Source organism: Pseudomonas sp. VEM90, from assembly GCF_054611535.1.
In genome coordinates this window covers 110,352-213,913 of sequence record NZ_JBTRAR010000005.1, presented here as the reverse complement: position 1 = coordinate 213,913, position 103,562 = coordinate 110,352, and the positions used below count along the sequence as shown (strand labels likewise).

The 103,562-nt window shown below is 61.5% G+C and carries 93 protein-coding genes, 5 tRNA genes and 3 pseudogenes (1 of these 101 only partly in view); 57 read left to right on the top strand and 44 right to left on the bottom strand.

From position 1 onward, the window contains the following. The 9 genes and pseudogenes from ACYCCG_RS07830 to ACYCCG_RS07790 all read left to right on the top strand — a co-directional run. Positions 1–143: hypothetical protein (locus tag ACYCCG_RS07830; protein WP_177325377.1), on the top strand; the 143-nt coding region annotated here is incomplete at its 5' end. Between the two features lie 143 nt (positions 144–286). Then, positions 287–2,222: pseudogene (locus ACYCCG_RS07825) on the top strand (flavin monoamine oxidase family protein). Between the two features lie 145 nt (positions 2,223–2,367). After that, positions 2,368–3,264, top strand: a complete 897-nt coding sequence (locus ACYCCG_RS07820) for a nitrilase family protein (RefSeq protein WP_176685130.1) — start codon at positions 2,368–2,370, stop codon at positions 3,262–3,264. Positions 3,265–3,274: 10 nt separating this feature from the next. Then, positions 3,275–4,429 carry a hypothetical protein gene (locus tag ACYCCG_RS07815; RefSeq protein ID WP_209967647.1) on the top strand — a complete coding sequence of 385 codons (1,155 nt, stop codon included), beginning with the start codon at positions 3,275–3,277 and terminating at the stop codon, positions 4,427–4,429. Then, positions 4,426–5,415, top strand: coding sequence for an asparaginase (locus ACYCCG_RS07810; RefSeq protein ID WP_209967645.1), 990 nt, complete (start codon positions 4,426–4,428; stop codon positions 5,413–5,415). Before ACYCCG_RS07815 ends, ACYCCG_RS07810 begins: the two co-directional genes overlap by 4 nt. 91 nt (positions 5,416–5,506) lie before the next feature. After that, positions 5,507–6,058 (top strand): UPF0149 family protein, encoded by a 552-nt coding sequence (locus ACYCCG_RS07805; RefSeq protein WP_459669972.1) that lies wholly within the window; start codon positions 5,507–5,509, stop codon positions 6,056–6,058. 169 nt (positions 6,059–6,227) lie between these two features. Next, the gene (locus ACYCCG_RS07800) at positions 6,228–6,857 is read left to right on the top strand and encodes a glutathione S-transferase family protein (protein ID WP_103462089.1); all 630 of its coding nucleotides are present in this window, start codon (positions 6,228–6,230) and stop codon (positions 6,855–6,857) included. Positions 6,858–6,884: 27 nt separating this feature from the next. Further along, entirely contained in the window at positions 6,885–8,921 is a 2,037-nt protein-coding gene (locus tag ACYCCG_RS07795; protein WP_459669969.1) for a pyridoxamine 5'-phosphate oxidase family protein, read from the top strand. 108 nt (positions 8,922–9,029) lie between these two features. Further along, positions 9,030–9,926, top strand: a complete 897-nt coding sequence (locus tag ACYCCG_RS07790; protein WP_021784473.1) for a LysR family transcriptional regulator — start codon at positions 9,030–9,032, stop codon at positions 9,924–9,926. 73 nt (positions 9,927–9,999) lie between these two features. Here the strand turns inward: ACYCCG_RS07790 and ACYCCG_RS07785 are convergent, their stop codons facing one another. The 8 genes from ACYCCG_RS07785 to ACYCCG_RS07750 form a co-directional block, all read right to left on the bottom strand. After that, entirely contained in the window at positions 10,000–10,869 is an 870-nt protein-coding gene (locus ACYCCG_RS07785) for an aldose 1-epimerase (protein ID WP_176685126.1), read from the bottom strand. A 25-nt stretch (positions 10,870–10,894) separates the two neighbouring features. Continuing rightward, positions 10,895–11,818 (bottom strand): EamA family transporter, encoded by a 924-nt coding sequence (locus ACYCCG_RS07780; RefSeq protein WP_209967639.1) that lies wholly within the window; start codon positions 11,816–11,818, stop codon positions 10,895–10,897. 66 nt (positions 11,819–11,884) lie between these two features. After that, complete coding sequence (locus ACYCCG_RS07775; protein ID WP_176685124.1) at positions 11,885–13,165, bottom strand: TRAP transporter large permease; 1,281 nt, start codon at positions 13,163–13,165, stop codon at positions 11,885–11,887. Further along, entirely contained in the window at positions 13,166–13,693 is a 528-nt protein-coding gene (locus tag ACYCCG_RS07770) for a TRAP transporter small permease (protein ID WP_209967636.1), read from the bottom strand. It abuts the gene before it with no gap. Positions 13,694–13,758: 65 nt separating this feature from the next. Next, on the bottom strand, positions 13,759–14,730 hold the full coding sequence (locus ACYCCG_RS07765) for a TRAP transporter substrate-binding protein (protein ID WP_209967634.1): 972 nt from the start codon (positions 14,728–14,730) through the stop codon (positions 13,759–13,761). Positions 14,731–14,795: 65 nt separating this feature from the next. Then, positions 14,796–15,677, bottom strand: coding sequence for a glucurono-1,5-lactonase (locus ACYCCG_RS07760; RefSeq protein WP_459669963.1), 882 nt, complete (start codon positions 15,675–15,677; stop codon positions 14,796–14,798). A 22-nt stretch (positions 15,678–15,699) separates the two neighbouring features. Next, positions 15,700–16,506: an NAD-dependent epimerase/dehydratase family protein gene (locus tag ACYCCG_RS07755; RefSeq protein WP_176685120.1), complete on the bottom strand. Its 807-nt coding sequence runs from the start codon at positions 16,504–16,506 to the stop codon at positions 15,700–15,702. A gap of 703 nt (positions 16,507–17,209) precedes the next feature. Further along, positions 17,210–18,448 carry an OprD family porin gene (locus ACYCCG_RS07750; protein ID WP_209967629.1) on the bottom strand — a complete coding sequence of 413 codons (1,239 nt, stop codon included), beginning with the start codon at positions 18,446–18,448 and terminating at the stop codon, positions 17,210–17,212. Positions 18,449–19,206: 758 nt separating this feature from the next. Here ACYCCG_RS07750 and ACYCCG_RS07745 point away from each other — a divergent pair. Together ACYCCG_RS07745 and ACYCCG_RS07740 are read left to right on the top strand one after the other, a co-directional pair. Then, positions 19,207–19,446: a type II toxin-antitoxin system RelB/DinJ family antitoxin gene (locus tag ACYCCG_RS07745; RefSeq protein WP_020191860.1), complete on the top strand. Its 240-nt coding sequence runs from the start codon at positions 19,207–19,209 to the stop codon at positions 19,444–19,446. 20 nt (positions 19,447–19,466) lie between these two features. After that, positions 19,467–19,622 (top strand): annotated as a pseudogene (locus tag ACYCCG_RS07740) (type II toxin-antitoxin system RelE family toxin); the annotation flags it as partial. 437 nt (positions 19,623–20,059) lie between these two features. On the opposite strand, the gene ACYCCG_RS07735 reads toward ACYCCG_RS07740, so the two are convergent. The 3 genes from ACYCCG_RS07735 to ACYCCG_RS07725 all read right to left on the bottom strand — a co-directional run bounded on the left by ACYCCG_RS07735 (position 20,060) and on the right by ACYCCG_RS07725 (position 24,903). Further along, entirely contained in the window at positions 20,060–21,310 is a 1,251-nt protein-coding gene (locus tag ACYCCG_RS07735; protein WP_060498595.1) for a ribonucleotide-diphosphate reductase subunit beta, read from the bottom strand. Between the two features lie 442 nt (positions 21,311–21,752). Continuing rightward, the gene (locus ACYCCG_RS07730) at positions 21,753–21,884 is read right to left on the bottom strand and encodes a hypothetical protein (protein WP_276208953.1); all 132 of its coding nucleotides are present in this window, start codon (positions 21,882–21,884) and stop codon (positions 21,753–21,755) included. Positions 21,885–22,023: 139 nt separating this feature from the next. Then, positions 22,024–24,903 (bottom strand): ribonucleoside-diphosphate reductase subunit alpha, encoded by a 2,880-nt coding sequence (locus ACYCCG_RS07725; protein ID WP_176685118.1) that lies wholly within the window; start codon positions 24,901–24,903, stop codon positions 22,024–22,026. A 928-nt stretch (positions 24,904–25,831) separates the two neighbouring features. Here ACYCCG_RS07725 and ACYCCG_RS07720 point away from each other — a divergent pair. Continuing rightward, complete coding sequence (locus ACYCCG_RS07720; RefSeq protein WP_176685117.1) at positions 25,832–26,530, top strand: response regulator; 699 nt, start codon at positions 25,832–25,834, stop codon at positions 26,528–26,530. Beyond that, positions 26,527–28,134 (top strand): ATP-binding protein, encoded by a 1,608-nt coding sequence (locus tag ACYCCG_RS07715; protein WP_209967606.1) that lies wholly within the window; start codon positions 26,527–26,529, stop codon positions 28,132–28,134. The genes ACYCCG_RS07720 and ACYCCG_RS07715 overlap by 4 nt, the downstream gene beginning before the upstream one ends. Before the next feature lie 3 nt (positions 28,135–28,137). On the opposite strand, the gene ACYCCG_RS07710 is transcribed toward ACYCCG_RS07715, so the two are convergent. After that, positions 28,138–28,839 carry a 4'-phosphopantetheinyl transferase family protein gene (locus ACYCCG_RS07710; protein WP_459669958.1) on the bottom strand — a complete coding sequence of 234 codons (702 nt, stop codon included), beginning with the start codon at positions 28,837–28,839 and terminating at the stop codon, positions 28,138–28,140. A gap of 249 nt (positions 28,840–29,088) precedes the next feature. Then, entirely contained in the window at positions 29,089–29,880 is a 792-nt protein-coding gene (locus ACYCCG_RS07705; protein WP_339443514.1) for a dienelactone hydrolase family protein, read from the bottom strand. Positions 29,881–30,009: 129 nt separating this feature from the next. Between ACYCCG_RS07705 and ACYCCG_RS07700 the strand changes: the two genes are divergently transcribed. The 4 genes from ACYCCG_RS07700 (at position 30,010) to ACYCCG_RS07685 (ending at position 34,504) form a co-directional block, all read left to right on the top strand. Then, a complete protein-coding gene (locus ACYCCG_RS07700; protein WP_010952338.1) occupies positions 30,010–30,615 on the top strand; it encodes an outer membrane beta-barrel protein in 606 nt (201 codons plus the stop codon). Between the two features lie 195 nt (positions 30,616–30,810). Beyond that, positions 30,811–31,488, top strand: coding sequence for a response regulator (locus ACYCCG_RS07695; RefSeq protein ID WP_176685113.1), 678 nt, complete (start codon positions 30,811–30,813; stop codon positions 31,486–31,488). After that, entirely contained in the window at positions 31,485–32,831 is a 1,347-nt protein-coding gene (locus ACYCCG_RS07690) for an ATP-binding protein (protein WP_459669955.1), read from the top strand. The genes ACYCCG_RS07695 and ACYCCG_RS07690 overlap by 4 nt, the downstream gene beginning before the upstream one ends. Positions 32,832–33,181: 350 nt before the next feature. Further along, complete coding sequence (locus tag ACYCCG_RS07685) at positions 33,182–34,504, top strand: dicarboxylate/amino acid:cation symporter (RefSeq protein WP_021783312.1); 1,323 nt, start codon at positions 33,182–33,184, stop codon at positions 34,502–34,504. Between the two features lie 146 nt (positions 34,505–34,650). Here the strand turns inward: ACYCCG_RS07685 and tsaA are convergent, their stop codons facing one another. The 7 genes from tsaA to ACYCCG_RS07650 form a co-directional block, all read right to left on the bottom strand. Next, positions 34,651–35,343: a tRNA (N6-threonylcarbamoyladenosine(37)-N6)-methyltransferase TrmO gene (gene tsaA / locus ACYCCG_RS07680; protein ID WP_459669952.1), complete on the bottom strand. Its 693-nt coding sequence runs from the start codon at positions 35,341–35,343 to the stop codon at positions 34,651–34,653. Positions 35,344–35,349: 6 nt separating this feature from the next. Then, positions 35,350–35,811, bottom strand: coding sequence for a YehS family protein (locus tag ACYCCG_RS07675; protein WP_003254807.1), 462 nt, complete (start codon positions 35,809–35,811; stop codon positions 35,350–35,352). Between the two features lie 49 nt (positions 35,812–35,860). Then, on the bottom strand, positions 35,861–36,571 hold the full coding sequence (locus ACYCCG_RS07670; protein WP_339443516.1) for an rRNA pseudouridine synthase: 711 nt from the start codon (positions 36,569–36,571) through the stop codon (positions 35,861–35,863). Positions 36,572–36,690: 119 nt separating this feature from the next. Further along, a complete protein-coding gene (locus ACYCCG_RS07665) occupies positions 36,691–37,146 on the bottom strand; it encodes a GNAT family N-acetyltransferase (RefSeq protein ID WP_176685110.1) in 456 nt (151 codons plus the stop codon). Positions 37,147–37,418: 272 nt separating this feature from the next. After that, the gene (gene rimO / locus ACYCCG_RS07660; RefSeq protein WP_209967602.1) at positions 37,419–38,750 is read right to left on the bottom strand and encodes a 30S ribosomal protein S12 methylthiotransferase RimO; all 1,332 of its coding nucleotides are present in this window, start codon (positions 38,748–38,750) and stop codon (positions 37,419–37,421) included. 323 nt (positions 38,751–39,073) lie between these two features. After that, complete coding sequence (locus ACYCCG_RS07655; RefSeq protein WP_103462107.1) at positions 39,074–39,361, bottom strand: helix-turn-helix domain-containing protein; 288 nt, start codon at positions 39,359–39,361, stop codon at positions 39,074–39,076. Continuing rightward, a complete protein-coding gene (locus ACYCCG_RS07650) occupies positions 39,361–39,675 on the bottom strand; it encodes a hypothetical protein (RefSeq protein WP_209967600.1) in 315 nt (104 codons plus the stop codon). Before ACYCCG_RS07650 ends, ACYCCG_RS07655 begins: the two co-directional genes overlap by 1 nt. A gap of 437 nt (positions 39,676–40,112) precedes the next feature. Between ACYCCG_RS07650 and ACYCCG_RS07645 the strand changes: the two genes are divergently transcribed. Further along, the gene (locus tag ACYCCG_RS07645) at positions 40,113–42,023 is read left to right on the top strand and encodes a potassium transporter Kup (RefSeq protein ID WP_176685109.1); all 1,911 of its coding nucleotides are present in this window, start codon (positions 40,113–40,115) and stop codon (positions 42,021–42,023) included. A 47-nt stretch (positions 42,024–42,070) separates the two neighbouring features. Here ACYCCG_RS07645 and ACYCCG_RS07640 read toward each other — a convergent pair whose 3' ends face one another. The 5 genes from ACYCCG_RS07640 to ACYCCG_RS07620 all read right to left on the bottom strand — a co-directional run bounded on the left by ACYCCG_RS07640 (position 42,071) and on the right by ACYCCG_RS07620 (position 46,762). Next, the gene (locus tag ACYCCG_RS07640) at positions 42,071–43,363 is read right to left on the bottom strand and encodes a virulence factor family protein (protein WP_459669945.1); all 1,293 of its coding nucleotides are present in this window, start codon (positions 43,361–43,363) and stop codon (positions 42,071–42,073) included. After that, positions 43,363–46,005 carry a bifunctional lysylphosphatidylglycerol flippase/synthetase MprF gene (mprF, locus tag ACYCCG_RS07635; protein WP_209967597.1) on the bottom strand — a complete coding sequence of 881 codons (2,643 nt, stop codon included), beginning with the start codon at positions 46,003–46,005 and terminating at the stop codon, positions 43,363–43,365. The genes ACYCCG_RS07640 and mprF overlap by 1 nt, the downstream gene beginning before the upstream one ends. 259 nt (positions 46,006–46,264) lie before the next feature. Further along, a tRNA-Met gene (locus ACYCCG_RS07630) sits at positions 46,265–46,341 on the bottom strand. A gap of 134 nt (positions 46,342–46,475) precedes the next feature. Then, positions 46,476–46,552: transfer RNA gene (locus tag ACYCCG_RS07625), tRNA-Met, on the bottom strand. A gap of 133 nt (positions 46,553–46,685) precedes the next feature. Then, positions 46,686–46,762 (bottom strand) — tRNA-Met (locus tag ACYCCG_RS07620). 221 nt (positions 46,763–46,983) lie between these two features. Here ACYCCG_RS07620 and dinB point away from each other — a divergent pair. Further along, the gene (dinB, locus tag ACYCCG_RS07615) at positions 46,984–48,045 is read left to right on the top strand and encodes a DNA polymerase IV (RefSeq protein WP_209969904.1); all 1,062 of its coding nucleotides are present in this window, start codon (positions 46,984–46,986) and stop codon (positions 48,043–48,045) included. 26 nt (positions 48,046–48,071) lie between these two features. On the opposite strand, the gene ACYCCG_RS07610 is transcribed toward dinB, so the two are convergent. The 3 genes from ACYCCG_RS07610 to ACYCCG_RS07600 all read right to left on the bottom strand — a co-directional run bounded on the left by ACYCCG_RS07610 (position 48,072) and on the right by ACYCCG_RS07600 (position 52,205). Then, on the bottom strand, positions 48,072–49,025 hold the full coding sequence (locus ACYCCG_RS07610; RefSeq protein WP_176685106.1) for a hypothetical protein: 954 nt from the start codon (positions 49,023–49,025) through the stop codon (positions 48,072–48,074). A gap of 20 nt (positions 49,026–49,045) precedes the next feature. Continuing rightward, on the bottom strand, positions 49,046–50,761 hold the full coding sequence (locus ACYCCG_RS07605) for a proline--tRNA ligase (RefSeq protein ID WP_339443522.1): 1,716 nt from the start codon (positions 50,759–50,761) through the stop codon (positions 49,046–49,048). A gap of 160 nt (positions 50,762–50,921) precedes the next feature. Continuing rightward, on the bottom strand, positions 50,922–52,205 hold the full coding sequence (locus ACYCCG_RS07600) for an OprD family porin (protein WP_176685104.1): 1,284 nt from the start codon (positions 52,203–52,205) through the stop codon (positions 50,922–50,924). Between the two features lie 691 nt (positions 52,206–52,896). Here ACYCCG_RS07600 and ACYCCG_RS07595 point away from each other — a divergent pair. Then, positions 52,897–53,316 (top strand): HIT domain-containing protein, encoded by a 420-nt coding sequence (locus ACYCCG_RS07595; protein WP_176685103.1) that lies wholly within the window; start codon positions 52,897–52,899, stop codon positions 53,314–53,316. Position 53,317: 1 nt separating this feature from the next. After that, on the top strand, positions 53,318–53,524 hold the full coding sequence (locus tag ACYCCG_RS07590) for a SlyX family protein (protein ID WP_012051473.1): 207 nt from the start codon (positions 53,318–53,320) through the stop codon (positions 53,522–53,524). A gap of 121 nt (positions 53,525–53,645) precedes the next feature. On the opposite strand, the gene ACYCCG_RS07585 is transcribed toward ACYCCG_RS07590, so the two are convergent. Then, a complete protein-coding gene (locus tag ACYCCG_RS07585; RefSeq protein ID WP_281067763.1) occupies positions 53,646–54,239 on the bottom strand; it encodes a cold-shock protein in 594 nt (197 codons plus the stop codon). A gap of 281 nt (positions 54,240–54,520) precedes the next feature. Here ACYCCG_RS07585 and ACYCCG_RS07580 point away from each other — a divergent pair, with 281 nt between their 5' ends. The 18 genes from ACYCCG_RS07580 (at position 54,521) to ACYCCG_RS07495 (ending at position 68,120) form a co-directional block, all read left to right on the top strand. After that, positions 54,521–54,994 (top strand): Dps family protein, encoded by a 474-nt coding sequence (locus tag ACYCCG_RS07580; RefSeq protein WP_084854477.1) that lies wholly within the window; start codon positions 54,521–54,523, stop codon positions 54,992–54,994. Positions 54,995–55,132: 138 nt separating this feature from the next. Further along, a complete protein-coding gene (locus tag ACYCCG_RS07575) occupies positions 55,133–55,462 on the top strand; it encodes a ribbon-helix-helix domain-containing protein (protein WP_176685101.1) in 330 nt (109 codons plus the stop codon). Between the two features lie 92 nt (positions 55,463–55,554). Next, entirely contained in the window at positions 55,555–55,776 is a 222-nt protein-coding gene (locus ACYCCG_RS07570; protein WP_010952365.1) for an FmdB family zinc ribbon protein, read from the top strand. A gap of 93 nt (positions 55,777–55,869) precedes the next feature. After that, positions 55,870–57,645 (top strand): aspartate--tRNA ligase, encoded by a 1,776-nt coding sequence (gene aspS, locus ACYCCG_RS07565; protein WP_176685100.1) that lies wholly within the window; start codon positions 55,870–55,872, stop codon positions 57,643–57,645. A gap of 114 nt (positions 57,646–57,759) precedes the next feature. Continuing rightward, a complete protein-coding gene (locus tag ACYCCG_RS07560) occupies positions 57,760–58,506 on the top strand; it encodes a YebC/PmpR family DNA-binding transcriptional regulator (RefSeq protein ID WP_003254770.1) in 747 nt (248 codons plus the stop codon). Between the two features lie 185 nt (positions 58,507–58,691). Continuing rightward, positions 58,692–59,216 carry a crossover junction endodeoxyribonuclease RuvC gene (ruvC, locus tag ACYCCG_RS07555; protein ID WP_010952366.1) on the top strand — a complete coding sequence of 175 codons (525 nt, stop codon included), beginning with the start codon at positions 58,692–58,694 and terminating at the stop codon, positions 59,214–59,216. 109 nt (positions 59,217–59,325) lie between these two features. After that, positions 59,326–59,943 carry a Holliday junction branch migration protein RuvA gene (gene ruvA, locus ACYCCG_RS07550; RefSeq protein ID WP_051099711.1) on the top strand — a complete coding sequence of 206 codons (618 nt, stop codon included), beginning with the start codon at positions 59,326–59,328 and terminating at the stop codon, positions 59,941–59,943. After that, positions 59,940–60,986 (top strand): Holliday junction branch migration DNA helicase RuvB, encoded by a 1,047-nt coding sequence (ruvB, locus tag ACYCCG_RS07545; protein WP_003254766.1) that lies wholly within the window; start codon positions 59,940–59,942, stop codon positions 60,984–60,986. The genes ruvA and ruvB overlap by 4 nt, the downstream gene beginning before the upstream one ends. A 124-nt stretch (positions 60,987–61,110) precedes the next feature. After that, a complete protein-coding gene (gene ybgC / locus ACYCCG_RS07540; protein ID WP_016711994.1) occupies positions 61,111–61,563 on the top strand; it encodes a tol-pal system-associated acyl-CoA thioesterase in 453 nt (150 codons plus the stop codon). A gap of 2 nt (positions 61,564–61,565) precedes the next feature. Continuing rightward, the gene (tolQ, locus tag ACYCCG_RS07535) at positions 61,566–62,261 is read left to right on the top strand and encodes a protein TolQ (protein ID WP_010952367.1); all 696 of its coding nucleotides are present in this window, start codon (positions 61,566–61,568) and stop codon (positions 62,259–62,261) included. Positions 62,262–62,275: 14 nt separating this feature from the next. Further along, the gene (gene tolR / locus ACYCCG_RS07530; protein ID WP_003254760.1) at positions 62,276–62,728 is read left to right on the top strand and encodes a protein TolR; all 453 of its coding nucleotides are present in this window, start codon (positions 62,276–62,278) and stop codon (positions 62,726–62,728) included. Beyond that, a complete protein-coding gene (gene tolA / locus ACYCCG_RS07525; RefSeq protein ID WP_176685099.1) occupies positions 62,728–63,810 on the top strand; it encodes a cell envelope integrity protein TolA in 1,083 nt (360 codons plus the stop codon). The genes tolR and tolA overlap by 1 nt, the downstream gene beginning before the upstream one ends. A 26-nt stretch (positions 63,811–63,836) precedes the next feature. Further along, positions 63,837–65,108, top strand: a complete 1,272-nt coding sequence (tolB, locus tag ACYCCG_RS07520) for a Tol-Pal system beta propeller repeat protein TolB (protein ID WP_021783335.1) — start codon at positions 63,837–63,839, stop codon at positions 65,106–65,108. A gap of 54 nt (positions 65,109–65,162) precedes the next feature. Further along, positions 65,163–65,663, top strand: coding sequence for a peptidoglycan-associated lipoprotein Pal (gene pal / locus ACYCCG_RS07515; protein WP_003254755.1), 501 nt, complete (start codon positions 65,163–65,165; stop codon positions 65,661–65,663). Positions 65,664–65,669: 6 nt separating this feature from the next. Beyond that, positions 65,670–66,476: a tol-pal system protein YbgF gene (gene ybgF / locus ACYCCG_RS07510; protein WP_176685098.1), complete on the top strand. Its 807-nt coding sequence runs from the start codon at positions 65,670–65,672 to the stop codon at positions 66,474–66,476. A 168-nt stretch (positions 66,477–66,644) separates the two neighbouring features. Next, positions 66,645–67,292, top strand: a complete 648-nt coding sequence (gene queE, locus ACYCCG_RS07505) for a 7-carboxy-7-deazaguanine synthase QueE (RefSeq protein ID WP_003254753.1) — start codon at positions 66,645–66,647, stop codon at positions 67,290–67,292. Continuing rightward, the gene (gene queC / locus ACYCCG_RS07500) at positions 67,292–67,984 is read left to right on the top strand and encodes a 7-cyano-7-deazaguanine synthase QueC (RefSeq protein ID WP_076403786.1); all 693 of its coding nucleotides are present in this window, start codon (positions 67,292–67,294) and stop codon (positions 67,982–67,984) included. Before queE ends, queC begins: the two co-directional genes overlap by 1 nt. 60 nt (positions 67,985–68,044) lie before the next feature. Further along, positions 68,045–68,120: transfer RNA gene (locus ACYCCG_RS07495), tRNA-Lys, on the top strand. 83 nt (positions 68,121–68,203) lie between these two features. Here ACYCCG_RS07495 and ACYCCG_RS07490 read toward each other — a convergent pair. The 3 genes from ACYCCG_RS07490 to ACYCCG_RS07480 all read right to left on the bottom strand — a co-directional run bounded on the left by ACYCCG_RS07490 (position 68,204) and on the right by ACYCCG_RS07480 (position 72,797). Next, positions 68,204–69,163 carry a cation diffusion facilitator family transporter gene (locus tag ACYCCG_RS07490; RefSeq protein ID WP_459669933.1) on the bottom strand — a complete coding sequence of 320 codons (960 nt, stop codon included), beginning with the start codon at positions 69,161–69,163 and terminating at the stop codon, positions 68,204–68,206. Between the two features lie 148 nt (positions 69,164–69,311). After that, entirely contained in the window at positions 69,312–71,378 is a 2,067-nt protein-coding gene (mcpU, locus tag ACYCCG_RS07485) for a methyl-accepting chemotaxis protein McpU (RefSeq protein WP_209967586.1), read from the bottom strand. A gap of 66 nt (positions 71,379–71,444) precedes the next feature. Continuing rightward, positions 71,445–72,797: an APC family permease gene (locus tag ACYCCG_RS07480; RefSeq protein WP_459669932.1), complete on the bottom strand. Its 1,353-nt coding sequence runs from the start codon at positions 72,795–72,797 to the stop codon at positions 71,445–71,447. A gap of 445 nt (positions 72,798–73,242) precedes the next feature. Here ACYCCG_RS07480 and ACYCCG_RS07475 point away from each other — a divergent pair, with 445 nt between their 5' ends. Both ACYCCG_RS07475 and nadA read left to right on the top strand, forming a co-directional pair. After that, complete coding sequence (locus ACYCCG_RS07475; protein ID WP_459669931.1) at positions 73,243–74,751, top strand: YdgA family protein; 1,509 nt, start codon at positions 73,243–73,245, stop codon at positions 74,749–74,751. Between the two features lie 274 nt (positions 74,752–75,025). Next, positions 75,026–76,084: a quinolinate synthase NadA gene (nadA, locus tag ACYCCG_RS07470; protein WP_003254747.1), complete on the top strand. Its 1,059-nt coding sequence runs from the start codon at positions 75,026–75,028 to the stop codon at positions 76,082–76,084. A 108-nt stretch (positions 76,085–76,192) separates the two neighbouring features. Here the strand turns inward: nadA and ACYCCG_RS07465 are convergent, their stop codons facing one another. Continuing rightward, positions 76,193–77,629, bottom strand: a complete 1,437-nt coding sequence (locus ACYCCG_RS07465) for a M48 family metalloprotease (RefSeq protein ID WP_209967580.1) — start codon at positions 77,627–77,629, stop codon at positions 76,193–76,195. A 122-nt stretch (positions 77,630–77,751) separates the two neighbouring features. Here ACYCCG_RS07465 and ACYCCG_RS07460 point away from each other — a divergent pair, with 122 nt between their 5' ends. Then, positions 77,752–77,991, top strand: a complete 240-nt coding sequence (locus tag ACYCCG_RS07460; RefSeq protein WP_021783344.1) for a sulfurtransferase TusA family protein — start codon at positions 77,752–77,754, stop codon at positions 77,989–77,991. A gap of 20 nt (positions 77,992–78,011) precedes the next feature. Beyond that, a complete protein-coding gene (locus ACYCCG_RS07455) occupies positions 78,012–79,082 on the top strand; it encodes an AI-2E family transporter (RefSeq protein WP_021783345.1) in 1,071 nt (356 codons plus the stop codon). 117 nt (positions 79,083–79,199) lie between these two features. Here ACYCCG_RS07455 and ACYCCG_RS07450 read toward each other — a convergent pair whose 3' ends face one another. Both ACYCCG_RS07450 and ACYCCG_RS07445 read right to left on the bottom strand, forming a co-directional pair. Then, complete coding sequence (locus ACYCCG_RS07450) at positions 79,200–79,673, bottom strand: peroxiredoxin (protein ID WP_014755600.1); 474 nt, start codon at positions 79,671–79,673, stop codon at positions 79,200–79,202. A gap of 11 nt (positions 79,674–79,684) precedes the next feature. Beyond that, positions 79,685–80,245 carry a glycine cleavage system transcriptional repressor gene (locus ACYCCG_RS07445; RefSeq protein ID WP_003254741.1) on the bottom strand — a complete coding sequence of 187 codons (561 nt, stop codon included), beginning with the start codon at positions 80,243–80,245 and terminating at the stop codon, positions 79,685–79,687. Between the two features lie 259 nt (positions 80,246–80,504). Between ACYCCG_RS07445 and dapA the strand changes: the two genes are divergently transcribed. The 5 genes from dapA (at position 80,505) to ACYCCG_RS07420 (ending at position 84,210) form a co-directional block, all read left to right on the top strand. Then, entirely contained in the window at positions 80,505–81,392 is an 888-nt protein-coding gene (dapA, locus tag ACYCCG_RS07440) for a 4-hydroxy-tetrahydrodipicolinate synthase (RefSeq protein ID WP_003254739.1), read from the top strand. Positions 81,393–81,407: 15 nt separating this feature from the next. Further along, positions 81,408–82,529 (top strand): outer membrane protein assembly factor BamC, encoded by a 1,122-nt coding sequence (gene bamC, locus ACYCCG_RS07435; RefSeq protein WP_209967578.1) that lies wholly within the window; start codon positions 81,408–81,410, stop codon positions 82,527–82,529. Further along, the gene (locus ACYCCG_RS07430; RefSeq protein WP_209967576.1) at positions 82,530–83,288 is read left to right on the top strand and encodes an MBL fold metallo-hydrolase; all 759 of its coding nucleotides are present in this window, start codon (positions 82,530–82,532) and stop codon (positions 83,286–83,288) included. It begins immediately after the preceding gene. A 30-nt stretch (positions 83,289–83,318) separates the two neighbouring features. Continuing rightward, the gene (gene purC / locus ACYCCG_RS07425; protein ID WP_003254733.1) at positions 83,319–84,029 is read left to right on the top strand and encodes a phosphoribosylaminoimidazolesuccinocarboxamide synthase; all 711 of its coding nucleotides are present in this window, start codon (positions 83,319–83,321) and stop codon (positions 84,027–84,029) included. 91 nt (positions 84,030–84,120) lie between these two features. Continuing rightward, a tRNA-Ser gene (locus ACYCCG_RS07420) sits at positions 84,121–84,210 on the top strand. Between the two features lie 53 nt (positions 84,211–84,263). Here the strand turns inward: ACYCCG_RS07420 and ACYCCG_RS07415 are convergent. Beyond that, positions 84,264–84,536, bottom strand: a complete 273-nt coding sequence (locus ACYCCG_RS07415; RefSeq protein WP_012051485.1) for a DUF3077 domain-containing protein — start codon at positions 84,534–84,536, stop codon at positions 84,264–84,266. Between the two features lie 136 nt (positions 84,537–84,672). Next, positions 84,673–84,936, bottom strand: a complete 264-nt coding sequence (locus ACYCCG_RS07410) for a hypothetical protein (RefSeq protein WP_108190684.1) — start codon at positions 84,934–84,936, stop codon at positions 84,673–84,675. Positions 84,937–85,576: 640 nt separating this feature from the next. Here ACYCCG_RS07410 and ACYCCG_RS07405 point away from each other — a divergent pair. The 3 genes from ACYCCG_RS07405 to ACYCCG_RS07395 are packed head-to-tail and all read left to right on the top strand — an operon-like array spanning position 85,577 to position 89,515. Beyond that, positions 85,577–86,437, top strand: coding sequence for an SH3 domain-containing protein (locus tag ACYCCG_RS07405; RefSeq protein ID WP_459669926.1), 861 nt, complete (start codon positions 85,577–85,579; stop codon positions 86,435–86,437). 8 nt (positions 86,438–86,445) lie between these two features. Next, on the top strand, positions 86,446–88,296 hold the full coding sequence (locus ACYCCG_RS07400; RefSeq protein ID WP_339443537.1) for a hypothetical protein: 1,851 nt from the start codon (positions 86,446–86,448) through the stop codon (positions 88,294–88,296). 10 nt (positions 88,297–88,306) lie between these two features. After that, positions 88,307–89,515: a hypothetical protein gene (locus ACYCCG_RS07395; protein WP_459669924.1), complete on the top strand. Its 1,209-nt coding sequence runs from the start codon at positions 88,307–88,309 to the stop codon at positions 89,513–89,515. Between the two features lie 99 nt (positions 89,516–89,614). Here ACYCCG_RS07395 and tal read toward each other — a convergent pair whose 3' ends face one another. Then, positions 89,615–90,574, bottom strand: coding sequence for a transaldolase (tal, locus tag ACYCCG_RS07390; RefSeq protein ID WP_209967571.1), 960 nt, complete (start codon positions 90,572–90,574; stop codon positions 89,615–89,617). Between the two features lie 100 nt (positions 90,575–90,674). Next, positions 90,675–92,169: pseudogene (locus ACYCCG_RS07385) on the bottom strand (FGGY-family carbohydrate kinase); the annotation flags it as partial. Positions 92,170–92,412: 243 nt separating this feature from the next. On the opposite strand from ACYCCG_RS07385, the gene ACYCCG_RS07380 reads away from it, so the two are divergent. The 5 genes from ACYCCG_RS07380 (at position 92,413) to mqo (ending at position 97,156) form a co-directional block, all read left to right on the top strand. After that, the gene (locus tag ACYCCG_RS07380) at positions 92,413–93,411 is read left to right on the top strand and encodes a LacI family DNA-binding transcriptional regulator (RefSeq protein WP_209967569.1); all 999 of its coding nucleotides are present in this window, start codon (positions 92,413–92,415) and stop codon (positions 93,409–93,411) included. Between the two features lie 160 nt (positions 93,412–93,571). Next, positions 93,572–94,300 (top strand): SDR family oxidoreductase, encoded by a 729-nt coding sequence (locus ACYCCG_RS07375; protein ID WP_209967566.1) that lies wholly within the window; start codon positions 93,572–93,574, stop codon positions 94,298–94,300. A 332-nt stretch (positions 94,301–94,632) separates the two neighbouring features. Continuing rightward, positions 94,633–94,821, top strand: coding sequence for a hypothetical protein (locus ACYCCG_RS07370; protein ID WP_209967564.1), 189 nt, complete (start codon positions 94,633–94,635; stop codon positions 94,819–94,821). Between the two features lie 178 nt (positions 94,822–94,999). Continuing rightward, positions 95,000–95,191, top strand: coding sequence for a YhfL family protein (locus ACYCCG_RS07365; protein ID WP_003254720.1), 192 nt, complete (start codon positions 95,000–95,002; stop codon positions 95,189–95,191). A 327-nt stretch (positions 95,192–95,518) separates the two neighbouring features. After that, positions 95,519–97,156, top strand: coding sequence for a malate dehydrogenase (quinone) (gene mqo / locus ACYCCG_RS07360; RefSeq protein WP_459669919.1), 1,638 nt, complete (start codon positions 95,519–95,521; stop codon positions 97,154–97,156). 130 nt (positions 97,157–97,286) lie between these two features. Here the strand turns inward: mqo and ACYCCG_RS07355 are convergent, their stop codons facing one another. After that, positions 97,287–97,622: an ArsR/SmtB family transcription factor gene (locus tag ACYCCG_RS07355; RefSeq protein WP_021783354.1), complete on the bottom strand. Its 336-nt coding sequence runs from the start codon at positions 97,620–97,622 to the stop codon at positions 97,287–97,289. A 49-nt stretch (positions 97,623–97,671) separates the two neighbouring features. On the opposite strand from ACYCCG_RS07355, the gene xenA reads away from it, so the two are divergent. Continuing rightward, entirely contained in the window at positions 97,672–98,763 is a 1,092-nt protein-coding gene (gene xenA, locus ACYCCG_RS07350) for a xenobiotic reductase XenA (protein ID WP_392460370.1), read from the top strand. A 123-nt stretch (positions 98,764–98,886) separates the two neighbouring features. On the opposite strand, the gene ACYCCG_RS07345 is transcribed toward xenA, so the two are convergent. The 4 genes from ACYCCG_RS07345 to ACYCCG_RS07330 form a co-directional block, all read right to left on the bottom strand. Continuing rightward, complete coding sequence (locus tag ACYCCG_RS07345) at positions 98,887–100,134, bottom strand: NAD(P)/FAD-dependent oxidoreductase (protein WP_459669915.1); 1,248 nt, start codon at positions 100,132–100,134, stop codon at positions 98,887–98,889. Positions 100,135–100,136: 2 nt separating this feature from the next. Beyond that, a complete protein-coding gene (locus tag ACYCCG_RS07340; RefSeq protein WP_459669914.1) occupies positions 100,137–101,714 on the bottom strand; it encodes an aldehyde dehydrogenase (NADP(+)) in 1,578 nt (525 codons plus the stop codon). A gap of 152 nt (positions 101,715–101,866) precedes the next feature. After that, positions 101,867–102,814: a dihydrodipicolinate synthase family protein gene (locus tag ACYCCG_RS07335; protein ID WP_459669912.1), complete on the bottom strand. Its 948-nt coding sequence runs from the start codon at positions 102,812–102,814 to the stop codon at positions 101,867–101,869. Between the two features lie 42 nt (positions 102,815–102,856). Next, positions 102,857–103,562, bottom strand: the 3' portion of a protein-coding gene (locus tag ACYCCG_RS07330) for a 4-hydroxyproline epimerase (RefSeq protein WP_209967556.1). The gene runs 221 nt beyond the window's last position; the window shows 706 of its 927 coding nt (coding positions 222–927); its start codon lies beyond the right edge, outside the window; the stop codon is at positions 102,857–102,859.

Below are 103,562 nucleotides of genomic sequence, written 5' to 3'. Positions count from 1 at the left end.
TGGAAAGCGCCGAAGGCCTGCTGCCGCTGCTGGAGCACTGCATCAAGACCCCGGGTGTGCACGTGATCGACTGCCCGGTCGATTACAGCGAGAACGACCGCATCCTCAACAGCGAGCTGCGTGAGCGCGCCCTGGCGGTGTAAGCCCTGGCGCCCTGATCGCTGTAAGGCGGCACCCACAGGTGTTTCACGATCCTGTAGGTGCCGTCGGGTGGTGCATAGCAACCACTTTACGCCTCTTGCAATTGATCATTCTCAGGTTCTCTACTCATGGAGAACACGAGAACATGACTATTGGTTCAACACACAACCATCCTGCCGATCTGGCCATCGACCCATTACTGGCCACGCAGCCGTGGGCCGCGCGTTTCCCTAACCCCCCCGGATCTCTGCTTCGACTACCGCCGGCTTCTCGAACAAGAGGGCGGCGTCGCACGTGCCACACAACCCGATCACCGCATTTGCGTCGTCGGTGCCGGAGTTACCGGGTTGACTGCTGCCCGCGAGTTATTACGCTGTGGTTTCAACCGTATCACATTGATTGAGCAGTCCCGGCGTGTAGGCGGGCGACACCTGACGGTCGTGAACAGCTCAGCAAGCCACAAGCAACCTGCAACCCCTTTTGAAATGGGGGCGATGCGCATGCCGTTCTTCAATAGGACTGGAGAGTCGCCTAAAGAGGGGCGCTCGCTTATGGCCTATTACGCAAAACTGTTCGAGCTGCGGATTTCTGACTTCCCTAACCCAGGTACACCTTGGGTGAATGCCACGGGGATTTATCTTCGCGAAGGTCAATTAGAAGGGGAAGGTGACCCGGGTCTTTTGATCTGGCGTAATCCGTCAGGCGAAACCCCACCTCCTTCGGCAATCTTGCAACAGGTCTACGAGAAATGGCGCAATTTTGCTCAGCAATTTGCTGAACATGTTGCCGCGGTTTATGGAACGTCAAGCTGGGAGTCGCTATGGCGGGAAATCGTCGAACGCTATCATCGACTGTCGTTCAGGGATCTGGTGCATTTGCCCGCCCTTACTGCCTGGGACCCTGAAAACCCCGGTGACTTTGGCGGTTTGGGCATGAGCAGTGACGAGTCAGCCATTTTCTATGCAATCGGTATTGGCGATGGCAGCTGGGGAGCATTTTATGATGTTTGCTGCCTGTACCCGCTACGTACGGCAATCTTTGGCTTCAGCAGTCATTTGCAGTTGGTGCATGGCCGTGTGGATTCAAGAGGTGTGCCTTACACTGCGCCGCAACCTGAAGCAAACAATGTCCCTGATAGCAGGGGATTGCCGTTTCAAGGGCCTGCCTACCTCGGACTTGCGGCCCTCGACGAAAGCCTTTTGCACCTGGACGTCGGCATGGGTGGGATCTCGCTATATGAACATCTTCTGAAAACAAATGATGGGCTACTGACAGATACCTCCGTGTGTGCGGTGCAGAAGCTGAAAGATGGCCGTATTCGGGTCGGATACCGTTGGCGCTGCAGTGATCCGTTACACCAGAGCACCGAATATGAAGACTTCGACAGCGTGATCATGACCACTCCGTCATGGCTGATCGAAACCAACATCAGCCTCAACGGCTTCACTCGCCAGATGTTGCCGCAGCCGATTATCGACGCCTGGAAGCATGCCCATTGGGAGACCAGTTGCAAGGTCTATGCACCGTTGAAGAAAAGTTTCCTCGACCACAAGCCGATGCCGCAAATTCTGATCACCGATAGCTTTGTGCACGATGTCTATGCCTATCGGTACAACGATAGCTATCCAGATGACTGCATTCTCCTCAGTTATACCTGGGAGGATGACGCGACCAAACTGGCAGCCTTCTCTGATGCGGAGTTGGCGAGCAAATGCCTGAAGGAGCTCGATCGGATCCTTCTACGCTGCACCAATGTGGGGGAGGCTATTTCGCCTTACGTCGATACTCGAAATATTTGCATACAGCGTTGGATCACAGACCGAAATGCGCTCGGGTGCGCGAAGTTGTATAGGGCAGGTACCTACTTTGATGCTGTAAACCTGATGAAATACAACCGAGACCTGAGTGCGCGCTCAGGGCTGTATCTGGCTGGCGAGTCCTTTTCAGTTGACGCCGGATGGACCGAGCCGTGTTTGCGCACGGCAATCGATACGGTCATCAATCTCTGCCACAACACGTCAGCACAGTTCAATGGCGGCTTCACCCTTGAGTACTACCCACACTATCAGCTTGGGAAATAACGGCGTACGGGGCATTTTGTAGGGGGAGTCCTACTGCGATTATGTAGTTTTCCTTTGGCCCCATAGGACTCTCCTGACTGTCGCTCCCTGACCCAACATCGCTTTACTGGCGTCCTTCCAAAACAACCATAAAAAGGAAGCCGCCATGTCTGAATCCTGTTCCCCCGTCAGCCCCGTACGTATCGCTGTCATCCAGTACGACCCTCAGGTCGGTCTCGAGCACTGTGAGAACAACGTGAGCAGAGGCCTGGCATTGGCCCGGCGCGCAGCACGCGAAGGTGCCAACCTGATCGTGCTGCCTGAACTGGCCAACACGGGCTACACCTTCAACTCCCGTGCCGAAGCCTATTCCCATGCGCAGGTGCTGCGGGACGGCCCTTGCCTGAAAACCTGGGCAGACTTCGCCAAGCAATACCAGGTATACCTGGCTGCGGGGTTTGCCGAACGTGACGGGCTGAAGCTCTACGACAGTGCTGTACTGTTTGGCCCCGAAGGCCTGCTCGGGCACTACCGCAAGGCGCATCTGTGGAACCAGGAAAAGCTTTGGTTCACCCCTGGGGACCTGGGGTTCCCGGTGTTCGAGACGCCTATCGGCCGTATCGGCCTGCTGATCTGCTGGGACATCTGGTTCCCGGAAGTACCACGGGTGATGGCCGCGCAAGGCGCCGACATCATCTGCAGCCTCAACAACTGGGTATGGACCCCGCCGCCGTTGTTCGATGATGCAGGGCGTTGTATGGCCTCGTACCTGACCATGACGGCAGCCCATGTCAACAACGTTTATATCGCCGCCGCGAACCGTGTCGGCAGCGAGCGGGGCGGGCGCTTCCTGGGCTGCTCGCTGATCGCCGGTACCAATGGCTGGCCGATCGGCGAGGTGGGCAGTGCAGAAGCCGAGGAGATTATCTATGCCGATGTCGACTTGAGCAGTGCGCGCTCGGCACCGATCTGGAACAGCCTCAACGACCTGCCAAGAGACCGGCGCACCGACCTCTACGATGCCACCCTTGGCTATCGCTTGCATGCACCTATGCCACGTTGAGGAGTTGCGAATGAACACACTCCTCTTCTCACGACAGCAGTATTGGCTTGTGTTGATTTTCGGCTGCCTGCTGGTGTTTCTCGCTGCAAGCCTTGCCCATGGCCAATGGCTGGATTATGCGCATAGGGTGGCGACGCTCGATGAGCCGCTCAGCCGTTTGCGCTGGATTGTGGGTGATATCAGTGAAGTGGCTTTCTACAAGCACGAACTGCCCGCGCTGGGCTTGCTGCTGGGGGCGTGCCTGGCGCACTGGGCGCAGCTGCGAGGGTACCGGTGGCAGGGCTTTGCCATCTGCTATGGCAGCGGATTATGGCCATGGGTGTTTACCAGCTCGCTTTTGGGCTTGCTGCTCAGTCATGTGTTGTGGGGATGGACATTGGCCAGTGGCACCTGGCAACCCACCTTCGTTGCCTTCGTGTCATTGCCGGCAGCCATGGTATTGCTTTTTGGTGCGGGCTGGCGGGTGACGATCACGGGGGCACTACTGGGGGCGCTACTGGTAACACCGGCCAGCCTGCTGATGGTCAATTACCTGTGTTATCCCCTGCAGTTGCCAGTGGTAGTGGGCAATGTGAGTGGCATGGCAGTGGCAAGCGTGGTGGCCTTCATCCTGTGCAAGCGCTTTCCTTCATGGGTACGCCAATGTTGTGAACCCACCGTCGTGGAGCCGGTAGTCAAACAGCCTGATTACGGTGTGGTCTGGACTTTACGGCGGGTTCTGGCCGACTTCAGCGAAGCCCCATTCTTTGGTAATGAATTGGCCAGCCTAGGGCTATTGCTGGGTGTGTTGCTGGCTTACCTGTTGAGCCCGGCTGCCGTGTCATACGGTTCGATGCTGGTGATGCAGATGGTGGCCGGCCAGGCCCTGGCATCCCTGGTCGGGGTCGTATTCTGGCGTGGACAGTGGAAAGCCCGTGGGTGGTACCCTACCTACATTCCGATTGTGTCGATCGTCCCAGCCGCGGTGTTGACACATGGCGGCAGCTGGCAAGTGGTGGTGGCCAGTGCAGTGTTGGGGGCACTGGTGGCTCCGCCGCTGGCAGTGGCGATCACTCGGCGGTTGCCGGCCTATGTGCATGGCTACATCGGCAATGTGGTGTCGATGGCCGTCTGCACGCTGGGAATCGTGCCTGTAGTCGGATTACTTGTGGGGGGAGAAGCATGAGTGAACATTCGAGCCTGCCCAGGCTGTCGATCGCTACTCTGGGCGGCACGGTCAGTATGCAGGCCTGTGCTGTCGGGGATGGTGTAACGCCAAGCCTGGATTGTGAGCGGCAATTGCTTCAGGTTCCACAGTTGCGCGAGATGGCGCAGTTGAACGTTGCTTCATTGTGCCTGCTCCCCAGTGCATCGCTGGGTTTCGCGACGTTGCTGGAGGTGCTGGCATGGGCCCGTGGCGAGGTGGAGCGCGGAGCTCAGGCCTTGGTATTGAGCCAAGGGACCGACAGCCTTGAGGAAACGGCCTATTTCCTGGATCTGCTCTGGCCATTCGATGTGCCATTGGTGATGACCGGTGCCATGCGCTCGGCGAGTCAGCCGGGCAATGATGGGCCGGCCAACTTGTTGGCTGCGGCTCAGGTTGCATTGGCACAAGACAGCCGTGGGCGAGGTGTGCTTGTGGTCATGAATGATCAGGTCCACTGCGCGGCAAGGGTTCGCAAGACGGCCAGCCTGGCGATGGCGGCATTCGAGTCGCCCGGATGTGGCCCGTTGGGCGACGTTGTGGAGGGTGTTGTGTTGTATCGCCATCGGCCCGGGCGACGGAAAGTGTTGCCGTTACCCTATCGCACCGACCAGCGCGTTGCCCTGCTGGAAGCCTGCCTGGACGCAGACACGGCGCTGCTGCAGGCTGTGGCCACATTGGGTTATGAGGGGATGGTCATCGCCGGTTTCGGTGCTGGCCATGTTTCCGCCAGTTGGTCCGAAGTGTTGGAACACCTGGCGACCAGCTTGCCGGTCATGGTTGCTACGCGCACAGGTAGAGGGCCTACAGCCCGGGCAACCTACGGGTTTGTTGGTGCAGAGATCGACCTGCTGAAAAAAGGCGTGTACATGGCTGGGCAACTCTGCCCGCGCAAGTGCCGTATCTTGCTGTGGCTGCTGATTGGCACCGGCCGGCAACATGAGCTGCAGGACTGGTTGCACTCCTGAACGATCTGCCCGCGCGGTCGTTCGCGCGGGCAGCCCTTCCGGCGTTGCTGTGCTAGGGTGCACACACTTTTGCTTCCCAGGATTTTTACCCATGCTCCCCGTACTCAGCGAAAAAGAACTCGACCGCCTCGAAGACCTGCTGATCACCTATGGCAATGACTACTCGGTGCTGGACCTGGCCGAGCTCAATGGCTTTTTCGTCGCACTCGCCAGTTCGCCGATCACTGTCCTGCCGGAACAATGGCTGCCGGCGGTAGCGGGTGGCAAGGTACCGAAGTTCAAGAAACCCGCGCATGAGGAGGCCTACACGGCATTGATGCTGCGTTATGCCAGCCAGGTGGCAGAAGAACTGAGCAATGAGGTCGACCAGTTCGAACCGCTGCTCGAGGAACGCGAAGGCGAGCAGGGCACTGTGATCGTGATGGAGGAGTGGTGTTTCGGCTACATGCGCGGTACCCAGGTGGCCGGTTGGGGCGAGTTGCCACCGGAGCAGGCCCCGCTGCTCAAGGCCATTTCGCTACATGGGCTGGAAGATAACTTCGAGCTGCTGGACCAGATGAGCGATGAGGATATCCAGGCCTGTGTGCCGCAGGTAGTCGAGGCTGCGCGTGGGCTGTACCGACATTTCAAAAAGCTGCACTGATCGGATCGTTGGCTAGCGCTCACCTGTAGGCGCCAGCGCAAGTGTTTGGAAACCATTGTTCCGCCCCGCGAAATTATGGTTTCCCCTGCGCACTGATTCTGCTGCCAGCCGATCCAGTGCAGCATGTGCTCCATCAGCCCCATCCCGGCGCTGACCAGGAGCCAAGCCCATGTCGAACCCGATCAAGCTCTACAACTTCCCCAAGTCTGGCCATGCCCATCGCATCGAGTTGATGCTCTCGCTACTGAACCTGCCCACCGAGCTGGTGTTCGTCGACCTGGCCAAAGGCGCGCACAAGCAGCCGGACTTCCTCGCACTCAACCCGTTCGGCCAGGTTCCGGTCATCGATGACAACGGCACGGTGATTGCCGACTCCAACGCCATCCTCGTCTACTTGGCCAAAAAGTATGACAACGGTGCCTGGCTGCCCGAAGAACCTGCCGCCGCTGCCCGTGTGCAACGCTGGCTATCGGTCGCCGCGGGCCCGCTGGCATTTGGCCCGGCAGCCGCCCGCCTGGTCACGGTGTTCGGGGCTTCGTTCAATACCGACGAGGTGATTTCCCGTGCCCACACCTTGCTCAAGGTGATCGATGCCGAGTTGGCCAACACGCCATTCCTGGCGGGTAGCACACCCACGATCGCGGACATTGCCAACTACTCGTACATCGCTCACGCCCCCGAAGGCAATGTGTCGCTGGAGCCGTATGCCAATGTGCGCAACTGGCTGGCGCGGATCGAGGCGCTGCCGCGTTTCGTCCCCATGCCGCGCACCGTGATCGGGCTGCAAACCCACGCCTGAAACCCCGCCATCGCGAGGAACGCCGCCATGCAACAGTCTCCTGATCACCGCCCCTCACCCTGGCATGCGGGTGAAAAGACCCTGCAGGAAAAGGTCGGTGTAGCAGAACGCATGGAGGCGTTCGGGCAAAAGGTCATTCGTGACCACATGCCCGACCAGCACCGGACGTTCTATCACCAGTTACCGTTCATGGTCGCCGCCAGTGTGGATGCCCAGGGTCGGCCATGGGCCACGCTGCTGGAAGGGCCAGAAGGGTTCGTAAGCTCGCCCGACCCTTGTATGCTCAAGATCCACACCACGTTGCCAGTAGATGACCCCGCCACCCCCGGGTTGGCTGCCGGGCAGGCGGTGGGCTTGCTGGGGATCGAACTGCACACCCGTCGGCGCAATCGCATCAACGGGCAGATCCGCCACGCTGCCCAAGGGCAACTGCAAGTGGCCGTAGAGCAGGCGTTTGGCAACTGCCCGCAGTACATCCAGTTGCGTGACTACACCCGCGTCACCGAACCCGCCCTCGGGCGCATCGATGCGACAACACTGGATACCTCAACCGTCAGCATGATCCAGGCCGCCGATACCTTCTTCGTCGCCAGCTATGTCGAGCATGCTGACGGCCGGCGCTCGGTGGATGTTTCCCACCGTGGTGGCCGGCCAGGGTTCATCAAGGTCGAAGGCAATCGGCTTACCATTCCCGACTATGCTGGCAATCTGCATTTCAACACCTTGGGTAACCTGGTGGTCAACCCGCGGGCCGGCTTGCTGTTCATCGACTTCAATAATGGCAATGTGTTGCAACTGTATGGGCGTGCCGAGGTGCTGCTGGACAGCCCGGCCATCCAGGTCTTTGAAGGGGCTGAGCGGTTATGGACACTGCAGGTCGAGCAGGTGGTGAGGCGTCCGGCAGCCGTTGCCCTGCGCTGGGCTTTCAAGGAATACGCGCCGACCAGTCTGATGACCGGCACCTGGGCCGAGGCCGATGCGCGCCTGGAGCAGCGGCAACAACAGCGCCAATGGCTGGCCTGGCGGGTGCTGCGGGTGGAGCAGGAAAGTCGCGATATCCGCTCGTTCTATCTCGAATCACCGGCAGGCTGCCGTGTGGCCTTTGCCCCTGGCCAGCATCTGCCTGTGCAAGTGCCGCGTGATGGCGAAGCGGCGCTGATCCGTACCTACAGCCTTTCAAGTGCCCCGGCCGATGCATTCTTGCGCATCAGCGTCAAAGCCCAGGGCCCGGCTTCGCGGTATCTGCATGAGCACGTTGTGGCCGGCGATGTGTTGAATGTACGGCCGCCGATGGGCAGCTTCACGCTTGACCAGCAAAGCACGCGGCCGCTGGTGCTGATCGGCGCGGGCGTGGGCATCACACCGTTGCTGGCCATGCTGCGCCAACAGTTGAGCACGGGGCAGACTCGGCGCATTCATCTGTTCCATGGCGCACGCAGCCTGGCTGACTTGCCGTTCCAGCAGGAACTGGCGACCTTGCGGCAACAGGCTGGCGATCTACTGCATGTACACCGCGCTCTGAGCCAGCCTGAAGGGCACGCGCAGGTCGGCCGTGATTATGAGTTCGCTGGTCGGTTGGGTATCGATCAGGTCAAGGCAACGCTGGCGCTGGACGACTACGATTTCTACCTGTGCGGGCCGGGCAGCTTCACCCAGCAGCTTTACGAAGGGCTGCGTGGGGTGCATGTGCCGGATGCGCGGATCCACGCCGAAGCGTTTGGCCCGTCGACGCTGCGGCGGTACACCGACGCAGACCAGCCAACCTTGCAACAGCCACCTGCCGCTGACGAACCGGTGCCGGTGTATTTTGCCGCGTCGGCCAAGGAGGCACGCTGGGTTCCCGGTAGCGGCACCTTGCTGGAACTGGCCGAGGCGCGTGGGCTGGCCCCGGAGTTCAGTTGCCGGGGTGGTTCGTGTGCTACCTGCAAGACCCGGCTGGTGAGCGGCCAGGTGCATTATCCGAATCCGCCGGCAGAGTTGCCGGAGGCGGGTTCGGTGCTGATCTGTTGTGCTGTGCCGGCGAAGGTGGAGGAGGGGATGCAGGCGTTGGTGCTGGATGTCTGATTCAAGCCAGTCGCAGGTGCGGGCTTGCCCGCGAAGAGGCCGGCACAGCTAACACCAGGCATCCAGATGAAAGATAATCCCCACGCCTCTTAACCTTCAGGAGCCCGCATGGACCAGATCCACCTGATGAAGGTGTTCGTCGCCGTCGGCGAGCTGGAAAGCTTCGCCGCGGCTGCCCGCCGTCTGGACATTTCCCCGGCTGCTGTCACTCGCGCCGTCAGCGCCTTGGAAGAGCAGCTCGGGGTCAAGCTGTTGCTGCGCACAACTCGCAGCGTGCGCCTGACCGAGGCCGGCGGCCGTTATCTGGAAGACACCCGGCACATCCTCGCCAGCATCCACGAGGCCAATGAAGCCGCAGCCGGCATCAACGCGACCCCCAGGGGCGACCTGGCGGTGACCGCGCCGATCCTGTTCGGCAGGAAGTTCGTCATGCCGTGCATCGTCCGTTATCTGCAGCAGTACCCGGAAGTCGATGTTTCCGCGTACTTCCTCGACCGCGTGGTGAATATGGTCGAGGAGGGCATGGACGTGGCCGTGCGCATCGGGCCGTTGCCCGACTCCGGGTTGAAGGCGCTGCGGGTGGGCAGGGTGCGGCGCATGTTGTGTGCCTCACCCGACTACCTGGCGCGCCATGGTGTGCCGAAGCACCCGTCGGACCTGGCCGGGCATGCGGTAATCGGCACCACCAACCTGTCGCCGCGGGCCGGTTGGCGCTTCGGCGTGACCGACGAGCCGACCTTGGTGCGCATGAAGCCACGGCTGACGGTAACCAGCAATGACGGGGCAATCGCCGCTGCCAGCGGCGGGCTGGGGATTGCCCGGCTGCTGTCGTATCAGGTCGTAGACGAACTGGCCAGCGGGCAGCTGCAGGTGCTGCTGGCCGAGTACGAAGAGGCGCCCTGGCCCATTCATGTGCTGCACCGCGAAAGCAAGTACGGCTCGGCCAAGGTCAGGGCCTTTATCGACATGCTGGCGCAAGGATTGCGCGATCAGCAGCTGGATTGAGAACCTGCATCGTGTCGAGAAATGATGCTAAACAATGTTTGATACCGTGGCGGCCGTTTTTCAGGCAACCCGCTCACAACGCCTGATACTGCATCCTGAACGCCAGGTTCATTGCCTCCCCCCGGTGCAACAATCGCAACCCTGGCCGCCCTGGCAGGTGGTGCGCATTGATGGGGTGGCTAACCGGCTCAAAGCAGAAAAACCCTTGCCCTTGCGGGCAAAACAGCAAGAAGTGTCCAGCCTCGTTGGCACTGCACGCCAGTCGATAACCCGCGCTGGGCTGTTCGATCACGCACTCCCCTGGCCAGCCACTGAAGGCGTGATCAACCACTGTCTCGGGCAAACGCCCCATGGCATTGAAACGCCATTGTTCGGGCACCTCGGCCTGGTACGAGGGCAACCGCCCATCCCCGGCCAGCCACACGTTACGCGCAGTTGCGTACAACTTGGTATCGGGATACCGCGGAAAGTAGGGATGCAGCCCCAGGCCATACCAGGTAGCAGGCTCATCCTGGTGCATCACCTGCAGGTCCAGGTTCAGGCAACCCTCATGCAGGTGCACATCCAGCGTGGCCTGGTAGGCAAACGGCACGGCACTGTCCAGCGTCAACCGAGCCTGCTGTTCACTGTGGTGTTCTACCTGCCAGGCCTGCTGCCAGGCGCTGCCATGAATCGGGTAAGGGTCATGCCCGGTATTCGGTAACAGTGCCTGCCACCCCTCGGGCCGGGCAAAGCCACCCTCGGCAATGCGGTTGGACCACGGCGCCAGCGGGTAGCAGGCCAAGCGTCGCGGCGTACCACTGGCCAGCGCGGCCGCGTCGGTATGGCGCAGCAGTGCCTGCCCGGTCGCCTTTACCTGCCAGTTGACCAGGCTGGCGCCTATTTCCGGGGCCAGGCTCAGGTGTGTCAGGCGGTCTTGCAGGTGCAGTTCGGTCACAGCCATGCAAGGCTCCTTTATGGAAGATCAATCAATTGGCCCGGCGGTAGGTGAGCAGCACGATGCCACACACCACCACCGCAGCGCCGACCAGTTGCACAGGGCTCAGGTGCTGGTCGAGCAAGGCCCAGCCCAGCAACAACGTGGCGATGGGTTCAACGTTCATTACCGGTGCGTTCTGCGCCATGTTCAGGCGAGGGACACAGACGAACAGCAAGCTGAAGGCCAGGCCATACAGCACTACCAGGGTGGCCAGGGCTGCCCAGCCACTGCTGCTGCCTGGCAGTGACAAACCGGATGGGATCACGCCGCTTGCGCCTGCCACCAGCATGCTGGAGAACACGATCAGCAAGGTCAGCAGGCTGCGTACTGGGCCGCGCACGGCAGCCAGTTTGTGGTCGGTGACCCACAAGGCACAGGCAAAGGCACAGGCCGCGCCGAAAGCCAGGCTCACCCCTAATGCCCAGTGCGGGTTGGCCGCACCGCTGTCGGCCAGGTGTGCCGGTACATCCAGCGCCAGTACCAGGCCGCACAGAATCAGGCCCATGAACAACACCGTGCGGCCGGTGGGGCGTGCACCGCCCAGTGCCCAGGTGAGCAGCGCCAGCAGCATCGGGAACGTGTTGCCCACCAGCAGCGCCAAGGCTACCGGAATGCGTGCGACCGCCGAATAAAGGCACAGGCTTTGGGTGGCGATCAGCAGGCCGAGCAGTAGTTGCCAGTGCCGGGTACCGGCGGGCAGGCCCAGGGCCTGGCGTTGCCACAGCAGCAGGCAGGCAAGTACCAGCAAGGTAATACCTGAGCGGCAGAGAATGGCCAGCAGCACGCCGGTGCCGTCGTCGAATGCGATGCGAGCGGCAATGTGGTTGCCGGCGAATGAACAGGCCAGCAGGGCCAGTAAGGCGATTGCCAGTTTGCGTGGGAATAGAGGTACAGCCGAGGAGGGGGCAGCCATGTGCAGGATCCGTTGCAGGTAGGGCCAAGGGGGCTGCTTTGCAGCCCATCGCAGCCCCGATCTTATTTACAGCACCACACTGGGCAGCCACAGCGAGATGGCCGGAATGTAGGTCACCGCCATCAGCACCATGAACAGCGCCAGGTAGAACGGCAGCATTGCCTTGATCGTCGACTCGATGCTCACTTTGCCGATGGCTGAGCCGACGAACAGCACGGCGCCCACCGGTGGTGTGATCAGCCCGATCCCCAGGTTCACCAGCATGATCATGCCAAAGTGCACCGGGTCCACGCCGATACCGGTGATCACCGGCAACAGGATCGGCGTAAGGATCAGGATCAGTGGCGCCATGTCCATCACCGTGCCCAGCAGCAACAGCATGAAGTTGATGCACATCAGGATCACATAGCGGTTGTCCGAGAGGGTCAGGAATGCTGTGGTGATCTTTGACGGAATCTGCATCAGCGTCATCACATAACCAAAACTGGCAGCAAAGCCGATGAGGATCATCACGATCGAGATGGTCCGTACCGTGCGGTGCATCAGCTTGGGCAGGTCGCGCCACTTGTAGTCGCGGTAGATGAACATGGTCACGAAGAACGACCACACCACCGCCACTGCTGCCGATTCGGTCGCGGTGAACATACCCGACAGGATGCCGCCCAGGATGATCACCATGGCCATCAGGCCCCACAGCGCTTCGCCGGCTATCTTCAGCGCCTGGCGCATCGGGATCACTTCGCCCTTGGGGTAGTTGCGCTTCTTGGCAAAGATCAGGCACAGGCCCATCATCACGGCGCTCAACAGCAACCCGGGCATCACACCTGCCACGAACAGCGAGCCAATGGAAACCGTACCGCCCGCCGCCAGTGAGTACAGCACCGAGTTGTGGCTGGGCGGGGTCAGCAGCGCCTGTACCGAGCCGCTGACGGTCACGGCGGTGGAGAACTCGCGCGGGTAGCCCTTGCGCTCCATCTCCGGGATCAGCACCGAACCCACCGACGCGGTGTCCGCCACCGACGAGCCGGAGATTGCGCCGAAGAAGGTCGAGGCCATGATGTTGACCAGTGATAGTCCGCCACGTACGAAGCCCACCAGTACCCCGGCAAACGCCACCAATCGCCGTGACATACCGCCTTCGGCCATGATCGCGCCGGCCAGCACGAAGAACGGAATCGCCAGCAGCGAGAATTTGTTAACCCCACTGGCCACCTGGATCATCATCGCCTGCAGCGGGATGTCGATCCACCAGGCGCCAATCAACGCCGACAGGCCCAGGGCGTAGGCCACTGGCATGCCCAGCAGAATAAGCGCAATGAAGCTGCCCAACAGAATGAACGCATCCATTTATGCCGCTCCTTCGTTTTCTTCCAGGTGGTCGAGACGCACTACCTTGCGGTGGCTCTGATCGCCCAGCAGGAGCCTTTCCAGCACAAAGACCAGGGTCAGCACGCCACCGATCGGGATCGGCGCATAGGTCATGCCCACCCGCACACCCGGCAGTGACGCCAGAAACTGGTTCCAGGTGGTGATGCACAACTTGGTGCCGTAGTAGGTCATGAATACGCACACCAGAATCATCAGTACTTGCACCAGTAGCGCGGCCAGGCTGCGCTGCAGCGGTGGCAGGCGGTCGGTGATCATCGTCACCGCCATGTGTGCCCCGGCCCGGTAGCTTGCGGCGGCGCCGACGAAGGTGAACACCACCATCAGCAGGATGGCCACCGGCTCCGGCCAACTGGCGCCGGTGCCGAGCACGTAGCGGGCGAAGATGCCCCACGGAATGATCAGCGACATGGTCAGGATCGACAGGCCGGCAACCCAGGTGCAGGCGCAGTACAGCGTGTCATTCACACGCAGGAACAGGTTTTTCATGGGCATCACCAAAGCGGCAGTGCGACGGGGGCCGCGCTGCCGAGGTCATTCAGGAGGGGGCGCGGTTACTGGACAGCGTCGATACGTTTCATCAGGTCGGCGTACTGCGCGCCGTATTTTTCGCGTACCGCAGCGGTGGCGTCGTAGAACGGCTTCTTGTCGACGGTAATGAACTCGACACCGGCGGCCTTGAGCCTCTCTTCGCTGGCGGCGGTCTTGGCATCCCACAGCGCGCGCTCTTCCATCTGTGCTTCACGCGCCACCTTCTTCACCAGCGCCTGCTGCTCGGGGCTGAGCTTGTTCCAGGTGGTCTTGGACATCACTACCGGCTCCGGGAGGATCAGGTGGCCAGTGAGGGTGTAGTACTTGGCGCTCTGGAAGTGGTTGTGTTCGAGCAGCGTGGGCGGGTTGTTCTCGGCACCATCGATCACGCCAGTCTGCAGGGCACTGAAGATTTCCCCGGTGTCCATGGCGATGCCGTTGCCGCCCATGGCGTTCATCATGTCGATGAACAGCGGGTTGCCCTGTACGCGAATCTTCATGCCCTTGAGGTCTTCCAGGCTGCGCACCGGCTTTTTCGTGTAGATGCTGCGCGAGCCGCCATCCATCCAGGCCAGGGCTACCAGGTTGAAATCGGAATTGGTGATCTTGTCGAGAATTTCCTGGCCGATCTCGCCGTCGATGATCTTGCGCATGTGATCATGGTCGCGGAACACGAATGGCATGTTGAATACGTTCACATCCGGCACCACCGGGCCGACGATCCCTAAGCTGACGCGGGTCATCTGCACGGCGCCGATCTGAGCCTGTTCGATCACTTCCTTCTCCGATCCCAGCACGCCGCCGGCGAACATCTTGAAGGTGATTTCGCCATTGCTGGCGTCCTCCAGCTTTTTACCCATGTTCTGTTCCGCGACCACGGTCGGGTACCCGGCCGGGTGAATCTCGGCGAACTTGATGTCCAGCGCCGAAGCAGGCATGGCCACGCTGAAGGCGAACGGGAGTACGGCAAGGAGCAGCTTGCGTTTGAACGTCATGATGAAACTCCGTGGTTTTTATTATCTGGTTTCGTGGGTGCAAGTGTGGGTATGGCTAGGGGGCGTCAGCCCCGGAAGGCAGGTTCCTCCAGGCCCTTGGTGTCAGGGTCGAGGGCAAATACCCCGCCAGCCAGGGGCTGGTCGCGCAGGTCGATGCCAGTGGGGCGGATCGAGGTGACGTACAGAATGTCCAGGCTGGCGCCGCCAAAGGCGCACATTGCCGGCTTTTTCACCGGCACGCTGAGTGATCGGTCGAGGCGACCTTCGGGGGTAAAACGGTGGATCTGCCCGGCGTCGTTGCCGCAGATCCAGTAGCAGCCGTCCTGGTCGATGGCGGCACCATCCGGGCGGCCGGGGTAGTCGCGCATGTCGATGAACAGCCGTTTGTTGTGCGGTGTGCCGCTGTCGATGTCGTAGTCGAAAGCCCACACCTTCTGCACGTTCGGGTGCGAGTCGGACAGGTACATGCGCGTGCCGTCGGGGCTGAACGCCAGGCCGTTGGGCACGATCATGCCGTCCTGCTGCAGGTGCAGCTGGCCTTCGCCGTCATGCCGGTACAGCGCGCCCACGTGGGCACCTTGCTGCATGTCCAGCAGCATGGTCCCGGCCCAGAAGCGGCCCTGACGGTCGCAGCGGCCATCGTTGAAGCGCATGCCGGCCTGAGCGTGCTGCACGTTGCTGAGCAGCCGGCTGTCCAGGCTGCCGTCCGCCCTGGCCTGGAGCTGGAAGATGCCGCTTTCCATGCCCGCAACCCAACCCTGACCGCTGCGGGCGATGCAGGCCAGCATCTCGTCGCCCTGCCAACACTGGTGTTTGCCATCGGCCGCTTGCCAGCGATGCAACTGGCGAGCGGGAATGTCTACCCAGTACAAGGCCTGTTCACCGGGGTGCCACACAGGGCTTTCGCCGGTACCGTTGCGGGCGTCGACGATCAGTTCGCAGTTCATGGCCGTGCCTCCTGGCGTGGGGTCAGTTGAACGGGCCGGCCACGGCGAAAGCGCCGCCCTGGTAGACCATGCTCGGGTCATCGGCGGCGGGGGCCGGTTGGGCCTCCACGGCAGCGCGGAAGGTTTCGGAGCTGTCCTTGGGTACATAGCCCAGGTGCGCGGCATGGCGGTTGTCCCACCACACGGTGCGATTGTCGGAGGCGCCATAGACAATGGTGTGGCCAACCCCGGGGGTGGACAGCCCGCGTTCGATCAACTGCACCAGGTCGTCGTAACTCAGCCAGGTGCAGAGCATGCGCAGGTTCTGTGGCTGCGGGAACGACGAGCCGATGCGAATGCTGACGGTCTCGATGCCGTAGCGGTCAAAGTAGAAGCTGGCCACATCTTCGCCGTAGCACTTGGACAGCCCGTAATAGCTGTCGGGACGGCGCGGCGCGTGAGCGTCGATGCGCTCATCCTGGCGATAGAAACCGATGGTGTGGTTGGAGCTGGCGAAGATGATGCGCTTGACCCCGTGCTTGCGCGCCGCCTCGTACACGTGGAACACGCCGCAGATATTGGGGCCGAGAATCTCTTCGAAGGCGTGTTCGGTAGAAACCCCACCAAAGTGGAGGATGGCGTCCACGCCTTCGACCAGGGCATGCACCGCAGCCTTGTCGGCCAGGTCACAGGTAATGACTTCTTCATGCGGGCCCGCGGCCGGGGCCATGGGGCTGATGTCAGACAGGCGCAGGACCTCGGCGTAGCCTTGTAGGCGTTCGCGAAGGACCTTGCCCAGGCCGCCTGCGGCTCCGGTGAGCAGCAGGCGATTGAAGGGGGTAGTGGTCATGGCCGGCTCTTGTTGTTAGTTGTTGTAGGTTGTCGTATGACTTGGGTGATTATTGGCGGTGGTTCTGTGTGTTGTCAATGAGGCTTGGGCGGCTTTTGCCGGCCTTTTCGCGTGTAAAAAATGCGAAGGGCCTGCGCGGTCGCCCGTAGGAGCGGTTTTACCCGCGAAGAGGCCGGCCCTGCTGGCCAATCTCCACCCGCCGTTCACCGTCTCCGCCGCCACCGCATTCGCGGGTAAACCCGCTCCTACGCAGATTGGTGGTGGACACACAGCGGTGGTTGGACACAGACCGTTGTGTAGGAGCGGGTTCACCCGCGAAGAGGCCGGCCCTGCTGGCCAATCTCCACCCGTCGTTCACCGTTGTCGCCACCACCGTATTCGCGGGTAAACCCGCTCCTACACCTGATCAATGGTGGACACAGGTCGGTGGTTGGGCGCAGGCCGTTGTAGGAGCGGGTTTACCCGCGAAAGGGCCGGCCCTGCTGGCCAATCTCCACCCGCCGTTCACCGTCTCCGCCGCCACCGCGTTCGCGGGTAAACCCGCTCCTACACCTGATCAATGGTGGACACAGGTCGGTGGTTGGGCACAGGCCGTTGTAGGAGCGGGTTTACCCGCGAAAGGGCCGGCCCTGCTGGCCAATCTCCACCCGTCGTTCACCGTTTCCATCGCCACCGTATTCGCGGGTAAACCCGCAGGTCTTGATCAGAGCAACGACAATGGATAGTTGAAGATCAGCCGGTTCTCATCGAACTCGTTATTGCTGTAATCCCGGCGAATCGACGCGTTACGCCATTTCACGCTCAAATCCTTGAACGCCCCGCTCTGAACCACATACGCAAGCTCCGTTTCACGCACCCACTCCTTGCCATCGCTCACGCCCCCGCTGTGCACATCGCGCCCGCTGATGTAGCGGTTCATCAGGGTCAACCCCGGTACTCCGACGGTGACGAAGTTGAAGTCATGGCGCACCTGCCACGAACGCTCGTTGGCATTGTCGAAGCTGGAGTTGTAACTGTCGTTGGCCAAGGTCCCGCCACTGGTGCCGTTCACCCGCATCCAGGTATCACCATCGACTTTCTGCAGCCCCACCCAGAAGGTGCTGCCACCGTACTTGGCCGAGAACATCCCCGAGTAGGTCTTGTTGTCCAGCTGCCCGGCGCGTTCGGAGCCGTCCTCGTCGCCATGGAAGTAGCCCAGGTTCGCACCCAGTGTCCAGTCACCCACCGCCTGGCTGTGGCTCAGTTGCAGGTATTGCTGCTGGTACACGTCCTTCAGCACCGCATTCCACAGCCCCACCAACGTGCGGTCCTGGTTGAACTTGTACTCGCCGCCGACGAAGTTGAAACGGTCCGACACGCCGCCGCCGTAGCTCATGTCTTCCATGCTCGCGTCGTTACGCGGGCTGTTGCCGCGGAACTGGCCGCCGTACAGGGTCAGCCCGGCGATTTCGTTGGAGGTAACCTGCCCGCCACGAAATGTTTGCGGCAACGAACGCCCGTCGTCCGAACGCAGAATCGGCAGCACCGGCATCCATTCACCGATCTTCAGTTCGGTCTTGGAAATACGCGCCTTGCCCGCCACTGCCAGGCGCCCGTAATCGTCGGCTGGCCGGCCATCATCATGGCGAGGCAGCAACGCCGTGCCGTAGGTGCCGCCACCACCGTCGAGCTTGACCGACCACATGCCCAGCACATCCACGCCAAAGCCGATTGGCCCTTCGGTGAACCCAGAGCGGGTATCTAGGATGAAGCTTTGCGTCCACTCCTCGGCCTTGCTCTGCGGGTTACTGGGGTTGGTGAAGTTACGGTTGATGTAGAAGTTGCGCAGCCCGAGGGTGGCCTTGCTGTCTTCGACAAATCCCGCAGCCAGGCTGGTGCCTGGCAGGCCGGCGATAACCCCGGCGCCAAGCAGGGCGAAAGGCAGGGTGTGGAAGATTTTCATTATTGTTGTGCTCCCTAAGGGTGTGGCAGCCCGTCCACCGGGCACGCGCAAGCGGCCTGCGGCAGGGGCGGGTAGATAACGGGCCGGTAAGGGCCAGGGGTGAACGCGCGGTAACCGGGCGCTACGTACTGGCTGGTGTACGCGAGCTGGCCGGGGGAAGAGGGGTGTGCAACAGGCGTGGGTGCAGCGGGATGGGTGTCGACATGGGTTCGTCCACGGATTGTTGTTTTTGTTATGCGTTGTCGTACAACTGTGGGCGATTATTAGCAAGGGGGAGGAGGGCTGTCAACGGCTGATCGCAGAGCAAATAGGGTACTAGACGCGAAAAACTGAGCGGCAGAGGCTCTACCCTGAACGCGCTGCAGACATACTACAACTGCCTTGCACCATGCCACGCACGTACACGATCTACTGGTAGGAGCGGGCTTGCCCGCGAACACGGGTAAAGCCCGTGCCATCCACCCCATTGGCTGCCTCGCCTCGCAAACCGCGGACAGGGTTACAAATCAAATCGTAACAGCGGTGGCCCCATCCCCGAGCCTGCGCTATCTTTAGATCTGGCCTCGCCCTTGACCACTTAGACTGGCATGTCCAGTCCCGGCATCCTTGCTGGTGCCGTACCCCTCCTGTCGGCAGGGGCGAGGCCTCTTCATTTGAAGGGAATGGCGCTGTGGTCACTTCCGGCAGACAAACTGCCATTGCAGAGTCCCACGATCAGTGCAGTGTAATGACAATCGTCTTTACATGAGGGCTATGTAATGGCTTCTATCAATATCCGCGTCGACGATGATCTCAAAGCCCGCGCCTACAAAGAGCTCGATCGCCTCGGTGTCACCCCCTCCGAACTCATGCGTCAGGCTCTGCAATATGTAGCTGAGCGGGGCAAGCTACCCTTCCGGCCGGTCCTGATGACCGAGGAAGATGAAGATCTCATTGCTACCGTACAAGAGCGGCTTGCTTCTCCGCAGCGCGTGAGGGTACAGCTGGGTGACCTATAGTCTCGACTTCGATGCCCGCGCATTCGCTGCCAGATTGCTACAAGATAAAGCTACGCAGCGGCGGGTATAGGCTGGTCTATCAGGTCATCGACCAAGAGATCGTGGTTTTTGTCGTCGCTGTCGATCGCCGTGAGCGGGACCAAGCTTACAAAAAGGCTGCTGAGCGACTTGAGTAGGCCTATAGGGTTTGGCAGCCTCAGGCCGAAATCTCAAGGTAAAGCACCGCTTCAAAGCTAGAGCTGTGCTTCGGTGGGAGCGGGCTTGCCCGCGAAGAATCCGACTCGGTGTATGGCACCGGCTTCGCCGGTGTTCGCGGCGGTTCAACGCCTCGATGAACCCGCACAGGTCCCCCATCAGCCCAGAGGGCTCATTGCCAAGTCAGGCAGACCAGCTTGCCAGGTAACCCCGGCAAACTGCGATCTCTGTAGGAGCGGGTTCACCCGCGAAGAGGCCAGCACAGGCAATAAATGGCCCCCTGTTCACATGGGCCTTCGCAGGGGCGGTCTTTTATAGGATTAAGAAATCAATCTTCGTAACTGACGTCAGGACTCTTGGGGAAAATCATAAAAAAAGGCTGCCAATCGGCAGCCTTCTCGATGCTCAGCGCGGACGATCAGTCCCAGCTCAACGCCCCACCCGTCTGATACTCAATCACACGCGTCTCAAAGAAGTTCTTCTCCTTCTTCAAGTCCATGATCTCGCTCATCCATGGGAACGGGTTGGTAGTCCCTGGATACTCTTCCTTCAGGCCGATCTGTGTCAGGCGACGGTTGGCGATGAACTTGAGGTAGTCCTCCATCATCGCCGCGTTCATGCCCAGCACGCCGCGTGGCATGGTGTCGCGGGCGTATTCGATCTCCAGCTGGGTCCCTTGCAGGATCATCTGGGTCGCTTCTTCCTTCATCGCCGCATCCCACAGGTGCGGGTTCTCGATCTTGATCTGGTTGATCACGTCGATACCGAAGTTCAGGTGCATCGACTCGTCACGCAGGATGTACTGGAACTGCTCGGCAACGCCAGTCATCTTGTTGCGGCGGCCCATGGACAGGATCTGGGTGAAGCCGCAGTAGAAGAAGATGCCTTCCAGGACGCAGTAGTAGGCGATCAGGTTGCGCAGCAGCTCTTTGTCGGTTTCGACGGTGCCGGTGTTGAATTCCGGGTCGGAGATGGCGCGGGTGTACTTCAGGCCCCAGGCGGCTTTTTTAGCGACCGACGGGATCTCGTGGTACATGTTGAAGATCTCGCCTTCATCCATGCCCAGCGACTCGATGCAGTACTGGTAGGCGTGGGTGTGGATCGCCTCTTCGAAGGCCTGGCGCAGGATGTACTGGCGGCACTCCGGGTTGGTGATCAGGCGGTACACGGCCAGGGCCAGGTTGTTGGCAACCAGCGAGTCGGCGGTGGAGAAGAAACCGAGGTTGCGCATGACGATGCGGCGCTCGTCTTCGGTCAGGCCGTCCTGGCTTTTCCACAGGGCGATGTCGGCGGTCATGTTGACCTCTTGCGGCATCCAGTGGTTGGCGCAGCCGTCCAGGTACTTCTGCCAGGCCCAGTCGTACTTGAACGGTACCAGCTGGTTGAGGTCTGCGCGGCAGTTGATCATGCGCTTTTCATCCACTGCAACGCGGGCCGAGGAGCCTTCCAGCTCGGCCAGGCCTTCGGCAACGTCGAGGGCGTCGAGGGCAGCCTTGGCACGTTTGACGGCTTCGGAGTCAGAAGCGGTGGCCGCACGGGCCTCCAGGGCGGCGGCACCACCGGCGCTGTCGAGCTTGTCGAGGGTGGCGGTGGCAGCGGCCTGCGCAGGGGTGTTGCCTTTGGCGGCTACTTCGCCGTCTTCTTTGTCGAATTCGTCCCAGCTCAGCATGGTTTGGCTCCTGCTTGAGGGTCGCCCAGAGGCAACCGGTTGGATTTTAAGAATGTGATGCCTGACGCAAGGCCGTAATGGCGAATGGGCAGCTCGAGAGGCTGACTCTCGTTTACATCTGAATGTGTTCTGGCTTGTACCTGGCCAGGCCTCTGGGAGGGGCCAGGACAATTGAATAGGTGCTCTTTTCAGAGGGCGCAAAGTATACCGGAAATCACCTTCGATCGGGGGGCGCGTGTTGCCGGCGAGGGTAACTTTTTCGACCGGTTTGGCATGCGTCGGTTCACGAAATAGGTGGCTTCTTCTACCGGGGGAGAGTGTAGCGCCAACCTATATGTTGTGCCAGTTTAAATTTTAAGGCACATCATATGGTGTTTTGATGAGGGCTGCGTTGTCGGAACCGGCCTCACCGCGGGCTTGCCGGCGATGAGGCCAGCTACCACTAGCTGCGGTGGGTGTGCAGCGTTTCGACAATGTGTGTCTTGGGGTGCTTGCGTGCCTGTTCGACCGAGGTGAAACGGCCGGTTTCGGCGTTGCGACCAATCTTGCGAGATGCCAGTTTTTTCCGCGCCATGGGTTTACATCCTGTTTTGAGAGGTCCTGTTCTTTTACCGAGCTGCGTGAACAGTGGGCAAAGGGCAAGGTTTCTCTGAGGCGCGGATACAAAAATGCCGCGCGGGGCACCGTTGGGCACCCCGCGCGGCATTCAGGCCTTACTGGCAGGCTTCGCAGTCAGGCTCGTCGATCGCGCAGGCCTTTGGCACTGGCGCAGGGCCGGCTGCCTGGACCGGGGCGCTGTCGCCACCGCTGGAAACGGCGTTGAGCTTGCCGGTGTTGATGGTCGACTTCTCTGTGCTGGTCGCGGCCAGGGCACGGAGGTAGTAGGTGGTTTTCAGGCCACGGTACCAGGCCATGCGGTAGGTCACGTCCAGCTTCTTGCCCGATGCACCGGCGATGTACAGGTTCAGCGACTGCGCCTGGTCGATCCACTTCTGGCGACGGGAAGCCGCGTCGACAATCCACTTGGTCTCGACTTCGAACGCAGTGGCGTAAAGGTCTTTCAGCTCTTGCGGGATACGCTCGATCTGCTGTACCGAACCGTCGTAGTACTTCAGGTCGTTGATCATGACCGAGTCCCACAGGTCGCGAGCCTTGAGGTCGCGAACCAGGTACGGGTTGATCACGGTGAATTCGCCCGACAGGTTCGACTTCACGTACAGGTTCTGGTAGGTAGGCTCGATCGACTGCGATACGCCGGTGATGTTGGCGATGGTCGCGGTTGGTGCGATGGCCATGATGTTCGAGTTACGAATACCTTTCTGTACGCGGGCACGTACCGGCGCCCAGTCCAGGGTTTCTTCCAGGTTGACGTCGATGTACTTCTGGCCACGGGCCTCGATCAGGATCTGTTGCGAATCCAGCGGCAGAATGCCCTTGGACCACAGCGAACCCTGGAAGGTCTCGTAGGCGCCGCGTTCATCGGCCAGGTCGCAGGAAGCCTGGATGGCGTAGTAGCTGACCGCTTCCATCGACTTGTCGGCAAATTCGACGGCAGCATCGGAGCCGTAAGGAATGTGCTGCAGGTACAGCGCATCCTGGAAGCCCATGATGCCCAGGCCGACCGGACGGTGCTTGAAGTTCGAGTTACGCGCTTGCGGCACCGAGTAGTAGTTGATGTCGATCACGTTGTCGAGCATGCGCACGGCGGTGTTCACGGTGCGTTGCAGCTTGGCGGTGTCCAGCTTGCCGTCGACGATGTGGTTCGGCAGGTTGATCGAGCCCAGGTTGCAGACCGCGATCTCGTCCTTGTTGGTGTTCAGGGTGATCTCGGTGCACAGGTTCGAGCTGTGGACCACGCCCACGTGTTGCTGCGGCGAACGCAGGTTGCACGGGTCTTTGAAGGTCAGCCATGGGTGGCCGGTCTCGAACAGCATCGACAGCATCTTGCGCCACAGGTCTTTGGCCTGGACGGTCTTGAACACCTTGATCTTGTTGTACTCGGTCAGGGCTTCGTAGTACTCGTAGCGCTCTTCGAAGGCCTTGCCGGTCAGGTCGTGCAGGTCTGGCACTTCCGAAGGCGAGAACAGGGTCCACTTGCCGTCATCGAAGACACGCTTCATGAACAGGTCAGGAATCCAGTTGGCGGTGTTCATGTCGTGGGTACGACGGCGGTCATCACCGGTGTTCTTGCGCAGCTCGATGAACTCTTCGATGTCCAGGTGCCAGGTTTCCAGGTACGCACACACGGCGCCTTTGCGCTTGCCGCCCTGGTTGACCGCAACGGCGGTGTCGTTGACCACTTTCAGGAACGGTACGACGCCCTGCGACTTGCCGTTGGTGCCCTTGATGTACGAGCCCAGTGCGCGCACAGGGGTCCAGTCGTTGCCCAGGCCACCGGCGAATTTCGACAGCATGGCGTTGTCGTGGATCGCGTGGTAGATGCCCGACAGGTCGTCCGGCACGGTGGTCAGGTAGCAGCTGGACAGCTGCGGGCGCAGGGTACCGGCGTTGAACAGGGTCGGGGTCGAGGCCATGTAGTCGAACGACGACAACAGGTTGTAGAACTCGATCGCACGGGCTTCCTTGTCTTTTTCTTCCAGCGCCAGGCCCATGGCCACACGCATGAAGAACACCTGCGGCAGTTCGAAGCGCACGCCATCCTTGTGGATGAAGTAGCGGTCGTACAGGGTCTGCAGGCCCAGGTAGGTGAACTGCTGGTCGCGCTCGTGGTTGATCGCCTTGCCCAGTTTTTCCAGGTCGAAGTCGGCCATGGCCGGGTTCAGCAGCTCGAACTCGATACCTTTGGCGACATAGGCCGGCAGGGCCTTGGCGTACAGGTCAGCCATCTCGTGGTGGGTGGCGCTGTCGGCTACATTCAGGAAGCCCAGGCCTTCGGCGCGCAGGGTGTCCATCAGCAGGCGGGCGGTAACGAACGAGTAGTTCGGCTCGCGCTCCACCAAGGTACGGGCGGTCATCACCAGGGCGGTGTTGACGTCCTTGATGGCCACGCCGTCGTACAGGTTCTTCAGGGTTTCGCGCTGGATCAGGTCGCCATCGACTTCGGCCAGGCCTTCGCAGGCTTCGCTGATGATGGTGTTCAGGCGGGCCATGTCGAGCGGCGCCAGGCTGCCGTCAGCCAGGGTGATGCGGATGCTCGGGTGCGGTTCGACCACGGCGTCGGTGTTGGCGCGGGTGGCACGCTCCTTGGCGCGCTGGTCACGGTAGATCACGTAGTCGCGGGCGACTTTCTGCTCGCCGGCGCGCATCAGGGCCAGTTCGACCTGGTCCTGGATTTCTTCGATGTGGATGGTGCCACCCGATGGCATGCGACGCTTGAACGTGGCGGTAACCTGCTCGGTCAGGCGCGCGACGGTGTCGTGGATGCGCGACGAAGCGGCGGCGGTACCGCCTTCAACTGCGAGGAACGCCTTGGTGATGGCCACGGTGATCTTGTCGTCGGTGTAAGGGACGACAGTGCCGTTGCGCTTGATCACGCGCAGTTGGCCAGGGGCGGTGGCAGCCAGATCCTGGTTGGAATCGGCGGCCTGCGGCACCTTGGCCTGCGGGTTCTCGCGAGTTGTGTCGGTTTGCATGGGTGGGTGTCTCCACAATTTCTATTTTGTTCAGGCGCCCTAGGGGCGCCCACCGTTCCGTCCACTTGCTCGATGGCCCAGCGGGGATGCGCAAAGCATGCGCATCCGCCCGCACGGGCGTACCGACTTCGGGACAGACTCAGGAATAAGGGGCAATGGCTTGCCGCTCCCTGGCCGAAGTCAAAGGTTCTGGGCAGGGCCCAAAATCTGTTGCTGATGGATGCCAGGCCTGGCCTGCAACACCCATGCCCGAACAAGGCCCTGGAAGGGCTTGCCTCGGTCGCCTCCGCAGGAGCGGTTTGGCTGCTGAAATCACCTCAAGTTCCGCCCGGAAAATCGCTTGATCTTGCGGGTTGACTTTTGTGTGTGATTTTGCACGAAACCCTATATCTAGTGGTTCACTGCGATCGGGATACAAGATAATGCGGTATTGGGGGCTTTGCAAGGCGAGCGCCTGTGGATAACGTGTGCGTACTTTGTGAGTGAATGGTGGGTATTCGCTGTAGGCCTTGTGCCAAGTGGTTTGCAGTATTTTTCTGCAAGGTGACGCCCTTGGGCAGTTTTTTTCGGGCGCGAACCCTATCACAAAAAACGGTTCAGTCGAGGGGACGGTGGGGGCATGTCTGAAGATCCTGGTTCCCCCGCGCGCGGTCACCTGTAGGAGCGGGTTTACCCGCGAAAGGGCCGAGCCTGCTGGCCAATCTCCACCTGCCGTTCACCGTTGCCCCCGCCACCGTATTCGCGGGTAAACCCGCTCCTACACATTGATCGGTGGTGGGCACACATCGGGGGTTGGACACAGGCCGTAGTAGCGAGCTTCGCTCGCGATGCGCCGCGCAGGTGGCGCACGATCTCGCAGGCCCCACCCATCTACAGTCATACTCTCAGCTGCCCTGACACGATCCCAAGAACAAACAAGGCCAAAGTCATGGACCAAACCCTACCCCGCATCCTCATCGTCGAAGACGACCAGCGCCTGGCCGAGCTCACCGCCGAGTACCTGCAGGCCAACGGCTTCGAGGTCAGCGTGGAAGGCGATGGCGCCCGCGCCGCCCGGCGCATCATCGACAGCCAGCCCGACCTGGTGATCCTCGACCTGATGCTGCCCGGCGAGGACGGCCTGAGCATCTGCCGCCGGGTGCGCAGTCAGTACCAGGGGCCGATCCTCATGCTCACCGCGCGCAGTGATGAACTCGACCAGGTTCAGGGCCTGGACCTGGGCGCCGACGACTACGTCTGCAAACCCGTACGCCCACGCCTGCTGCTGGCACGTATCCAGGCCCTGTTGCGCCGCAGCGAAACCGTGGACAGCAAGCGCCAGGACCTGGCCTTCGGTGCGCTGCGTATCGACAACCGCCTGCGCGAGGCGCACCTGGGCGAGCAGTTGATCGAGCTGACCGGCGCCGAATTCGACCTGCTCTGGCTGTTGGCCAGCAACGCTGGGCGGGTGCTGTCCCGTGAACAGATCTTCACCGCACTGCGTGGCGTGGGCTACGACGGCCAGGACCGCTCCATCGACATCCGCATCTCGAAAATCCGCCCCAAGATCGGCGATGACCCGCTTCAGCCGCGGTTGATCAAGACCCTGCGCAGTAAAGGCTACCTGTTCGTCGGCGAGGCACCATGAACAATTCGATCTTTCTGCGCATCTACGGCGGCATGCTGGCCGTGCTGGTGCTGGTGGCCCTGCTTGGCGTGCTCAGCCTGCACCTGGTCAATGAAGTGCGCGCTGCTCAGCACCGCGAGGGTCTGGCCCAAGGCACCTTCAGCCTGATGGCCGACAACCTGGCAGTGCAGAATGAAACCCAACGCAAGCGTTCGCTGCTGATCTGGGAGCGCCTGCTTGGCGTGCCGTTGGCGCTGCAGCCGATGAGCGCACGCAGCCTTGACGGCGGCCAGCGGGCGCGCCTGTACCGTGGCCTGGTGGTGGTCGAGAGGATTGGCCCGCATGCGGCGCAAGTGCTGCGCAAGGTGGGCCAGGAAGACCTGATGCTGGTCGCGCAGATCAAACAGATCAGCGAGCAACTGGCGCGGGCCACCCTCTATTTACTGGCCGACGAGCTGGTGCGCTACCCGGTAACCGAACAGCAGCAACGCCTGGCACAGATCAAGCAGGAAAAAGGCTTCGGCTTTGGCGTCGCCTTGCAACGTATCGAGCGGGTCGGCCTGGACGATGACCAGCGGCGCCGGGTGGAGGAGGGGGACACGGTGATGGCGCTGGGCAAGGATGGTGACTCGATCCGTGTGTTCGCCGGGCTGACGGGCTCGCCATGGGTACTGGAAATCGGCCCGCTGTACCAGCTCAACCCTTATCCGCCGCAGTTGCTGATCCTGATTGCCTTCCTGGGGCTGTGCCTGATCGGCCTGGTGGTCTACCTGCTGGTGCGTCAGTTGGAGCGTCGTGTGTCAGGCCTGGAGATTGCTGCCACGCGCATCGCCCAGGGCAGCCTGGACACCCGCGTGCCGGCCGGCGACGCCGACTCGGTAGGGCGCCTGGCTGCTGCCTTCAATGGCATGGCCGAGCACCTGCAGCGTTCGCTGACCATGCAGCGCGAGCTGGTGCGAGCGGTGTCCCACGAGCTGCGCACGCCGGTGGCGCGCCTGCGCTTTGGCCTGGAGATGATCGAAAGCGCCACGAATGAACAGATGCGTGCAAAGCACCTGGCGGGCATGGACGGGGATATCCAGGACCTCGACAAGTTGGTCGACGAAATGCTGACCTACGCCCGCCTGGAGCAGGGCGCACCGGCCTTGAAGTTCCAGCGGGTCGATCTGGATGCCTTGCTCGATCGGGTGATCGAAGAGCTGGCACCTTTGCGTGCCGAGGTGCGGGTGGTGCGCGGCGACTGCCAGGGTGCGGATACCGAAGGCGCCTGGGTCGAGGCCGAGCCGCGCTACTTGCACCGGGCCCTGCAGAACCTTGTCGGCAATGCCATGCGCCATGCCGAGTCCGAGGTACGCCTTAGCTTTCAGTTGGGGCAGCAACGCTGCCGCATCGATGTGGAAGATGACGGCCCCGGGATACCCGAAGGGGTCTGGGATCGCATTTTCACACCGTTCACCCGCCTCGATGACAGCCGTACCCGTGCTTCGGGCGGGCATGGCCTGGGTTTGTCGATCGTACGGCGGATCATCTACTGGCACGCGGGTCGGGCTACGGTGGGGCGCAGTGCCGCGTTGGGTGGAGCCTGCTTCAGCCTGACCTGGCCGCGGCAGCAGGCACCGCTGTAAAGGTCAGACGCTGACCAGACTCAGCAGGTGGCCGTCCTGCAGGCAGAACTGGCCTTGCAGCTCTGCGCCGTGTCGCCACTGCGGCGACAGGTCGGCAAGCAGGCGCAGGCGCACCAGGCCTTCGCTGGACCAGTCCAGCACTTCGGCGTGCTCGAAGTAGAAGCGCTGACGGGTCAACGGGTAAAGGGTCTTGAACAGGCTTTCCTTCAGCGAAAAGGTCAAGGTAACGGTCAGGCCGAGATGACGGCGGTCCAGGCGTTCGAGCTCTGCCGGGATAAGGATTTCACCCATAAGCCGCTCGGCGCGCTCGTCATCCAGCAGGGTTTCCTGATCCAGCCCCAGGCCTTGGCAACTGCCCTCGGCGGCGACCACGGCGGCGGCCCAGCCCTTGCCGTGTGTGATCGAGCCATGAATACCGGCGGGCCAGATGGGCGAGCGGTCCTCATGGGTGCCGGGGACGTAGTCGCGACCGTCCAGGCGCTGCAGCGCGGCACGGGCACATACGCGACCGGCCAGGTACTCGGCCTGGCGCTTGGCCACCGAGCGCAGCAGGCTGGCACTGGGCAGTACGCCAGCGCGCTGGAAGTCGTCGGTTGCCAGGTGGGCAGGGTCGAAGGCGCAACTGACCAGCACCGCGCCGGGCAATGGGTGGGGCAGGGGCCAGTGGTGCTGGAGCGGGGCGCAGCAGGCGGGAAGTGTGTTCATGGCGGCTATTGTGCCAGCTGTGCAGGCGCTAAGGGAGGTGGCGTGGCAGGATGACTTACCGCAGCCATGAAAACATGGCGCAGATCACAGCGTGATCCGTGTGGGAGCGGGTTTACCCGCGAAGAATACACCGCGGTGGATGGCACGGGCACTTCGCCCGTGTTCGCGGGCAAGCCCGCTCTCACACAGATCGCGCCAGCTTTTAGAAATTGAGCAAGACAGTTGCTGCCACAACGATTGCACAATCTTTTATTTGAACACCTTCTTGAAGAACGCCTGCATATCCGCCCAGGAACGCTCGTCCGCTGCCTTGTTATAGCCAATGTCCGGCCCCCCATGCTCACCATGGCTCAGCCGATCGGCATCGGGGTTGGTGAAGCCGTGCTTGGCCCCATCAATGTTGACGAACTGGTAGTTGACCTTGGCCGCATCCATCTCGGCCTTGAACGCCTCTACCTGCTGTGGGGTGACCATGCTGTCCGCCGCACCATGCTCGACCAGGATATCGGCCCGCACCACGCCAGGTTTTGCCGGGGACTGGGTGGCCAGCGCGCCATGGAAGCTCACCACGCCATCGAGCTTTTCTCCCCGGCGTGCCGCATCGAGCACTACCTTGCCGCCAAAACAGTAGCCGATAGCGCCCAGTTGATGCTTGTTCACATTCGGCTGCTTTTTCAACAGGTCCAGGCCCGCGTTGAAGCGCGCTGCTGCCGCGGCCGGGTCCTTCATCGCTGCGGCCATGAATGCCTGGGCATCCTGCGGGTGCTCGGTGTGCTTGCCATCGCCGTACATGTCGATCGCCAGTGCCTTGTAGCCCAGGGCGGCAAGATCTCTCGCGCGGCGCTTGGCATAGTCGTTCAGGCCCCACCATTCATGCACCACAACGATGCCTGGGCGTTTGCCGTCCAGCGCATCATCGTAGGCGTAGTAGCCGACGAGGCGGTTGCCATCGTCGTCCTGATAAGGAATTTCACGGGTCACTACCGCCGCTTGGGCGAGGGCGGCGCTGCACATCAGGGTCAGGGCCAGCAGGGCTCGCATGTTCACTACTCCTTGTTTTGCTGTCGGTTCGTTCAGCCGGGGTTCAGCCAGGGTTCAGTCGCGGTTCAGGGTGCCCTGATTACTCTAGCTTCCAGACCGAAACAGCGCACCCAACTGGAGTATCCAGCCATGAAAACCTTCAATACCCTGCTTGCCGCCATGGCCGTCTGTGCCGCTGGCATTACCACCGCCCAGGCCGCGGACGACAACTTCGCCAGCCTCACCTACGGCCAGACCAGCGACAAAGTCCGCAAGTCCGGCCTGCTGCAACGCAACACCGACCACCTCAATGCCGACGGTATTATCGGCAAGGACGATACCTGGGGTGTGCGTCTGGGCAAGATCAACGACCAGGGCCGCTACTACATGACCTATGACAATGTCTCGGGCGACCACAGCGGCCTGAAGTTGCGCCAGGAAAACCTGCTGGGCAGCTACGATTTGTTCCTGCCGGTGGGCGATACCACCAAGCTTTTCGGTGGGGGCAGCCTGGGTGTGACCAAGCTTACCCAGGACTCGCCAGGCGCCAGCCGGGATACTGACTACGGTTATGCCTACGGCCTGCAGGCCGGTGTGATCCAGGACATCACCGACAAGGCCTCGGTCGAACTGGGCTACCGTTACCTGCGCACCAATGCCGCGACCGAGGTGGGCGCACATGGCGGGCCGAAGGACGGCACCCTGCGTCTGACCAGCAGCGCCCAGACCTACCTGGCTGCTTCATACAAGTTCTGACGGACGAGCCGCGTTATCCTGTACTGGCCTCTTCGCGGGCACGCCCGCTCCCACAGGTACTGCGCAAACCTCAGAAACCGTGCAGTGCCTTTGGCTTCACAGGTGCTGCACAAGTTTCAGAAGCTGTGCGATTGCTGTGGGAGCGGGCGTGCCCGCGAAAGGGCCGGTACAGGCAATACACATAAGGAGCTGCACATGAAACTGCTGGTGGTCGAGGACGAAGCCCTGCTTCGTCATCACCTCTACACCCGCCTGGGCGAAAGCGGCCATGTGGTCGAGGCGGTCGCTGACGCCGAAGAGGCGCTGTACCAGGCCGAGCAGTACCATTTCGACCTTGCCATCATCGACCTGGGCCTGCCCGGTATCAGCGGCCTGGAGCTGATCACACGCTTGCGCAGCCAGGACAAGACCTTCCCCATTCTCATCCTCACGGCCCGTGGCAACTGGCAAGACAAGGTCGAGGGCCTGGCCGCCGGTGCCGACGACTACCTGGTCAAGCCGTTTCAGTTCGAGGAGCTTGAAGCTCGGCTCAATGCCCTGTTGCGCCGCTCCAGTGGTTTCACCCAGTCGACCATCGCCGCTGGCCCCTTGGTGCTTGACCTCAACCGCAAGCAGGCCACCCTGGACGAACAAGCCCTTGCCCTCACTGCCTACGAATACCGCATCCTCGAATACCTCATGCGCCATCACCAGCAGGTGGTGGCCAAGGATCGCCTGATGGAGCAGTTGTATCCAGGTGACGAAGAGCGTGACCCCAATGTCATCGAAGTGCTGGTTGGCCGTCTGCGCCGCAAGCTTGAAGGCGAGCACGGTTTCAAGCCCATCGACACGGTGCGCGGCCTGGGCTACCTGTTCACTGAGCGCTGCCGATGATCCGTTCGCTGCGGGTGCGCCTGATGCTGGCCGCCGCAGTGCTGGCGCTGCTGTTCATGCTGGCGCTGCTGCCGGCTTTGCAGAAGGCCTTCAGCCTGGCTCTGCAGGAATCGATCGAGCAGCGTCTGGCCTCTGATGTGACCACGCTGATTTCCGCTGCGCGTATCGAGCATGGCCAGTTGCAGATGCCGACACTGCTGCCGGACGAGCGCTACAACCTGCCCTACACAGGCCTGCTCGGCTATATCTTTGACCGCGACGGCAAACTGGTCTGGCAGTCGCGTGCCACCGCAGAGCGGCACATCAACTACCGGCCGCGCTATGACGGGCGCGGCAACGAGTTTGCCCGCATTCACCAGTCCGATGGCGAAGAGTTCTTCGTGTACGACGTCGAGATTAAACTGCTGGGCGGGCAGAGCGCCGCCTACAGCATTGTCGCCCTGCAGCCCGTGAGCGAGTACAAGGCCACCCTCAATGGCCTGCGCGAAAAACTCTACCTGGGGTTCGGCGCTGCATTGCTGGCGCTCATGGTGTTGTTGTGGGCAGGCCTGACCTGGGGGCTGCGCTCGTTGCGACACCTCAGCCACGAACTGGATGAAGTGGAATCAGGTGCGCGTGACGGCCTGAGCGGCGAGCACCCACGCGAGTTGCTGCGCCTGACCCGCTCGCTCAACCGTCTGTTGCGCAGTGAGCGTGAGCAGCGCACGCGCTACCGTGATTCGCTGGACGACCTGGCACACAGCCTGAAGACGCCGCTGGCGGTGTTGCAGGGTGTGGGTGAAAGCTTGCAGCAACGCAGCGGCGAGCGCGAACAGGCGCGGGTGCTGCAAAGCCAGATCGAGCGCATGAGCCAGCAGATCGACTATCAACTGCAACGCGCCAGCCTGCGCAAGAGTGGCCTGGTACGCCACAGCGTACTGCTGCGGCCGTTGCTCGACAGCCTGTGCAGCACCTTGGCCAAGGTGTACCGGGACAAACGTGTGAACGTGGTGCTGGAGTTGCCGGATGCGGCGCAGGTACCGATGGAGCAGGGCGCGTTGCTGGAAATGCTCGGCAACCTGCTGGAGAACGCCTACCGGCTGAGCCTGGGCCAAGTGCGGGTGAGCCTGATGAAGGCGCCGGGGTATCTGACCTTGTGCATCGAGGACGATGGGCCGGGGGTGCCCGCCGACCAGCGCGAGCGCATTCTGGAGCGCGGGGAGCGGCTGGACAGCCAGCACCCGGGGCAGGGCATAGGCTTGGCGGTGGTCAAGGATATCGTTGACAGCTATGACGCCGAGCTGAGCCTTGGCGATTCTCCGCTGGGGGGCGCCGCGTTCAGAATCACCTTCAACCTGGATTGACTCGCAGCCTGTGCCGGCCCATCCGCAGGTAAATCCGCGAATGGGCCGGCACAGGCAATCCATAATGGGCGGATTTCCGCCATTCCTCCCTGTACAAATTCCGCCACCGGGCGGAAATCCGCCAATCCGTCCCGGGAATATCGCCCTGTCGTTGGGCATTTATCCCTAGCAAATACGGGCTTTGCACCCTTCATGGGCATTTTGGCACCACCCTTGCTATTGATCCTCGCAGAGGCCTGCCCAGGCAGCTCGAACACAACGACAAATCCCTCCAAGTGCAGGAGGGTTAGCGATTCAGGTGCCCCATTACCCTGGAAAGGGTGAACCGGCACACTTGAGGAAAATTAGCCATGACGACACGTCAGCCGCTGTACAAATCCCTGTATGTTCAGGTGTTGGTCGCCATCACCATCGGCATCCTGCTCGGCCACTACTACCCGGAAACGGGCGTTGCCCTCAAACCCTTGGGTGACGGCTTCGTCAAACTGATCAAGATGGTCATCGCCCCGATCATCTTCTGTACCGTGGTCAGCGGCATTGCCGGCATGCAGAGCATGAAGTCGGTCGGCAAAACCGGCGGCTACGCGTTGCTGTACTTTGAAATCGTCTCCACCATCGCGCTGATCATTGGCCTCGTCGTCGTCAACGTGGTCAAGCCAGGCGCTGGCATGCACATCGACGTCAGCACCCTGAACGCCAGTAGCGTGGCTGCCTACGCCGCCGCCGGCTCGCAGCAGACTACCGTCGGTTTCCTGCTTAACGTCATCCCCAATACGGTCGTCGGCGCCTTCGCCAACGGCGACATCCTGCAAGTGCTGATGTTCTCGGTGCTGTTCGGTTTCGCCCTGCACCGCCTGGGCAGCTACGGCAAGCCGGTGCTGGACCTGATCGACCGCTTCGCCCATGTCATGTTCAACATCATCAACATGATCATGAAGCTGGCCCCGGTCGGCGCGTTTGGCGCCATGGCCTTCACCATCGGCCAGTACGGTGTTGGCTCGCTGGTGCAACTGGGCTATCTGATGGCCTGCTTCTACATCACCTGCCTGCTGTTCGTACTGGTGGTGCTGGGCGGTATCTGCCGTGCCCACGGCTTCAGCGTGCTCAAGCTGATCCGCTACATCCGTGAAGAACTGCTGATCGTGCTGGGTACTTCGTCCTCGGAGTCGGCCCTGCCGCGCATGCTGGCCAAGATGGAGCGCCTGGGTGCCAAGAAATCGGTAGTCGGCCTGGTTATCCCTACCGGCTACTCGTTCAACCTGGACGGTACCTCGATCTACCTGACCATGGCTGCGGTGTTCATCGCTCAGGCCACTGACACCACCATGGACATCACTCACCAGATCACCCTGCTGCTGGTACTGCTGGTGGCTTCCAAGGGTGCTGCCGGCGTTACCGGTTCGGGCTTCATCGTGCTGGCCGCGACCCTGTCGGCTGTTGGCCACCTGCCGGTTGCCGGCCTGGCGCTGATCCTCGGCATCGACCGCTTCATGTCCGAAGCCCGCGCCCTGACCAACCTGGTGGGCAACGCCGTTGCCACCGTGGTGGTGGCCAAGTGGGTCAAGGAAATGGACGACGACAAGCTGGCTTCGGAATTGGCCTCCGGTGGTGCGCCGTTGATCGATACCCGCCCGACCGACGATCTGGGCGTGGCTGAAGGCCCGGCTCGTTGATAGCTAGTTGAAATGAGAAAGGCGACCCAAGGTCGCCTTTTTCGTGTCTGCGCGGTCCCTTGTGACTGTCTTGCTCAATTTCTAAAAGCTGGCGCGATCCCTGTGGGAGCGGGCTTGCCCGCGAACACGGGCGAAGCCCGTGGCCCTCAGCCCAGTACCACTTCCAACACCCGGATGACGTCCGGCTGCGGGTAATGCCACCTTACTTGCACGTCCCAGAACTTCACCCCGTACACCCGCTCGGCCGGTGGTATCTGGTAGGCCGGCCGTGGGTCCTGCGCCAGGCATTGCTCGATCAGTTCCACCAGCGGCTCGCTCAGGCGCAGCGCATGCTCGCGGGCCTGGAGCAGGGCGTTGTCGGCCCAGTGCACGGCAATTGCCACCGGCGCTGCGTTGGCCATCTGGTTGCTGGCGCCAGCGATGCTGTCGGCATAGGGCACATACGGCTTGATGTCCAGCACCGGCGTGCCGTCGAGCAGGTCGATCCCGGACAGCAGCAGGCGCCCGGGCTCCACGCCCTCCAGGCGTACCACCGACTGGCCGATACCGTTGGGCCGGTGGGTGGCGCGGGTGGCGAACACCCCCATGCTCCTGTTGCCGCCCAGACGCGGTGGTCGCACTTTCAGGCGCGGCTTTTCTTCCAGGGCCTGGTGGAACAGGAACAGCAGCCAGACATGGCTGACCTGCTCCAGGCCCTCGACCGCGTCACCTTGATCGAACGGCGGCAACAGTTCGAGTACGCCCCGGGCGGCAGGCGCCAGCTGCGGCTGGCGCGGAATGGCGAACTTTTCCTTGAAACAGGAGTGGACGATGCCGACCGGGACAACCGTATGCTGCATGGCCACTCAGCCGCGCACGCGCAGGGTCAGGCCCTTGAGGAAGTTACGCATCAACTGGTCGCCGCAGGGGCGGTAGTTGTCGTGGCCCGCCTTGCGGAACAGCGCGCTGAGCTCAGGTTTGCTGACCGGGAAGTTGACCGACTTGAGAATCGCGTGCAGGTCGTCTTCCTTGAGCTCAAAGGCCACACGCAGCTTCTTGAGGATAAGGTTGTTGGTTACCGGCAGCTCGATCGGCTGCTGCGGGCGGCTATCGTCTTTGCCTCGGCGGTAGATCACCAGGCCGTCAAGGAAGTGCGCCATTACCCGTTCCGGGCAGCGCACGAAGCCTTCCTCTTCTTCTTTTTTCAGGTAGGTGGCCAGCACCAGAGGATGCACTTCGAGGCCAGAGAGCCCGATGATCTCGGCCATCTTGGCGTCGTTCACCTTGAGCATGTAGCGCAGGCTGCGCAGGACGTCGTTGTGGTTCATTGCAGCAGAATCCTGTTCAGGTGCCGCGCGTTCCAGCGCGGCGTATTGCTTAGAAACGTTCGGAGGTAGCCAGGTAGCGCCATTGGGCCAAGGGCAGCTTGCCCATCGACACACCACCCAGGCGAATGCGTCGCATGCCTAAAAGCTCCAGGCGCAGGTAGGCGCATAGTTCGGAAATCTGCCCTGGTTGTGGGTTTTTCAATACCATGCGCAGGTGTGTCTCGTTCTGCCAGCTGGCCTTGGCCTTAGGCAATTCGCGGTCATTGCGCATGGCCCCACGCGCCAGGCGTTCCAGCGCCTGGGGGGTGGTTTCGCCGCGCACTTGAATGATGAACTCCTGTTCCAGGCGACGCAGGTCGGCCTCGATCTTGCGGGATACCCGCCAGTCCTGGGTAAACACCTGCAGGCCGCTGGCGCCACGCTCCAGCGGTGCCACGCAGGCCTGCCGGGCAAAATGCCCGTGCAGGGCGCGCACGCCTTCGCGGTGGGCTTCGCTGAGGCTGCCCATGTTCATGCTGGCGCGGGCGACTTCACTGTCCATGCCGGCTGGCTGGTTCAGCAGCAGGGTCACCGGTTCCAGGGTTTCGGCACGGGCGCCCGGCAGTAGCTCGACGCGCTGCTGCTCGACCTTGAACTGCGGTTGCTCGACCACCACGCCATCGACCGTTACCCAGCCTCCTTCAATGTACTGCTCGGCCTCGCGGCGGGAGCAGCCGAGCTGCTCGATGAGGCGTTTGGACAGGCGGACGGGTTCGGACATGGGGCAATTCGCAAGGCAGGGAAAGGCCTCCATTGTACCTGCCTGCAAGCGGTAGATGATGGGAATCTGTGTCAGATGCGCCATTTTGGACACATAGCGCGGCACATTCAGGCGCCGCCTCAAGTCACTGTACGCATTAGCCTCATGTGCAGCAGAGGATAGGGCTGGCCCAGGCCGTCGGTTTCCGAACGGCCGATGACCTCGAAACCTTCATGCAGGTAGAAGCCCAGCGCTTTCGGGTTCTGTTCGTTGACGTCAAGGTACTCGGCATTCAGTTCGCTGATGGCATAGCGCAGCAGGCGCTTGCCTACCCCTTGGCCACGGTAGCCAGGTGCGACGAACAGCATGTCCACCCGCCCGTTGGCGACACCGGCGAAACCACAGATGCGCTGGCGGTCCTTGCAGCAGACCAGCATCACTGCGTCGAGATAACGGCGCAGCACATGTTCGCGCAGCAGCAGGATATAGCCCTCTGGCAGGAAGTCGTGGGTGGCGCGTACCGAGTCCTCCCACACTTGTACCAGCTCGCTGTAGTCGCACAAGCGCGGGGTTTGCAGCGTCAGTAGCGCAGACATGCCGGTGTTCCTCTGGGGCGATAGGGAAAACATAGCAGGTCAACCACACGTCGAGCCCCGGGGGGTGGAGGTTTATTGAACAGGTCGAAAGGGGCCAAAAAGTAGGGTTGTCGAAAGGCCCGAACAAGTTGAGAAAGTCGAGAAGGTTGAGAAAGCCGAATGCAGTTGAGGGCCGCCTGATGCGGTTCCACACGGTTTGACGAAAAAAGCCCCTGCACCGGTCATTCCCTATGGAGAACGCCGGGGCAGGGGCTTTGCTGGCTTCAGCCGTTTTAGATGGGTTCAGCCCACATGTCGTACTCGTCGGCATCCACCACACGGCAACGCACTTTGTCGCCAGGCTTGAAACCATGGTCGCCATCGATGAACACGCTGCCGTCGATTTCCGGTGCATCGAAGAAGCTGCGGCCAACCGAGCCTTGCTCCTCGACTTCGTCGATCAGCACGTCGATTTCCTTGCCGATGCGCAATTGCAGGCGGGCAGCACTGATGGCCTGCTGGTGGGCCATGAAGCGGTCCCAGCGCGCCTGCTTGACGTCGTCCGGTACTTCTTCCAGGCCCAGGTCGTTGGCCGGGGCGCCTTCTACCGGCGAGTACTGGAAGCAGCCCACGCGGTCGAGCTGGGCTTCGGTCAGCCAGTCCAGCAGGTACTGGAAGTCTTCCTCGGTCTCGCCCGGGAAGCCGACGATGAAGGTGGAGCGGATCACCAGCTCAGGGCATTGCTCGCGCCAGTTCTTGATGCGTGCCAGGGTGCGGTCTTCGAAGGCAGGGCGCTTCATCGACTTGAGCACTTTCGGGCTGGCGTGCTGGAACGGGATGTCCAGGTACGGCAGGATCTTGCCGGCAGCCATCAGCGGGATCACGTCGTCAACGTTCGGGTAAGGGTACACATAGTGCAGACGTACCCAGGCGCCCAGGCTGCTCAGCGCTTCGCACAGCTCAAGCATACGGGTCTTGACCGGGCGGCCGTTCCAGAAGTCGGTCTTGTACTTGACGTCGACGCCGTAGGCGCTGGTGTCCTGGGAAATCACCAGGATCTCCTTGACCCCGGCCTTGACCAGGCGCTCGGCCTCACTCAGCACTTCACCCACCGGGCGGCTGACCAGCTTGCCGCGCATCGACGGGATGATGCAGAAGCTGCAGCTGTGGTTGCAGCCTTCGGAAATCTTCAGGTAGGCATAGTGGCGCGGGGTCAGCTTGACACCCTGTGGCGGCACCAGGTCGATCAGCGGGTTGTGGTCCTGACGCGGCGGCACCACTTCGTGCACCGCGTTGACTACCTGCTCGTACTGCTGTGGGCCGGTGACCGACAGCACGCTTGGATGCACGTCACGGATGTTGCCTTCCTCGACGCCCATGCAGCCGGTAACGATGACCTTGCCGTTTTCCTTGATCGCTTCGCCGATCACTTCCAGCGATTCGGCCTTGGCGCTGTCGATGAAGCCGCAGGTGTTGACCACCACCACGTCGGCGTCCTCGTAGGTGGGCACGACTTCATAGCCTTCCATGCGCAGCTGGGTCAGGATGCGTTCAGAGTCGACCAAGGCTTTTGGGCAACCCAGGCTTACGAAACCTACCTTGGGGGTGGCGGGCGTGGTGGACATGACTAACCTCGGTATTGAATGCAGGTCGCCCGGCCGGAATCGGGGGCGAACTTGACGGGCGCTTTTGGCGCCTCTGATCAAAAAGTGCGCAATTCTAGCGAGCGCAAGGGCGCTTGACCAGCAGAAATACGACGAACGCTGCGCTATGCTTCGCGCCGTTGCGCCGGGGGGCCTTCAAGGGCCTGGTGGCAAAGTGATTACCAAGGGCCGTGAGGGCCGTTTGCGGGAGGGGGCGATGGTTCAGGCAAGTGGTCACGCTGAGGTAAGGTGAGTTTCCTGTCGGGCTGTGTGCTTAAAAAGCGCTACTGTGGGCTTTTATGTACTTAGCTCAATGCCGCAAGTACATGCTCAGGATCGTTATGAATCGCTCGAAGCAAGGCACGAGCTGGTCCTTCAGGCTCGCGACGGCCCTGTTCCCAATTCCGTAAAGTCCCTACTGCGACATCGATACGTTTGGCAAACGCAGCCTGTGAGAGGCCGGTGGCTTGACGAATCTTTTTGACTTGAACTGCGTCTACGTGGAATTCACGCGAGGGCTGACGCTCACCGCGATCGATCTCATCCATCTGAGTCATGCTTTCCACAAGACGATCGAAGAGATTCTTATCCATTATTTCCACCCTTTGTTTAGTGCGCGAAGCTGCGCTTTCTGACTGCTCGCCAAGGTATCCACGATTCCCTTGCGATAGATCAGAATCATACGGATCTGGTGGGCTGCAGTGACGTGGTAGTAGATCACTCGTACACCCCCACTCTTGCCCTTGCCCTTGGCTGCCCAGCGGATTTTTCTGAGGCCGCCGGTTTCCTCTAGGAGAGAACCTGCTTCGGGATGCTCGGCCAGATAGGCCTGCAAAGCCCGGTATTCTTCATCATCCAGATGCTCCTTGAGATCGGAGGTGAATACTGGGGTCTCGATGAAGATCATGCAGTCCCTTGTGTGCGTCAATGGCGTAGCTGGATGATAGGGGGTTCATCTACGTTGTACAAGGTGACGCTTGTCTCAGCGTGTGATTTTTCTTGATCAGGGGATGAGCGGTATAGGAGAGGTAGGATCAACGTTCAAGTGTAGATTGAGAGTCATCAGGGCAACCCAAGCCCTCCAAACCGAAACCTGCCTTGGGGGCGGGCGTGGTGGACATGACTGACCTCGGTATTGAATGCAGGTCGCCCGGCCGGAATCGGGGCGAACTTGACGGGCGATTTTGGCGCCTTTGATCAAAAAGTGCGCAATCCTAGCGAGCGCAAGGGCGCTTGACCAGCAGAAATACGACGAACGCTGCGCTATGCTTCGCGCCGTTGCGCCGGGGGGCTGGTGGCAAAGTGATTACCAAGGGCCGTGAGGGCCGTTTGCAGGAGTGGTCGATGGTTCAGGCAAGCAGTCACGCTGAGGGCGAGCACGCAGGGAGGCAGGGGGCTTCGCGGTCGTTGGGCCTGCTCGTGGCGGCGGTCGGGGTAGTTTATGGCGATATCGGCACGAGCCCGTTGTATACCCTCAAGGAAGTCTTTACCGGCGGCTATGGGGTCTCGGTCAACCATGATGGCGTGCTGGGGATCCTGTCGCTGATCCTGTGGTCGCTGCTGTGGGTGGTGTCGTTCAAGTACGTGATGTTCATCTTGCGTGCTGATAACCAGGGTGAGGGCGGCACCATGGCGCTGACTGCACTGGCGCGGCGGGCCACGGCGGCCTACCCGCGGCTGCGCACGCTGATGGTGATCTGTGGCTTGATCGGCGCTTCGCTGTTCTATGGTGACAGTATGATCACTCCGGCGGTGTCGGTGCTGTCGGCGGTGGAGGGCGTAGGCCTGGCCTTCGACGGCATCGACCATTGGGTGGTGCCAATTTCGCTGGTGGTGCTGGTGGCACTGTTCCTGGTGCAGCGGCACGGCACCGAGAAGATCGGCAAGCTGTTTGGTCCGATCATGGTTACCTGGTTCGTGGCGCTGGGCGCGTTGGGTGTGCATGGCATCTCGCAGAGCCCGGAAGTGCTCAAGGCGTTCAACCCGGGCTGGGCAGTCAACTTCTTCGTGGTGCACCCAGGCATCGGCGTGGCCATTCTCGGCGCGGTCGTGCTGGCGCTGACCGGTGCCGAGGCGCTGTACGCCGACATGGGGCACTTTGGCCGCAAGCCGATTGCCCGGGCCTGGTTCCTCCTGGTGCTACCGGCGCTGCTGCTCAACTATTTTGGCCAGGGTGCACTGCTGCTGCAAAACCCGGAGGCCGCGCGCAACCCGTTCTACCTGCTGGCGCCGGACTGGGCGCTGCTGCCCTTGGTCGGGCTGGCAACCATGGCCACGGTTATCGCCTCGCAGGCGGTGATTTCCGGGGCCTTCTCCCTGACCCGTCAAGCCATCCAGCTGGGCTACATCCCACGTATGCACATTCAGCACACCTCAAGCGACGAGCAGGGGCAGATCTACATTGGTGCGGTGAACTGGACGCTGATGGTGGGCGTGGTGCTGTTGGTCATCGGCTTCGGCTCGTCGGGCGCTCTGGCGGCTGCCTATGGGGTTGCGGTCACCGGTACCATGCTGATGACCACCATTCTGGTATCCGCGGTGATGCTGCTGCTGTGGAAGTGGCCGCCGCTGCTCGCAGTGCCGATTCTGGTCGGCTTCCTGTTTGTCGACGGGCTGTTTTTCGCCGCCAACGTGCCGAAAATCGCCCAGGGTGGTGCCTTCCCGGTGTTGGCCGGCGGTGTGCTGTTCCTGCTGATGAGCACCTGGAAGCGCGGCAAGCAGATTCTGGTCGAGCGCATCGATGAAGGTGCGCTGCCATTGCCATTGTTCATCAGCAGCATCCGTATTCAGCCACCGCACCGGGTCGAGGGTACGGCAGTGTTTCTGACTGCACGCTCCGATGCCGTGCCGCATGCGCTGCTGCACAACATGTTGCACAACCAGGTGCTGCACAGCCAGGTGGTGCTGCTGACTGTGGTCAGCGAAGACCGGCCCCGGGTGCCGGAACATGAGCGTTTCGAGGTGGAAGCCTATGGCGACGGATTCTTCCGTGTGTTGCTGCACTTTGGGTTCATGGATGAGCCGGACGTGCCTGCCGCGTTGAAGCTGTGCCATCTGGAAGGCCTGGACTTCACGCCGATGCGCACCACCTACTTCCTTAGCCGCGAGACGGTGATCGCGTCACGGCTGGAGGGGATGTCGCGCTGGCGGGGCAACCTGTTCGCGTTCTTGCTGAAGAATGCCAACGGCAACCTGCGCTTCTTCAACCTGCCGTTGAACCGGGTGATCGAGCTGGGAACGCAGGTCGAGATCTGAGTGGTTCATACAGCACTGTCAGGGCCGCAGGGCGGCCCTGATGCTTGTCAATTCTGCTCAGTTACGCGGGACTTGCCCTGGCGCGTCTCGATCTCGCCAATCAACCGCTTGGCGAGTGCCGGGTAGTTCTCGTCGAAGTGATGCCCGCCAGGCAGTTTCAGGCGCTCACCGACTGCTGTGTTTTCCGTGCAACCGCTCTCGTCGGTTTCCTCTACGCCATACACGCAGACGACCTTGGACGTTGGCAGCTTGGCCATTTCCGGCCCGGTTGGGGCTTCCTGGCCTTCCTTGCCCAGCCAACCCTCGACCTCGATCTCGAAGCTGCCACTGCGCGCGAAGGCTAACAGCATCACCGCGTCGATACGCTGTTGGTCCTCGGCCGGCAGGCGGTTGTAGATCGCCGGCAGCACATCGGCGCCGAACGAATAGCCGGTCAATACGAAGCGCTTGGTACCCCACTTCTGCCGGTAGTGATGCATCAGCTCGGAAAGGTCGGCGGCGCTTTGTTCCGGGGTCTTGTGCTGCCAGTAGTAGCGTAGCGTGTCGATGCCTACCACCGGGTAACCCAGCTTGGCCATTTCCCCGGCCACGTCGCGGTCCAGGTCGCGCCAGCCGCCATCACCAGAAAGGAACAAGGTGACCGTGTCTGTCGTTTGCCCGGCCGGCACCTCGACCACCGGCATGGCCAGTGCGTTACCGTCATGGCCGACCAGGGCTTGGGTGAGTTGCGCCTTGAGCACTTGTGGCAAGTGGATGTCGTAGTCGCTGATGCTGGTTTCGGCGTTGGCCTGGTCGCGCACGAAGGCGGCGCTGGCGTCATCCGGGTTGTCGTTCCAGGCGACGTTCCAGTGGCCATGGGCCGCCGACTTGGGCAGCGGTGCCCGGCAGCCAGCCTGTTCGAGGGTGAAGCCCACGGAAATGGCCCGCGCCTGGTCATCGTTCTGGCTTGCCAGCCAACGCCAGGCCTGAGCGGCACCGGGGCCGATACCGGCGACCAAGGTTGGTTTTTCCTGCAGTTGGGCCAGCGCCTGGTCCATGGCCTGTTGCTGCTTGCTGCAATCATTAGGGGGCAGAGTCACCTGCACCAGCTGGGCTTCACCGGCCTGGCTCAGGTCGAGCAGTTGCTTGCCCGTCAGTGCCTGGTCCTGTGGCACACCGATGGCCACCCGGACCTTGGGGGGCACGCCAGGGGTAACAAGGGTGATGCTGGTGTCATTGATGCTCATTTGTTCCAGGCGTGCCTCGGGGGCCGGGCGCGTCCACAGCCAGAAGGCCAGCGCGCCACCCAAGGCAGCCAGCAACAGGGGAACCAGCAGGTACAGCCAAAAGCGTCGGGTCATCAGCGTTTCACCAATCCAGTCAGGCCGCCTGCAATCAGGGCGGCGGTGTCGGCCAGCGCCACCAGCGGGTCGAGCCCGGCTGGCACGGCCATGTAGCGGGGTTCCCAGTCCGGCTGGAACTTGTCCTTGAAGCGTCGAAGCCCCTGGAAGTTGTAAAGCTGTTCACCACGGCGGAACACCAGCGAACCCAAGCGCTGGGTCAAGGGGGCGCCACGCCTTGGTTGCAGGCCGGAAAGCGGCACCATGCCCAGGCTGAAACGCCCGTAGTCATGGCTTTTGTAGTGCAGGATCAAGCCGATCATCATGAACTCCATGGTCAGCTTTGGCGCTTCGGGGTGCGCACGCATCAGGTCGAGGCTGGCCAGCTCGTTTCCATGGGTCTCCAGCAAGTTGGCGAAAGCTACCGGGCGGCCCTGGAAGCGAATCAGGGCTATGCGGAAGTGCTGCAGGTAGTCCGGGCTGAAGCGTCCCAGCGAGAAGCCTTTCTCGCGCACGCTCTTGCCGCCGAGCCAGGCATCGGAAATTTCCTTCAGCTCAGCCAGCGGGGCGTGACCGGGCTCATGGATCTCCAGGCTCAGGCCATCGCGTCCGCCGCGGTTCCAGGTGTAGCGCAGGTCTTTCATCTCCTTGCCTTTGGCTTCAAGGTCGAAGCGGCGCAAGTCGACCCGGGCTTCTTCACCCAGCTTCAATGCGGTCAGGCCGATGTCCATGTAGAACGGCAGGTTCTCCGCGCGCACCTGGTAGAACACTGGCCGTGCGTGGTGCAGGTCGCACAGGTCGCGGAACTGCCAGATCATTTCGGCACGCTCCTGGGCTGGGCCTATCGGGTCGTACAGCGCCACCAGGCTGCGGCCGCGCCGGGCGTACATGAGGAACGCGTTATCACGCGGGTGGAACAGCAACGCCTTGTCGCCAGTCAGCGCCAAGCCACCGTCTGGCTGGTCGGAGGCCTGCAGGATACGGTTGGCGCGTTGCAGCTCTTCTTCATCGGGCAGGTGGATCACCGGCGGCGCTGTGCGCAGCAGCCACGTCAGAGCCACGGCAGCCAGCAGCAAGGCACTGCCCATGGCAGCGCGCAGGCCCCGTGGTGCGTCGGCATCCAGGGTGAACTGCCACCATAGCTGATGGCTGTAAGGGACATCCTGGTAAGCGAACAGCAGCAGCCACACCGATGCGCCTACTGCACAGGCGCTGGCCACCAGGAACACCGGCGAGAAGGGTAGCTCCAGCAGGCGGCTGGGGCGATAGAACGAGCGGCGGAACAGAGCGAGCAGGGCGGCGGTAAAGGTCAGCAGGCAAGCCTCTTCCCAGTCAAAACCCTTCAACAGCGACAGCAGGGCGCCGACCAGCAACAGCACGGTGGTCAGTAGCCAGGCGGCGGACAGGCGCCGACGCAGGCCTTGGGCCAGCAGCAGGCATAGCACACCGATCAGGCTGGCGCCGAAATGAGAGGCATCGATCAGCCGGTGTGGCACCAGGAAGCCCATGTGCTCCAGGCGCGTGTCTATCTCGGGCGTGGCACCGGAAAACAGCAGCACCATGCCGGACAGGAACACCAGAATAGACAGGACCGGTGCGGCCAGACCCGAAGCGGCCTTGATGGCCTGTTGTGCAAACAGCAGGCGCCGGGCTTCATTGGCCAGCAGCAACACGCAGGCCAGCAGCAGTGGCAATACCACATAGATCAGCCGGTACAGCAGCAAGGCAGCGGCCAGCGGTGCGGCACCGAGTTGGTCGGCAAAGGCCGCCAGCAGGATCGCTTCGAATACCCCGACGCCGCCCGGTACGTGGCTGAGCACGCCCGCAGCCAAGGCCAGCAGGTATACCAGTACGAATGCGCCGAAAGGAGGGGCTTCTGGCAGCAACAGGTAGAGCACGGTGGCAGCCGCCCCTACATCCAGCGCGGTAATGAGCAGTTGCAGGGCCGCCAGGCGCGCATTGGGCAGGCGAAGTGTGCGCCGGCCCAGTTGAACGAGCAGGTTATCGGACAACGGTTGCTCGGCCAGGCGTCGGTGGTACAAGCCAATGACCAGCAAGGCAGACAGCACCAGCACGGCGCTGGCGACAGCTGCCAGCAGGCCGGGCGCCAACCCGAGTGCTGTCGAGGCCGCCGGCAGGTTGCTCAATGTCGCCAGGGCGGCCAGGGGCGGCAGCGCGCAGCCCAGTGACAGGCTGGCAAACACAGTCATGCGTGCGACTTCGCCAGCACCCAGCCCCAGGCGTGCGTACAGGCGATAGCGAACCGAGCCGCCAGAGAGCATCGACAGGCCGATGGCGTTGCCGATGGCAAAGGCGCTGAAGCCGCCCAGTACCAAGCTGCGTGCTGGCAGCTTCACGCCGGCATAGCGGCTGGCCGACCACTCGTAGCCCAGCAGGATCACAAAGCCGACCCCCGTTGCCAGCAAGGCGCCCAGCAATGACTGGGTCGGCACGCTGAGCATGGCATCGTGCAAGGCATAGATGTCTAGCTCGTTCAGCAGGTGGCGGCAGGCAATCAAGGCCATCGTGAACAATAACAGGGTCACCATCAGGCCTATGGGCTGGCGGTAGCGACTCAGGCGTTCGAGTAAGGGCAGACGCTGCACAGCACCGGGTAGTGCCGTAGCGAGTGGCACCGCAGGTTCGGGATTGTGCGAAGTCATGAGTTGCCCCGGGCATGCAGCGCGAGGTGAGGGAAAGGTGCGGCCAAGTGAAAGTCCCTTAGGAAAACGTATCCAATGGTACTCCGGCCTCAGGCGTTTGCAGCGGCTTGGCAGGGTTAAAGATAGTTCATCCAGGGCGCGACATCTCAAGCCTGCGGAGTGGCATGAGGGAAGGGAAAATCGAGGTGGCAAAAGTCAGGAGGGTAAAAAGCAACAAACCCCGCGCTGCTTACACAGGCGGGGTTTGTTCTGACGAATATGGTTGCGGGAGCCGGATTTGAACCGACGACCTTCGGGTTATGAGCCCGACGAGCTACCAGGCTGCTCCATCCCGCGTCAGTGGGGCGGATTCTACAGTGTGTAGGTTGTATGTCAAGCGCTAGGCTTTGATTTGTCGATGTTTTTTCGAAAACGCTAACCAACAGGCAAAGAAAAAGGCCACTGTGTTAACAGTGGCCTTTTCTTGAATCTGGTTGCGGGAGCCGGATTTGAACCGACGACCTTCGGGTTATGAGCCCGACGAGCTACCAGGCTGCTCCATCCCGCGTCAGTGGGGCGAATTCTACAGCGTACGGTTTATATGTCAAGCGCTAGGCATTGATTTCTCGAGCTTTTTCGAAAAAGCTTTTCTGCGGGCAAAGAAAAAGGCCACTGCGTTAACAGTGGCCTTTTCTCGAATCTGGTTGCGGGAGCCGGATTTGAACCGACGACCTTCGGGTTATGAGCCCGACGAGCTACCAGGCTGCTCCATCCCGCGCCTGTGAGATCGAATTCTACGGATTTGCGCTCCGATGTCAAGCAATTGTTTTGGAAAAACCTTTTTTGTTCAAACCCTTAGCGCTTGATAACAGTATCCAGCTCAGGCACGGCGGGGCTTTCAGGCCGATTATCGTGTAGTCAGGCCGGTGAGCTGTTTCAGAGCAGGGCGCATGCGATACTATCTGTATGAATTTACAGTGCTGACGGTCGTCCATGTCCTTGCGCAAGATCATTCACGTCGACTGCGATTGTTTTTACGCTGCGATCGAGATGCGTGACGACCCGCGCCTGGCCGGCCGGCCCATGGCGGTGGGGGGCTCGCCCGACCACCGCGGGGTAATCGCCACCTGCAACTATGAAGCGCGTGCCTATGGAGTGCGCTCGGCCATGTCGTCACGGCATGCGCTGAAGCTCTGCCCCGATCTGTTGATCGTCAAGCCGCGCTTCGAGGCCTACCGTGAGGCCTCACGGGAAATCCACACGATCTTTCGCGACTACACGGAGCTCATCGAGCCTTTGTCGCTGGACGAAGCCTATCTGGATGTAAGCGAAAGCCAGTGGTACTCGGGCAGCGCCACGCGCATCGCCGAGGACATTCGCCGGCGGGTTGCCCGTACCCTGCATATCACCGTGTCGGCTGGTGTGGCGCCTAACAAGTTTCTGGCCAAGATCGCCAGTGACTGGCGCAAACCCAATGGACTGTTCGTGATTACCCCTAATGAAGTGGAAGCGTTCGTTGCCGCCTTGCCAGTGGCCAGGTTGCATGGGGTGGGCAAGGTGACGGCCGACAAACTGACGCGGCTGGGCATCGAAACCTGCCTGCATTTGCGTGAGTGGTCACGGCTGGCGTTGGTGCGCGAGTTCGGCAGTTTTGGCGAGCGGTTGTGGGGGCTGGCGCGGGGGATCGATGAGCGTGCGGTGCATAACGACAGCCGACGCCAGTCGGTGAGTGTGGAAAACACCTACGACGCCGACCTGCCAGACCTGGCCACTTGCCTGGCGCGGCTGCCAGAGCTGCTGGACAGTCTGAACGAACGCATCGCCCGCATGGACAGCAGCTACCGGCCAGACAAACCATTCGTCAAGGTCAAGTTCCATGACTTCAGCCAAACCACCATGGAGCAGGCGGGGGCGGGCCGGGACCTGGAGAGTTATCGGCAGTTGCTGGGGCAGGCGTTCGCCCGTGGTGGCAAGCCGGTACGCTTGCTAGGGGTAGGGGTGCGATTGCGTGACTTGCGGGGTGCGCATGAACAGCTGGAGCTGTTCCCGCCTAATAAATGAAAGGGGCTGCAATGCAGCCCCTTCTGTTAATGCACGCCCGGATCGGCCACCAACCGGCCAGTGGCCTTGGTCAGCGACTGCAAGAACTCCTGCTGCAGTTCCGGATCATTGCGGGTCAGCTCGATCAGGCTCTGTTCCATTTCACTGGCTTCCTCTTCAAGGCCCAGCTCGGACAAGCGCTTGACCCGGTGCACCCACTGGCCGACTTCATCATCTTCGAGGTCATCGAAGATCAGTTCATGGGCCTCAAGCAGCTTGTTGCGCAGGGTGGCGCTGACCAGCAGGCTGGCATCGCCTCGTACCGCATTGTCCTCGTCATGTACCTGCAGGTGCAAGGTACCGACGTGGTTGAGGTTCTGCTCGGAGAACGGGCTGTCGAGCAGGTTCAGGCGCAGCACGCCGTTACGGTCGGTGGTCAGCTCGTGGGTCATCTTGCCGGCCTTGACCTCCACCAGGCGCTCGCTCCAGGGCAGGCTGGTGAATTCCTCGCGCTTGCCTTTTTGCACTTCGCTGATCCCGGCCAGGTTCTGCTGGGCGCGACCGTTGGATGGCACGTTCATGAACGGGTTGAGCCCATCCACGCCATAACTGAGCCAGTCGTGCGTGATGCTTTGCGGCAGGTTGCCCAGGGCGAAGACGTTGACCACATTGGCGCCGACGCCCGCCACCACGGCCACTGCACCCAGCGGGATCTCGTAGATCTCCCGCCAGGGCTGGTAAGGCGTGTAGCGGTCATAGCGACGGGTCACTTCGAATTCGGTGACTTCGAAGCGCTTTTGCTCGTGCACGCGCACACGTCGCTGCGGAAGCTCCATCACCTTCGGCTCGCCGACATCGATCTGCAGGGTGTGCTCGAGCAGTTTGCGCTCGACGCGCTCCTCATGGTCGCTGCGCTGGGACATCTGGTTGGCGCAGCCGCTGACGAGCAGGGTGCCGCACAGTGCGGCACTCCCCAGGGTAAAGGTACTTCGCTTGAACATGATCACTCGTGCATTGGTTGTCAGCGGCGAACGCGGGCCTGCAGGAAGGTCAGCACTTCATTGAGCGGCAACGTCTGGGCGTCCTGCTCGGTGCGGTGCTTGTACTCCAGGTTGCCTTCGGCCAGGCCGCGATCGCTGACGACGATGCGGTGTGGGATGCCGATCAGCTCCATGTCGGCAAACTTGATGCCTGGGCTGGTCTTCTTGTCGCGGTCGTCCAGCAGCACTTCATAGCCGGCGGCAGTCAGTTCGGCATACAGCTTGTCGGTTGCGTCGCGGACCACGTCGGTTTCGTAGCGCAGCGGTACCAGGGCAATCTGGAACGGAGCCAGGGCGTCGTTCCAGATGATGCCTTTGTCGTCATAGCTCTGCTCGATGGCAGCAGCAACCACGCGGGACACGCCAATGCCATAGCAACCCATCGACAGTACGACCGGCTTGCCGTTCTCGCCCAGCACCTGGCACTTCAGTGCCTCGCTGTACTTGGTGCCCAGCTGGAAGATGTGGCCCACTTCGATGCCGCGTTTGATAACCAGAGTGCCTTGGCCGTCCGGGCTTGGGTCGCCCTCGACCACGTTACGCAGGTCGGCGACTTGTGGAACCGGCAGATCGCGCTCCCAGTTGACGCCGAAGTAGTGCTTGTCGTCGATGTTGGCGCCAATGCCGAAGTCGCTCATCAGGGCAACCGAGCGGTCGATGATGATTTCCAGTGGCAGGTTGAGCGGGCCGAGCGAGCCGGCACCGGCGCCAATGGCATTGCGCAGCTCGGCTTCGGTGGCCATGACCAGCGGGTCGGCAACCTGTTCCAGCTTGGTGGCCTTGATTTCGTTCAGTTCGTGGTCGCCACGGACGATCAGGGCAATCAGCTTGCCCTCTTCGGCGCCGCGCACGATCAGGGTCTTGACGGTCTTTTCGATCGGCAGGCCGTGGTTCTCCACCAGCTGGGCGATGGTCTTGGCGTTCGGGGTATCGACCAGGCGCAGCTCCTCGGTAGGTGCTGGACGCACGGTTTCACGCGGGATGGCCTCGGCTTTCTCGATGTTGGCGGCATAGTCGGAACTATCGCTGAAGATCACGTCATCTTCGCCGGACTCGGCCAGTACGTGAAACTCGTGCGAGTAGCTGCCACCGATCGAGCCGGTGTCGGCCTGCACAGGGCGGAAGTCCAGGCCCAGGCGGGTGAACACATTGCTGTACGCCTGGTGCATGCGATCGTAGGTTTCCTGCAGGGAAGCCTGGTCGGCATGGAACGAGTAGGCGTCCTTCATGATGAACTCGCGGCCACGCATCAGGCCGAAGCGCGGGCGGATCTCGTCACGGAACTTGGTCTGGATCTGGTACATGTTGAGCGGCAGCTGTTTATAGCTGGACAGCTCGTTACGGGCCAGGTCGGTGATCACTTCTTCGTGGGTTGGGCCGACGCAGAAATCGCGCTGGTGGCGGTCTTTCACGCGCAGCAGCTCAGGGCCGTATTGCTCCCAGCGACCGGATTCCTGCCACAGTTCGGCGGGCTGGATGCTCGGCATCAGCACTTCCAGGGCGCCGGCGGCGTTCATTTCCTCACGCACCACGGCTTCGACCTTGCGCATTACCCGCAAGCCCATCGGCAGCCAGGTGTACAGGCCGGAGGCCAGTTTGCGGATCATGCCGGCACGCAGCATGAGCTGATGGCTGATGACCACTGCGTCGGCAGGGGTTTCTTTCTGGGTGGCGAGCAAATATTGACTGGTGCGCATGGTTAGCCGTGTCGATTGCCTAAGACGTTGAAATAGCCCCGCATTGTACGGGGGGGAAACGAAGGCGTACAGGATGCCCCAGGGCGTGACACTTGTCAGCCAAGAAAAAGCCCGGCGTGATTGCCGGGCTTTTTCAGGTGCGGGGCAGTGCAAGCCAGGCTTACAGGATGCTCAGCGGGTACTCCACGATCAGGCGCAGTTCGTCGATCGACGAGGAGCCGTAGTACACACCGTCGCTGGAGCGGTAGGTGGCCTGACGCACGCGGAAGCTCAGGTCCTTGGCCGGGCCGCTCTGCATCACGTACTTGACGTCGATGTCGCGTTCCCATTCCTTGCCGCTGTCGGTGGTGCGGGTGGTGGCACCGGAACCGCGAACGTAACGGGTCATGAAGGTCAGGCCAGGTACACCGAACTCGGCGAAGTTCAGGTCGTAGCGCGCTTGCCAGGATTTTTCGTCTTCGGCGTTGAAGTCGGAACGGGCAACGGAGTTGGCCAGGAAGACGGTACCGCCACCGTCCACGCCGTACGCGTAATCACCGTCGCCGCTGACTTTCTGGTAGGCCAGGGTGAAGGTGTGGGCGCCAATGTTGTAGGCGCCCGACAGGCTGGCTGCGATGTTGTCCAGCTCATTGGTGCCGTCGGACTTGCTGACGTAGGCGCCGGTCAGGTTGTTGCCAATCGACTTGGTGTCATAGATGTTGAAGTCGAACACCAGGCCTTGCTTGTCGCTGATCGGCAGCGCCCAGTTGATGTTGCCGTACCACTTGCGGAAGTGATCTTCGACACGCGAGTAGTAGACGCTGGTGCTGAGGCTGTCGGTAATGGCGTAGGTGCCACCAAAGACGTTGGCTTCAGTCAGGTTCAGGCTGTCGTGATAGGTCTGAGCCTGGGCGTTGAGCGCGGTGAAGTGACCGGCATGCAGGGTCAGGCCATCGATTTCGTTGCTGGTGATCAGGCCGCCTTCAGCCACTTCCGGCAGCAGTCGGCTGTCGTCGGTAGCCAGTACTGGCAGGGCGGTGAACTGGTCGCCGAACTTGAGCACGGTGTTGGAAATGCGCATTTTCACTGCGCCGCCGCCTTCGGAGTAGTCGTCTTGCGAACGGCCGTCGGCACCTGTCGGGAACAGGCCGGTGCCGGCGCGGCCTTTACCGCTGTCCAGCTTGAGGCCCAGCATGCCGATGGCGTCGATACCGAAGCCTACGGTGCCTTGGGTGAAGCCCGATTCGAAGGTGCCGAGGAAGCCAAGGCCGGTTTCTTCAACGCGGCTCTGGGAGCCAGGCGCGTTGTTACGGAAGTCACGGCTGAAATACAGCATGCGGGTCTTGACGTTCAGCTTGCTGTCTTCGATGAAACCTTTGGACTCGTCCTGTGCCGAGGCCATTGCCAACTGCGAGGTCCCTGCCGCAACGGCCAGGGCGATCATGCTCCACTTCATCACGCGCATCGTGATTTGCTCCTTTGGTTTTTAGGAAGAGTACCGCTGCGTCCAAGTCTTTTAGTTATATGGGGCAGCTCTTTCTTGTTATGTCGGCGAAAATGTATAGCACGCAGACTGTTGTTGGCGATATGGCTATAAGCACTCTTTGCGGAACTTTTTCACCGTGTCGCTTTTAAGTATTTCCATGTCGCAAATCACGCCCCGGTTCAGGGGCCGTATAACCTCAGCGCTGTTCCTGTCACCGTAACGAATCTGTAACTGCCGATTCCGGTTGAGGAAACTCCCTGGTAACCCATGTCGCTGTTGTTATTTGTCGCGTACACCTGCTACTGCAGATGTCGTGCCGACTTGGCGTGAAGGGAATGCAACAAGCGTGCTCAAAATTCGCAACAGTTCATGAAATTTTCACAAAACCTGCTACCGAGGGTCGGAAAGTCCCGTAAATGCGGGACGAAGGCTGTTCGCGTGACTTTTGCGATCGAGAATCATTAGAATTTAAAAAGCTGCCTTTAGAGTCAGGGTGTTACCGTAACTTGTTCATCCGGCGTCGTTTGTGGGGTGGCGGGTGTGGGGAGGGCGGGCAGGCGGCCTCATTTTGGTGCGAAAAGTAGCGCTGTGTTACCGGGAGTGTGCAAGGTATCCTTGCTGGCCTGTTTTCCGCCTGACGCGGGATGGTATTACCTGAAGGAGATATGCCGTGTTCGTCCTCGATTCGCGTTTGCAGCAGGATTCGTTGGTGCTGGGGGAGTTTCCGCTTTGCCAGCTGCTGCTGAGCAAGGATGCCAATTACCCATGGTTCATTCTGGTGCCCAAGCGCGCTGGTATCAGTGAGCTTTTCGAGCTGGATGCGGCAGAGCAACAGCAGTTGTGGCAGGAAACCACCCTGTTGGCAGAAGCGCTGAAGGCCAGCTACGCAGCCGACAAGATGAACGTGGCTACCTTGGGCAACGTGGTCAGCCAGTTGCACATGCATGTGATCGTGCGCCAGCGCGACGACGCTGCGTGGCCGGCTCCGGTATGGGGCAAGTGTGCACCTGTAAGCTACACCGATGATCAACTGCAAGCTGTTCGCCAGCGCCTGCGCGGGCTGCAACTTGCTGGTTACCAAGAGGCCTGAGATGACACTGGAAATGCGTATGGTCGAACTGGAAACCCGTCAGGCGTTTCAGGATGACGCTATCCAGGCGCTGAATGACGTGGTGGTGGAGCAAGCGCGGGTGATCGAGCGTCTGCAATTGCAGATGGCCGAGCTGATCAAGCGTCATGAAGAGATGGTTGGTCAGTATGGCAGTGAAGGGGAAGAGGCGCCGCCTCCCCATTATTGAGTGCTTCCAGGCTGCTATCGCCGGCAAACCAGCCACCACAGGTATGATGCTGCCCTCAGGAGCAGCGCGGACCTTGTGGAGCCTGGCTTGCCGTTGATAACGTCAGCCGGTCAGCCGTTGGTCAGCGGCGGGTTACCGCAACCACGTCTTCGGCCTGCAGGCCCTTGTCGCGGTGCATCACCGAAAACTCCACGCGCTGGCCTTCGACCAGGATGCGGTGGCCCTCACCGCGGATGGCCCGAAAGTGCACGAAGATGTCATCACCCGAGTCGCGGGAAATGAAACCAAAGCCTTTCGATGTGTTGAACCATTTGACGGTGCCGGTATCACGGTTGCCGGCGTCCTGTGTCACGTGTTGACTGCTGCGCGCCTTGCGCGGGCTGCGAGCAAAGCCCACGGCCAGATGCATGGCCACGGCCAGCGCCGCACAGACCAGGGCTGCCAGGTTGCCCATTTCCGGGCGGGCCAGGAGTGTCAGGGTCTGTAGCACGACGGCAACCACCAGCAGGGCGCAGGCCAGGTGCTGCAGTTGTTGCCGCGCGCCGCGATGATACAGTGGCACCACCGGCGCCAGCACCAGGTTGAGCAGGCCGAGCAGGGCCAGGTAGACCGCTTCGGGTTGTTGCAGGAAGGGTGTCGCATCGGTTTTCAGGCTGGGTATGAGCGATAGCAGCAAAGCTGCCACGCCCGTCACCAGATGGACGATCTTGAACATGGGGTTGGCTCACTGTTGATAAGGCCGATCACAGGAAGAGCTGGCAGCACGGTGCGCATGAGGTATAGGGCGCGAACACGTTGCAGGCCAGCCTATGCACCCGGCAATGACAGTCCGCACGGGTGGCACAGTGCCTATTTAACAGTAAAGCCGCAGCCTACTCAAACCGCAGGCCGCCCAGCGGGCGATGTGTTGCGCCATGTCACATGCTGCATGCGCCAAGTGTTGCTACAGTGGTCGGAGTCCGCTTGAGTCTCAAGCCTTATGGAAAGGGGAGCTTCATGGCAATCGATATCGGTATCAGTGAAGAAGATCGCAAGTCCATCGTCGATGGGTTGTCCCGCCTGTTGTCGGATACCTACGTGCTGTATCTGAAAACCCATAACTTTCACTGGAACGTCACCGGCCCGTCGTTCCGCACCCTGCACCTGATGTTCGAAGAGCAGTACAACGAACTGGCGCTGGCAGTCGACTCGATCGCCGAGCGCATCCGTGCCCTGGGCTTCCCGGCACCGGGTTCGTATGCATTCTATGCACGGCACTCGTCGATCAAGGAGGAGGAAGGTGTCCCCCCGGCAGACGAGATGATCCGCCAGTTGGTTCAGGGGCAGGAGGCCGTGGTGCGCACTGCGCGCAGCATTTTCCCTGTGGTGGACAAGGTCAGTGACGAGCCGACCGCAGATCTGCTGACGCAGCGTATGCAGGTGCACGAGAAAACTGCCTGGATGCTGCGGGTACTGCTCGACGGCAACTGAGGCTTATCGAGCAAACAGCCCCGGTCGGTATGTCCGGCCGGGTTTCTCATGTTGTGCAGGAAGACTTTGCCGCTGCTTTAAGCTCGCCCGTCAGCGCTTCATAGGCCACCTGGTACCTGTGACGAGGAGGTGTGGCGCATGATGCAAGCGAGCAAGCGTATGGTTGGCCAGGGCAGTTGGCCAGGAAAACAGTGCATTGACCCGTTCAAGGCGGACTTCGACATGTTGCAGACGCAGCCGGTGTCACGTTCCGTGCGGCTCAACGGCTTTTCTACCTGTCTGCGCCTGGAGGCTGTCTACTGGGATATCCTGGAACGCATCGCCGCCGCCAACCGTTGTTCGGTCAGTGCCGTGTTGTCCTACGTGGACCGTGAAGTGCACCTGCGCCAGGGCGGTGTGCGCAACTTCAGCGGGCTGATCCGGGTAATCTGCGTGGCGTGGCTGCAGGACTCGCCAAGTGCGCGCTGATCGCCTGGCGGGCTGCGCAGTGCTTGCTAACCATATATAATCCCGCTTTTTGCTGCCCCGGCAGCCAGCGTTATGGTTGACGAGAGACACCCATGCCCCTTTATGACTATCAATGTGCGTCCTGCGAGCACCGCATGGAAGTGCTGCAGAAGATCAGCGCCGCGCCGCTGATCGATTGTCCGGCCTGTCAGGCACCGGCACTGAAAAAGCTGCTGTCGGTGCCAGGCTTTCGCCTGAGCGGTAACGGTTGGTACGAAACCGACTTCAAGACCGGGGCGAAAAAGAATCTGGCAGGCGGCGACAAGGCCGACTGAGTTGAATGCTGTGACCGGGTCTTGCAGTATTAGCCCTCCGGGCGGCCAAGGCCTCCACCGAATACACGAATCACGAGAAGCGAAACCACCATCATGATGCGCAGCCATTATTGCGGCCAACTGAACGAGAGCCTGGACGGCCAGGAAGTCACCCTTTGCGGCTGGGTCCATCGTCGCCGCGACCACGGCGGGGTGATCTTCCTCGACATCCGTGACCGCGAAGGCATGGCCCAGGTCGTGTTTGACCCGGATCGCGCCGAAACCTTCGCCGCCGCAGACCGCGTGCGCAGCGAATATGTCGTACAGATCACCGGCAAGGTCCGCAAGCGCCCTGAAGGTGCGGTGAATGCCAACATGGCCTCCGGTGCCATCGAGATCCTCGGCTACCAGCTGACTGTGCTCAACGAGGCGGAAACCCCGCCGTTCCCGCTGAACGAGTACTCCGACGTCGGCGAGGAAACCCGCCTGCGCTACCGCTTCATCGACCTGCGTCGCCCGGAAATGGCTGAAAAGCTGCGCCTGCGTTCGCGCATCACCAGCAGCATCCGTCGCTTCATGGACGACAACGGCTTCCTCGATGTCGAAACGCCGATCCTCACCCGTGCCACTCCGGAAGGCGCGCGCGACTACCTGGTGCCAAGCCGTACCCATGCCGGTAGCTTCTTCGCCCTGCCGCAGTCGCCCCAGCTGTTCAAGCAGTTGCTGATGGTCGCCGGCTTCGACCGCTACTACCAGATCGCCAAGTGCTTCCGTGACGAAGACCTGCGTGCCGATCGCCAGCCGGAATTCACCCAGATCGACATCGAGACCAGTTTCCTCGATGAAAGCGAGATCATGGGCCTGACCGAAAGCATGATCCGCAAGCTGTTCAAGGAAGTGCTCGACCTGGAATTCGGTGAGTTCCCGCACATGACCTTCGAAGAGGCCATGCGCCGCTACGGCTCCGACAAGCCAGACCTGCGTATTCCGCTGGAACTGGTCGACGTTGCCGACCAGTTGAAGGATGTCGACTTCAAAGTGTTCGCCGGCCCGGCCAACGATCCGAAGTGCCGCGTTACTGCCCTGCGTCTGCCAGGCGGCGCCAGCATGCCGCGCAGCAAAATCGACGAGTACACCAAGTTCGTCGGTATCTACGGTGCCAAGGGTCTGGCCTACATCAAGGTCAACGAGCGCGCCAAGGGCGTCGAAGGCCTGCAGTCGCCGATCGTCAAGAACATCCCTGAGGCCAACCTCAACAACATCCTCGATCGCGTTGGCGCCGTAGACGGTGACATCGTGTTCTTCGGTGCCGACAAGTTCAAGGTGGTCAGCGAAGCCCTGGGCGCGCTGCGTATTCGCCTGGGTCACGACTTCGAGCTGCTGACCTGCGAGTGGGCGCCGATGTGGGTCGTCGACTTCCCGATGTTCGAAGAGAACGAAGACGGCAGCTTCACTGCTCTGCACCACCCGTTCACCGCGCCGAAGTGCACCCCGGAAGAGCTCGAGGCCAGCCCGGCCACCGCCCTGTCCCGTGCCTACGACATGGTTCTGAATGGTACCGAGCTGGGTGGCGGTTCGATCCGTATCCACCGTAAAGAGATGCAACAGGCGGTATTCCGCCTGTTGGGTATCGGGGCAGAAGAGCAGGAAGAGAAGTTTGGCTTCCTGCTCGACGCTCTGAAGTTCGGGGCGCCGCCTCACGGTGGCCTGGCGTTCGGTCTGGACCGTCTGGTCATGCTGATGACCGGCGCCCAGTCGATCCGTGAAGTGATCGCGTTCCCGAAAACCCAGAGCGCCGCATGCGTCATGACCCAGGCCCCCGGCCTGGTCGACGCCAAGGCCCTGCGCGAACTGCACATCCGACTGCGCGAACAGACCAAGGTCGAGTAAGCAGTCCCCGGGCGCATCCACATGGATGCGCCTTTGCGTTTCGACGCAGGTATTTTCCCGTCCCGCCCCGTCATGGGGCGGGGCTGTTTGTGATTCAAAGGATTCGGAGTCGTTATGGCTGGTCATTCCAAGTGGGCGAACATCAAGCACCGCAAAGAGCGCCAGGATGCCAAAAGAGGCAAGGTCTTCACCAAGTGGATCCGTGAACTGACGGTCGCTGCCAAGCAGGGTGGCCCTGATCCGGCATCCAACCCGCGCCTGCGCCTGGCGTTGGACAAGGCCCTGGGCGCCAACATGAGCCGCGACATCATCGATCGCGCCGTGGCCCGTGGTGCCGGCACCAACGAAAGCGACAACGTCGAAGAGCTCAGCTACGAGGGTTACGGCCCGGGTGGCGTGGCGATCATGGTCGAAGCCATGACCGACAACCGCAACCGTACCGCTGCCGCCGTGCGTCATGCCTTCACCAAGTGTGGCGGCAACCTGGGTACTGACGGCTCGGTGGCTTACCTGTTCGAGCGCAAAGGCCAGATCAGCTTTGCCCCGGGCGTGGAAGAGGACGCGTTGATGGAAGCGGCTATGGAGGCCGATGCCGACGACGTGGTGGCCAACGACGATGGCTCGTTCGACGTATTCACTTCGTTCAACAGCTTCTATGCCGTGCGTAACGCCCTGGAAGAGGCTGGCTTCAAGGCCGCTGACGCGGAAATCGTCATGCAACCGACCACCAGCGCCGAGCTCGACCAGGACGGTGCCGAAAAGGTGCTCAAGTTGATCGACATGCTCGAAGACCTGGACGACGTGCAGAACGTCTATTCCAATGCCCAGATTTCCGACGAGATCATGGAAAACCTAGGCTAAGGTGATTTGGCATTTTGTGCCAACGCTGAGCGTTTGATAGCGCCTGTGCCGGCCCTTTCGCGGGTAAACCCGCTCCTACAGGTATTACGCCCATTTCAAATGTGGTGCAGTAACTGTAGGAGCGGGTTTACCCGCGAAAGGGCCGGCGCAGTTTGTAGAGATGCATCATTTTTTCGACGGGCTTTATGACTCTGATTCTAGGTATCGACCCTGGCTCGCGCATCACCGGCTATGGCGTGGTACGCCAGACTGCCCGTGGTTGCGAGTACGTGGCGTCGGGCTGCATCCGCACCGGCAGCGGTGAGCTGCACGAGCGGCTGCAGATTGTTTTTCGTGGTGTCAGTGAAATCATTGCCCAGCACGGCCCGGTGACCATGGGCATCGAACGGGTGTTCATGGCCCGCAACGCCGATTCGGCGCTCAAGCTTGGCCAGGCGCGGGGCGCGGCTATCGTCGCCGCCGCCGAGGCTGGCCTGGAGATCGCCGAGTACAGCGCCACCCAGGTCAAGCAGGCCGTGGCCGGCACAGGTGGTGCCAACAAGGAGCAGGTGATGATGATGGTCATGCACCTGCTGAAATTGACGCAAAAACCGCAGATTGACGCTTCCGATGCCCTGGCCATCGCGCTGTGCCATGCCCACACCCGCTCCAGCCTGGTGCCGCATGGCTTGACCACCGCGCGGCGACGCGGCGGGCGCTTGCGTCTGTGAGCGCTTCATGCGCTGATACACATTTTGTTCGGGTGATACGTTCACCTGCTGCATTTGCTGATAGGGTTGAGCGGTCTTTGACCGGCTCCCCGAGAGGAAGGATCGGAACGTGATTGGACGTTTGCGCGGCACCCTGGCGGAAAAACAACCGCCTCACCTGATTATCGACGTCAACGGCGTGGGTTACGAACTGGAAGTTCCCATGACCACGCTGTACCGTCTGCCCAAAGTGGGGGAACCCGTCACGGTGCATACCCATCTGGTCGTGCGCGAAGATGCCCACTTGCTCTACGGCTTTGCCGAAAAACGCGAGCGCGAGTTGTTCCGCGAGCTGATCCGCCTGAACGGCGTAGGGCCGAAGCTGGCCCTGGCGCTGATGTCCGGGCTGGAAGTGGATGAACTGGTGCGCTGCGTGCAGGCCCAGGACACCTCGGCCCTGGTGCGCGTGCCAGGCGTCGGCAAGAAAACCGCCGAGCGCTTGCTGGTCGAGCTCAAGGACCGTTTCAAAGCCTGGGAAACCTCGCCGGCCATGTTCACCCTGGTCTCCGATGGGCCTTTACCGGTCGCCAGCGAGTCCAGTGCCGAGGCCGATGCAGTCAGTGCCCTGGTTTCGCTGGGCTACAAGCCGCAGGAAGCCAGCAAGGCCATCGCCGCGATCAAGGACAAGGCCGGCCTGAGCAGTGAAGAGCTGATCCGCCGCAGCCTGAAAGGGATGATTACCAAGTGATCGAAGCCGACCGCCTGATTGCCGCCAGTGGCCGCGACCGCGAAGAAGTCCAGGACCGTGCGATTCGCCCCCTGAGCCTGGACGAGTACATCGGTCAGCCAGTGGTGCGAGAGCAGATGGCGCTGTTCATCCAGGCTGCCCGCGGCCGCGGCGAGTCGCTTGACCACACGCTGATCTTCGGCCCTCCCGGCCTGGGCAAGACCACCCTGGCCAACATCATCGCCCATGAAATGGGGGTGTCGGTGAAGAGCACTTCAGGGCCGATTCTCGAGCGCCCTGGGGACCTGGCAGCCATGCTGACCAACCTCGAGCCGCACGACGTGCTGTTCATCGATGAAATCCACCGGCTGTCGCCTGTTGTCGAAGAAGTGCTGTACCCGGCCATGGAGGACTTCCAGCTCGACATCATGATCGGCGAAGGCCCGGCCGCCCGTTCCATCAAGCTTGATCTGCCACCTTTCACCCTGGTGGGGGCTACTACCCGTGCCGGCATGCTGACCAACCCGCTGCGTGACCGCTTCGGTATCGTCCAGCGCCTGGAGTTCTACAACGACAAGGATCTGAGTACCATCGTCAGCCGCTCGGCCAACATCCTTGGCCTGGCCATCGAGGACCAGGGCGCCTACGAGATTGCCCGCCGTGCCCGTGGCACGCCGCGCATCGCCAACCGCCTGCTGCGCCGCGTGCGTGACTACGCCGAGGTGCGCGGCAAGGGCCAGATCACCAAGGCCGTGGCTGACATGGCGCTGAACCTGCTGGACGTCGACGAGCGTGGCTTCGACCATTCGGACCGTCGCCTGCTGCTGACCATGATCGAGAAGTTCGATGGCGGCCCGGTGGGTGTGGACAACCTGGCTGCGGCCATCAGTGAAGAGCGTCATACCATCGAGGATGTGCTTGAGCCGTACCTCATCCAGCAGGGCTACATCATGCGCACACCACGCGGCCGCGTGGTCACCCGGCATGCCTACCTGCACTTTGGGCTGAATATCCCCGGGCGCTTGGGGGAGGGGGGCGATTTTTCCGAGCCAGGCGATGAATGACAGATCAAAAGCGACTTTTTGTGGTCCTACCGCTGGCATGCCCTTGGTGCGCTGGCAATAAGACATTAATGAAGAAAAACAGTTGCCATAGCGGATTGGCAAGCTGAGGAGTAAGCACTAGAGTATGCGCGCGCAAAATCAGCTCGAACCGTTCGCACATCGGTGTCGCGTCTATTACGAAGATACCGATGCGGGCGGCGTGGTGTATTACGTCAACTACCTGAAATTCATGGAGCGCGCGCGCACCGAACGCCTGCGGCACCTGGGCTTTTCCCAGTCGCAGCTGGCTGAAGACAACCTGCTGTTCGTGGTCCACTCCAGCGAAGCGCGCTATCACGCGCCGGCGCGGCTTGATGACGAATTGCGGGTGACCGCGCAAGTACTTGAACTCAATCGCGCCAGCCTGCGTTTCGTACAGCAGGTGTGGCGGGAAAAGGATGAAACGCTGCTTTGCGAAGGGCAGTTCCTGGTGGCCGCCGTGCGCGCCGACACTTTCAAACCCCGAGCCATACCCCCCCAGCTGCGCGACGCCTTTGCGGCGGACGGCTCGGGTAATCAATCGAATGCAGGAGAATAAGCGTGGAAGCTAACGTCGTCGACCATACCTCCATGTGGAGTCTGGTCAGCAATGCCAGCGTGGTGGTACAGCTGGTAATGCTGACCCTGGTGGCCGCCTCGGTCACCTCATGGATCATGATCTTCCAGCGCAGCACCATGCTGCGCGCCGGTCGTCGTGCGCTGGATGCCTTCGAAGAGCGCTTCTGGTCGGGCATCGACCTGTCCAAGCTGTACCGCCAGGCAGGCAGCAACCCAGACCCGGACTCCGGCGTGGAGCAGGTGTTCCGTGCCGGTTTCAAAGAGTTCTCGCGCCTGCGCCAGCAGCCGGGTGTTGACCCGGATGCCGTCATGGAAGGTGTTGGCCGTGCCATGCGTGTGGCCATCTCGCGGGAGGAAGAAAAACTCGAGCAAAGCTTGCCGTTTCTGGCCACCGTTGGTTCGACCAGCCCGTACATCGGCCTGTTCGGCACTGTGTGGGGCATCATGAACTCCTTCCGTGGCCTGGCCAGCGCCCAGCAGGCCACCCTGGCCACCGTTGCTCCGGGCATCGCCGAAGCGCTGATCGCTACCGCCATCGGCCTGTTCGCGGCAATCCCGGCTGTCATTGCCTACAACCGTTTCGCCGCGCGCAGTGAAGTGCTGATCGGCCGTTACTACACCTTCGCCGACGAGTTCCAGGCGATCCTGCACCGCAAAGTGCACACCAGCGAAGAGTAATCAGGTAGAAGCCCATGGCCCGAGTTCGCCACAAACGCAAGCCCGTCGCCGAGATGAACGTGGTGCCCTACATCGACGTGATGCTGGTGCTGCTGGTCATCTTCATGGTGACGGCGCCCATGCTCAACCAGGGCGTGAAGGTCGACCTGCCCAAGGTTTCCAGCGAAGCCTTGCCGCAGGACAACAACGTCCAGATCCTCACCATCTCCATCAAGGCCGATAAAACCTATTACTGGAACCTCGGCAGTGAAGTCGATACCGACAAGCAGATGGACAAGGCCATGACCTTGCCGGCCATGACCGACGCCGTCACCAAGATCATTGCTGCCGGCCGTGACCAGGGCAAGCAGACCCAGGTGTTCATTCGTGGCGACAAGGCTGTCGACTATGGCGCGGTCATGGGTGCCATGGGCGGGTTGCAGAAGGCCGGTGTCGGTAACGTTGGCCTGATTACCGAGGCGCCCTGATGCAACAGCGAGAGCCATCCGCCTCGGAAAGCTACTTCTGGCCCAGTGTCTGGGCCATCGGCCTGCATGTGCTGGTGTTCGCCCTGCTGTTCGTCAGTTTTGCCATGACGCCTGAGCTGCCGCCATCCAAGCCGATTGTTCAGGCTACCCTGTATCAGCTCAAGTCCAAGAGCCAGGCGACCACCCAGACCAATCAGAAAATTGCCGGGGAGGCGAAGAAAACCGCTTCGCGCCAGACCGAAGTCGAGCAATTGGAACAGAAGAAGGTCGAGCAAGAGGCCGTGAAGGCCGCGGAACAAAAGAAGGCCGACGCTGCTCAAAAGGCCGAAGAGGCTCGCGAGGCGGCTGAAGCGAAAAAAGCCGAGGCCGCTGAAGCTGCCAAGGCTGCCGAGGCGAAGAAAGCCGCCGAAGCCAAGAAGGCCGATGAGGCGAAGAAAGCCGCCGAGAAGCAGCAGGCCGACATCGCCAAGAAAAAAGCCGAAGAAGAGGCCAAGAAAAAGGCCGCTGAAGAGGCGAAGAAACAAGCCGCCGAGGACGCCAGGAAGAAGGCAGCCGAAGAGGCCAAGAAGAAAGCAGCCGAGGACGCCAAGAAGAAAGCGGCGGCCGAGGATGCGAAGAAGAAGGCAGCTGAAGAGGCCAAGAAGAAGGCCGCTGCAGACGCCCAGAAGAAAAAGGCACAGGAAGCGGCCCGCAAGGCGGCAGAAGACAAGAAAGCCCAGGCCTTGGCCGAGCTGTTGTCTGACACCACCGAGCGGCAGCAGGCACTGGCCGACGAGCAGGGCGATCAGGTGGCTGGCGACTTCGACGACCTGATTCGTATGCGCGCGGCCGAGGGCTGGGCGCGTCCGCCTTCCGCGCGCAAGGGCATGACGGTGACCCTGCAGGTCAGCATGTTGCCGGACGGTACCATTACCAGTGTCAGCGTGGCCCGTTCCAGTGGTGACGGCCCGTACGACAGTTCGGCAGTGGCTGCGGTCAAGAACATTGGTCGTCTGACCGAGATGCAGGGTATGAAGCCGAGCGATTTCAACCGTTATCGTTCGTTCAAGATGACATTTACACCTGAGGATCTAGCGTTGTGATTAAACGTCTGAGAGGACTGCTGGTCATGCTGTGCTGCGTGGCAGGCATGGCGGTGGCAGAGGAAAAGAACATCCTGGTCACCAGCGGCAGCGACCGGGCTACGCCCATCGCGGTAGTGCCGTTCGGTCTGCAGGGCGGCAGCGTGCTGCCGGAAGACATCGCCGACATCATCGGCAACGACCTGCGCAACTCTGGCTACTACTCGCCAATTCCGCGGCAGAACATGATCAGCCAGCCGTCGCAGGCCAGCGAAGTGATCTTCCGTGACTGGAAAGCGCTGGGAGCCCAGTACGTAATGGTCGGCAGCATCGTGCCGTCGGGCGGTCGCCTGCAGGTGCAGTACGCGCTGTTCAACGTCGCTACCGAGCAGCAAGTGCTGACCGGCAGCGTAGCGGGCAGCACCGACCAGTTGCGCGACATGGCGCACTACATTGCGGACCAGTCGTTCGAGAAGCTCACCGGCATCAAGGGCGCGTTCTCTACGCGCATGCTGTACGTGACGGCCGAGCGTTTCTCCACCAACAACACCCGCTACACCCTCCAGCGTTCGGACTATGACGGAGCGCGTGCGGTGACCCTGCTGCAATCGCGTGAGCCGATCCTGTCGCCGCGCTTTGCGCCGGATGGAAAGCGTATCGCCTACGTTTCGTTCGAGCAGAAGCGCCCACGTATCTTCGTGCAGAACATCGATACTGGCCGTCGCGAGCAGGTCACCAACTTCGAGGGCCTGAACGGCGCGCCAGCCTGGTCGCCGGACGGTTCGCGCCTGGCGTTCGTGCTGTCCAAGGACGGCAACCCGGACATCTACGTGATGAATATGGCTTCGCGCCAGATCAGCCGTGTTACTGCAGGCCCGGGTATCAATACCGAGCCGTTCTGGGGCAAAGATGGCAACACCCTTTACTTCACTTCCGACCGTGGCGGCAAACCGCAGATTTATAAACAGTCGGTCAGTGGTGGCGGTGCCGAGCGCGTAACGTTCGTGGGTAACTACAACGCCAACCCGAAACTTTCGGCGGACGAAAAGACCCTGGTAATGATTCATCGCCAACAAGGTTTTACCAACTTCAAAGTGGCGGCACAGGACTTGCAGCGCGGAAGTGTAAAGATTCTGTCTGAAACAAGTCTTGATGAGTCTCCCACTGTTGCGCCAAACGGCACCATGCTAATCTACGCCACCCGCCAGCAGGGCCGGGGAGTCTTGATGCTCGTGTCGCTTAATGGCCGCGTGAGGCTCCCACTTCCTACCGCTCAAGGCGAAGTCAGAGAACCGTCCTGGTCCCCTTACCTGAACTGATTGCGGCGTAATACATTTTGCTTAACACACTGGGGTTTCATTAGGAGTTTCACGATGGAAATGCTGAAGTTTGGTAAATTTGCTGCGCTGGCCCTGGCCATGGCCGTAGCTGTAGGTTGCTCCTCGAAGGGCGGTGACAACGCAGGCGAAGGCGCTGCTGTAGATCCTAACGCTGGCTACGGTGCCAACACTGGCGCTGTTGACGGCTCCCTGAGCGAAGAAGCCGCCCTGCGCGCAATCACCACCTTCTACTTCGAATACGACAGCTCGGACCTGAAGCCAGAAGCCATGCGCGCTCTGGACGTTCACGCCAAGGACCTGAAAGCCAACGGCAACCGTGTTGTTCTGGAAGGTAACACCGACGAGCGCGGCACCCGCGAGTACAACATGGCTCTGGGTGAGCGTCGTGCGAAAGCCGTTCAGCGCTACCTGGTTCTGCAGGGCGTTTCCCCTGCTCAGCTGGAACTGGTTTCCTACGGCGAAGAGCGTCCAGTTGCTACCGGCAACGACGAGCAGTCCTGGGCTCAAAACCGTCGCGTAGAACTGCGTAAGTAAGTTCTTATGCGTATGTGCCGCCGTGTAGTAACCGTCCTCGCACTCAGCCTGCCGCTTGCGGCCTGGGCTGAGGTCCCTGTAGTAGATGACAACGCAGGCAGCTATCCGCCTGCGGGTTATGGCACGAGCGGCGCCTATGCCGGGTCAGGGGCTTCGGCCCCTGCCTCTGCACAGGGTCAGCTGTTCATGCAGCTGCAACAGATGCAGGATCAGATTTCCCGCCAGCAAGGCATCATCGAAGAGCTGCAAAACGATGTGTCGCGCATGAAGCAGGAAAGCCTGGAGCGTTACCAGGACCTGGACCGTCGCATCAACAGTGGCGCTGCGCCTGCCGCAACCCCTGACAATTCCTCCGGTGGTGGTGCGTCCAATGCCGCCCCCGATGCCGCAGCAGGTGCTGCTGCGCAACAACCGGCCGGCAGTAGCCAGCCCAGCGATCCGGCGAAAGAAAAGCTCTACTATGATGCTGCGTTCGACCTGATCAAACAGAAAGACTTCGACAAGGCCAGTCAGGCGTTCAATGCCTTCCTGCGCAAGTACCCCAACAGCCAGTATGCCGGTAATGCCCAATACTGGTTGGGTGAGGTGAACCTGGCCAAGGGCGACCTGCAAGGCGCCAGCCAGGCCTTTGCCCAGGTCAGCCAGAAGTACCCAAAGCACAGCAAGGTGCCAGATTCGCTGTACAAACTGGCTGATGTCGAGCGCCGTATGGGCCACACCGACAAGGTAAAGGGCATCCTGCAGCAGGTCATCACCCAGTACCCCGGCACCTCTGCCGCTCAACTGGCCCAGCGTGACCTGCAAAGGCTCTAGGCGTTGCCGCTGTACCGCTAGAAAGAAACCCGCGCCAGTCGCGGGTTTTTTCGTTAGAATCACTGCCCTTTTTTCGTAAACACGCTGCTGCGGATAACGCTATGTCGAGTCCGCGACAGTGCCTGACGGAGGCGGACAGCCTGTTTAGCTGTCACGCCCGTGGCGAGCATGCAAGACACATTACGCATCACCGAAGTCTTTTACTCTTTGCAGGGTGAGACGCGAACGGCCGGGCTACCCACGGTATTTGTGCGCCTCACCGGTTGCCCCCTGCGTTGCCAGTACTGCGACAGTGCCTATGCCTTCAGTGGTGGTACCGTACGCACCCTTGATTCGATCCTTGAGCAAGTGGCCGGCTTCAAGCCGCGCTACGTCTGTGTCACCGGTGGCGAACCACTGGCCCAGCCCAACGCCTTGCCGTTGCTGCAGCGGCTGTGTGACGCTGGTTACGAGGTGTCGCTGGAAACCAGCGGCGCGCTGGATATTGCCGGCACCGACACCCGCGTCAGCCGTGTGGTCGACCTGAAAACCCCAGGCTCCGAAGAGTCGCACCGTAACCGCTACGAGAACATCGAGCAGCTGACACGTAACGACCAGGTCAAGTTCGTCATCTGTTCCCGCGAGGATTATGACTGGGCGGTATCCAAGCTGATCCAGTACAACCTGGCTGAGCGTGCCGGTGAGGTGTTGTTCTCACCCAGCCATCATCAGGTGAACGCCAGTGACCTGGCAGACTGGATCGTTGCTGACAACTTGCCCGTACGCTTCCAGCTGCAGCTGCACAAGCTGCTGTGGAACGACGAGCCCGGACGTTGATTGAGGAGCACGTACACATGACTGAAAAACGCGCAGTAATCCTGTTGTCCGGCGGCCTGGACTCAGCCACCGTGGTTGCCATGGCCAAAGCTGAAGGCTACAGCTGCTACACCATGAGCTTTGACTACGGCCAGCGTCATCGTGCCGAGCTGAACGCCGCTGCCCGCGTGGCCCGTGACCTGGGCGTGGTCGAGCACAAGGTGATTGGGCTGAACCTCGACGGCATCGGCGGTTCGGCATTGACCGACAGCAGTATCGACGTGCCGGAAGCGCCGGGTGAAGGCATTCCGGTCACTTACGTGCCGGCGCGCAATACTGTGTTCCTTTCGCTGGCCCTGGGTTGGGCAGAAGTGCTGGAAGCGCGCGACATCTTCATTGGCGTCAATGCCGTGGATTACTCCGGCTACCCGGATTGCCGGCCCGAGTTCGTCGAGGCCTTCGAGCGCATGGCCAACCTGGCGACCAAGGCTGGCGTAGAAGGGCAGGGCTTCCGCATCCAGGCGCCGTTGCAGAACATGAGCAAGGCTCAGATCGTGCAGGCTGGTATGGCCCGTGGTGTGGACTACAGCCTGACCGTTTCCTGCTACCAGGCCGACGATGACGGCCGCGCCTGTGGCAAATGCGACAGCTGCCGCCTGCGCGCCGATGGCTTCAAGGCAGCCGGTATCGAAGACCCAACGCGGTATTTTTGAACAAAGTTTGATGGGGTATTGATTTCTCGTTAGAAATCAGTATTATACGCGCCATCCAACGGGTCGTTAGCTCAGTTGGTAGAGCAGTTGGCTTTTAACCAATTGGTCGTAGGTTCGAATCCTACACGACCCACCATACTCAGTACGTCAAAGCCCGCAATCAGAAATGGTCGCGGGCTTTTTCGTTTTTTGGAATGCTGGGGCGCAAAGCGCCTCGATTTACTCGGCCCACTCAGGATCCCCGGTAAATACCACCGTCAGCCAACGGTCCGGCCCTTCGCCGCCTACCGCGTCGCCAATCTCGTTGCGCCAGGCATCCCATTCATCGATGGTCTTCGCCGCCATGGTTTTGGGCACGATGAAATACAGCTCAATCTCCCTCGAGCGCCCGACCTTGGCGACATAGGCGCGGTAAGACTGCAGGCCGTGGCGGGCGACGAAGGCCTTGGCCACTTCATCCACGTGCAGTTTGAGGTCGCCGGGGGTGACCAGGAAGATTTCAGACAGCGCCTGACGCACCACCGACATCGGCAACGGCACGATCACCAGGCACACCAGCGCCAGCACCGCCGGGTCGATGTACGGTGATACCCATTCAAGCGAAGTGCCCTGCACGGCATAGCCAAAGCAGAAGGCGATCAGTAGTGCGGCAGTGATGCTGGCCGACATCACCCAGCCCTTGACGTCCATGCGTACGAAGTCTGACTTCAGTTTGCGGTTGGCGCGGGCCTCGACGACGGCGATGGTCACGCAGGTGATCACCGTCAGCATTGCGTAGACCATGGCAATGCCGAACTCCAGGTGGCGCCCGCCTTGCAGCAGGCTGCTGACGGCGTTGATCAGCGCGTAGATGGCCACGCCGCTGAGCAGGATGCCGTTGAGCGCCAGTACCATGGGCTCCAGGTGCCAGAAACCCATGGTGAAGCGTTCGCGCAGCTTGCGCGACATCTGCACGCTGGTGGTGTGCGAAGTGATCAGCTTGACCACCACCAGCGACAGCCCGCTCATGCTGGCGTCGACCAGCGAGTAGACGCCGTCGAAGATGATGGAAAACGAGCCGGAGGCCAGGCCGAAGGCGATGCCGATGGTGGCGATGAACAGGGTGGCAGCGATCGAGGTGCGTAAAAGCCCTTGTTCGCTGGTGATGTCGAAGAAAGTGGATCGGGTTGCGGTTTGCATGAATAGTGCTCAGTAAAAACGATGATGCTGTGGTGTCTGTACCGGCCTCTTCGCGGGCAAGCCCGCTCCTACAGGGGCTTGCGCCGCCTACAAGAGCAGTGCAAATCCCGTGTAGGAGCGGGTTTACCCGCGAAGAGGCCCTCACAGGCTAGACGCGAAACTGCTCCATTAGCGCTTGCTGCTGGTTGGCCAGCCGGTTCAGGGCTTGGCTGATGCGTGCTGATTCATCGGCCTGCCCGGCCAGTGATTCTGTCACGTCTCGAATGCCGGCCACGTTACGGTTCACTTCCTCGGCCACCGCGCTCTGCTCTTCCGCCGCCGAGGCAATCTGCAGGTTCATGTCGCTGATGACCGCCACCGCCTCGCCAATGCGCTGCAGTGCTGGCAATGCCTGCTCCATGCGTGCGGCGCTGTCCTGGGCCTGGCGTTGGCCTGCATGCATGGCCCCGACAACGTCCTGTGTACCTTGTTGAAGGCCTTCGATGACCTGGCGAATTTCCTCCACCGAGACCTGCGTGCGCTGGGCCAGGCCGCGGACCTCATCGGCAACCACGGCGAAGCCACGCCCGGCTTCGCCTGCGCGGGCCGCTTCGATGGCGGCATTCAGTGCCAGCAGGTTGGTTTGCTCGGCAATGGTGCGGATCACTTCAAGCACCGAGCCGATTTGCCCGCTGCGGTCTTCCAGTGCGCGCGCCTCGTCCATGGCAGTGTTCATGCCTGCGGCCAGGCGGTCGATGCCCTGGCGCGTGCTGTCCACCAGTTGCAAGCCTTCCTGGCTGGCCTGATCCGCAGCACGTGCGGCCTGGGCCGCCTGCGAGGCGTTGTGGGCGACATCCAGGGCTGTAGCGCTCATTTCGTTGGCCGCTGTGGCCACCTGTTCGATTTCGCGGTGCTGTTGCTGCATGCCGTTGCTGGTCTGGCTGGCAATGGCGGCCGATTGGTCGGCGGTGTCGCGTGCCTCCTGCAGCGACCCTTTGACCTGGGCAATAGTCGGTTGCAACTTGTCGAGGAAGCGGTTGAACCAGCTGGTGAGCTGGCCCAGTTCATCCTGGCGGGCGTAGTCCAGGCGGCAAGTAAGGTCGCCCTCGCCACTGGCAATGTCTTCCAGGCGTGCAGCCACGGCCAGGATTGGCCGGCTAACGCCGCGCGCGGTCAGCCATACCAGCAGCAAGCCGGCGATTGCCGTGCCAAGGCCTATCAGCAGGCTGATGCGGTTGGCGTTCTGGTTATGGGCATCAAGGCGCTGGTTGAGGGCTACGGCAGGGGCCTGCAGCACGCTTTCCGGCAACTCCAGCAATACCTGCCACTGGGCTGTGTCAGGGATGGGCATGAAGGGGTGGGCCACGCGCAGCAGCCCGTCGGCTACCGCCTTGTCCATGGGCTTGCCGAGTGCGCTGTCGTCGCGACTGTTGCCGGCCAGCAGGCCGGCGGCGGTGGCGATGCTCACCTGGCCCTGGCCGTCGAACAGATCGCGGCGGCCGTCCACACTCAGTTGCTGCAGGTTGGCCAGGCCGATGTCAATGCCGACCACGCCGATGACCTTGCCGTGTTCCAGCAATGGTAGGGCGATGCTGGTCATCAGCACCTGGCGTCCGTTGACCTCGTCGAGGTACGGCTCGAGCATGCAGGTTCTGGCGGTGTCCTGCGGGCAGGTCAGCCAGCGGTTCTTCGCCGCGCCGTTGCTGCCAATGCTGTTGTCACCGAGCATCGTTTCCGGCATGGCTTCAAGTTCCAGGGTGCCGGGGCTGGGTTGTGACCAGTACAGCGAGAAACGCCCGCTCTCATTGCTGCCCACGGCGTCCTGGCCGAGGTACTGGCTGTCCTGCTGGTCCAGGGCATTGGGCTGGAACACCAGGTACAGACCGATCACATCCGGATTGCCGGCCAGGCTGGCACGCGCCTGGCGGGTCAGTTCGGCGCGCAGGTCGCTACCACCACGGGCCTTCAGCACTTGCACCAGGCGGGCAAACCCATTGCCGTACTGGTAGGCGTCCATGAAGTAGCGCTGGATACGCAAGGCCTGGGTTTCGGCTTGGGCCTGCAGGCGCTGGCGGGCGCTGTTTTCAAGCATGGCAGTGTTGGCCTGGTTGACCAGGGCAGCGCTGCGATGCGCCTGGGTCAGCGAGGTGGCTACCAGCAAGGCGACAATGGCCAGCAGGCACAGCCCGGCGAGCAGGGTGATCTTCCATTGGATGGAGAGGCGACGCAGCGGCATGAGGGCTTTCCTTATCGGTCAAGTACAACGCCCGCGGTCAGGCGCGGGCGTTGTGGGCAGCAGGGTTCATTCGGCGACATAGTTGGGTGGTGCCGAGCGGAAGGCTTTGGTCAGCCAGCCCAGGTAGACCAGCCCGAGCGCAGCCCAGATGCCGCCAAACATCAGCGAATGTGCGTTCAGGTCCAGCCATAGCGAGACGATGATGCAGAAGCCGATGGTAGGCAGTACCAGATACTTCAACTGGTTGGACAGGCCTTTGCGATTGCCTTCACGCAGGTAGCAGTGGTTGATCACCGACAGGTTGACGAAGCTGAACGCGACCAGGGCGCCGAAGTTGATGATCGAGGTGGCAGTCACCAGGTCGAAGAAGATCGCCGACAGCGAAATGACGCCGACCACGGCAATGTTCAGCACGGGTGTCTTGTAGCGCGAATGCAGGCGGGCGAAGACCCTGGCCGGGATCACGTTGTCGCGGCCCATTACATACAGCAGGCGCGACACGCTGGTTTGCGAGGCCAGGCCCGAGGCGATGGTGTTGATTACGGTGCAGGCGATGAAGATTGACTGGAATAGCTTGCCGCCAACGTACAGGGCGATTTCCGGCAGGGCCGCTTCCTGGTCGTGGAAACGGGCCATGGTCGGGAAGTAGGCCTGGATGAAATACGACACAGTGATGAACACCACGCCGCCGATCAATGCGGTGAGGAAGATCGCCCGGGGGATGGTCTTGGCCGGGTCGCGGGTCTCCTCGGACAGGCAGGTGACAGCGTCAAAGCCCAGGAACGAGAAGCACAGGATGGTCGCACCGGCGGCCAGGGCGCTGAACTGGGTCTGGCTGTCGGCGAACGGTATCAGGCTCCAGGTGGTACCCAGCCCTTCACCATGGTCCAGGCCGCGCACGCACAGGTAGATGAACACGGCGATGATCGCCACCTGCACACCCACGAACAGCAGGTTGAAGTGCGCCACCAGGTTCACGCTGCGCATATTGATCAGGCTGATCAGGGTGACGAAGCCGGCCACCCACATCCACTCCGGCACTTCCGGGAACATGGCTGAAAGGTAAAGCTTGGCCAGCAGTGCGTTGACCATTGGCAGCAGCAGGTAGTCCAGTAGCGAAGACCAGCCGACCAGGAAGCCCACATGCGGGTTGATTGCGCGTTGGGTGTAGGTGTAAGCCGAACCCGACTGCGGAAAGCGCTTTACCAGGGTGCCATAGCTTACGGCGGTGAACAGGATGCCGGCCAGCGCCAGAATGTAGGCGCTGGGTACGTGGCCGGCGGTAACCCCGCTGACGATGCCGAAGGTGTCGAACACGGTCATCGGGGTCAGGTAGGCCAGGCCGATGATGATCACGTGCCAGAGGCGCAGGGTTTTGCGGAGTTGGCCGTTGCCGGAAGCGCTCTGGTCAGGCTGCATGCTGGCATGGCTCCTGCTGCTGGGCGTAAACGACGGGCACGGTGTATTGCGCATGCGGCAAGGGCGAGCGGATGGGCTCCATATTGTTCACCTTTTATGTTGGAGCGGCGGGAGGCGCGGGGGAGCGCGCAAAGTGGTGAAAATAAAAAACGATGGGTAGGTGGGTGTCAAGTTAAACATGACAAGATGTTGCTAAATTGAAATATTTATCGATTAAATACGGGTTTTGTTCGGTTTTTGCGCGTTTATTTGCGATTATGATCAACTGGCGTGTTCGTAAAAATTAACGAATCCTTTGCTTGCTTGCCTCGGTGTCAGACGTGTCCGAAAAATGGCATTTCTCGACCTGGGCCAGCGCTCGGTCCAATCGGGGGTGGTACTCTTCGTTTTCTGCGTGGCCTCTGGCCGCCTTCGAAGCCCTTACGGACAGCAATCGGTTCTATTCATGAAGAAATCAGTTGGCATCCTTTCCGGCCTGGCTATCGCCATTGCCGTCGCAACTACCGCAGGCGCCTGGTACACCGGCAAGCAGCTGCCTGCAGAGCTGGACAACGCCCTTGCACGCAGCAACGCCGAACTCGGAAAGGCCCTGGTCAGTACCGGTGGTAGCATGAGCATCGAGCGTGTGTCGCTGGAGCAGCATCTCTTCAGCAGTACTGCCCAGTACCGGCTCAAGGCTCGCGACATCAACGTGGGTGAGGGCGAAGTGATCAATTTTGACGTGGGCGTGACCGACCAGATCGAGCACGGCCCGTTTCCCTGGTCCAGGGTCAGGGCGCTGAAGCTGATGCCGGTAATGGCGGTCAGCAACAGCACGCTGCAGAAGGATGAGGCCGTCGCGCCATGGTTCGCCGCTGCGGGTGAAAAGGCCCCGATCAGTGCGCAGACCAGCCTGGGTTACAGCGGCAGTGTGGTCAGCCAGGTTCAGCTGGCGCCGCTCAAGTTGGATGAAGCGGATGGCAACAGCCTGGACTTCTCGGGCATGCAGTTCGAAGTCAGCGGGGACAAGGAGGGCAAGGCCTCGACGTTCCACGGCCAGGCCGACAGTCTCGTGATTAAAAGGGTGCAAGACGACCAGCCGCCGGCCACGTTCGAGCTCAAAGGGCTGACGTTTGGCGGTAACCTCGCAGCCACTGTGCACGACGCCATCTATGTGGGCAACGTCGATCTGGCGTTGGCTGAAACCAAGGTCACACTTGGGCCCAGACAGCAGGTGCTGTTGATCAAGGGGCTGGAGCAGAAGGCCTTGCAAACCCTCGAGGGCACGGACACCGTGGGTGGGCGCGCGGAGTACAAGGTCGGCGACATCAGCTGGGATGGCCGCGCGGTAGGCAAGGCACAGATGGCGGTGAGCGTGACTTCGGTTAACGCCCCGGCGTTGCAGGCATTGTCGAAGTGGTACCAGTCGCACTTGCCGGAGTTCGAGGCCGCCAGTGCGGCTGGCCAGCCGGTGCCGCAGATCCAGATGGACGATGCCGAAAAGGCCCGCTTCCAGGGTGACTTGCAGAAATTGCTGGCCGCCAAGCCCAAGCTGGCGGTGGAAAACCTGTCGTTCAAGACCGCCAATGGCGAGAGCCGCTTCAACCTGTCGATGGACCTTGCCGCGCCGACCAGCTTCGACCTGCCGCCGGACCAGCTGAGCAAGCAGATTATCACTGAGGTGAAAGGCAAGCTGTCGCTGTCCAAGCCGATGATTGGTGACCTGGCGACCTTGCAGGCATTGCTGGATGGCCAGACCGACACCCAAGCGATAGCCATGCAGTCGAGTCAGGCGGGGGAGATGGTCGGCATGATGGCGTTGCAGAGCGGCATGGCTATCGTGCAGGGCGATGATGTGGTCAGCAGCCTGCACTATGCCGATGGCATGGTCGAGTTCAATGGCAGAAAAATGACCGTGGAAGAATTTGCCATGTTCATGGCGGCGCATCTGGCGGCCCTGTCGCCGCAGGGGTGATGGTTTCTCCTGTTGCGGCCTCTTCGCGGGTGAACCCGCTCCTACAAGGATTTCACAGTGTAGGAGCGGGTTTACCCGCGAAGAGGCCAGTACAGGCAACACAAAAACCACTTTAGTAATCGCTGGATTGTCTGTAGCCTTCGGCCTCCGATAATAATCCGCGCCCGCAGAGGGCCGTGGCGGTCAGTGTGCCGTCCGGCACCCTTAGCCGATCTGCCAGGGCCGGGTGATACACTCGATTTGACGCGCAAGCGCGCCTGCAGGTCCAGCGATCATGACCCAGATTTCCGAACGCCTTTTGGTTCAGGCCCACCTCGACGCCAAGCAGCCCAACCCGCTGACAGCCGAGCAGGAGGCCGAATACCGTGCGGCCATCGCTGCCGAGCTCAAAGCCCAGAATGCGGTGCTGGTTGCCCACTATTACTGCGACCCGGTCATCCAGGCACTGGCTGAAGAAACCGGCGGCTGTGTATCCGACTCTTTGGAAATGGCCCGTTTCGGCAAGAACCACCCGGCCGAAACGGTCATCGTGGCCGGTGTGCGCTTCATGGGCGAGACGGCAAAAATCCTCACCCCGGAAAAGCGCGTGCTAATGCCGACCCTGGAGGCCACCTGCTCGCTCGACCTGGGCTGCCCGGTAGAAGAGTTCTCGGCCTTCTGCGACCAGCACCCTGAGCGCACCGTGGTGGTCTACGCCAACACGTCCGCAGCGGTGAAGGCACGCGCCGACTGGGTAGTGACGTCGAGCTGCGCGCTGGAAATTGTCGAAAGCCTGATGGACAACGGCGAAACCATCATCTGGGGCCCGGACCAGCACCTGGGCCGTTACATCCAGAAGCAAACCGGTGCCGACATGCTGCTGTGGGACGGTGCCTGCATCGTTCACGAGGAGTTCAAGTCGCGCCAGTTGGCCGACATGAAGGCGCTGTACCCGGATGCTGCGATCCTGGTGCACCCCGAGTCGCCGGAAGCGGTGATCGAGTTGGCCGACGCGGTGGGCTCCACCAGCCAGCTGATCAAGGCTGCCCAGACCCTGCCGAACAAAACCTTCATCGTCGCCACCGACCGCGGCATCTTCTACAAGATGCAGCAGCTGTGCCCGGACAAGGAATTCGTCGAAGCCCCCACCGCCGGCAACGGCGCGGCATGCCGCAGTTGCGCGCACTGCCCGTGGATGGCGATGAACACCCTGGAGCGGGTGCTGGATTGCCTGCGTAACGGCACCAACGAGATTTTCGTCGACCCGGCGCTGGTGCCCAAGGCGATCAAGCCGCTTAATCGCATGCTGGACTTTACCCAGGCGGCGCGGCTGAAGCTGTCTGGTAATGCCTGACGCCAGACCGCGTCATACTCTTCGCGGGCTCGCCCGCTCCCACAGATATTGCACCGTTTACCAAGGCGGTGGAGTACCTGTGGGAGCGGGCTTGCCCGCGAATCGCCTTCAGCGCCCCATCATTTCCTGAACCATGCGCCGCTGCTCCATGATCTCGCGCTGGCGCTGGTCAATCTGTGAGGCCAGCGGGAAGTTACCGCCTGCCCGACGCTTGGCGTAATCCAGCTGCTGGATTGCCTGGTCAAAGTCGCCGACCAGCGTGAAGTACTCGGCCCGCGCCCGGTGCAAGCCAATGGTATTGCCCGACAAGCCACGCACCTCGGCCATGTCGTACCACACATCCGGGTCATCCGGCCGACTCTTCACCAGCTCGTTCAACACCTTCTCGGCCTCAGCCGGCTTGTTCTGTTTCACCAGCAGGTCGGCACGCACCTGTTTCAACGGGTAGTTGCCCGGGTACAGCCCCTGCATCCGTTCGGCGCGCTGCTGGGCGTCGGCAAGACGGTTGTTGGTGATGTCCAGGTCGATCTGTGCCAGGTTGTAGGTGATGTCGTTGGGCGCCTTGGCCAGCAGCGGCTTGAGCATTTCACGCGCCTCGTTCAATCGCCCACCCTTGATCTGCGCCAAGGCCAGGCCATAACGTGCAGCGTCCAGCTTTGGGTCTTCGTCCAGTTGGGCACGGAAGCGTTTGGCGGCAAGCCCCGGTGTGCCCTCGTAGATCAGTGCCACCCGGGCGCGGATCAGTTGGTAGCGCATGCTGTCTTCAATGCCACCCTTGGGCGCCTGGTCGGCGCGGTTACGGGTGTCGGCAATACGTGATTCGGTCACCGGGTGGGTCAGCAGGAATTCCGGCGGTTTGGCGTCATACCGGTACTGGCGTGCCAGGCGCTCGAACATGGTCGGCATGTTGCGTGGATCGTAGCCGGCCTTTTCCAGGTTCTGGATACCGATGCGGTCGGCTTCCTGTTCATTCTGGCGCGAGAAGCGCCGTTGCTCCTGAATGGCCGCTGCCTGGGTGCCGGCAATCATGCCGATGCCCGCATCGCCGGCGCCACCTGCGGCCAGCACGATGCCGGCCAGCAGCGCCGCCATCATCGGCAGCTGCATGCGCTGCTGAGCCTCGACACCCCGCGCGAAGTGGCGTTGCGACAAGTGCGCCAGTTCGTGGGCCAGCACCGAGGCATATTCGCCCTCGGTCTGGGCGTTGAGGAACAGCCCACCGTTGACCCCTACAATGCCACCCGGGGCGGCGAAGGCGTTCAGCTCGCGGCTGTCGATCAGGATGAATTCCAGGCGCCGGTCCTGCAGCTGGCTGGTTTCGGCCAGCTTGTACACGCTGGTTTCGACATAGTCCTTGAGCTGTGGGTCATTGAGCTGATTGACCTGGCCGCGCAGCAGGCTGAGCCAGGCGCGGCCCAGTTGGTGCTCCTGTTGCGGCGAGACGATCGCAGAACTGGCATCACCCAGTGATGGCAGGTCGTCAGCATGGCCGGGAAGGGCCATCAGGCAGGCCAGCGTCAGCAGGGTAGGGCGCAGTAGATTCATGCATGAAGCTCGCGTCGGATCAAAGATACCTACTGTAGCGGGCTCACACGTTGACGACCAGTGGCGCTATCCTAGCCAGCCATGCCAGGAAGCAGCCTGGCGACGCCTTTGGAGACCCTGCGATGAGTAACACCCTGACCTGCGACGCCGAACTGGACGCCAGCGGGCTGAATTGCCCTTTGCCACTGCTCAAGGCCAAGATGGAGCTCAATCGCCTGGCCAGTGGTGCGGTGCTCAAGGTCATCGCCACTGACGCAGGCTCGCAGCGCGACTTCCGCACTTTCGCCCAGTTGGCCGGTCATACCCTGCTGCATGAAACGGCCGAGGCCGGTACCTACACTTACTGGCTGCGCAAGGCCTGAGTCTTTTCCAAGGATCGTCAATGTTCAAAGTCTTTCGCGACTGGGTGCAGCGCTACTTCTCCGATGAGGAAGCAGTGGTGCTGGCGGTCCTGTTGTTCCTGGCATTTACCGCAGTGCTCACCCTGGGCGGCATGCTCGCGCCGGTGCTGGCGGGCATGGTGCTGGCGTTTCTGATGCAGGGGCTGGTCAACGCCCTGGAGCGCGTGCGGGTACCGACACGGCTGGCAGTGATGCTGGTGTTCGCCCTGTTCATGGGCGCGCTGGCGGTGTTCATGCTGGTGCTGGTGCCGTTGCTGTGGCACCAGCTGATTACGCTGTTCAACGAGCTGCCGGGGATGCTTGGCAAGTGGCAGTCGTTGTTGCTGCTGCTGCCGGAGCGGTATCCGCACCTGGTGTCGGACGAGCAGGTGTTGCACGCCATCGAGTCGGTGCGCGGTGAAATTGGCAAGTTTGGTCAATGGGCGCTGACCTTCTCGCTGTCCAGCCTGCCACTGCTGGTCAATGCCATGATCTATCTGGTGCTGGTGCCGATTCTGGTGTTCTTCTTCCTGAAGGATCGCGAACTCATTGGCCGCTGGGTTAGCGGCTACCTGCCGCGCCAGCGCACCTTGCTGAGCCGGGTGGGCAGCGAGATGAACCGGCAGATCGCCAACTACATCCGCGGCAAGGGCATCGAGATCTTGATCTGCGGCATTGCCACTTACATTGCCTTCATCAGCCTGGGGCTCAACTACGCAGCGCTATTGGCGTTGCTGGTGGGGCTGTCGGTGGTGGTGCCTTACGTGGGCGCAGTGGTCGTGACTGTGCCGGTCACCTTGATTGCGCTGTTCCAGTGGGGCTGGGGCGACCAGTTCATCTACCTGATGACGGTGTACGCGATCATTCAGGCGCTGGATGGCAATGTGCTGGTGCCGCTGCTGTTCTCTGAAGCGGTGAGCCTGCACCCGGTGGCGATTATTTGTGCAGTGCTGCTGTTTGGCGGGCTATGGGGGTTCTGGGGGATATTTTTCGCCATCCCGCTGGCGACGCTGATCAAGGCCGTGCTGGATGCGTGGCCCAAGCAGGAGCCTAGCGTTTCACCGATGCTTTGAAGGTAATTGGGGCCGCTCTGCGGCCCTTCGCGGGCATGCCCGCTCCCACTGGGCCCTGCACAATTCCTGTGGGAGCGGGCGTGCCCGCGAAGGGCTGCAAGGCAGCCCCATTCAATTTCAAGCCTTGTTCAAGGTCTGAGCAGCAGCCAGAACTGCATCCACATGCCCGGGCACCTTCACCCCGCGCCATTCCTGGCGCAGCACACCGTCCTTGTCGATCAGGAAGGTGCTGCGGTCAACGCCCATGTACTCCTTGCCATACAGCTTCTTCAGCTTGATCACATCGAACAGCTGGCACAGGGCCTCGTCCTTGTCGCTGATCAGCTCGAACGGGAAGCCTTGCTTGGCCTTGAAGTTCTCGTGGGACTTGATGCCATCACGCGACACTCCGAATACCACGGTGTTGGCCGCGGCGAAGGCGTCATGCTGGTCGCGGAAGCCCTGGCCCTCGGTGGTGCAGCCTGGGGTGCTGTCCTTGGGGTAGAAGTACACCACCACCTGCTGGCCCTTGAGTTCGGCAAGGCTGACGGTTTGCCCGCTGGTGGCCTGGGCCTGGAAGTCGGCGACAGGTTGGTCGAGTGCTACAGCCATGATCGGTTTCCTTACATTGGGTTCTGTGGCCGCCATGGCTCGATCAGTGCGTCGAGGTTGAGGGCATCGGCAAAGTCCAGGAACTGGTCGCGTAGCCAACTGATCTGCGTGCCTGCTGGCAGAATCACGGTGAACTGGGCGTTGAGCATGCTGCTACCGGTTTGCGGTGCCAGGTAGGTGTCGCAGGTCATGGCTTCCAGCTCGACGCGGTGGTCGAGGAAGAACTGGCACAGCTCGTTGATGATGTCGGGGCGGTAGGCAGCGCTGACGTAGGCCACATACGGAAGGGCCTGCGGGCGCACTTCCTGGTCGGCGCTGCGGACCACGTCGAGGGTCAGGCCGTGCTTCTTGCCCAGGCCTGGCAGGGTGGATTCGAGGCGTGCCAGGGCGTCCCAGCTGCCGCCAACCTGCAGCACCAGAGCGCTGGTCTCGCCGTGGCGGCTCAGGCGCGAGGTGACCACCGCGCAGCGGTTTTCGAAGGCAGCGCGGCTGAGGACGTTGGCCAGCTCCATGGGGTTCGGGCCCAGGGCACTGATGACAAGGAATTGTTCGCGGACGGTGGGGGTGGACATGCAGCATTCCTAAAGCGATGAGCGGTCGGCACAGGACGGGCAAAAGCCTCCTGTCGGCAGGGCCCGGGGCTCGCATGCGAGGTCTTGGACGCTGGCGGGGAGCAAGGTCGACGGCCCGGCGGGCCGCGCTGCACCGATCAAAGGGCCAAGGGTAGCGAAATAAGCCGCCGAGGGGAATGCTCCACCCGCCTGCTTCGCTTGTGCAAGGTCGATGCCCCCAGTACCATTACCGCTCTCTTTTTCCGGCAGGAGCAGTTACATGATTGCGGGCAGTATGGTGGCATTGGTCACACCCATGGATGCACAAGGGCGTGTTGACTGGGGCAGCCTCGACAAACTTGTAGACTTCCACCTGGAAAACGGCACCCATGCGATCGTCGCTGTCGGCACCACCGGTGAGTCGGCCACGCTGGATGTCGAAGAACACATCCTGGTCATCAAGCACGTGGTCGAGCGCGTCAAACGCAGCGCCAAACCGATTCCGGTCATCGCCGGCACCGGTGCCAACTCCACCGCCGAAGCCGTGCACCTGACCCAGAACGCCAAGAACGCTGGCGCCGACGCCTGCCTGCTGGTAGTGCCGTACTACAACAAGCCGACGCAAGAAGGCCTGTACCAGCACTTCAAGCACATTGCCGAAGCCGTCGACATCCCGCAGATCCTCTACAACGTTCCCGGCCGCACGTCCTGCGACATGCAGGCCGAGACCGTGATCCGCCTGTCGACCGTGCCGAACATCATCGGCATCAAGGAAGCCACGGGCGACCTGGCCCGCGCCAAGGCCATCCTCGATGGCGTCAGCAAGGACTTCATCGTCATGTCCGGCGACGATCCGACTGCCGTCGAGCTGATCCTGATGGGGGGCAAGGGCAACATCTCCGTCACCGCCAACGTCGCTCCGCGCGAAATGGCCGACCTGTGCGAGGCCGCCCTTGAGGGCAATGCCGAGAAGGCCCGCGCAATCAACGAAAAACTCATGCCGCTGCACAAAGACCTGTTCTGCGAGTCCAACCCGATCCCGGTGAAATGGGCGCTCGTCGAAATGGGCCTGATGCAAAAAGGTATTCGCCTGCCCCTGACCTGGCTGAGCGAAGGCTGCCACGAAAAAGTCCGTACTGCCTTGCGCCAGTCCGGCGTACTGGTTTAAGAGGAAGTACACCGCATGAAGCGACTGGCTGGTCTTTCCGCCCTTGCCCTGATTATCTCCAGCACCAGCGGGTGTGGCTGGCTGTGGGGCGAGGATGGCTATTTCCGCGACCGCGGCAGTGACTACCTGCAGGCCCACCCGACCGCGCCGATGCAACTGCCGCCGGACGCCAGCAACGTCAAGCGCCTTGACCCGCTGCTGCCGATTCCGCGTAACGTCGCTGACGATAACGTCGCGGGTGAGTTCGAAGTGCCGCGCCCGCAACCGCTGACCGGCGGTGCCGCCCAGCTCACCGACTACAGCCTGCAGCGCAGTGGCAGCAGCCGTTGGGTACTGGCCCAGCATTCGCCAGCCGAAGTGTGGCCGGTAGCCCGGCAGTTCTTCGAGGACAACGGCTTCCGCATTGCTGAAGAGCGTCCGCAGACAGGTGAGTTCAATACCACCTGGCAGCGTTTCGATGAGCTGTCGGCATCGCTTGGCCAGCGTCTGGCCAGCACTGCCAGCAGCGGTGACAGCGAGGTGCGTGTGCGTGTGCGCATGGAGCCTGGCGTGCAGCGCAACACCTCCGAAGTGTATGTGGTCAGCGTCGAGCGCCCGGCGGGCAGCACTGCCGATCCTGCGTTCCCGTCCACCTCCAGCAATACCGGCACCGATGCCCTGCTGGTCGATGAAATGCTTGCCAGCATGAACCGCAGCGCCGAGAAGGGTGGTTCGGTGTCGCTGCTGGCCGCGCGCGATTTCGACGCACCCAGCCGCGTTAGCCTGAGCGAAGACGGCAGCGGCAACCCGGTACTGTATCTGGGCTCCGACCTGGACCGCGCCTGGTCTGGCGTGGGCCGTGCCCTGGAGCAGGGTGGCGAATGGCGTGTTGAAGACATCAACCGCAGCCTGGGCCTGTACTACATCAACCTGTCCGAGAAGCCTGACGACAAGCAGAACCAGCCTGGCTTCTTCAGCCGCCTGTTCGGCAGCGAGCCGACCAAGGAAGAGCGTGAAGCCCGTGCCGAGCGTTACCAGGTTCGCCTGAGCAAGGTGGGTGAGACCGTGCAGGTCACGGTCGAGAAGAACATCAACACCGTGGCTCCGGCCGATGTCGCCCGCCGCGTGCTGAGCGCCATTCAGGACCACCTGGGCTAAGTGCGCTTCGCGGTACTCGGAAGCGGCAGCCAAGGGAACGGCACGCTGATCGCCAGTGGTGACACGTTCATCCTGGTCGATTGCGGTTTTTCCCTGCGCGAAACCGAGCGGCGCCTGGCGCTGCTCGGTGTGTCGGCGGCCCAGCTCAGTGCGGTATTGGTCACCCACGAACATGCCGACCACGTGCATGGGGTCGGCTTGCTGTCACGGCGCTACAATGTACCGGTCTACCTCAGCCAAGGGACCTTGCGCGGCATGCGCAAGCCGGTCGAGGTGGCCGGTTTTCTCGCTTGTGGCCAAAGCCTGCGCATCGGGAGCCTGGAAGTGACCGCAGCGCGGGTCGAGCACGATGCTTACGAGCCATTGCAGTACGTGGTGAGCGATGGTCAGCGGCGTTTTGGCATGCTTACTGACCTGGGCTCGTACGACGCGCTGCTGTTGGAGCGTTACCAGGGCCTGGATGCACTGCTGATCGAGGCCAACCACTGCCGCGACCTGCTGGCGCGCGGCCACTATCCGGCCTTCTTGAAGCGGCGGGTGGGTGGCATGCAAGGGCATTTGAACAACCACCAGGCCGCGCGCCTGGTGCACGAGTTGGGTTGGAACAACCTGCAACACCTGGTGCTGGCCCACCTCAGCAGCAAGAACAACCTGCCACACTTGGCCCGCCAGTGCTTCGTCGACACCCTTGGGTGCGACCCGGACTGGCTCCAGGTGGCGAATCAGGAACACGGGCTCGACTGGCGCGAAATCGCCTAGCCCAACACCTCAAGCAAGCGGAGCCCAATCATGGAAAAACGCGAAGAACTTTACCGCGGCAAGGCCAAATCGGTTTACAAGACCGACGACGCCGACCGCTTGATCCTGCTGTTCCGTAACGACACGTCGGCGTTCGACGGCAAGCGTATCGAACAACTCGACCGCAAAGGCATGGTGAACAACAAGTTCAATGCCTTCATCATGCAGAAACTGGAAGAAGCCGGCGTGCCGACCCAGTTCGACAAGCTGCTGGGCGACAACGAGTGCCTGGTGAAGAAGCTGGACATGATCCCGGTCGAGTGCGTGGTGCGCAACTACGCTGCCGGCAGCCTGGTCAAGCGCCTGGGCGTGGAGGAGGGCATCAAGCTGGAGCCATCCACCTTCGAGCTGTTCCTGAAGAACGACGAAAAGGGCGACCCCTTCATCAACGAATCCCACGTTGTCGCGTTCGGCTGGGGCACCGCCGAGCAACTGGTGGAAATGAAGAAGCTGTCGTTGAAGGTCAACGAAGTGCTGAGCAAGCTCTTCGATGACGCCGGCCTGCTGCTGGTCGACTTCAAGCTGGAGTTCGGCGTATTCCACGGCCAGATCGTGCTGGGCGATGAGTTCAGCCCGGACGGCTGCCGCCTGTGGGACAAAGAAACCCGCAAGAAGATGGACAAGGACCGCTTCCGTCAGGGCCTGGGCGACGTGATCGAAGCCTACGAAGAAGTTGCCAAGCGCCTGGGCGTGCCGCTGTAAGCGACGCGTTCACGCAAGCGCCTGATACCACGCGGTTTTTTTGAAAAAAAGATTTGCGTTTTAAAAGAACGCTGGTATGATGCGCGGCATTGGAGAGATGCCGGAGTGGTCGAACGGGACGGATTCGAAATCCGTTGTACTGGCAACAGTACCTAGGGTTCAAATCCCTATCTCTCCGCCATACAAGATCAAGCCCCTGGAAGCGAAAGCTTTCGGGGGCTTTTTCGTTGCGGCTTACTTTTTCATCATCCCCAACTCAGCATCATCCAGCAGCGCCTTGGCCATCGCGCTCAGGTAATGCGAGGCCCAGATCAGTTTCTGGTCGCCGTCCATCAGGCCGGTGATGATCAGGTCGCGCACGTAACCCATCAGTTCGGAAGCCTGCTCGCGGGCGTCCTGGCAGGGGATGCCGGGTTCGATGCGGAACAGCGGGTGGGTGTTGTTTTCGCCTTGGTAGAAGCAGGTCTTGCCGACTGTGGTGGGTTCTGTTGTGTTGTCGGTGGGCATTGTTTTGTTTCCCTGGATTCTGGGTTGCCTGGGCTGGCCTCTTCGCGGGCACGCCCGCTCCCACAGGTACTGTGCAGTGCGTGACGGCTGTGATGACCCTGTGGGAGCGGGCGTGCCCGCGAAGAGGCCAGACCTGCTAATGCAAGGTGTAAGGCTCTGTGGGTAAATGCGGCCGCATCTGCAACTGCATCAACGCCGACTCGACCAGCCCCTGTACCGCTTCCATTTCATGGATCACGGCCTGCATCACGATCGAGCTGTGGGCGGTAGGTTTGAGTTGCACGGATTGGCGGGCCACGGACAGGGCGCAGAGCACGTACTCTGAGGACTGGACCAGGGTGTCTTGCAGGATCTGGGTGGAATGGGGGGAGTAGGGTGGATCGGGGACTGTCTTGCGCATGTAAGCTCCTTGGGTAGTGGAGCCGCCTGGCAACGCTGTCAAACGAATGGAGGCAGCTATACATGGGTTGACAGACCGGTACCCAAGGACCCGGCGCACACGAATGTGCCCCATGCACAGCTGCCATTAAGCGCTGCAACGGAGACTTGAGTAGTCGGCCTGTCAAAGCCGGTCGCTGATTTCACAACGACGAGCCGAGACTAGAGCGCGACCGAATCCGTCGCAACCGTTTGAGCGGGTTGGCAGTATGTTTGGGAAACGCCCTACAAGGAAGGGGATAATTCTGAGTACAAGTTGTAGGACGGATTTCTACTAATCAATCAGACAGGCTTCCTGCAACATTTTGTCTTGAACTGCCAATGGCACCTTGGGCTACAATGCGGCCCTCTGATACGCCACTCACGCCCAGGCCACACGCCGTAATGATTACGCGCGCTGGGCGATGAACTCTTCCTGACATGGATTCGTTGGATGCTTTGCGCCGTACTGGTCTCCCCCTGCGCCTCTCGCTGGATGGCTGAATTGTCGTCTGCGGCCAGTGCTGCACACTTTCTGAAAACCCCGCACAAACTCGAATGCTGCCGCCAACCATTGGCTGCGGTACGCGGCTGTGCGCCCCACCGAAAATGGAGTGCTCCACTTGCGTAAGAAATTCGTCGCGTCCCTTCTGGCGGTCGCCATCGCCTCTACCACGGCCTGTGCACAGCTCGGGATCAGCAAAGAGCAAGCGGGCACCGTGATCGGTGGCCTGGCCGGTGTGGCCATCGGCTCGACCATGGGCAGTGGTAACGGCAAGATCGCCGCAGCCCTGATCGCAGGTGGCATCGGTGCCTACATGGGCAACCGTATCGGCCACATGCTGGACGAGAAGGACCAGCAGGCCCTGGCGCTGCGCACCCAGGAGGTGCTGAGCCAGCAGCAGACCACCGCCAGCGCCCAACCGGTGACCTGGAAGTCCGACCATTCGGGCGCCACCGCGCAGATCGTGCCGGGCAAGGAATACACCAAGACCAAGCAGGTCGAGGTCAAGCGCGCGCCGAAGATCCAGGCGGTGCCGTCGATGAAGCTGATCAATGAGCCGTATGTGACCACCAGCGACAACCTCAATGTGCGCGCCGCGCCCAATCAGACTGGCGAGAAGGTCGGCAGCCTGAGGAACCACACCGAATTCACTGCCGTGGGCTCCACCGGTGACTGGATCCTGGTCGGGCGCAAGGGCGTGACTGTGGGCTACGTGCACAAGAACTACGTCGAGCCCAAGGCGCAAGCGGTCGCCAAGCGCGTAACGCCAGCCGTCAACCTGGACGAGCTGGACGTTGCTGCCAGCAAGGAAACCCAAGGCTTCGACCTGGACTCGGTGCAGTCGCTGCCGACCCAGACAGTTGCCGCCGAAGCGGCCTGCCGCCCGGTCACCGTCAGCCTGAAATCGCAAAGCGGCAAGACTGAGCAAGAGCAGAACACCTTCTGCAAACAAGCCAATGGCACCTGGGAACTGATCTGAGGAACTCCATGAAAAAGCACGCGCTCGCGCTGGCAGTGATCGGCGCTTGTGGTCTGGTACCGCAGGCGTTCGCCCACGAGCTGGCCTTTTCCAAGAAAGACAACATCAAGGTCGAAGTGCCTGGGGATGCCACCACCTGGTGCAAGCCCCAGGTCGACCTGACCATTACCCGCCCGGCCTGGGATAACCAGGAACTGCTGTCGGGCCTGCTGACCAAGCTGCCGTTCGTGTTCGCCAAGGACTGCTCGACCGCCAAGGTGAGCTGGAAGGCGGTCGATGCCAAGGGCAACCTGTACGCCAGCGGCTCGGGCAATGCCAGCAACCTGGGGCTGGTGACCCTGGCGGCCGCGCCTGCCGCAGCTGCCCCTGCGCCGGCTGCAGCACCTGCGCCAGTGCCGACACCTGTGCAGCCAGAGGCACCAGTTCCTGCTGCAGCGGCTTCAGCCCCTGCTGCTGAGCCAGCCCCGGCGGTAGTTGAAGCCGCACCCGCGAAAGCAGAAGCTGCCCCGGCTCCCGCGCCTGCCCCAGCCGTAGCTGCAGAACCGGCCCCTGCGCCGGCCACCAAAGCCCCGGCCCCTGCCACAGCAGTAGCAGCAGCCCCCACCTCGGACTTCGGCCGCTCGGTGGTCCTGGAAAACCGCAACCTGATGCAGGTAACAGACGGCGCCGGCTGCAAATGGGTGCTCAGCAAGTCGATCATCGGCGACGGCGACACCCTGTCGTTCGGCACCACCCCGGCCATGCCGTGCCCGGCCTCCGGCTTTGGCGAAGGCAGCTTCGAAAAAATCAGCTGGAAGGCCGTGGGCACCTACCGGGGTGATAACTGGAACCGCGTCTACGCGCACCCGAGCGGCCTGATCTTCATCAAGAACCTCGAGCCTGCGGTGAAGAACAAGGCTGTTTCCTACCTCACCGCGCAAGCTGACCAAGCCGCGTTCCTGGTGGGCGAAATCCCCGGCCGGCAGATGAAGGTGTACCTGACCTTCAGCCGTTCCAGCTACGGCGTACTGCGCCCATTCGGCAGCGACCCGTACTACGTGGTGGTCACCCCGGACGAGTCGTTTGCCCTGGACGCGGCCAAGTACAAGGAAGCTGCGCTGGAAATCTTCGACCTGATCAAGACCACCTCGCCGACCACCACGGATGTGGCCACCCTGTTCATCGTCAAGGACCTGTCGGCGATCTCGAACAACATCTGGGGCAATGACGCGCAGAAAATTACCCGCAACCGCATCGGCATCAACCGTCAGGGCCTGTTCTTCGATGTGCGCGAGGGTACGAACTGGGCGGTTCAGCGTGAGCAGCGGCGGGTGCGTGAAGAGCGTCAGCGCCAACAGGAACTGGCCCGTGTGCATACCCGTGTACTGGAGCGTTACCAGCAGCTGCAGGACGGCATGAGCGACTTCAAGGGGCGTGAAACCGAGGCCCTGGCACAAATGGCCGGCATCAAGGTGCGCTTCGCTTCGCCATTGGAGCAGCAAAACCCTGCGACCTCGGCCAGCGTGGCGCCGATGATGGTGCACGTTACCGGCACGCAGGGCGACTTCTACACCATCGACTTCCCGAGCAAGGGCCGTCTGGTCGCTGACGAGGAATACAGCGAAGGCTGGTACGTGACCCAGGTGGCCAACGCCACGCCGTACTACCCGCTGGACGATGGCCGTGCCGTGCCTACCTACCGGGCCTACAGCGTGGGTGAGCCCGAGGCTTGCAAGCAGGACCACTGTGCTGACCGCGTGTCGTTCGGTGCCGTACTGGCCAAGGAATTCCCCAATGCCGGTATCGATTTCAGCTGGACCCCCGAGGTCTCCCAAAAGTACGTGAACGACTGGAACAACGCTTCCGCGATGGTCCAGTGAGGCAAACACCATGATCAAACAGATGAACAAGAAGCAGCTGCTGATTGGCGGTGTGGCCGCGGCGGTGCTGGTGCTCGGCGGTGGTTATGCAATGGTCTCCAGCTCGGGCAAGAAGGCTGCGCTGGCCTACTACGACGACTTCAAGGAGCGTTACTTCCTTGAGGATGTACTCTCTGAGGGTGACATTTCCTACTCGGCGTTCTCGGGCAACCTGACCGTCGCCGAGCCTGAGATCCGTGTCACTGCGGCGCAGACCAACGGTGCCCAACAGTTCATGCGCGGCCTGTCAGGCTTGATGGAATCGGTCCGCGGCAGTTCGACGGAAGAAGGCCTGGCGGGTTGGGCCAAGTACCAGCTCAACGTCAGCCGTAATGTTGCCGGCATATACCTGAAAGCCGATGCGCTGAAGCTGTCTCACGACGGTGACAGCAAGGACGGTACCATTCACATCCAGTTGCTCGGCATGCAGATGGCAAACCCCTTCGTTGCCAGCAAGGGCGCCGAAGTGGTTCTGGTGGCTGATGTCAGCGACGAGATCCAGCCGCGTGCAGAGCTGACCGCCAATGGCCGGGCCACTGAGTCGGGGTTCGCCTGGGGGGGCAACATGGCGGTCCGCCAGCCGGTGACAGGCGCGTTTCTGGTCAGCAGTACGGGCGATTTTGGCACCACGGTTGACCTGGACTTCACCATCAAGCGCTCCAGTGACGGTGAAGGCTCGATGGCGTTTGTCGTGACCCACCGTAACGATGGCTCCAAGGTAGGTGAGATCGTGCGCAAGGCCGACTTCCAGTCGCTGCCGGAGCTGGACGATGTCGAAACCCTGCTCAAGAGTGCGCTCAGTGCCATGCTGATCGGGGCATACAGCCCTTACACCGGCCAGTCGGTATTGGCCGAAACAGTGAGTGGTTTTGCGCGCAAGGCAAAGGTCGAGAACTACTCGGTGAGCTACAGCGGCTTCAAACCGCTGAAAGAGGCTTTCAGCGATTACCAGCAGCAAGTCCCCAAGGCGAAGTTCGCAGCTTTTTGCCAGGAGGTTGGGCTGTCATCGTGGAGCAGTGATTTTGGCTCCAAGGGCAAGAACCACAGTGACTCGGAATGTGCCATCGGGCAGAAGTTGGTCGAGGAGGGCAAGTTCGAAGAGCAGTACATCTTCAAGGAAGGCAAGAGTCTGTTTGCGGCGTTGTTCGTGAGCAAGGCATATCAGCTGGAAACCAATTGACGGTTGATGGCTGATGAGAAAGGCCCTCGGCGACCATACATTGCCGAGGGCATAGCCCCGCTGTCAGTTTGGCTCGGGCAACTGGGTGAGCACCCGTCCTCATCCCCCGAAACGTTGCCCAACAAGTGCCTCCAGCGCCCGCTGATCGTGGGTGAAGCCGCGTATCCCTTCAGCCAGCTTTTCGGTCGCCATCGCGTCCTCATTCATTTGCCAGCGAAAATCAGCCTCGCTCAGTGGTGCTGGCGGCGTCTCGCATTCTGCGTTTTCGACGAGGGCAACCGGTAGACTACCCTCGGTGGCAGCCAGCTCCTCAAGCAGTGCCGGGCTGATCGTCAGCCGATCGCATCCTGCCAGCGCAACGATTTCACCCACGTTGCGAAAGCTCGCCGCCATCACCGATGTGGCGTAACCGTGGCGGCGCATGAAGTGCTGACAGGCCATGACCAACCCGACCCCCGGCTCCTGTGCTGGCATGAACGTTGTTTCAGGCAGGGCCTGGCGATGCCAATCCAGTACCCGGCCCACGAATGGCGAAATCAGGAACACCCCGGCTTCCGCACACGCGCGGGCCTGGGCCAGGCTGAAGATCAGCGTCAGATTGCACTGAATACCCTCGCGCTCCAGTTCAGCCGCCGCGCGGATACCTTCCCAGGTTGCCGCCAGCTTTATCAGGATGCGGTCGCGTGAGACGCCGGCGGCCTCATACAGTGCGGTCAACCGCCGGGCTTTCATCATGCTTGCCTGTGTGTCGAACGACAGCCTTGCGTCTACCTCACTCGATACCCGGCCTGGGACGTACTGCATCAAGCTGCAGCCCAAGGCTACCACCAGGCGGTCACAGACATATTCGATCGCCTCCGGTGTGGGCAAGCCGGAGGCGACGGCAGTGGTGCACAGGTCTTCGAGCAAGGTGTCGTACTGGCCCGACTTCATGGCCTTGAGCACCAATGAAGGGTTAGTGGTGGCATCCTGCGGCGCGAAACGGCGTACCGCCTGGACATCGCCGGTGTCGGCGACCACTGTGCTGTGTTGCTTCAGCTGGCTAAGCCATGTGGACATGTTGGCATCTCTCTTGTGATTGATCTCAGTCGGCAAGTGGCTGGGCGGTGCGTGACAGGGTGGCAGACGCAGGTGCTGGCTGCTGCCTTGCCAGGTCGGCCAGGCGATGCATGATCGGTTTCAATGCGTCATAGGAAGCGCAGTAATGGGCAAACATCTGGTCATACAAGGCTGTGTTCGCAGGGTCTGGTCGGGCCCGCAGGCGCAGGGTGCGCCACTGGCGGATGACCTCGACATTTTCGACCGCGCCTATTGCCATGGCCGCGAGGACGGCGCCGCCTAAAGGTGCTTCCACTTGCTCTTCGATGGTGAACACGTCATACCCGGTAACATCGGCGATGATTTGCATCCACAGGTCTGATGCCGTGCCACCGCCTACCACGATCAGTTGCGGGTCAAGGTTGCACCCCGCATCACCGCCTTGTTGCATGTTGTGGCGCAAGGCAAAGGCCAGGCCTTCGAGTACCGCGCGGTACAGATGGGCCTTGTGATGGAACAGCGACAGGCCTACATAGGCACCCGAAGCCCTGGCGTCCCAGATGGGGGTGCGCTCGCCCATGAGGTACGGCAAGAACAGCAGGCCTTCTGCACCTGCGGGAGTCTTGGCAGCCTCCCGTTCGATCAACTGGTGCACCTCGACGCCGGGTGCCAGGGCCGCCGCCTGCTTTTCCTCGGTACAGAACTGCTCACGGAACCAGCTGATTGCAGCGCCTGCAGTAATTGCGCCGCCAAAGCTGTAGGTGGTGGTGGCGGTTTCGTGCACATAAGGCATGTTGATCAGGCCCGGGCTTGCATCGCTGTGCTGTTTGATAAAGCCCCAGCACATGCTGGTGCCCAGCATCGCCACATGGTTGCCCGGGGCAACCACCCCGGCTGCCAGCGACCACCGCCGTGCCAGGCAGCAGCCCCAACCGCTGCGCTGCCGCCGGAAGCAGGTGGCCGATGATTTGCCCGGGCGCCACCAGGCGTTGTGGCATGAGCGCGGGGTCGATGCCCAGTGCTTCCATCATGTCGGGCGACCAGGCGCGTGCCGCCAGGTCATAGATGCCACCGATATTGCCTGCAGAACTGTGGTCCACCGCCAGTTCGCCGGTCAGATGGTATTGCACATAGCTGTTGGGAGGTAGCAAGTAGCGGGTCCTGCTCCAGACCTCTGGCAGGTTGCGCTTGATCCAGAGCATCTTCGTGTAGCCGTAATAGCTGTCAACGCCGTTGCCGGTGATGCGCGCCAGTTGTTCGACGTCCAGGTGGCTACGCACCCATTCGGCCTCGGCGATAGCCCGCCGGTCCATCCAGATCAGGCAGGGGTGCAGAGGCTCGATGCCGGCGTCTACCGGGATGCCCGAGCCACCGTAGAGGCTGCTGATGCAAATGGCCTTGACCCGGGCTGCTGGCACCTGGCTTCGGCGGACGCTGGCGGCCACCGTGTCGTACACCGCATCCAGCCATACTTGTGGCCATTGCTGTGCCCACAACGGGCGGGGCTGCTCCACCTGATAGCTGGCTGATGCCTGGGCCTGCACTTCCCCCTGCGTTGACATCAGCAGTGCCTTGGTACTCTGCGTGCCGATGTCGACACCGATCACGTAATCCATGCGTACACCCTTGTTGTTGGTCTGTTGGGTTTTGGTGATTGTCAGCATTGCAAAAGCAGATCAGCCGGATCTTGCGCAATGACAGGCTGATCAAGCGTTGGGCAGTGCAATGTTAACGTTTACATTGCGGAAGCTAACACAGCATCTTTTCTCCTACAATCTGCTGCGATTTGTCGGTTGGCCCTGAATCGGCGAAAATCCGGTCATCAACGTACCCGCGCCTTCGCCACCTTCCGAGCGTTCATGACCAGACCAGTCAAAGCCACCATCACCGACATCGCCAAGCGTGTGAACATGACCACCGTCACGGTCTCGCGTGCGCTCAACCAACCGGAGAAGGTCAAGAAGGAGACGTTAGAGCAGATACTGAAAGTGGCTCGCGAGCTCAACTACGTGCCCAATGCCTTTGCCCGCAACCTCAAGAACCGTGAAAGCCGGTTGGTCGGCCTGGTGACGGCAAGCCTGGAGAACCCGTTTTACGGTGAAATCATCAAGGCGATCACGCGCGAGGCGAAGAAGCGCGACTACACCTTGATGTTGTTCGATACCGATGGATCCGAAGAGCTGGAGGCGCGGGCGATCGATACGCTGCTCAGCTATCAGGTGGCGGGGCTGATCCTGTCGGCTATCAGCGATGATGATACCTACCAGCCAAGCTACCTGCCCAAGCTGGTGATGTCGTCGATTCCGGTGGTGCAGATCGACCGTCAGCTGACTGGCGCCCCATTCGCCGGCGTGTACCTGGACAACGAGCAAAGTGGTTACCAGGGCGCTCGGGCGCTGCTTGCACAGGGCTTGCGCCGGCTGCTGGTAGTGGCCGGGCCGCAACGCTCCAATATCTCCTTGTCGCGCCTTGCCGGGATCCGTCGGGCACTGGAACAGTGGCCAGAACCGACCGTTCTGGAGGTTGTGCACGGCGACTTCGTCCAGGCGCCGGCCCGGGACGCGGTGCGCAACTACCTGCAGAGCGGCAAGTGGCCCGATGTCATTTTCGGCCTGAACGCGCTGATGACCCTGGGCGCGCTGCAGGCAATGCGCGAATTGGGCTTGAGCCGCGACGACATTGCGCTGTTCAGCATTGACCAGGTGCGCTATGCCGAAATCTACGGCCAACCTATCCCTTGCATCAGCCATAGCAGCGCGAAACTGGGGATTGGAGCAATCAACATGTTGCTGGACCAGATAGATGACCCTTCGCTGTCACCACAGAGTCAGATAATCGAAGGCCAGTTGCTGCTCTGACCCCGCAGGCCAGGCATGCCTACATATTTCGATGCAAATGTAGACGTTGACATATCTATGTACCCTGGCATCAGATATGGCGGCACGCATGTGATGCTGCATGTAAACGTCTACATAATAATGACAACAGCGCCCTTGAGCGGGCGCGGGGAGATGCCTGATGGGAATGCACCTGCAGGGTAAAGTGGCGGCCGTGACCGGTGCTGCATCCGGAATAGGCCTGGCAACCGCCACTGCGATGGTGGCAGCAGGGGCCAGGGTGGTTATGGTTGACCGTGACGAGCAATTGCTTGCCAAGGCCTGTGAACAGTTGGGTGAGGCTGCCATCCCGTTGGTGATCGATCTGCTCGTCCCTGACAGCTGCGCGACCCTGATGCCGGGTATCCTGGCAGTTGCCGGCCAGCTCGATATCCTGCATGCCAATGCTGGCTGCTATGTGGGCGGGGAGTTCGTTGAAAACGACATGGCAGCCATCGACCGCATGCTGAATCTCAATATCAATGCCGTGGTCAGGAACGTGCATGATGTGCTGCCGCACATGATCGATCGCGGCCAGGGTGACATTGTGGTGACCGGTTCGGTGGCTGGCCATTTCCCGGTGCCCTGGGAACCGGTGTACTCGGCCTCCAAGTGGGCGGTCAACGGCTTTGTGCAGACTGTGCGGCGGCAGGTAAAGCACCATGGTATCCGCGTGGGGGCGGTTTCGCCTGGCCCGGTCAGCAGCGCCCTGCTGGCCGATTGGCCGGAAGAAAACCTGCGCAAGGCCAAGGAGAGCGGCAGCCTGATCGAGCCCGACGACATCGCGGATGCGGTGATGTATATGCTCACCCGCCCGCGCAACGTGACCATTCGGGACATGATCGTTCTACCGTCAGCATTTGATATGTAAGCAAGTTGAGCCTCATCGTGACGCAAGGTCGCTCATGCACGGGGCGCGCGCCCGCCTGGAAGTGTGCTGGGTGACCTTGAGTCGGCATGAAGGTGCGGAAGTAAAAGTGCGCAGATCCGCCGGTGAATGTGCCTACATCTGCAATTGCAAGAAGGCTGTCTCGACATGGTTCTGCGCCGCACGAGCAGGACGCCGAGCATTCGTTGATAGAACACTGCGAAGTTGCCACAGCGCTAAATCGTCGGCTGCCAAAATGGCCGCTAGAAAAGCGGGTTGGCATCCAAGCCCGGTGCGTGAAAAATTCTCGGTGTTGTCACGAAGGGATGCGTGAAATGAAGTTCGAACGAACTTTCCTGTACACCGGGAAAAAATGGCTAGCGCTGGTATCGGCGGGCGGGGCATTCGGCGTCTTTGCCAGCGAAGATGGAGGGTCAGGGTTGAAAACGGTAACTCTGTCAATTATTGCACTGGGTGTCGGGATTGGGCTGTTCATAGGGCGGCGCTTTGAAGGGGGCTGGTGATAGGCGCCATATTCATGGCCTTCGTTTCGCACTCTAAAGGGCCCTACGCAGCTGGGCTTTTTGTTGCTCGCCTGCAACGAGTCATTGCACTTTGTGACTTGGATCCATTGCCTGGGTTCTGTATCATTCTGCCGCCATCAGACGATGGTCGAAGATGATTCATTTAAAGGACTGAGTAATGAAAAAGCTGTTCAAGGCCACCGTAGCCGTTGCTGTCGTATCGGGTGTTGCCCTGCTGTCGGGTTGCACTGGCCAAGTTTACAACCAACCGAAAAACTGCACCTACGACTACCTGTTCCACCCTTCGGTTTCCATCTCCAAGATCATCGGTGGCTGCGGCCCGATCGATAAACTGCCTCAGCAGCAGTAATCTTGGCGGTACCCTGATCGCGACGCGTGCGGCGTGATCCAAGGCCCCCGGTCATGTACATGGTCGGGGTTTTTTGTTTTTAGCGTGACATTCTGCCGCTGGGGCAACCGGTCGCCTTGACGCCCCGGCCTGCAATTTGTTTGTGCTGGCATTTCAGATACAATCGGAAAAACGATTCAGCCTTGTCGGTCAATTCGACCAAAGGCCGAGTCGTTTTCTGGTTCTCTGGCTGCTGAACAATGATCAACAACAAGCCTGCGCTGAAGAACACGCTTTACCGGGGCCAGCCACAGGCCCTCACTCTGTTCTCCTGACTGGAAATGATCAATGTTCAAGAAAGCTGGCAAGACCTTGCTGGGTCTGGCGGTCGCTGCAAGCGTCATGCAAGCGCACGCTGCAGAAACCAAGAAAGTAGACGTGCTGCTGGTCGGCGGCGGCATCATGAGTTCGACCCTGGCCGTGTGGCTGCACGAGCTGGAGCCAAGCTGGTCGATGGAAATGGTCGAGCGCCTGGATGGCGTGGCCGAAGAAAGCTCCAACGGCTGGAACAACGCCGGTACCGGCCACTCCGCGTTGGCCGAGCTGAACTACACCCCGGAAGACAAAGACGGCAACGTCAACATCTCCAAGGCCATCGAAATCAACGAAGCCTTCCAGATTTCCCGCCAGTTCTGGTCGTGGCAGGTACGCCAGGGCGTACTGAAGAACCCGCACTCGTTCATCAACACCACCCCGCACATGAGCTTCGTGTGGGGCGATGACAACATCAAGTTCCTCAAGAAACGTTACGACGCACTGCAGACCAGCCCGCTGTTCCGCCCGATGCAGTACTCCGAGGACCACGCGCAGATCGCCAAGTGGGTCCCGCTGATGATGGAAGGCCGCGACCCGAAGCAGAAGCTGGCCGTGACCTGGACGCCAATCGGTACCGACGTCAACTTTGGTGAGATCACCCGCCAGTTCGTTGGCCACCTGCAGACCCAGAAAGGCTTCGACCTGAAGCTGTCCAGCGAAGTGCAGGACATCACCCGCAACAAGGACGGCTCCTGGCACGTCGAATACAAGAACCTGAAGGACGGCACCGAGTCGGCCACCGACGCCAAGTTCCTGTTCATCGGTGCCGGCGGCGGCGCATTGAAGCTGCTGCAGAAGTCGGGTATTCCGGAAGCCAAGGAATACGCAGGTTTCCCGGTGGGCGGTTCGTTCCTGGTGACCGAGAACCCGACCGTGGCCATGCAGCACATGGCCAAGGCCTATGGTATCGCCTCGACCGGTGCGCCACCCATGTCGGTCCCGCACCTGGACACCCGTGTGCTGGATGGCAAGCGCGTGATCCTGTTTGGCCCGTTCGCCACCTTCTCGACCAAGTTCCTGAAGAATGGCTCGTACCTGGACCTGCTGAGCAGCACCACCACCCACAACGTGTGGCCGATGACCAAAGTCGGTATCGACCAGTACCCACTGGTCGAGTACCTCGCTGGCCAGCTGATGCTGTCTGACGATGACCGCTTCGAAGCCCTGCGCACCTACTTCCCGAACGCCAAGAAAGAAGAATGGCGCCTGTGGCAGGCCGGCCAGCGCGTGCAGATCATCAAACGTGATGCCGAGAAGGGCGGCGTGCTGAAGCTGGGCACTGAAGTGGTGGCGTCCGAAGACCGCACCATCGCGGGCCTGCTGGGTGCCTCGCCGGGTGCTTCGACTGCTGCGCCGATCATGCTGCACGTGCTGGAAACGGTGTTCAAGGAGAAGGTCGCTACCCCAGAGTGGCAGGCCAAGATCAAGGAAATCGTGCCCAGCTACGGCACCAAGCTGAACGATTCGGCAGCGGCCACCCAGAAAGAGTGGAACTACACCGCTGAAGTGCTGCAGCTGGGGAAACCGCCGGTGATCGACGCCAGCGTTGAGTTCGGTGGCGCGGCGAGCGACCCGGTTGAGAGCAAGCCCGAGAACGACATGGCGCTGTAATCGGCCATTGTTGTGAAACTAGCCACGGGGGAGACCTCGTGGCTTTTTTTTGCCAAGCACAGCGCAACCCTCGGGCTTATCGCCATCCCTGGTAGGAGCGGGTTCACCCGCGAAGAGGCCTGCACAGGTATCACTGCTGGCGCAGTATGCACTCCAGCAACCCCGGGAACCGCTTATCCAGCATCTCGCTACGCAGCGAATTCATATGGGTAGTCCCGACATTGCGGGTTTGCACCAGCCCTGCATCACGCAACACACGGAAGTGGTGGGACATGCTCGACTTCGGCCGGCCTCCGTCCAGCTCGCCACAGCTGGCCTCGGCCACGCCGGCCAGGTGACGGACGATTTCCAGGCGCACGGGGTCGCTGAGCGCATAGAGCAGGCGTTCAAGGATAAGGTCTTCGGGGTTGGGATGTTTATAGGCTCGCATGGTTGACATGATAACGGGGGTTTCATTAATTGCCATAGTTCGATTATGATCGAACAACAGTAATCAAATGAGCCCGGAGTTTCCCATGTCCGCACTGTTCGAACCCTACACCCTCAAAGACGTCACCCTGCGTAACCGCATTGCCATTCCGCCGATGTGCCAGTACATGGCCGAAGACGGGATGATCAACGACTGGCACCACGTACACCTGGCCGGCCTGGCCCGTGGTGGTGCCGGCTTGCTGGTGGTCGAAGCCACTGCTGTGGCGCCGGAAGGGCGTATCACCCCCGGTTGCGCCGGGATCTGGAGCGATGCCCACGCTCAGGCGTTCGTACCGGTGGTGCAGGCCATCAAGGCTGCCGGTTCCGTGCCGGGCATCCAGATCGCCCACGCCGGGCGCAAGGCCAGCGCCAACCGCCCGTGGGAGGGTGACGACCACATTGTCGCCGACGATGCACGTGGCTGGGAGACCATTGCCCCGTCTGCCATTGCCTTTGGCGCGCACCTGCCGAAGGTGCCACGGGAAATGACGCTGGACGATATCGCCCGGGTCAAGCAGGACTTCGTCGATGCCGCCCGCCGTGCGCGTGATGCCGGCTTCGAGTGGATAGAACTGCATTTCGCCCATGGCTACCTGGGCCAGAGCTTCTTCTCCGAGCACTCCAACAAGCGCACCGATGCCTATGGCGGCAGCTTCGACAACCGCAGCCGCTTCCTGCTGGAAACACTGGCCGCCGTGCGCGAAGTGTGGCCGGAGAACCTGCCGCTGACCGCGCGCTTTGGTGTGTTGGAGTACGATGGCCGCGATGAGCAGACCCTGGAAGAGTCGATCGAACTGGCCCGCCGCTTCAAGGCCGGTGGGCTCGACCTGCTGAGCGTGAGTGTCGGCTTCACCATTCCCGACACCAACATCCCCTGGGGGCCAGCGTTCATGGGGCCGATTGCCGAGCGCGTGCGCCGCGAAGCGAAGCTGCCCGTGACGTCGGCGTGGGGCTTTGGTACGCCGCAGTTGGCGGAGGCCGCATTGCAGGCCAACCAGCTGGATCTGGTTTCGGTCGGGCGCGCGCATCTGGCCGACCCGCACTGGGCTTACTTTGCGGCCAAGGAACTGGGGGTGGAAAAAGCGTCCTGGACCTTGCCGGCACCGTATGCGCACTGGCTCGAGCGTTACCGCTGAGGCTTGGAGGGGCTGCTTTGCAGCCCATTCGCGGGCAAGCCCGTCCCCACAGAGACACCACAGGTGTCAGATGCTGCACCCTCTCTGTGGGAGCGGGCTTGCCCGCGAAGAGGCCGGTAAAGACTAAAACCGATCCAGTCGGTATGCACCCATCTCAGGCCCACCAGCCTGCTCAGCCAACCGCCCCACCCATTCCGCCGTCACCGCCGCCTGGGTCAACCCCAGGTGCTGATGCCCGAACGCCAACAGCACCCGCCCATCGCACACCCTGTCGATCACGGGCAATGAGTCCGGCAACGAAGGCCTGAACCCCATCCACGGTGTTGCCCCTTCGACGCTCAAGTCGTGACGGAACAACCCCTTGCTCAACCGGTGCAACTGCCAAGCCCGCTGCATGCTCGGCGGTGCCTGAAGCCCGGCAAACTCCACAGTGCCAGCCAGGCGCAAGCCTTCGGCCATGGGCGTCATGATGAACTTGCGCTCAAGCGAGGTGACGGCAAACGGCAGGCGTTGGTGCTCACCTGGCAACATCAGGTGGTAGCCGCGTTCTGTATCCAGCGGCAACCGCTTGCCTGTCAGCGCGGCGGTCAGTTTCGCAGAGTGCGCACCACAGCTGACAAGTACCTGGCGGGCATTGAGCATGCCTTGGTCGCTGGCAAGGCTCACGCCGGCACTGTGTAGCTGCCCGCCATCGACCTGCGCCTGGACAAAGCGTACCCCGCTGGCCTTGGCCGCTTCGAACAATTCGCACACCACCCGATAAGGGTCGATGAAGTGCCCGGTGCGTGGAAAGAACAGTCCGCCCAACAGTGACGGGCTGAGCTGCGGCGCCGCTTCGCGCACGGTTTTGGCGGACCAGAAGTCCACCGGCACCGCCTGCTGTTGCATGCGTGTGCGCAACGCCTCCAGCGCCTGGCGTGACTCAGGTTTCTCGAACACCAGCAACGAACCATCCTCTTGAAACAATTCGCTGCGTCCGATCGAGCTCAACAGCCGGTGCCAGGCGCCCAGGCTGCCTTCGTTCAATGTGCGGATGCCAGCCACGCTGCGCTGGAACGGCGCCGGGCGCAGGTTTAGCAGCAGCCGCGTGAACCACGGCATGGCCTTGGGCAGGTATTTCCAGTCCAGGCGCAGCGGGCCCATCGGGTCGAGCAGCATGCGCGGCAGGCGCTTGAGGATCGACAGGTCGGCAATCGGGAACACTTGCTCGGTTGCCAGGTGCCCGGCATTGCCGAAGGACGCGCCGAGGCCGGGCGCCTGGCGGTCGACCAGCGTTACCCGATGGCCCTGGCGGGCCAGTTGCAGGGCACAGGCGACGCCGACAATGCCGGCGCCCACCACGGCGATATCGGTTTCAGCGGTTTCGACCATGCTCAGTCTTCCCGTTTACCATCAAGCAGGCGCCGCAGCTGCAGCGGGTTGCCGTGTTTCAATGCCTGCGGCAGCAGCGCATCGGGGACGTCCTGATAGCAAACCGGGCGCAGGAATCGCAGGATCGCCGCCGTACCCACCGAGGTGGTGCGTGCATCGGAAGTGGCCGGGAACGGCCCGCCGTGGACCATGGCATCGCACACCTCGACGCCGGTCGGCCAGCCATTGACCAGAATACGCCCGGCCTTGCGCTCAAGGGTGGGGAGCAGGGCGCGAGCGCTGTCGATGTCGGCCTCGTCCAGTTGCAGGGTGGCGGTCAGCTGACCTTCCAGCTGTTCGGCTACCTGGCGGACCTGCTCATCGTCGGTGCAGGCAACGACCAGCGACGCTGCACCGAACACTTCAGCCTGCAACGCCGGGTCGGCGAGAAACGCTTCGGCCTGGGTTACGAACAACTGTGCCTGGCACTGGTTGGGGCCCTGACCGGTTTGGCCACTGGCGATGGCCTGGGCACAGGGGTTGTCTGCCAGGGCTGCGATACCGGCCTGGTAGGCACTGAAAATGCCGGGGGTGAGCATGGTTTGGGCGGAGGCCTGCTGCACGTACCCGGCGGCTGCAATGATGAACCGCTGCAATGCCGGCCCCTGCCGGGCGATTACCAGGCCAGGGTTGGTGCAGAACTGGCCGGCGCCCTGGGTCAGCGAGGCGACGAAACCTTGTGCCAGTGCTTCGGCACGGGCTTGCAGGGCGGCGTCGAACAGGAACACCGGGTTGATCGAACTCATCTCGGCATACACCGGGATGGGCTCCGGGCGCGCCTGGGCGGCTTGGCACAACGCCATGCCACCGCTGCGCGAGCCGGTGAAACCAACGGCCTTGATACGTGGGTCGCTGACCAGGGCAATGCCCACTTCGCGGCCGGAGCCATAAAGCAGCGAGAACACACCCTCCGGTAAGCCGCACTGCTTCACTGCTTGAGCCACTGCCTGGCCGACCAGCTCACTGGTGCCGGGGTGGGCACTGTGTGCCTTGACCACCACGGGGCAGCCAGCGGCCAGTGCCGACGCGGTGTCACCACCGGCCACCGAGAAGGCCAGCGGGAAATTGCTGGCGCCGAACACGGCGACTGGCCCCAGGGCCACCTGGCGCTGGCGCAAATCAGCGCGGGGGAGGGGCTGGCGCTCAGGCAGGGCGCTGTCGACCCGCACGTCCAGCCATTCGCCGGCCCGCACCACACGGGCAAAGGTGCGTAGCTGGGTGCAGGTACGACCACGCTCGCCCTGAATGCGCGCCATGGGCAGTCCGGTTTCGGCCACGGCGCGGTCGATCAGGGCATCGCCTAGGGCCTCGATCTGTATGGCGATGGCTTCAAGGAACTCTGCTCGTTGTTCGAGCGAAGTTTCGCGGTAGGTATCGAATGCCGCCCAGGCCAGCGCGCAGGCCTGGGCCACCTGTTCGCCGGTGCCGCCGAGGTAGGCCGGCCCCAACGTCTGGCCGGTGCTTGGGTCGATGGCACGGATGGCTTCGCGGCTGCCGGTTACGGGCCTCTGGCCGATCAGCAGGTTGCCTGTGAGGGTCATGGAGCCTCCTTGGAAATCTAATGCAGATGCATGGGGGGGATTACGACCCCTGTAGGAGCGGGTTCACCCGCGAACACCGGCGAAGCCGGTGCCATGCACCGGGTCGCCTGATTCGCGGGCACGCCCGCTCCCACAGGTAGAGCAGTGGCTGCTCAGGCGATGTTCTGCTCAGCCGACCAGCTGGCGTACCAGCTGCGGAACAGCGCGTACTGCTGTTCGGCATAGTTGCGCTGAGCGTCGGTCAGGACGTCGGTCTCGTTGAAGTGCAGGCTGTACTCGGTGTCGCCGTTCAGCACCATCAAGTGCTTGTAATACAGCACCAGGTCGCAGCCCTCATCGAACGACGACAGCACCGCCAGCGCCGCTTCCAGCTCGCGCGCCAGGCGGCGGGCACGGGCGTCGCCTTTGACCGCCTGTTTGCTCAGGCTCACCAGTTGCAGCACTTCGCGCGGTAGCGCGTTGCCGATGCCGGTGATGGCGCCGGTGGCGTTGCAGTTGACGAAGCCATGCACCACCTGGGTGTCGACGCCGACCATCAGGGTGACATCGTCATCCTTGGAGGTAATGTGTTCGGCGGCGTAGCGCAGGTCGGCGCCACCGCCGAACTCCTTGAAGCCGATCAGGTTGGGGAACTCGCTGCGCAGTTCGAAGAACAGGTCGGCGCGGGTGGCAAAGCCGTAGTAAGGGCTGTTGTAGATCACCGCCGGCAGTTTCGGTGCGGCAGCGAGGATGGCCGAGAAATGGTGCTTCTGGGCGATCAGCGAAGCACCGCGGCTGAGCACGCGGGGGATGACCATCAGGCCGGCGGCGCCAACCTTGGCGGCGTGTGCAGCATGCGAAACCGCCTCACGGGTGTTCACCGCGCCCGTTCCGACGATGGTCGGGATGCCGGCCGCCACCAGGCGCGCCACGCCTTCCTGGCGCTCGGCCTCGGTCAGCAGCGGCCAATCACCCATCGAACCGCAGTACACCACCGCGCTCATGCCGGCCTCGATCAGCTCGCGGCCCTTGCGCACCAAGGCGTCGAAGTCCGGTTTGCGCTCGGCGGTGCACGGGGTCATCAGGGCGGGCATGGTGCCGGTGAAGATGTTGTCATTCATTGTTGTCACTCCTGGCAAAGTTCAGTCGGGAAAAGACCGGGGTCAGATGCCCCAGGCGAATGGGTCTTGTTCGTCGATCAGCAGGGTGCTGTCGGCGGTCATATAGGCGCGGCCGGTGATGAACGGGCGAATGCGTTCGCCGTCGCGCACGTAGCGGCCATGGAACTGGCTGCCGGTGATGCTGGCCTGCACCCAGGTCTGGCCTTCGGCGAGCTTGCCGTCGGCGGCCAGGCAGGCCAGCTTGGCGCTGGTGCCTGTGCCGCATGGGGAGCGGTCGTAGGCCTTGCCGGGGCACATCACGAAGTTGCGGCTGTCGGCTTTGGAGTCGTCGGCGAACAGCTCGATGTGGTCGATGGGCGCGCCGTTTTCGCCGGTGACGCCCTGGGCTTCCAGGGCCTTGAGCATGGCCCAGGTGTACTCGGTCAGCACTTCGCGGTTATCCAGCTCGATCCTCTGGCCGTGTTCGGACACAAGGAAAAACCAGTTGCCGCCCCAGGCAATGTCGCCGCGCACCACGCCATGGCCGGGCACGTCCACTGCCACATGCTGGCGGTAGCGGTAGGAGGGCACGTTGGCGACGGTGATGGCGCCATCTTCATGCAAGGTGGCGCTGACCTGGCCGACCGGGGTGTCGATCTTGTGCACCCCGGGCGTGATCAGGCCCAGGTGCTGTAGCGAGGCGACCAGGCCGATGGTGCCGTGGCCGCACATGTTCAGGTAACCGGCGTTGTTGAAGAAGATCACCCCG

Bases quoted from the DNA above. Each gene is read 5' to 3' on its own strand.
- ACYCCG_RS07820 (WP_176685130.1), top strand. From the start codon at position 2,368: ATGTCTGAATCCTGTTCCCCCGTCAGCCCCGTACGTATCGCTGTCATC.
- ACYCCG_RS07815 (WP_209967647.1), top strand. From the start codon at position 3,275: ATGAACACACTCCTCTTCTCACGACAGCAGTATTGGCTTGTGTTGATT.
- ACYCCG_RS07810 (WP_209967645.1), top strand. From the start codon at position 4,426: ATGAGTGAACATTCGAGCCTGCCCAGGCTGTCGATCGCTACTCTGGGC.
- ACYCCG_RS07805 (WP_459669972.1), top strand. From the start codon at position 5,507: ATGCTCCCCGTACTCAGCGAAAAAGAACTCGACCGCCTCGAAGACCTG.
- ACYCCG_RS07800 (WP_103462089.1), top strand. From the start codon at position 6,228: ATGTCGAACCCGATCAAGCTCTACAACTTCCCCAAGTCTGGCCATGCC.
- ACYCCG_RS07795 (WP_459669969.1), top strand. From the start codon at position 6,885: ATGCAACAGTCTCCTGATCACCGCCCCTCACCCTGGCATGCGGGTGAA.
- ACYCCG_RS07790 (WP_021784473.1), top strand. From the start codon at position 9,030: ATGGACCAGATCCACCTGATGAAGGTGTTCGTCGCCGTCGGCGAGCTG.
- ACYCCG_RS07785 (WP_176685126.1), bottom strand. From the start codon at position 10,869: ATGGCTGTGACCGAACTGCACCTGCAAGACCGCCTGACACACCTGAGC.
- ACYCCG_RS07780 (WP_209967639.1), bottom strand. From the start codon at position 11,818: ATGGCTGCCCCCTCCTCGGCTGTACCTCTATTCCCACGCAAACTGGCA.
- ACYCCG_RS07775 (WP_176685124.1), bottom strand. From the start codon at position 13,165: ATGGATGCGTTCATTCTGTTGGGCAGCTTCATTGCGCTTATTCTGCTG.
- ACYCCG_RS07770 (WP_209967636.1), bottom strand. From the start codon at position 13,693: ATGAAAAACCTGTTCCTGCGTGTGAATGACACGCTGTACTGCGCCTGC.
- ACYCCG_RS07765 (WP_209967634.1), bottom strand. From the start codon at position 14,730: ATGACGTTCAAACGCAAGCTGCTCCTTGCCGTACTCCCGTTCGCCTTC.
- ACYCCG_RS07760 (WP_459669963.1), bottom strand. From the start codon at position 15,677: ATGAACTGCGAACTGATCGTCGACGCCCGCAACGGTACCGGCGAAAGC.
- ACYCCG_RS07755 (WP_176685120.1), bottom strand. From the start codon at position 16,506: ATGACCACTACCCCCTTCAATCGCCTGCTGCTCACCGGAGCCGCAGGC.
- ACYCCG_RS07750 (WP_209967629.1), bottom strand. From the start codon at position 18,448: ATGAAAATCTTCCACACCCTGCCTTTCGCCCTGCTTGGCGCCGGGGTT.
- ACYCCG_RS07745 (WP_020191860.1), top strand. From the start codon at position 19,207: ATGGCTTCTATCAATATCCGCGTCGACGATGATCTCAAAGCCCGCGCC.
- ACYCCG_RS07735 (WP_060498595.1), bottom strand. From the start codon at position 21,310: ATGCTGAGCTGGGACGAATTCGACAAAGAAGACGGCGAAGTAGCCGCC.
- ACYCCG_RS07730 (WP_276208953.1), bottom strand. From the start codon at position 21,884: ATGGCGCGGAAAAAACTGGCATCTCGCAAGATTGGTCGCAACGCCGAA.
- ACYCCG_RS07725 (WP_176685118.1), bottom strand. From the start codon at position 24,903: ATGCAAACCGACACAACTCGCGAGAACCCGCAGGCCAAGGTGCCGCAG.
- ACYCCG_RS07720 (WP_176685117.1), top strand. From the start codon at position 25,832: ATGGACCAAACCCTACCCCGCATCCTCATCGTCGAAGACGACCAGCGC.
- ACYCCG_RS07715 (WP_209967606.1), top strand. From the start codon at position 26,527: ATGAACAATTCGATCTTTCTGCGCATCTACGGCGGCATGCTGGCCGTG.
- ACYCCG_RS07710 (WP_459669958.1), bottom strand. From the start codon at position 28,839: ATGAACACACTTCCCGCCTGCTGCGCCCCGCTCCAGCACCACTGGCCC.
- ACYCCG_RS07705 (WP_339443514.1), bottom strand. From the start codon at position 29,880: ATGCGAGCCCTGCTGGCCCTGACCCTGATGTGCAGCGCCGCCCTCGCC.
- ACYCCG_RS07700 (WP_010952338.1), top strand. From the start codon at position 30,010: ATGAAAACCTTCAATACCCTGCTTGCCGCCATGGCCGTCTGTGCCGCT.
- ACYCCG_RS07695 (WP_176685113.1), top strand. From the start codon at position 30,811: ATGAAACTGCTGGTGGTCGAGGACGAAGCCCTGCTTCGTCATCACCTC.
- ACYCCG_RS07690 (WP_459669955.1), top strand. From the start codon at position 31,485: ATGATCCGTTCGCTGCGGGTGCGCCTGATGCTGGCCGCCGCAGTGCTG.
- ACYCCG_RS07685 (WP_021783312.1), top strand. From the start codon at position 33,182: ATGACGACACGTCAGCCGCTGTACAAATCCCTGTATGTTCAGGTGTTG.
- tsaA (WP_459669952.1), bottom strand. From the start codon at position 35,343: ATGCAGCATACGGTTGTCCCGGTCGGCATCGTCCACTCCTGTTTCAAG.
- ACYCCG_RS07675 (WP_003254807.1), bottom strand. From the start codon at position 35,811: ATGAACCACAACGACGTCCTGCGCAGCCTGCGCTACATGCTCAAGGTG.
- ACYCCG_RS07670 (WP_339443516.1), bottom strand. From the start codon at position 36,571: ATGTCCGAACCCGTCCGCCTGTCCAAACGCCTCATCGAGCAGCTCGGC.
- ACYCCG_RS07665 (WP_176685110.1), bottom strand. From the start codon at position 37,146: ATGTCTGCGCTACTGACGCTGCAAACCCCGCGCTTGTGCGACTACAGC.
- rimO (WP_209967602.1), bottom strand. From the start codon at position 38,750: ATGTCCACCACGCCCGCCACCCCCAAGGTAGGTTTCGTAAGCCTGGGT.
- ACYCCG_RS07655 (WP_103462107.1), bottom strand. From the start codon at position 39,361: ATGGATAAGAATCTCTTCGATCGTCTTGTGGAAAGCATGACTCAGATG.
- ACYCCG_RS07650 (WP_209967600.1), bottom strand. From the start codon at position 39,675: ATGATCTTCATCGAGACCCCAGTATTCACCTCCGATCTCAAGGAGCAT.
- ACYCCG_RS07645 (WP_176685109.1), top strand. From the start codon at position 40,113: ATGGTTCAGGCAAGCAGTCACGCTGAGGGCGAGCACGCAGGGAGGCAG.
- ACYCCG_RS07640 (WP_459669945.1), bottom strand. From the start codon at position 43,363: ATGACCCGACGCTTTTGGCTGTACCTGCTGGTTCCCCTGTTGCTGGCT.
- mprF (WP_209967597.1), bottom strand. From the start codon at position 46,005: ATGACTTCGCACAATCCCGAACCTGCGGTGCCACTCGCTACGGCACTA.
- ACYCCG_RS07610 (WP_176685106.1), bottom strand. From the start codon at position 49,025: ATGTTCAAGCGAAGTACCTTTACCCTGGGGAGTGCCGCACTGTGCGGC.
- ACYCCG_RS07605 (WP_339443522.1), bottom strand. From the start codon at position 50,761: ATGCGCACCAGTCAATATTTGCTCGCCACCCAGAAAGAAACCCCTGCC.
- ACYCCG_RS07600 (WP_176685104.1), bottom strand. From the start codon at position 52,205: ATGCGCGTGATGAAGTGGAGCATGATCGCCCTGGCCGTTGCGGCAGGG.
- ACYCCG_RS07590 (WP_012051473.1), top strand. From the start codon at position 53,318: ATGACACTGGAAATGCGTATGGTCGAACTGGAAACCCGTCAGGCGTTT.
- ACYCCG_RS07585 (WP_281067763.1), bottom strand. From the start codon at position 54,239: ATGTTCAAGATCGTCCATCTGGTGACGGGCGTGGCAGCTTTGCTGCTA.
- ACYCCG_RS07580 (WP_084854477.1), top strand. From the start codon at position 54,521: ATGGCAATCGATATCGGTATCAGTGAAGAAGATCGCAAGTCCATCGTC.
- ACYCCG_RS07575 (WP_176685101.1), top strand. From the start codon at position 55,133: ATGATGCAAGCGAGCAAGCGTATGGTTGGCCAGGGCAGTTGGCCAGGA.
- ACYCCG_RS07570 (WP_010952365.1), top strand. From the start codon at position 55,555: ATGCCCCTTTATGACTATCAATGTGCGTCCTGCGAGCACCGCATGGAA.
- aspS (WP_176685100.1), top strand. From the start codon at position 55,870: ATGATGCGCAGCCATTATTGCGGCCAACTGAACGAGAGCCTGGACGGC.
- ACYCCG_RS07560 (WP_003254770.1), top strand. From the start codon at position 57,760: ATGGCTGGTCATTCCAAGTGGGCGAACATCAAGCACCGCAAAGAGCGC.
- ruvC (WP_010952366.1), top strand. From the start codon at position 58,692: ATGACTCTGATTCTAGGTATCGACCCTGGCTCGCGCATCACCGGCTAT.
- ybgC (WP_016711994.1), top strand. From the start codon at position 61,111: ATGCGCGCGCAAAATCAGCTCGAACCGTTCGCACATCGGTGTCGCGTC.
- tolR (WP_003254760.1), top strand. From the start codon at position 62,276: ATGGCCCGAGTTCGCCACAAACGCAAGCCCGTCGCCGAGATGAACGTG.
- tolA (WP_176685099.1), top strand. From the start codon at position 62,728: ATGCAACAGCGAGAGCCATCCGCCTCGGAAAGCTACTTCTGGCCCAGT.
- tolB (WP_021783335.1), top strand. From the start codon at position 63,837: ATGCTGTGCTGCGTGGCAGGCATGGCGGTGGCAGAGGAAAAGAACATC.
- pal (WP_003254755.1), top strand. From the start codon at position 65,163: ATGGAAATGCTGAAGTTTGGTAAATTTGCTGCGCTGGCCCTGGCCATG.
- ybgF (WP_176685098.1), top strand. From the start codon at position 65,670: ATGCGTATGTGCCGCCGTGTAGTAACCGTCCTCGCACTCAGCCTGCCG.
- queE (WP_003254753.1), top strand. From the start codon at position 66,645: ATGCAAGACACATTACGCATCACCGAAGTCTTTTACTCTTTGCAGGGT.
- ACYCCG_RS07490 (WP_459669933.1), bottom strand. From the start codon at position 69,163: ATGCAAACCGCAACCCGATCCACTTTCTTCGACATCACCAGCGAACAA.
- mcpU (WP_209967586.1), bottom strand. From the start codon at position 71,378: ATGCCGCTGCGTCGCCTCTCCATCCAATGGAAGATCACCCTGCTCGCC.
- ACYCCG_RS07480 (WP_459669932.1), bottom strand. From the start codon at position 72,797: ATGCAGCCTGACCAGAGCGCTTCCGGCAACGGCCAACTCCGCAAAACC.
- ACYCCG_RS07475 (WP_459669931.1), top strand. From the start codon at position 73,243: ATGAAGAAATCAGTTGGCATCCTTTCCGGCCTGGCTATCGCCATTGCC.
- nadA (WP_003254747.1), top strand. From the start codon at position 75,026: ATGACCCAGATTTCCGAACGCCTTTTGGTTCAGGCCCACCTCGACGCC.
- ACYCCG_RS07465 (WP_209967580.1), bottom strand. From the start codon at position 77,629: ATGAATCTACTGCGCCCTACCCTGCTGACGCTGGCCTGCCTGATGGCC.
- ACYCCG_RS07460 (WP_021783344.1), top strand. From the start codon at position 77,752: ATGAGTAACACCCTGACCTGCGACGCCGAACTGGACGCCAGCGGGCTG.
- ACYCCG_RS07455 (WP_021783345.1), top strand. From the start codon at position 78,012: ATGTTCAAAGTCTTTCGCGACTGGGTGCAGCGCTACTTCTCCGATGAG.
- ACYCCG_RS07450 (WP_014755600.1), bottom strand. From the start codon at position 79,673: ATGGCTGTAGCACTCGACCAACCTGTCGCCGACTTCCAGGCCCAGGCC.
- ACYCCG_RS07445 (WP_003254741.1), bottom strand. From the start codon at position 80,245: ATGTCCACCCCCACCGTCCGCGAACAATTCCTTGTCATCAGTGCCCTG.
- dapA (WP_003254739.1), top strand. From the start codon at position 80,505: ATGATTGCGGGCAGTATGGTGGCATTGGTCACACCCATGGATGCACAA.
- bamC (WP_209967578.1), top strand. From the start codon at position 81,408: ATGAAGCGACTGGCTGGTCTTTCCGCCCTTGCCCTGATTATCTCCAGC.
- purC (WP_003254733.1), top strand. From the start codon at position 83,319: ATGGAAAAACGCGAAGAACTTTACCGCGGCAAGGCCAAATCGGTTTAC.
- ACYCCG_RS07415 (WP_012051485.1), bottom strand. From the start codon at position 84,536: ATGCCCACCGACAACACAACAGAACCCACCACAGTCGGCAAGACCTGC.
- ACYCCG_RS07410 (WP_108190684.1), bottom strand. From the start codon at position 84,936: ATGCGCAAGACAGTCCCCGATCCACCCTACTCCCCCCATTCCACCCAG.
- ACYCCG_RS07400 (WP_339443537.1), top strand. From the start codon at position 86,446: ATGAAAAAGCACGCGCTCGCGCTGGCAGTGATCGGCGCTTGTGGTCTG.
- ACYCCG_RS07395 (WP_459669924.1), top strand. From the start codon at position 88,307: ATGATCAAACAGATGAACAAGAAGCAGCTGCTGATTGGCGGTGTGGCC.
- tal (WP_209967571.1), bottom strand. From the start codon at position 90,574: ATGTCCACATGGCTTAGCCAGCTGAAGCAACACAGCACAGTGGTCGCC.
- ACYCCG_RS07380 (WP_209967569.1), top strand. From the start codon at position 92,413: ATGACCAGACCAGTCAAAGCCACCATCACCGACATCGCCAAGCGTGTG.
- ACYCCG_RS07375 (WP_209967566.1), top strand. From the start codon at position 93,572: ATGGGAATGCACCTGCAGGGTAAAGTGGCGGCCGTGACCGGTGCTGCA.
- ACYCCG_RS07370 (WP_209967564.1), top strand. From the start codon at position 94,633: ATGAAGTTCGAACGAACTTTCCTGTACACCGGGAAAAAATGGCTAGCG.
- ACYCCG_RS07365 (WP_003254720.1), top strand. From the start codon at position 95,000: ATGAAAAAGCTGTTCAAGGCCACCGTAGCCGTTGCTGTCGTATCGGGT.
- mqo (WP_459669919.1), top strand. From the start codon at position 95,519: ATGTTCAAGAAAGCTGGCAAGACCTTGCTGGGTCTGGCGGTCGCTGCA.
- ACYCCG_RS07355 (WP_021783354.1), bottom strand. From the start codon at position 97,622: ATGGCAATTAATGAAACCCCCGTTATCATGTCAACCATGCGAGCCTAT.
- xenA (WP_392460370.1), top strand. From the start codon at position 97,672: ATGTCCGCACTGTTCGAACCCTACACCCTCAAAGACGTCACCCTGCGT.
- ACYCCG_RS07345 (WP_459669915.1), bottom strand. From the start codon at position 100,134: ATGGTCGAAACCGCTGAAACCGATATCGCCGTGGTGGGCGCCGGCATT.
- ACYCCG_RS07340 (WP_459669914.1), bottom strand. From the start codon at position 101,714: ATGACCCTCACAGGCAACCTGCTGATCGGCCAGAGGCCCGTAACCGGC.
- ACYCCG_RS07335 (WP_459669912.1), bottom strand. From the start codon at position 102,814: ATGAATGACAACATCTTCACCGGCACCATGCCCGCCCTGATGACCCCG.